The 115,343-nt window shown below is 46.6% G+C and carries 105 protein-coding genes and 1 riboswitch (1 of these 106 running past the window's edge); of the genes, 24 read left to right on the plus strand and 81 right to left on the minus strand.

Annotation, left to right across the window (positions count from 1 at the left end; translation table 11 throughout):
* Positions 1-527: 527 nt before the first annotated feature.
* The 15 genes from MKX36_RS20625 to MKX36_RS20695 all read right to left on the minus strand — a co-directional run bounded on the left by MKX36_RS20625 (position 528) and on the right by MKX36_RS20695 (position 13,749).
* On the minus strand, positions 528-1,463 hold the full coding sequence (locus MKX36_RS20625) for a nucleotidyltransferase-like protein (protein ID WP_017425935.1): 936 nt from the start codon (positions 1,461-1,463) through the stop codon (positions 528-530).
* A 56-nt stretch (positions 1,464-1,519) separates the two neighbouring features.
* Positions 1,520-3,238, minus strand: a complete 1,719-nt coding sequence (locus MKX36_RS20630) for a glycosyl hydrolase family 18 protein (protein ID WP_340865506.1) — start codon at positions 3,236-3,238, stop codon at positions 1,520-1,522.
* A gap of 186 nt (positions 3,239-3,424) precedes the next feature.
* Positions 3,425-3,856 (minus strand): Fur family transcriptional regulator, encoded by a 432-nt coding sequence (locus tag MKX36_RS20635; RefSeq protein ID WP_013373015.1) that lies wholly within the window; start codon positions 3,854-3,856, stop codon positions 3,425-3,427.
* 108 nt (positions 3,857-3,964) lie between these two features.
* On the minus strand, positions 3,965-5,368 hold the full coding sequence (locus MKX36_RS20640) for a DUF4097 family beta strand repeat-containing protein (protein WP_340865509.1): 1,404 nt from the start codon (positions 5,366-5,368) through the stop codon (positions 3,965-3,967).
* 7 nt (positions 5,369-5,375) lie between these two features.
* Positions 5,376-6,020 (minus strand): hypothetical protein, encoded by a 645-nt coding sequence (locus MKX36_RS20645; RefSeq protein ID WP_151255515.1) that lies wholly within the window; start codon positions 6,018-6,020, stop codon positions 5,376-5,378.
* An 83-nt stretch (positions 6,021-6,103) separates the two neighbouring features.
* Positions 6,104-6,817: an MgtC/SapB family protein gene (locus MKX36_RS20650; protein WP_016820257.1), complete on the minus strand. Its 714-nt coding sequence runs from the start codon at positions 6,815-6,817 to the stop codon at positions 6,104-6,106.
* A gap of 59 nt (positions 6,818-6,876) precedes the next feature.
* Positions 6,877-7,338, minus strand: a complete 462-nt coding sequence (locus MKX36_RS20655; protein ID WP_340865511.1) for a GNAT family N-acetyltransferase — start codon at positions 7,336-7,338, stop codon at positions 6,877-6,879.
* 134 nt (positions 7,339-7,472) lie between these two features.
* Positions 7,473-8,918, minus strand: coding sequence for an Asp-tRNA(Asn)/Glu-tRNA(Gln) amidotransferase subunit GatB (gene gatB / locus MKX36_RS20660; protein WP_016820259.1), 1,446 nt, complete (start codon positions 8,916-8,918; stop codon positions 7,473-7,475).
* 26 nt (positions 8,919-8,944) lie between these two features.
* Entirely contained in the window at positions 8,945-10,402 is a 1,458-nt protein-coding gene (gene gatA / locus MKX36_RS20665; protein ID WP_039276213.1) for an Asp-tRNA(Asn)/Glu-tRNA(Gln) amidotransferase subunit GatA, read from the minus strand.
* Between the two features lie 27 nt (positions 10,403-10,429).
* The gene (gatC, locus tag MKX36_RS20670) at positions 10,430-10,717 is read right to left on the minus strand and encodes an Asp-tRNA(Asn)/Glu-tRNA(Gln) amidotransferase subunit GatC (protein WP_016820261.1); all 288 of its coding nucleotides are present in this window, start codon (positions 10,715-10,717) and stop codon (positions 10,430-10,432) included.
* A gap of 292 nt (positions 10,718-11,009) precedes the next feature.
* Positions 11,010-11,396, minus strand: a complete 387-nt coding sequence (locus tag MKX36_RS20675) for a hypothetical protein (RefSeq protein ID WP_016324719.1) — start codon at positions 11,394-11,396, stop codon at positions 11,010-11,012.
* 80 nt (positions 11,397-11,476) lie between these two features.
* A complete protein-coding gene (locus tag MKX36_RS20680; RefSeq protein WP_016820262.1) occupies positions 11,477-11,686 on the minus strand; it encodes a hypothetical protein in 210 nt (69 codons plus the stop codon).
* Positions 11,687-11,930: 244 nt separating this feature from the next.
* Positions 11,931-12,560 (minus strand): MBL fold metallo-hydrolase, encoded by a 630-nt coding sequence (locus MKX36_RS20685; protein ID WP_016820263.1) that lies wholly within the window; start codon positions 12,558-12,560, stop codon positions 11,931-11,933.
* Between the two features lie 3 nt (positions 12,561-12,563).
* Positions 12,564-13,133: a thioredoxin family protein gene (locus MKX36_RS20690; protein WP_017425942.1), complete on the minus strand. Its 570-nt coding sequence runs from the start codon at positions 13,131-13,133 to the stop codon at positions 12,564-12,566.
* Position 13,134: 1 nt separating this feature from the next.
* Positions 13,135-13,749 (minus strand): DedA family protein, encoded by a 615-nt coding sequence (locus MKX36_RS20695; protein WP_013373027.1) that lies wholly within the window; start codon positions 13,747-13,749, stop codon positions 13,135-13,137.
* Positions 13,750-13,894: 145 nt separating this feature from the next.
* Here MKX36_RS20695 and MKX36_RS20700 point away from each other — a divergent pair, with 145 nt between their 5' ends.
* Positions 13,895-14,218, plus strand: a complete 324-nt coding sequence (locus MKX36_RS20700; protein ID WP_017425943.1) for a hypothetical protein — start codon at positions 13,895-13,897, stop codon at positions 14,216-14,218.
* An 80-nt stretch (positions 14,219-14,298) separates the two neighbouring features.
* On the opposite strand, the gene MKX36_RS20705 is transcribed toward MKX36_RS20700, so the two are convergent.
* On the minus strand, positions 14,299-15,513 hold the full coding sequence (locus tag MKX36_RS20705; protein ID WP_019688593.1) for a class I SAM-dependent methyltransferase: 1,215 nt from the start codon (positions 15,511-15,513) through the stop codon (positions 14,299-14,301).
* Positions 15,500-16,156, minus strand: a complete 657-nt coding sequence (locus tag MKX36_RS20710; protein WP_016820268.1) for a DUF6483 family protein — start codon at positions 16,154-16,156, stop codon at positions 15,500-15,502. The genes MKX36_RS20705 and MKX36_RS20710 overlap by 14 nt, the downstream gene beginning before the upstream one ends.
* Before the next feature lie 391 nt (positions 16,157-16,547).
* Between MKX36_RS20710 and MKX36_RS20715 the strand changes: the two genes are divergently transcribed.
* Positions 16,548-17,114: a pyridoxamine 5'-phosphate oxidase family protein gene (locus MKX36_RS20715; RefSeq protein WP_016820269.1), complete on the plus strand. Its 567-nt coding sequence runs from the start codon at positions 16,548-16,550 to the stop codon at positions 17,112-17,114.
* A 99-nt stretch (positions 17,115-17,213) separates the two neighbouring features.
* Here MKX36_RS20715 and MKX36_RS20720 read toward each other — a convergent pair whose 3' ends face one another.
* Together MKX36_RS20720 and yyaC are read right to left on the minus strand one after the other, a co-directional pair.
* Positions 17,214-18,008, minus strand: a complete 795-nt coding sequence (locus MKX36_RS20720; protein ID WP_340865515.1) for an alpha/beta fold hydrolase — start codon at positions 18,006-18,008, stop codon at positions 17,214-17,216.
* Between the two features lie 88 nt (positions 18,009-18,096).
* Positions 18,097-18,687, minus strand: coding sequence for a spore protease YyaC (gene yyaC / locus MKX36_RS20725; protein WP_340865516.1), 591 nt, complete (start codon positions 18,685-18,687; stop codon positions 18,097-18,099).
* A 120-nt stretch (positions 18,688-18,807) separates the two neighbouring features.
* On the opposite strand from yyaC, the gene MKX36_RS20730 reads away from it, so the two are divergent.
* On the plus strand, positions 18,808-19,035 hold the full coding sequence (locus tag MKX36_RS20730; protein ID WP_013373034.1) for a DUF1128 domain-containing protein: 228 nt from the start codon (positions 18,808-18,810) through the stop codon (positions 19,033-19,035).
* A gap of 158 nt (positions 19,036-19,193) precedes the next feature.
* Here the strand turns inward: MKX36_RS20730 and MKX36_RS20735 are convergent, their stop codons facing one another.
* Positions 19,194-19,913, minus strand: a complete 720-nt coding sequence (locus MKX36_RS20735; protein WP_340865518.1) for a pirin family protein — start codon at positions 19,911-19,913, stop codon at positions 19,194-19,196.
* A gap of 231 nt (positions 19,914-20,144) precedes the next feature.
* Between MKX36_RS20735 and MKX36_RS20740 the strand changes: the two genes are divergently transcribed.
* The 4 genes from MKX36_RS20740 (at position 20,145) to MKX36_RS20755 (ending at position 22,266) form a co-directional block, all read left to right on the plus strand.
* Positions 20,145-20,858 (plus strand): phosphatase PAP2 family protein, encoded by a 714-nt coding sequence (locus tag MKX36_RS20740; RefSeq protein ID WP_340865519.1) that lies wholly within the window; start codon positions 20,145-20,147, stop codon positions 20,856-20,858.
* Between the two features lie 140 nt (positions 20,859-20,998).
* Positions 20,999-21,256 (plus strand): GlsB/YeaQ/YmgE family stress response membrane protein, encoded by a 258-nt coding sequence (locus MKX36_RS20745; RefSeq protein WP_016820274.1) that lies wholly within the window; start codon positions 20,999-21,001, stop codon positions 21,254-21,256.
* A 42-nt stretch (positions 21,257-21,298) separates the two neighbouring features.
* A complete protein-coding gene (locus MKX36_RS20750) occupies positions 21,299-21,700 on the plus strand; it encodes a YtxH domain-containing protein (protein ID WP_016820275.1) in 402 nt (133 codons plus the stop codon).
* 95 nt (positions 21,701-21,795) lie between these two features.
* Positions 21,796-22,266, plus strand: coding sequence for a DUF5665 domain-containing protein (locus MKX36_RS20755; RefSeq protein WP_017425948.1), 471 nt, complete (start codon positions 21,796-21,798; stop codon positions 22,264-22,266).
* Between the two features lie 114 nt (positions 22,267-22,380).
* Here MKX36_RS20755 and MKX36_RS20760 read toward each other — a convergent pair whose 3' ends face one another.
* The 11 genes from MKX36_RS20760 to MKX36_RS20810 all read right to left on the minus strand — a co-directional run bounded on the left by MKX36_RS20760 (position 22,381) and on the right by MKX36_RS20810 (position 34,426).
* The gene (locus tag MKX36_RS20760; protein WP_016820277.1) at positions 22,381-23,340 is read right to left on the minus strand and encodes a magnesium transporter CorA family protein; all 960 of its coding nucleotides are present in this window, start codon (positions 23,338-23,340) and stop codon (positions 22,381-22,383) included.
* 118 nt (positions 23,341-23,458) lie between these two features.
* Positions 23,459-24,232 carry a sigma-70 family RNA polymerase sigma factor gene (locus MKX36_RS20765; RefSeq protein WP_013373041.1) on the minus strand — a complete coding sequence of 258 codons (774 nt, stop codon included), beginning with the start codon at positions 24,230-24,232 and terminating at the stop codon, positions 23,459-23,461.
* The gene (gene rsbW / locus MKX36_RS20770; protein WP_016820278.1) at positions 24,229-24,681 is read right to left on the minus strand and encodes an anti-sigma B factor RsbW; all 453 of its coding nucleotides are present in this window, start codon (positions 24,679-24,681) and stop codon (positions 24,229-24,231) included. Before rsbW ends, MKX36_RS20765 begins: the two co-directional genes overlap by 4 nt.
* An 18-nt stretch (positions 24,682-24,699) precedes the next feature.
* Entirely contained in the window at positions 24,700-25,038 is a 339-nt protein-coding gene (locus tag MKX36_RS20775; RefSeq protein WP_013373043.1) for an STAS domain-containing protein, read from the minus strand.
* A 100-nt stretch (positions 25,039-25,138) separates the two neighbouring features.
* Entirely contained in the window at positions 25,139-26,809 is a 1,671-nt protein-coding gene (locus MKX36_RS20780) for a response regulator (RefSeq protein ID WP_025365827.1), read from the minus strand.
* A 19-nt stretch (positions 26,810-26,828) separates the two neighbouring features.
* Positions 26,829-27,698 carry a CheR family methyltransferase gene (locus MKX36_RS20785; protein WP_126666652.1) on the minus strand — a complete coding sequence of 290 codons (870 nt, stop codon included), beginning with the start codon at positions 27,696-27,698 and terminating at the stop codon, positions 26,829-26,831.
* An 80-nt stretch (positions 27,699-27,778) separates the two neighbouring features.
* Positions 27,779-31,498, minus strand: a complete 3,720-nt coding sequence (locus tag MKX36_RS20790) for a response regulator (protein WP_340865526.1) — start codon at positions 31,496-31,498, stop codon at positions 27,779-27,781.
* A complete protein-coding gene (locus tag MKX36_RS20795; RefSeq protein ID WP_016820282.1) occupies positions 31,482-32,663 on the minus strand; it encodes a PP2C family protein-serine/threonine phosphatase in 1,182 nt (393 codons plus the stop codon). Before MKX36_RS20795 ends, MKX36_RS20790 begins: the two co-directional genes overlap by 17 nt.
* Positions 32,664-32,897: 234 nt before the next feature.
* A complete protein-coding gene (locus MKX36_RS20800) occupies positions 32,898-33,239 on the minus strand; it encodes a general stress protein (protein ID WP_013373048.1) in 342 nt (113 codons plus the stop codon).
* A 96-nt stretch (positions 33,240-33,335) separates the two neighbouring features.
* Positions 33,336-33,854 (minus strand): hypothetical protein, encoded by a 519-nt coding sequence (locus MKX36_RS20805; protein WP_340865529.1) that lies wholly within the window; start codon positions 33,852-33,854, stop codon positions 33,336-33,338.
* A 50-nt stretch (positions 33,855-33,904) separates the two neighbouring features.
* On the minus strand, positions 33,905-34,426 hold the full coding sequence (locus MKX36_RS20810) for a DUF948 domain-containing protein (protein WP_016820285.1): 522 nt from the start codon (positions 34,424-34,426) through the stop codon (positions 33,905-33,907).
* A gap of 261 nt (positions 34,427-34,687) precedes the next feature.
* Here MKX36_RS20810 and MKX36_RS20815 point away from each other — a divergent pair, with 261 nt between their 5' ends.
* A complete protein-coding gene (locus tag MKX36_RS20815; protein ID WP_013373051.1) occupies positions 34,688-34,855 on the plus strand; it encodes a DUF1328 domain-containing protein in 168 nt (55 codons plus the stop codon).
* A gap of 129 nt (positions 34,856-34,984) precedes the next feature.
* Here MKX36_RS20815 and MKX36_RS20820 read toward each other — a convergent pair whose 3' ends face one another.
* Complete coding sequence (locus tag MKX36_RS20820) at positions 34,985-36,172, minus strand: C40 family peptidase (protein ID WP_340865530.1); 1,188 nt, start codon at positions 36,170-36,172, stop codon at positions 34,985-34,987.
* Between the two features lie 188 nt (positions 36,173-36,360).
* A complete protein-coding gene (locus MKX36_RS20825) occupies positions 36,361-37,230 on the minus strand; it encodes a cation diffusion facilitator family transporter (RefSeq protein ID WP_340865531.1) in 870 nt (289 codons plus the stop codon).
* Between the two features lie 509 nt (positions 37,231-37,739).
* Between MKX36_RS20825 and MKX36_RS20830 the strand changes: the two genes are divergently transcribed.
* A complete protein-coding gene (locus MKX36_RS20830) occupies positions 37,740-37,925 on the plus strand; it encodes a hypothetical protein (RefSeq protein WP_016820288.1) in 186 nt (61 codons plus the stop codon).
* Between the two features lie 181 nt (positions 37,926-38,106).
* On the opposite strand, the gene MKX36_RS20835 is transcribed toward MKX36_RS20830, so the two are convergent.
* The 8 genes from MKX36_RS20835 to isdC form a co-directional block, all read right to left on the minus strand.
* A complete protein-coding gene (locus tag MKX36_RS20835) occupies positions 38,107-39,735 on the minus strand; it encodes an ABC-F family ATP-binding cassette domain-containing protein (protein WP_016820289.1) in 1,629 nt (542 codons plus the stop codon).
* 214 nt (positions 39,736-39,949) lie between these two features.
* Positions 39,950-40,783, minus strand: coding sequence for an ABC transporter ATP-binding protein (locus MKX36_RS20840; protein WP_016820290.1), 834 nt, complete (start codon positions 40,781-40,783; stop codon positions 39,950-39,952).
* Complete coding sequence (locus MKX36_RS20845; RefSeq protein ID WP_016820291.1) at positions 40,773-41,756, minus strand: FecCD family ABC transporter permease; 984 nt, start codon at positions 41,754-41,756, stop codon at positions 40,773-40,775. Before MKX36_RS20845 ends, MKX36_RS20840 begins: the two co-directional genes overlap by 11 nt.
* A gap of 14 nt (positions 41,757-41,770) precedes the next feature.
* The gene (gene isdE / locus MKX36_RS20850; RefSeq protein WP_340865534.1) at positions 41,771-42,730 is read right to left on the minus strand and encodes a heme ABC transporter substrate-binding protein IsdE; all 960 of its coding nucleotides are present in this window, start codon (positions 42,728-42,730) and stop codon (positions 41,771-41,773) included.
* A 157-nt stretch (positions 42,731-42,887) separates the two neighbouring features.
* Positions 42,888-47,255 carry an NEAT domain-containing protein gene (locus MKX36_RS20855; protein ID WP_340865536.1) on the minus strand — a complete coding sequence of 1,456 codons (4,368 nt, stop codon included), beginning with the start codon at positions 47,253-47,255 and terminating at the stop codon, positions 42,888-42,890.
* A gap of 99 nt (positions 47,256-47,354) precedes the next feature.
* Positions 47,355-47,852 (minus strand): NEAT domain-containing protein, encoded by a 498-nt coding sequence (locus MKX36_RS20860; protein ID WP_019688604.1) that lies wholly within the window; start codon positions 47,850-47,852, stop codon positions 47,355-47,357.
* A gap of 31 nt (positions 47,853-47,883) precedes the next feature.
* Positions 47,884-48,351: an NEAT domain-containing protein gene (locus tag MKX36_RS20865; protein WP_031462237.1), complete on the minus strand. Its 468-nt coding sequence runs from the start codon at positions 48,349-48,351 to the stop codon at positions 47,884-47,886.
* A gap of 72 nt (positions 48,352-48,423) precedes the next feature.
* Positions 48,424-48,939 (minus strand): heme uptake protein IsdC, encoded by a 516-nt coding sequence (gene isdC, locus MKX36_RS20870; protein WP_017425961.1) that lies wholly within the window; start codon positions 48,937-48,939, stop codon positions 48,424-48,426.
* A 398-nt stretch (positions 48,940-49,337) separates the two neighbouring features.
* On the opposite strand from isdC, the gene MKX36_RS20875 reads away from it, so the two are divergent.
* From MKX36_RS20875 to isdG, 4 genes are read left to right on the plus strand one after another with little or no spacing between them, the layout of a single operon-like run.
* Complete coding sequence (locus tag MKX36_RS20875) at positions 49,338-50,315, plus strand: ABC transporter substrate-binding protein (RefSeq protein WP_193190220.1); 978 nt, start codon at positions 49,338-49,340, stop codon at positions 50,313-50,315.
* A gap of 9 nt (positions 50,316-50,324) precedes the next feature.
* Positions 50,325-51,323, plus strand: a complete 999-nt coding sequence (locus MKX36_RS20880) for a FecCD family ABC transporter permease (RefSeq protein WP_025365838.1) — start codon at positions 50,325-50,327, stop codon at positions 51,321-51,323.
* Entirely contained in the window at positions 51,320-52,111 is a 792-nt protein-coding gene (locus MKX36_RS20885) for an ABC transporter ATP-binding protein (protein ID WP_016820298.1), read from the plus strand. Before MKX36_RS20880 ends, MKX36_RS20885 begins: the two co-directional genes overlap by 4 nt.
* A gap of 1 nt (position 52,112) precedes the next feature.
* Positions 52,113-52,463 carry a heme oxygenase gene (gene isdG, locus MKX36_RS20890; protein ID WP_102997639.1) on the plus strand — a complete coding sequence of 117 codons (351 nt, stop codon included), beginning with the start codon at positions 52,113-52,115 and terminating at the stop codon, positions 52,461-52,463.
* A 115-nt stretch (positions 52,464-52,578) separates the two neighbouring features.
* Here isdG and MKX36_RS20895 read toward each other — a convergent pair whose 3' ends face one another.
* The 4 genes from MKX36_RS20895 to MKX36_RS20905 all read right to left on the minus strand — a co-directional run bounded on the left by MKX36_RS20895 (position 52,579) and on the right by MKX36_RS20905 (position 56,291).
* Positions 52,579-53,589, minus strand: a complete 1,011-nt coding sequence (locus MKX36_RS20895; RefSeq protein WP_019688607.1) for an MBL fold metallo-hydrolase — start codon at positions 53,587-53,589, stop codon at positions 52,579-52,581.
* Positions 53,590-53,799: 210 nt separating this feature from the next.
* On the minus strand, positions 53,800-53,910 hold the full coding sequence (gene cydS, locus MKX36_RS25425; protein ID WP_014278118.1) for a cytochrome bd oxidase small subunit CydS: 111 nt from the start codon (positions 53,908-53,910) through the stop codon (positions 53,800-53,802).
* 6 nt (positions 53,911-53,916) lie between these two features.
* Positions 53,917-54,948 (minus strand): cytochrome d ubiquinol oxidase subunit II, encoded by a 1,032-nt coding sequence (locus tag MKX36_RS20900; RefSeq protein WP_017425966.1) that lies wholly within the window; start codon positions 54,946-54,948, stop codon positions 53,917-53,919.
* Positions 54,945-56,291 (minus strand): cytochrome ubiquinol oxidase subunit I, encoded by a 1,347-nt coding sequence (locus MKX36_RS20905; RefSeq protein WP_340865542.1) that lies wholly within the window; start codon positions 56,289-56,291, stop codon positions 54,945-54,947. The genes MKX36_RS20900 and MKX36_RS20905 overlap by 4 nt, the downstream gene beginning before the upstream one ends.
* Positions 56,292-56,650: 359 nt before the next feature.
* On the opposite strand from MKX36_RS20905, the gene MKX36_RS20910 reads away from it, so the two are divergent.
* The 4 genes from MKX36_RS20910 (at position 56,651) to MKX36_RS20925 (ending at position 61,863) form a co-directional block, all read left to right on the plus strand.
* Positions 56,651-57,205 (plus strand): MarR family winged helix-turn-helix transcriptional regulator, encoded by a 555-nt coding sequence (locus tag MKX36_RS20910; protein WP_290410263.1) that lies wholly within the window; start codon positions 56,651-56,653, stop codon positions 57,203-57,205.
* A 90-nt stretch (positions 57,206-57,295) separates the two neighbouring features.
* A complete protein-coding gene (locus MKX36_RS20915; RefSeq protein ID WP_340865543.1) occupies positions 57,296-58,528 on the plus strand; it encodes an MFS transporter in 1,233 nt (410 codons plus the stop codon).
* A 276-nt stretch (positions 58,529-58,804) separates the two neighbouring features.
* Complete coding sequence (locus tag MKX36_RS20920; protein WP_045245018.1) at positions 58,805-59,938, plus strand: virulence factor; 1,134 nt, start codon at positions 58,805-58,807, stop codon at positions 59,936-59,938.
* 121 nt (positions 59,939-60,059) lie between these two features.
* Positions 60,060-60,262: riboswitch (Lysine riboswitch) on the plus strand.
* Between the two features lie 134 nt (positions 60,263-60,396).
* Positions 60,397-61,863, plus strand: coding sequence for an amino acid permease (locus MKX36_RS20925; protein WP_340865545.1), 1,467 nt, complete (start codon positions 60,397-60,399; stop codon positions 61,861-61,863).
* A 122-nt stretch (positions 61,864-61,985) separates the two neighbouring features.
* Here MKX36_RS20925 and MKX36_RS20930 read toward each other — a convergent pair whose 3' ends face one another.
* Both MKX36_RS20930 and MKX36_RS20935 read right to left on the minus strand, forming a co-directional pair.
* A complete protein-coding gene (locus MKX36_RS20930) occupies positions 61,986-63,362 on the minus strand; it encodes an MFS transporter (RefSeq protein WP_240753304.1) in 1,377 nt (458 codons plus the stop codon).
* 48 nt (positions 63,363-63,410) lie between these two features.
* Positions 63,411-64,538 carry a transglutaminase domain-containing protein gene (locus tag MKX36_RS20935; protein WP_017425971.1) on the minus strand — a complete coding sequence of 376 codons (1,128 nt, stop codon included), beginning with the start codon at positions 64,536-64,538 and terminating at the stop codon, positions 63,411-63,413.
* A 280-nt stretch (positions 64,539-64,818) separates the two neighbouring features.
* Here MKX36_RS20935 and MKX36_RS20940 point away from each other — a divergent pair, with 280 nt between their 5' ends.
* The 3 genes from MKX36_RS20940 to MKX36_RS20950 are packed head-to-tail and all read left to right on the plus strand — an operon-like array spanning position 64,819 to position 67,277.
* On the plus strand, positions 64,819-65,064 hold the full coding sequence (locus tag MKX36_RS20940; protein ID WP_016820309.1) for a FeoA family protein: 246 nt from the start codon (positions 64,819-64,821) through the stop codon (positions 65,062-65,064).
* Positions 65,055-67,064 carry a ferrous iron transport protein B gene (gene feoB, locus MKX36_RS20945; protein ID WP_340865547.1) on the plus strand — a complete coding sequence of 670 codons (2,010 nt, stop codon included), beginning with the start codon at positions 65,055-65,057 and terminating at the stop codon, positions 67,062-67,064. Before MKX36_RS20940 ends, feoB begins: the two co-directional genes overlap by 10 nt.
* 36 nt (positions 67,065-67,100) lie before the next feature.
* Complete coding sequence (locus tag MKX36_RS20950) at positions 67,101-67,277, plus strand: FeoB-associated Cys-rich membrane protein (protein WP_016820311.1); 177 nt, start codon at positions 67,101-67,103, stop codon at positions 67,275-67,277.
* Positions 67,278-67,362: 85 nt separating this feature from the next.
* Here the strand turns inward: MKX36_RS20950 and xylB are convergent, their stop codons facing one another.
* Together xylB and xylA are read right to left on the minus strand one after the other, a co-directional pair.
* Positions 67,363-68,886, minus strand: a complete 1,524-nt coding sequence (xylB, locus tag MKX36_RS20955) for a xylulokinase (protein WP_340865548.1) — start codon at positions 68,884-68,886, stop codon at positions 67,363-67,365.
* A gap of 56 nt (positions 68,887-68,942) precedes the next feature.
* Complete coding sequence (xylA, locus tag MKX36_RS20960; protein ID WP_016820313.1) at positions 68,943-70,259, minus strand: xylose isomerase; 1,317 nt, start codon at positions 70,257-70,259, stop codon at positions 68,943-68,945.
* Positions 70,260-70,394: 135 nt separating this feature from the next.
* Here xylA and MKX36_RS20965 point away from each other — a divergent pair, with 135 nt between their 5' ends.
* Positions 70,395-71,567 carry an ROK family transcriptional regulator gene (locus MKX36_RS20965; protein WP_340865549.1) on the plus strand — a complete coding sequence of 391 codons (1,173 nt, stop codon included), beginning with the start codon at positions 70,395-70,397 and terminating at the stop codon, positions 71,565-71,567.
* A 99-nt stretch (positions 71,568-71,666) separates the two neighbouring features.
* Here the strand turns inward: MKX36_RS20965 and MKX36_RS20970 are convergent, their stop codons facing one another.
* Positions 71,667-71,897, minus strand: coding sequence for a glutaredoxin family protein (locus MKX36_RS20970; protein WP_013373091.1), 231 nt, complete (start codon positions 71,895-71,897; stop codon positions 71,667-71,669).
* A gap of 55 nt (positions 71,898-71,952) precedes the next feature.
* Entirely contained in the window at positions 71,953-72,894 is a 942-nt protein-coding gene (trxB, locus tag MKX36_RS20975; RefSeq protein WP_340865551.1) for a thioredoxin-disulfide reductase, read from the minus strand.
* Positions 72,895-73,175: 281 nt separating this feature from the next.
* Here trxB and MKX36_RS20980 point away from each other — a divergent pair, with 281 nt between their 5' ends.
* Positions 73,176-73,907 (plus strand): ZIP family metal transporter, encoded by a 732-nt coding sequence (locus tag MKX36_RS20980; RefSeq protein ID WP_013373094.1) that lies wholly within the window; start codon positions 73,176-73,178, stop codon positions 73,905-73,907.
* Positions 73,908-73,988: 81 nt separating this feature from the next.
* Here MKX36_RS20980 and MKX36_RS20985 read toward each other — a convergent pair whose 3' ends face one another.
* A complete protein-coding gene (locus MKX36_RS20985; RefSeq protein ID WP_017425975.1) occupies positions 73,989-74,450 on the minus strand; it encodes a hypothetical protein in 462 nt (153 codons plus the stop codon).
* A gap of 10 nt (positions 74,451-74,460) precedes the next feature.
* Entirely contained in the window at positions 74,461-75,015 is a 555-nt protein-coding gene (locus MKX36_RS20990) for an NAD(P)H-dependent oxidoreductase (protein ID WP_019688620.1), read from the minus strand.
* Between the two features lie 135 nt (positions 75,016-75,150).
* Here MKX36_RS20990 and MKX36_RS20995 point away from each other — a divergent pair, with 135 nt between their 5' ends.
* Both MKX36_RS20995 and MKX36_RS21000 read left to right on the plus strand, forming a co-directional pair.
* Positions 75,151-75,786 carry an HlyD family secretion protein gene (locus MKX36_RS20995; RefSeq protein ID WP_016820318.1) on the plus strand — a complete coding sequence of 212 codons (636 nt, stop codon included), beginning with the start codon at positions 75,151-75,153 and terminating at the stop codon, positions 75,784-75,786.
* Between the two features lie 9 nt (positions 75,787-75,795).
* Positions 75,796-77,319 carry a DHA2 family efflux MFS transporter permease subunit gene (locus tag MKX36_RS21000; protein WP_117290030.1) on the plus strand — a complete coding sequence of 508 codons (1,524 nt, stop codon included), beginning with the start codon at positions 75,796-75,798 and terminating at the stop codon, positions 77,317-77,319.
* Between the two features lie 163 nt (positions 77,320-77,482).
* On the opposite strand, the gene MKX36_RS21005 is transcribed toward MKX36_RS21000, so the two are convergent.
* The 28 genes from MKX36_RS21005 to MKX36_RS21140 form a co-directional block, all read right to left on the minus strand.
* Positions 77,483-79,465 carry a heavy metal translocating P-type ATPase gene (locus MKX36_RS21005; RefSeq protein WP_340866134.1) on the minus strand — a complete coding sequence of 661 codons (1,983 nt, stop codon included), beginning with the start codon at positions 79,463-79,465 and terminating at the stop codon, positions 77,483-77,485.
* A 435-nt stretch (positions 79,466-79,900) separates the two neighbouring features.
* Entirely contained in the window at positions 79,901-81,352 is a 1,452-nt protein-coding gene (locus MKX36_RS21010) for a PEP-utilizing protein (protein WP_340865554.1), read from the minus strand.
* 305 nt (positions 81,353-81,657) lie between these two features.
* Positions 81,658-84,087: a heavy metal translocating P-type ATPase gene (locus tag MKX36_RS21015; protein ID WP_340865557.1), complete on the minus strand. Its 2,430-nt coding sequence runs from the start codon at positions 84,085-84,087 to the stop codon at positions 81,658-81,660.
* Between the two features lie 186 nt (positions 84,088-84,273).
* Positions 84,274-84,642, minus strand: a complete 369-nt coding sequence (locus MKX36_RS21020) for an ArsR/SmtB family transcription factor (protein ID WP_007432172.1) — start codon at positions 84,640-84,642, stop codon at positions 84,274-84,276.
* A 102-nt stretch (positions 84,643-84,744) separates the two neighbouring features.
* The gene (locus tag MKX36_RS21025) at positions 84,745-85,869 is read right to left on the minus strand and encodes an NADH:flavin oxidoreductase (RefSeq protein WP_340865560.1); all 1,125 of its coding nucleotides are present in this window, start codon (positions 85,867-85,869) and stop codon (positions 84,745-84,747) included.
* Positions 85,870-86,036: 167 nt separating this feature from the next.
* Positions 86,037-86,372 (minus strand): cytochrome o ubiquinol oxidase subunit IV, encoded by a 336-nt coding sequence (gene cyoD, locus MKX36_RS21030; protein WP_016820324.1) that lies wholly within the window; start codon positions 86,370-86,372, stop codon positions 86,037-86,039.
* Positions 86,373-86,981 carry a cytochrome o ubiquinol oxidase subunit III gene (gene cyoC, locus MKX36_RS21035; RefSeq protein ID WP_016820325.1) on the minus strand — a complete coding sequence of 203 codons (609 nt, stop codon included), beginning with the start codon at positions 86,979-86,981 and terminating at the stop codon, positions 86,373-86,375.
* Positions 86,981-88,957, minus strand: a complete 1,977-nt coding sequence (locus MKX36_RS21040) for a cbb3-type cytochrome c oxidase subunit I (RefSeq protein ID WP_013373105.1) — start codon at positions 88,955-88,957, stop codon at positions 86,981-86,983. Before MKX36_RS21040 ends, cyoC begins: the two co-directional genes overlap by 1 nt.
* Positions 88,958-88,983: 26 nt before the next feature.
* A complete protein-coding gene (gene cyoA, locus MKX36_RS21045) occupies positions 88,984-89,967 on the minus strand; it encodes a ubiquinol oxidase subunit II (protein WP_340865564.1) in 984 nt (327 codons plus the stop codon).
* A 352-nt stretch (positions 89,968-90,319) separates the two neighbouring features.
* Complete coding sequence (locus MKX36_RS21050; RefSeq protein ID WP_016820327.1) at positions 90,320-90,568, minus strand: hypothetical protein; 249 nt, start codon at positions 90,566-90,568, stop codon at positions 90,320-90,322.
* Positions 90,569-90,787: 219 nt separating this feature from the next.
* Complete coding sequence (locus tag MKX36_RS21055) at positions 90,788-92,134, minus strand: GH1 family beta-glucosidase (RefSeq protein WP_340865565.1); 1,347 nt, start codon at positions 92,132-92,134, stop codon at positions 90,788-90,790.
* On the minus strand, positions 92,131-94,602 hold the full coding sequence (locus MKX36_RS21060) for a glycoside hydrolase family 95 protein (protein WP_340865567.1): 2,472 nt from the start codon (positions 94,600-94,602) through the stop codon (positions 92,131-92,133). The genes MKX36_RS21055 and MKX36_RS21060 overlap by 4 nt, the downstream gene beginning before the upstream one ends.
* 106 nt (positions 94,603-94,708) lie before the next feature.
* Complete coding sequence (locus tag MKX36_RS21065) at positions 94,709-96,403, minus strand: ABC transporter substrate-binding protein (RefSeq protein ID WP_016820330.1); 1,695 nt, start codon at positions 96,401-96,403, stop codon at positions 94,709-94,711.
* 62 nt (positions 96,404-96,465) lie between these two features.
* Positions 96,466-97,368: a carbohydrate ABC transporter permease gene (locus MKX36_RS21070; RefSeq protein ID WP_016820331.1), complete on the minus strand. Its 903-nt coding sequence runs from the start codon at positions 97,366-97,368 to the stop codon at positions 96,466-96,468.
* A 15-nt stretch (positions 97,369-97,383) separates the two neighbouring features.
* Positions 97,384-98,397, minus strand: coding sequence for an ABC transporter permease (locus MKX36_RS21075; RefSeq protein WP_025365852.1), 1,014 nt, complete (start codon positions 98,395-98,397; stop codon positions 97,384-97,386).
* Positions 98,398-98,859: 462 nt separating this feature from the next.
* Positions 98,860-99,276, minus strand: a complete 417-nt coding sequence (locus MKX36_RS21080; protein WP_016820333.1) for a cupredoxin domain-containing protein — start codon at positions 99,274-99,276, stop codon at positions 98,860-98,862.
* Positions 99,277-99,417: 141 nt separating this feature from the next.
* Positions 99,418-101,220: a thiol reductant ABC exporter subunit CydC gene (gene cydC / locus MKX36_RS21085; protein WP_340865568.1), complete on the minus strand. Its 1,803-nt coding sequence runs from the start codon at positions 101,218-101,220 to the stop codon at positions 99,418-99,420.
* Positions 101,201-102,961, minus strand: a complete 1,761-nt coding sequence (gene cydD, locus MKX36_RS21090) for a thiol reductant ABC exporter subunit CydD (protein WP_340865570.1) — start codon at positions 102,959-102,961, stop codon at positions 101,201-101,203. The genes cydC and cydD overlap by 20 nt, the downstream gene beginning before the upstream one ends.
* A complete protein-coding gene (gene cydB, locus MKX36_RS21095) occupies positions 102,961-103,974 on the minus strand; it encodes a cytochrome d ubiquinol oxidase subunit II (RefSeq protein WP_016820336.1) in 1,014 nt (337 codons plus the stop codon). The genes cydD and cydB overlap by 1 nt, the downstream gene beginning before the upstream one ends.
* Positions 103,961-105,367: a cytochrome ubiquinol oxidase subunit I gene (locus MKX36_RS21100; protein WP_016820337.1), complete on the minus strand. Its 1,407-nt coding sequence runs from the start codon at positions 105,365-105,367 to the stop codon at positions 103,961-103,963. The genes cydB and MKX36_RS21100 overlap by 14 nt, the downstream gene beginning before the upstream one ends.
* Before the next feature lie 404 nt (positions 105,368-105,771).
* On the minus strand, positions 105,772-107,421 hold the full coding sequence (locus tag MKX36_RS21105) for a response regulator transcription factor (RefSeq protein WP_340865574.1): 1,650 nt from the start codon (positions 107,419-107,421) through the stop codon (positions 105,772-105,774).
* Positions 107,414-109,204, minus strand: a complete 1,791-nt coding sequence (locus MKX36_RS21110) for a cache domain-containing sensor histidine kinase (RefSeq protein ID WP_340865575.1) — start codon at positions 109,202-109,204, stop codon at positions 107,414-107,416. Before MKX36_RS21110 ends, MKX36_RS21105 begins: the two co-directional genes overlap by 8 nt.
* A gap of 125 nt (positions 109,205-109,329) precedes the next feature.
* A complete protein-coding gene (gene def, locus MKX36_RS21115; RefSeq protein WP_016820341.1) occupies positions 109,330-109,911 on the minus strand; it encodes a peptide deformylase in 582 nt (193 codons plus the stop codon).
* Between the two features lie 298 nt (positions 109,912-110,209).
* Positions 110,210-111,184 carry a polysaccharide pyruvyl transferase family protein gene (locus MKX36_RS21120; protein ID WP_126666636.1) on the minus strand — a complete coding sequence of 325 codons (975 nt, stop codon included), beginning with the start codon at positions 111,182-111,184 and terminating at the stop codon, positions 110,210-110,212.
* On the minus strand, positions 111,159-112,538 hold the full coding sequence (locus tag MKX36_RS21125) for a lipopolysaccharide biosynthesis protein (protein ID WP_013373123.1): 1,380 nt from the start codon (positions 112,536-112,538) through the stop codon (positions 111,159-111,161). The genes MKX36_RS21120 and MKX36_RS21125 overlap by 26 nt, the downstream gene beginning before the upstream one ends.
* 73 nt (positions 112,539-112,611) lie before the next feature.
* Positions 112,612-113,565 carry a glycosyltransferase family 2 protein gene (locus MKX36_RS21130; RefSeq protein WP_016820343.1) on the minus strand — a complete coding sequence of 318 codons (954 nt, stop codon included), beginning with the start codon at positions 113,563-113,565 and terminating at the stop codon, positions 112,612-112,614.
* Between the two features lie 39 nt (positions 113,566-113,604).
* Positions 113,605-114,546 (minus strand): glycosyltransferase family 2 protein, encoded by a 942-nt coding sequence (locus tag MKX36_RS21135; RefSeq protein WP_017425545.1) that lies wholly within the window; start codon positions 114,544-114,546, stop codon positions 113,605-113,607.
* Positions 114,547-114,750: 204 nt separating this feature from the next.
* A protein-coding gene (locus MKX36_RS21140) for a DUF1836 domain-containing protein (RefSeq protein ID WP_340865581.1) crosses the window boundary here: on the minus strand, positions 114,751-115,343 show its 3' portion. It continues 208 nt past the right edge of the window; 593 of the gene's 801 nt are visible here — the last part of the coding sequence; the start codon falls outside the window, past its right edge; its stop codon occupies positions 114,751-114,753.

Consider the following 115,343-nt stretch of genomic DNA (forward strand, 5'->3'; position numbering starts at 1 on the left):
CTGTTTCATCTTCATCCACTCCAAGGAGAAGAACCGAAGATGAAACAATATAGAAAGAGCGATTAGCTCATTTTGAAACTGACGAGATAAAATATCTCATTTTTGCTTCCATTTCATACAGCCAGATGGCATGTACCAAAATTTCAGCATTGGATTTTATAAATAAAATCCGTACTCACTCGTTGTTCAGTTTTCAAAGATCAAACTTTATTTTCTCTCACTTTGTTTCACCACCGCGTCTCAGCGGCGACTTAAATAATGTAACACATAACCTCATTTTTCGTCAAGCATTTTTTTAAAAATTTATTTCCTTGCTTGATGCAACACCCTTTATCCTGCTTTAGACAGTTCTAAATTATTCGTGTTGCTTAATGGGGCGAGTTATAACTTAGCACATATTTTACATACTCGTCAAGCTAAAATAATCATTTATATTTTTTAATCTCCTGTAAATTCTAATCACATAAGAAAAAAGGAAGAAAAGATCATTTATCGACCTTTCTTCCTGATAAAATAACCTCTGCTCATCAAAGAAGGGAGTAGCGCAGTTCACGATTTTGTCCGCGATCCCTAAATTCCCCGACGGCTGATTCTCTAATAAGCGAACGATAAACCAGTTTACGGAGCACGACGGTAAGATCTAATTGTAGATTCTTGAGCTCAGGATGATTCATAAGTTCATCTATAGACCAAGGTTCCCGTCTGCTGCCTAATATACGGAATAGCGGAGAGGAGCACTCCTCCATTTTCGACATGACAGAAAATTCACAAGCAAGCAGTACCAGTTCAACCCGTTGCTCCAGAGTCTCCGTACTTAATGTGAGTTCGTTATACAGCTTCTCAATTGTTCGATCCAGCGGCTGCATCTGAACCCATAAGTGAACCTTTGGATAAATCCCACGTTCAATGAGTTCAATAGACGCCCAATGATCCAGTGCCTTCAGAACACTTTGATAAGCGTCAATGATCCGCCCTTCTCGCACTGCTTTCTTACCCTGAACGTAATTGACCAGAAAGCGGGAGAACTCATGAAATCGCTTCTGCTCCCGCAGTGGATCGTTAAATTCAATAATTTCCTGTCTTAAAAGACGTACCCTGTCATCTCGTTCCCAGACCATACGACCTTCTAACACATAATCTATAATGTTGGCTTGTTCACCTGCGATAATCCAACCCTTCAGACAACTAAGCGTTGTGTACAACACTTGGCATTTTAATCCATTAATAAATAAGTGTTGTATAGATCGAACTGGCTCCCGGCCTTCTCCAATAATTAGAATGAGTTCATCAAAGTCATACAACATCGAACCGTGAAAATATTCTCCCGGCTTTCTGTACGAAATAACACCTATTGAATCTTCCTGCAACAATTCATCATGCATCAGGTTTAATTTGGTTAGCTGCACTTCACCCTCCATACCTGCAAGGCGGCTATAACCGCTAAATTGGATATTTGGATACATGTGATCATTTCTACATAAATAAGAAACTTCCTTCTTCAATTGTATAATTTTTTATCTTATTTAATTATTTCTTTCAGTGTTATCCAAGCGTCTTCATCTGCAAAGCTCCGACTCCACACACCAATTCCGCCCAGGTTCAGTGATTTGGCAAGTTCTACTCTTGCCTTCAGGGATATCTGATCCTCTAGCCAAATCTTTTTGACCACACCGTCTTCGGTATATTCGACATAATTCTGACCCTCAGAAGCTCTAAATTTGGGCTTCAACTTAAATTGGGCTACGATATCCGCTGCTGACTCCATACCAATTGATTTGGAGGTGACCTTAATCTTCCCTTCTTTGGGAGTCTCGGACCAAACGCGGGTATATAACGGAATACCTAAAACCACTTTTTGAGGCGGCACTTCGTCTTCCTGAATAATCCGCCGAATTGACGCTTCTGTCCATGGTAATGAGGCGACGGAACCAGCTTTTGGACTAGCCGCCCAATGCTCATCATACGCCATTACCATGAGATAATCTGTTATAGCCCCCAATGCCTTTCGATCCAAGAAAACAGACCACATCTCACTTTGAGATTTAGGTGTAACATCAATGGACAGTATCAAATCATGTTCCCGGGCCATCGGTTTAAGTTCCCGCAAAAATTGGGTGACATTGGGGCCATCCTTCGTATGGACATTTTCAAAGTCAATATTAATACCATCCAGATCATTTTCTTGGGCAAGTGAGATTATCTGATCTACAATCGATTTTCGACGTTCAAAGGTAGATAGTGCCTCTGTTGTTATTTCGGGGTTAAAGCTGTTGCTCAACAAGCCCCATACCTCCATGCCCTTACGATGTGCCCAGCTGACATATGCCGGGTCCGCCTTGCTTTCTACAGTACCCTCATGATCAACGACGCTGAACCATGTAGGGCTCACCACATTTACTCCAGGCATAGGGTCAAATTTGGAAGGATCAGGCTTACGATTATAGACGGCTTCCCAAGCGAGATTCACAGGTTTACCCTGCCAATGCTTCTCCGAGATTGACAAATCGTCCTTAACCGAAGGTATCACAAGTTCTTCTCCTTCAGAGATACAGTCTGACTTCATGTATCCTGCATAACCATTGTCTAACTGCACAAAATACCAATCGCCCTGTAGAGACCAGATGCGTACTTTCGTCTGCTGTGATACATCTGCCAAAATAAAAGATAGACTAGAGGCTTCTTTGCGTAAAGCAATTCTAGCATCCTGTTGCCCATCTTTCTTTTCTACACTACCTAGCCTGACCTTCTCTCCAGCTTTCATCAGAATGACAGCCCCTGTTACAGGGTCTTCGTGGATGGATATACCATATACTTCACGTACAGCCTCAATGGGGATATACACCTCTCCACTGATTATCTGAGGGGCGGCGCTAAGTGCATATGTTTTACCATTCAGTTCGCCTTGTGTCTTTGCAACATTCATATGGAGCAAGCTTTGTCTCGTTGCCATAATGACGGTTTGGCTGTCATCCTCATAACGAATGGTAGGGTCAATTTGACCTTGTATCAATTTAAGCGGCATCAGCATGTTCTTGCCGGAGCTTTGAGCTTCATATCCGGTCAACTTGCCCTTCATAAAAATAGGTCGGACACTCCCCTGCCAATCGGGTTTCTCGTGAAGAGGATTACCATACCATACGACAGTAATTGCGCATATAATCGCTGCGAATAATAGCAGGCTTGCCGCTCCTTTGAATCGAGAACGTTTACGGCGGCGTCTGGAATGATTTCTGGCCAATATTGAACCTCCATTGTAAGAAATTTTGATTTCTGTATTTTGTAACTTTAACAGATTACCTGAGACAAAAAACAAAGTGATTTAAACAAAAAAACGCGGTAAATCCCCACTTATGGGGAATTCCTCACGTTTCCAATCCATTACAATATATACATACCGCACTAAAAACTTTTATCCCTTGTTTCGCTACGATTGTTTGTTACTACAAGCTTTGCATACTCCGTGTAACTCCATACGATGTCCATGCACCTCGAAGCCTGTTTCCAACGCGGCATGGCGTTCCACATCTGCCAAATACGGATAACTGAAATCTTCAATCTTTCCGCATTTTTCACAAATGATGTGATAGTGCTCCGAAATATTGGCATCATAACGACTGGCGTTATCTCCATAGGTCAACTCATGTACCATACCCGCTTCTATAAACATCTTTAAGTTATTATAAACCGTAGCCACACTCATACTTGGAAACTTGGACTCAAGCGCACGATATATTTCATCTGCAGTCGGATGCCCCATAGATTCCATTAAATAGTTTAATATGGCATGGCGCTGGGGTGTTATGCGTACACCTGTCTTCTTCAGAAGTTCCAAAGCATGCTGGACGCGTGCTGCCATATATGTCCACCGCCTTATCCCTTACTTGCAATCCTATCAATTACCACGCATCTATTTACAATTCACTTCTAAAGCTACTCACATTGTACGGTCTACTCAAGAATCTTGTCAACGCGCCGTATTGTCGCCGGATGTCCCTACAGAAGTATCGGTCGCAGGAACTTCAGGTTCACCCGGAGAACTTCCAGTTGCATCGGGCGCAGTCGATCCTCCAGAATCATCCAAGTCGGGTAACGACGGCATCAATAACTTTTTAATGGTTAAATTGCTGTTACCCTCTACGTTAATCACATATTTGCCATCTCCGTTTTGCCCTGAAATGCTTTTACTGTCTATCTTAAATGGAAAATCAGACTGAAGATTACCATAACTGCTTGAACCCTCTAACTGGAAATCTCCATTTGATGGAAGATCCAATACGATATCACCAACAGCACTGTATATTTTCCAATCTCCACCTACCCTCTCGCTATGCACTTTGATAGCGCCATTAAGCGAATTTGCATTCAGCTTGGCTGTAGAATTCAGCACATTCATGTCACCATTTTGAGTATCGACGGTAATATCCCCTTCCGAACGAGCGACCTGAATGTCACCTACCATAGTGTGGAGTGACAATGCACCTTCAATATCCCCTGCCTGCATATCGCCACGGTTCGTGCGTACATCCACATCTCCGGAAATCCGATGCAATCTAATCTGACCGTTCAGGGTGCCTCCTTTGACATTACCGATAGCGTCATTAACTGTGAGATTCCCATTACCACTCTCAAGCCGGATGCTGTCGATAGCGTCTACTCCATTCAAGGTAATATTCCCGTTGGAGGTTCTAATCTGCATATTGAAGCGCCGATCCTCTGGTACGGTGATCAACATGTTCATTCGAGGCTGACGTTTACTTGATGCTCCGTATGACTGTACCTCCGGACGAATCTGGATGGTCTTGCCGTCGGTAGAAGTCAGTGAAGAAGCTTGAGCAATCTTGTCCGCTTCGGCAGCAGGCGCTTGATCCACCCATAGAGTCCCACGTACCTCTATATTGGACACCGACCTTCTGATTAGTGTTATATCCCCATTCACTGAATCAACTACTAAATCGGACGTCTGCATAGTTACAGGTATCAGCATACCACCCATATCATACCGATTCTCTTTAGCCTGGCTAAAATCCATAGAAGCCGATGTCAGATTGAGACTAACCCGGTTCCACAGGTACATATAATGGTTTTGCTGGGTCACGATAAAAACCGAAGCAGCCACTACCAAAGCGGACAGAATTCCCTTTAAGTCAGGTCTGAAACGTCGTCCGTTGTCAGGCTTACCCTCTTTGCGATAATACACGCCAAAAAAAATCAGATACTCCAGACCCCAAAGCACAAAGATTACAGGCCACCACACAAGGAGCTGCAGCATATATTCCGTGTTCTGAAGCACATCTACAATCAGCAAAATGCCTACAGCCATCAACAGAAGCGAAGAGGTGTAGCGGCCGACTCTTATTTTGCGGTGCACGCCTGCTTCACCCTCTTTCTTTCAACTTTTTACGTTTAAAGGATAGAAAGGCTTCCCTTAGAAAAAGAAATAAACCGATTATCATTAATATAATGGCCAGCGTCAGGAACCCATAATCTTCGAAGAAAATGCTTAACCAGCGAGGTTTCATGCGGAACAGAATCATAAGTCCACCGCCTGCCACCAATAGCACAGCAAAAGCAAAGCCTCTTTCCCACGCATAAAATGGACTACTTTGCTGACCTCTAGCATCCATTCGTGCATATTGATCTGGCTTGCGCCGATAACGAACCATGTAATCCGCTGACTGTAAGACATCATATACATTATAAAAATATAAAACGGGTATGAACAAGCCAAGCAAAATTAGTAATGGGATGTTAATCCTCAATCCATCGGAGGAAACATACAGCATCGCAAAAATATCTAGCAGGAGCAATACAATAAATGTAAGCCCCCTAATAAATAGTCCTAAAAAAAGATGTCCCATTCCAGGTATCAGTGCTGCCATGATAATGGCAATTACTTTGCGAAATTTAGCGTATTGCAGACGTTCCCGCTGTTTCTGTCCATGTGGCTGTTCAGCCTGTCCGGACTCTCCCGACGGTAACGGTTGTTCCGAGTTCATGCCATCCTCCCCTTTGAATTCCATACGTAGCTCCGCTGTAAAATACTTTGATGGTTACATAGTACCCCAATCAGATTTGATAGTAACTGTAAAAAAAAGGGTTGTGATCACTCAACGGAGACGGCAGCTATATCTTCCCATTGTCGTAAATCAGCTGCAATACGCACCGGATTAAAGTCATGTCGGGCCAGTACCTCCAGGGAAACCTCCATACTCTGACGATCCGGGTGCAATTCATGAAATGGAACATTTTCATGTTCTTTAATCATGATTTTACGTATTTCCACTTTTTCCTGCTCTAAATAAGTCGAAATTTGATCGAGCAATCCGTGAGAGGACAATCCGTACAATGTAATAAGATGAGGCTTGCGTCCACGCATATACCGAAGTTCTAATTTGTTGAACACCCATAAATTTAAAAATACGAGCACAGTTGCCGCTATAGAGGGTAAATAGAAGCCTGCTCCGACCCCAAGGCCAATGGCAGCTACGACCCAAATGGAAGCCGCCGTTGTGAGTCCAGTAATGGATTTACCTGTGAACATAATCGTACCTGCGCCCAAAAAGCCTACGCCAGTAATCACCGCCGTAGCCAAACGAGCTGGATCTATACGCACATTAGCTTCTTTGATAAAATCAGCAAAGCCGTAAATGGAGAGTAGCATAATCAGCGCCGATCCAAGACTGACCATAATGTGAGTCCGCAAACCAGCAGCATGATTGGAACGTTCTCGCTCAAAGCCAATGAATCCACCGAGAAGCATGGACAGTAATAGCCGTAAAATGATATGTGAATCATCTATAATCCACGGATTATTCATTCGAGTCTCTCCTCCCGGTTATGTCGTGCTTCCCTGTCCGGGCACGCGGTTTGTGAGTATTATTCCACGTTATGCAAATGGTAGGTGGTTAATTCCACGCCTGAGGCCACTTCTGCCGCGGAAACGGGGCGAAAACCATGTTTTCGATAAAGCGTCACCGCAGGAGTGTTTAAAGTTCCAGTGGTGACGATAAACAGGGGGACATTCCGATATTCATTCAAAACATGCTTCATTAAGGAGTCCGCAATCCCTTTGCGAAAATGATCTGGATGAACCATCATACGTGTAAGGGTAAGCGAACCAGATGACTCAGACTGCACAGCTAGTGCTCCTAGCAGTTCATCATCCTCCAGCCACCCATAAAAAGACTCCCCGCAGCTTCTCAGCGTCTCCAATGTATCCATCAGTGGAGGAATCTCATCAAATCCAATCAGTTCAGCTTCCAGTCTATAAGCGACATGCTGAAGACGCCATATCTGACTGACAATATTATCATCTTCCAATGAACATAGGGTAACCATGCTGTTTGCCCTCCTAAGGAAACTCATCATATGTCATCACGCTTCTAATACGTGTTTGATGCCCCATTCGTGTCTTTGCACCTATGCAAAAGGGGCCTGTCCCTAAAAGACAAGCCCCTGTCATAACTATGCCATTAACGGTTCAACACTTCTGTCAGCAACTTATTAGCGAGGCCAGGGTTAGCTTTGCCCTTGCTCTCCTTCATCACTTGACCGACCAAGAAGCCGATGGCCTTTTGCTTGCCAGCTTTGTAATCCTCGACCGATTGCGGGTTGGCTGCTACAACTTGTTCGACAATTGTCAGAATTGCACCTTCATCACTGATTTGCACAAGCCCTTTTTCTTCAACAATTTGCTGTGGCAGTTTATCACTTTCCAGCATTTCCTTGAAGACCGTTTTGGCAATTTTACTATTGATCGTACCCTTCTCCAGTAGTCCGATCATTTCACCCAAGCCCCGACCTGTCAATTTAACCTGCGACAATTCTACATTGGCACTGTTCAAATAGCCGAGTAAATCCCCCATAATCCAGTTGGATACGGCTTTGGCATCCTTGGTGTACTGAAGACTATCCTCGAACAAATCAGCCAATGGCTTGGAGGACGTAATTACCTGTGCATCATACTCAGGTAATCCATATTCCGAAGTGTAACGTGCTTTACGCTGGTCGGGTAATTCAGGAATCGAAGCACGGATACGCTCTTTCCACTCCTCATCAATATGCAGTGTAACGAGATCCGGGTCTGGGAAATAACGATAGTCGTGCGCCTGCTCCTTACCACGCATGGACAAGGTTTTACCCTGTGCCTCATCCCAGCGACGTGTTTCCTGTACGATCGTTCCACCTTCGTCCAGCGTCTGTTCTTGCCGGAACTGCTCATATTCCAGTCCGCGCTGTACGCCACGGAAGGAGTTCATGTTTTTCAGTTCCGCTTTGGTTCCCAGCTCTTTTTGTCCATGCGGACGAAGACTGATATTCGCATCGCAACGAAGCGAGCCTTCCTCCATCTTCACATCGGATACGTCACAATACTGCATAATGGCACGTATTTTTTCAAGATAAGCCTTGGCTTCTTCCGGCGAAGATATATCCGGCTCCGAAACGATTTCAACCAACGGTGTGCCGACCCGGTTAAAATCAACCAAAGACGCATAGCCACCATCAACGTGGGTTAATTTCCCCGCGTCCTCTTCCAAATGCAACCGGGTAATGCCGATACGCTTGGTTTCACCGTTCACTTCAATATCAATCCAGCCATGCTCACCGATCGGTTGGTCATATTGCGAAATTTGGTAAGCCTTCGGTGAATCGGGGTAAAAATAGTTTTTGCGGTCAAATTTGCTGACATCAGCAATGGTGCAATTGAGCGCCATTGCCGCTTTCATCGCATAATCAACGGCTTGACGGTTCAATACCGGCAATACCCCCGGATGTCCTAGACAGACCGGACATGTATGAGAGTTTGGCGGTGCTCCGAAGGATGTCGAGCATCCACAAAATATTTTGGACTTCGTATGCAATTCCACATGGACTTCAAGTCCAATGACCGTCTCATACTTCGATGTAGTTGTAGACATGAATAGGTTCCCTCCTTTTTGGCAAATTACAGCTGCGGACGCTGCTTGTGAAATTCAGTATTTTGTTCGAATGCATGCGCTACGCGCAGTACAGAAGACTCGTCAAAGGCTTTCCCGATAATTTGTAGTCCGACTGGCATTCCATCTGCAAGACCACAAGGAATACTGATCGCCGGCACGCCAGCCAAACTCACTGGAATCGTCAAAATATCGTTCAAATACATTGTCAATGGGTCGTCTACTTGGGAACCGATTTTGAACGCGGTAGTCGGTGCAGTAGGCCCGATAATCACATCATATTGTTCAAATACACGATCAAAATCTTGTTTGATCAGTGTGCGCACTTTTTGAGCTTTCAAATAATAAGCATCGTAGTACCCGGAGCTGAGTGCATAGGTACCGAGCATAATCCGACGCTTCACCTCAGGACCAAACCCTTGCGTACGGGACTGATGGTACAGATCGAGCAGGTTATCCGGATTGTCAGCGCGTACACCATAGCGCACGCCGTCAAAGCGGGCCAGATTGGACGATGCTTCAGATGAAGCCAGTAGGTAGTACGTCGCAACTGCATATTCCGTGTGCGGAAGAGATACCTCTTCCCATACAGCGCCCAATCCTTCCAGTGTTTTCAGTGCATCAAGCACCTTTTCCTTGACCTGTGGATCTACGCCTTCACCAAGATACTCTTTAGGCACAGCGATACGAAGTCCCTTCACATCTCCGGTTAAAGCGTTCAAATAATCAGGAATGTCTACCTTCGCAGAAGTGGAGTCCTTCTGGTCATAACCTGCAATGGCTTGCAGGACATAGGCTGAATCCTGAACATTTTTTGTAATCGGACCGATTTGGTCTAAAGACGAAGCAAAAGCCACCAGTCCAAAACGGGATACCAGACCATAGGTTGGTTTTAAGCCAACTACGCCGCAATAAGAAGCGGGCTGGCGAATGGAGCCACCTGTATCGGAACCGAGCGTGAAATAAGCTTCACCTGCCGCAACAGCTGCAGCCGAGCCGCCACTGGAACCGCCGGGAACACGTTCTAAATCCCAAGGATTACGTGCAGGGAAAAAGCTGGAGTTCTCGTTAGAACCACCCATGGCGAATTCGTCCATGTTCATTTTACCAAGTGTCACCGTTTGCGCTGCGCGTAACTTACCGACAACTGTGGCATCGTACACGGGATCAAAATTTTTCAAAAACTGACTGCCACATGTTGTGCGCAGCCCTTCCGTCACGATATTATCCTTAATACCGACCGGCAGACCAAACAACAACCCTCGTTCCTCTCCCGAAACCAGCTGATCATCCAGCTGACGTGCGGATGCCCGAGCCCGTTCCTCGTCGACAGTAATATAGGCCCTGATCTTCTCTTCCCGCGCATCAATTGTCTCCAGAGCGTGCCCCACTAGATCACTCACGGAAATTTCCTTTTGATGCAGCTTATTATGTATTTCCGGCAATGTGTTATTAAACAAGCTCAATTTGCATCCTCCTTTCAAATGTGAAATCTATTCCAGAACAGCAGGAACTTTAAACTGTCCATCTTCTTCTTCAGGTGCATTACGCATCACTTGCTCATGCGTCAAACTTTCGCGAACTTCGTCGTCTCGCATGACATTGCTGACGTGCAGCACATGAGTGGTCGGTTTTACCTGCTCCGTATCCAGCTCATTCAGCTTCTCCGCATAATGGAGAATGGCGTTTAATTGCCCTGTCATAGTTTCTTCCTCAGTCTCGGTCAAATTCAATCGGGACAGCCTGGCTACGTGACGGACATCTTCCTTGGAAATGTTCATTCTAAACCCTCCTCATGTATATATAAAAATCCAATAAGCGACTGGAATCGGATTTTGCAAAATCCTGGTATCAAAAATGTTACACCGAACTTTGAAATAACGTTTTTAATTATAGGATAGAACCCTATACAATTCAATCTTTGACGCGGTACAGAAGCAGACTGTACATCAATGAGGTAAATGTTACTAAAAGAATATAAAAAAAGCACCTCTCGGTGCTCTTTCAAGAAAACTATAGCAGCTGAAATCGTGCCCATTATATATTGTTAAAAAGAGTCGGCAACAGCCGGTCCTATATCCAAGCACGCAAATTAACTTGTTTAATAAAATCAGCCTGTGACAACAATTCTGCCGCGGTTTCTTCTTCCTCAGTCTCTACTGAATCATGACCACCGTTCATCACATGTCTGAACAGCTTCTCATTATGAGTAGCAAGGGCGTAATCTATCAGCGCTTCACGCTCAATCCGCTCGGCTTCCAGCTTGAGAATACTTTCTTCCAGCTCAATGTCCCCGGATGGTACGAAAAAATTGCGATTCACCTTCGGTACGCGAATGACATAGTCAAAAGCATTGTCCGCATTACGGTCATAAGCAATGATATAACCATGTTCGCCCACAGGAAGATTCTGCTCAAAAGCATCCGCGACGATCATAATTCTAGCTCCTAAATGATGCATCGTTAGCCCCCCCGTTTGTCTGAACTTATCTGCTAAGTCTACTAAAAAAAAGGTAGCTTGTCTATATCATCTATGTATCTTCATAATCGACCGTCTCCACGTCCAAATCTATGCTCATTAAGCCGTATATGCCAGTTTTGCGTAAGGGTTCCGCCCTGCCGTTTCACCTTTTTCCAAGTTATGATCTTCGGTTCGGAACCTACCACAACATCTTCAATATCTACTATTTTGGGAAGACGGAAACTACCTTCTTTCTCACGGTGTACCTCATATATATGTTTTCTTTTCATTCTTGCTCCCCCTTGTGATCTGACGGCTTCATGCCTCTTTATCCTCTTAATGGGCAAAAAAAAGAACGCAAACCGGGATTCATCCACAGCTTGCGTGCTTCGCGAGTTTAGTATGTAACTTCAATAAATTTATGTTAACAAAAATAAAAACCTTTGTCTATACATAATTTATATTTTGTTGTCGAATTGAGGCAAAACCTGTCACTTCTTTGATTTTGCCTCAATTAATTAACGTTTATCAAATTTACCGGATATACGGATTGTTGGCTTTCTCATAACCAATGGATGTTTTGGGTCCGTGACCACAATAGACCGTAACGTCATCTCCAAGCGGAAACAATTTATTCTGAATGGAATCGTACAAATCCCGTTCCCGCCCCCCCGGCAGGTCGGTACGTCCGACACCCTGACGGAATAGCACATCCCCGGAGAAAAGATCTTTGCCACACAAGAAGCTAACACTTCCGGGTGAATGCCCCGGTGTATGGAACACCTTGAACGTGTGCCCAATTAGATTTAATTGCTGTCCTTCCGCCAAATCATATTCGGCAGGTCCTGTCGAGATCGGTGGAGAAGCCTCTGGCCACATCAGGGAGCCATTCAGCTTAGGAGATGTGAGCCAGTCTTGCTCCAAGGCGTGCAGATACACTGGGCATCCTTTCGCATTGCGAATCTCCTCCACCCCTCCAATATGGTCAAAATGGGCATGGGTCAGCAGGATAGCTTCAATGGTCAGGGACTCAATCGCTCTCAGCAAAGGTCCCGGATTCATTCCTGGATCAATAATAACGGCGCGCTGTGGATCATCCCCTTGAAGCAAATAAGCATTCGTTTGAAGTGGACCCAGATTAAAGCTGCGAATGGATAAGGTCATAAGTTAAAATCCCGAGATCAGCTCGCGTAATTCCTGAACAATCACAGGATGAACCTCGGTTCCCTCCCCATATTTTGCAGCCATTTCTTTGCGAGCAACTGCGATTTTTTCTTGATAGTCATCGGCTTCCCGATCTGGATTTTCACGTTTGAATTCGATCATAATTTGTTGGACATGTGCAGGACGTGGTCCCCAGTGACCCAGTACGTGACCCCCAGTATCCGCAAAAATCACAATCGGCACAGCACGTCCGCCCATCGTCAGGAAGTCGTCCATCAGCGCCTGATGATTTTCCAGAATCAATACTTCGGTTGGGATACCGCTATTCTCCAGCGCACGGAACACAACTGGCACATTGCGTACTACATCCCCACACCAGTCGGCAGCCAATATAAGCACACGCAGATCATCACGATGGTTCAGGCTTTCAAAAAACTCCCGATCCTCTTCGCTGCTCCACACAAACTGATCGTATCCGGAGCGGAAGGCTTCTTTGTTCTTTTCCATGCCCTCCATAAATTGTTCAGGACTCAAGCCCTTGCCGAAATATTGCGATACGTTAGTACGGCTCATGTTATACACTTCCTTTTTTGTTTTTGGCTACAATCCATTTGATAACAAAATAAATGATCAGGAGCGCAAGAGCAACTAGCAAAATGGGTTTGATGTAAGGTGCTGCCACTTCGTCAATTTGCTCCCACTTGTCTCCCAGCAGCATACCTAAATATATAAACAAAACAGACCAAGGTATAATCGCCAGCGTCGTCAAAATAATAAAGCGCCATACGTTCATTCGAGCCAACCCGGCAGGGATTGAGATCGCGTGACGAACAACAGGGATAAAGCGAGCTGTAAAAATGACTCCCGTGCCATATTTATTGAACCAGGCTTCAGCGTGGTCGACATGGCTTTTTTTGATGAGTATGTATTTCCCATACTTATCTAATACAGGTCTGCCGCCATAGCGTCCAATCCAGTAAATGAACAGTTGGGCCAGCACCCCGCCAATCGTTCCGAACACGACTGCGCCAAAAAAATTAATATGACCTGAGGACACTAAAAAACCGCCGTAAGCGAGGACAATTTCACTTGGAATGACCTCCACCATCAAGCCTAGCATAATACCAAAATACCCAAGACTACGAATGATCTCAAACAAATAATTAATGATACTAGATATATGGTCCATTTTTTCTTCCCACTCCCTGCCTGTTTCTCTATTTTCATTAGTGTATCACAGCGGCAGAACACGCCGCCACTTCGCTCAAATAGGGAGGTCAGTGACCCCGGCTCCTCTGCCCGCATAAGTTGTGAGAGAGAGGAGGGGGTACAATATGCCTCCCGGCAAATTCCCCAAACATGACAATTCACAATCCCGTTTGCCCACGGCTCGCGGGATCCGCCGCGCATGCTGCAAAGAGCTGTACCGAACCTGCAAACGTCTGCCTGTTCACATTGCTCCTGATCTGGTCAAGCAGGGCGAGGAGCTATATTGCCGCAAGGTCGTCGGCCACCTCATCTGGATTGCGGAAAACCATAGCAATCGCAAACTACTGTGCGACTGGTGGGACGAAGATGTCAGCGAGGAGCTCGCGGCATTGTGGAAGGTGGATCGCGATGTCTTGTGCACCGCTTTTAGAAGTGCCTATGGCGGGTAGCGGTTTGCGTACAGCAACCATGAACTGTAATCTACAAAAAAGTGGAGCCACCCCGCAGTGGCTCCACTTTCACTATATTCTTAGCTATGTGTCTGCTTCTGCCCCGCTCCTTCGGGAAGCAAATCCGCACAAGCACGTTCCAAATAAGGATCAGCATGTATAAAATCCCGAAATGCTGTGTACTCACGCCACAGAACGGATCGTTCTCCCGCTTGGCCTTTGACAGCACGAATCAGAATATTTTTAGGTGTGTGCTCCATGTCGATAAATTCCAAGAGCTGTGTCCGATATCCCATCATATCCAGCAGCTTGGCCCGGATTCCATCCGTTGCCAGTGCAGAAAACCGCTCCTTTAAAATGCCATGGGAGAGCAAAGGCTCCAAGACCGGGTTTTCCAGTTGGCTAAACAGCTCATGCTGGCAGCACGGAACTGATAAAATGACAGACGCTCCCCAGCGGACAGCCTTTTCCAGCGCTGCATCTGTTGCTGTATCGCATGCATGCAAGGTAACGACCATATCCACCTGCTCCAGTTCATTGTAGTCTGCGATATCTCCGACCAGAAACTCCAACTGTCGATATTGCAGCTTTTGCGCCAGAACATTACAGGTTTCAATAACATCTGCCTTTAAGTCCAAACCGACAATCTGCAAAGGTCGTTTTTGCTGTACTGCCAAATAGTGATACAAGGCAAAGGTCAAATACGATTTGCCGCAGCCAAAATCCACAATCGTCAATGGGCGGCCTACCGGAAGGCTGGGCAATACATCCTGCACCATTTCGAGAAAACGGTTGATTTGACGGAATTTATCGTATTTGCGGGCCAGTACCTTACCGTCCTCATTCATAATCCCCAGCTCAATCAGAAAAGGAATACGTTCTCCTTCCTCAAGCACATATTGCTTTTTGCGATTATGAGACAGATCGGCTTTACTTTTGCTCGGTGACTTTGTCAGAATGGATACTTTATATTTTTTACTGATCAGCACCTGATAGTCTGCATCCTTGGCACATAGAAGTCCTTGGCGGAATGTGTCCTCAAACAAGGCAGTCATGCGCTCATTAGCTTCATCAGGGGTCAGATTTTCATGAATGACTTTGTTGCTGTAATGAAAGGCAAACTGGTAATGCAGTTTGTTTTTCAATTCCACAGGTTTGATTTGCACTTTAGTAAAAGAAGCATCCTCACGCTTGCGTAGCTGACTCAGCGTTGCTGTTATGAGGGAGCCTCCCGTGGTCAATTGGTATACAAGTTCGCGCAGTGAATCCAAAAGGTACATCTCACTTTCTTTCATGTAATTGGGTGATCTCGGACAAACCCTCGATGATTTCCCGGCGTGAAATTCCACCCCGCTCTAGCTCTGCATCGGTCTTATCCAGTAACTGACTGTAAAATGCCTCTGCTTCCGATCCCAGCTCTGGCTGCTCCCATGCCAATCCAAACCAGACATCGGCGGCTTGGTCCAGTCTGTTTTCCCGCTCATAATGAACAGCCAGTAGCTTGCTGGTTTCAGGAGAAAGCTCATATTCATGAACCAGTTGTACGATACACGCTATTCGTTCAGGCAGGACCTGTAGATCACGATTCGCGCCATTCAGATCGCTGTACAAATATAAATGAAGAGATTTCATTAAAATTCGTATGCCCTCGTCTATTCTGCTGGTCTCCATGTATATAACAGCTTCTTCTTCCAGAATGCGAGCCACTTGCTGAAGCTCATCCGCTTCCATCCCAGGGCCCATTCGGAAAAGCTCAATAATTTGTTCTGGCGGCAATCGTCTGAGCAAATCTGAACGAAGGCGAAACTGCTTGTTGAGTAGGTCATCTAGCTGTTTTAGCGCTTCGACGTGTTTATTTTCACGCCTCAGACCGAGCACTGATGCTACTGCTGATGTCAATTCTTCCATCATACTAAGCAAATAATCTTTTCTAAGCAAGCCGTTCCCTTCCTTTCATCCTGATGCCTAGAGAACCAGCAACCCTATCCCTTCTGATTGTAAGACATCCTTGTCTAAAAGCCAAATGCCGCCATCATGGCGTCCTATTAGTACAATTACAAATCATTTATAGCATCAATGATCCGGCACTCAGAAAATCACGTATGACACGTAACATTTGGGTAGCACAATGTTTTGTAGCCGATCATGTGATCAACTTCAAATACAAGTATTCGAAAATTTGATATTGATTCTCCGTTAGCCTCATGTTATTTTTGTTTCATAAGAAACAAAAATAATCGTTGTAATGCATTAAATCACAAAATAAAACATAATATTTATTTTCACAAGAAACAAAATTGTGCATTAATTACAGGAAGGATGTTGAAGTATGGGAAAACAATTTAGTTCGATACTACCGGAATATAAGGAGTTCATACAGCGACAGCATATTTTCTTTGTAGGATCAGCACCTGTATCTGAGACGGGGCATGTGAATATTTCCCCCAAGGGATATAATTCTTTTCGTATATTGTCAGATCATAAGGTAGCCTATCTCGACTTGTCGGGAAGTGGCAACGAGACAAGCGCACACATTATAGAGAACGGACGGGTAACCATCATGTTCTGTGCATTTGAAGGCGAGCCCTGTGTATTAAGGCTCTTTGGTACTGGCACAGTCGTGCTGCCCAACACAAAGCGTTGGAATGAGCTGTATCCTCTCTTCAATCCACTGCCTGGAGCAAGACAAATCATTGTTGTAGATGTTCATATGGTGCAACATTCATGTGGTTTTGCAGTTCCCTTCATGACTTACACGAGCGAACGGGAAAAGCTGAAGGACGTAGCGATTCAGATGGGCGAAGAAGCACTTAAAAAGTATGCATACGAAAAAAATTTAGAAAGTATTGACGGTTTGCCGACAGCGTTTGCCTTGAACAAAAACAATATGACTTAGGCATTTTACACATCAACCGATATGAAGCAACAAGTCAGCAAAAAACCGGATCTCTTCTGTTACCACATCAGAGGTTCCGGTTTTTAGACTTACCCTACTCTACTTTTTCAAGTTCTGGTCCAAAAATGACAAGATGGCATTCGCTAATAACTGTGGTGCTTCGAACAAGCTCATATGTCCAGACTGCGGTAGGGTAACCTGAGTTACTCCGGCCCGATCTGTTGTAAACGTCCGTGCTGGAGGAACCGCCTGATCCTGCTCGCCTGCTACTAAAAGAGCTGGCAATGCAGAAGCCGACAGTACATCCCGACGGTCCGGGCGCTCGCGCATAGCCAGTGATGCTCCTACGGCTCCTTGTGGAGGTGTTTTGTAGCCAATTTCTTTGACTCTGAGTAGTTGGTTTGGCATCGACTCCACATGTTCAGGAGCAAACAACCCCGGTACGAGCCCATCTACAAAGGTTGTAATTCCTTCCGTTTGAATGGTGGATACAGCCTTGTTCCGCTTTTCTTTACCTTCGTCCGTATCTGCATAAGCCGTCGAATGAATCAATCCAAAGGCCGTAAGACGCTCTGCATGTCTCTGGGCCGCGGAAAGGGCTAAGTAGCCTCCTAGGGAGTGACCAAACCATGCAGCCTGAGGAATGTCCAATTGTTCCTGAAGTTTAAGCACATCGTCTGCCATTTGATCAATCGTATAGGCTCCGAGTGGAGCATCGCTGCGTCCGTGTCCACGCAAGTCTGGAACAATACAACGATAGCTTGGGGATAGCAAGGGAACAACCTCATCCCAATAGGAGGAGCTTCCGCAAAATCCGTGCAACAGAATGATCGGATCTCCTTTTCCTTGTTCGGCATAGCAGATCGTCGTTCCTTCGCATAATACCTTTTCCATGTGGAACCCTTCCTTCTCTGTATATAATCTATTGGTTCTGAATATATTAGTGAGTAGAACATGCTGATGTATATTATTAAGCAGACCATCAATATCTGAAACGGTAGCCCGCTGGAAAATCTTGCGAAGCTGTTTTTAATCCAAATTCACAAGCCGCTGCATCTGCAATATATGCAGCCATCGTCATGACCAGGTGAAGCGACGTCATCTGGAGTGTCCAGTACGGTTTGGGACTGCGCTCATTCACAATCGCTGCAACGCTATAATGCCCGACGAACGGCAGAGACAGCCCGACCGATCGCGCAGGGGTTAGCGGTTCACGGGCAACAAGGAACATCCCCGTTGAGCCATGCTGTCCAAGACAAGCATCTATGGCGATCACATGATGATCTTGGGGAATACGCTCCAAGTATGAAACCAGATGATCCGCATCACAAGGCTCTGTCATTGTGCCAATCACATGAGGAAAGCCTTGCTCCTTGAGCATGGTGCCTACCAGAGGCCCGAGTGAGTCACCCGACGAGCGATCTGTACCGATACATACAAAAGTCAACTTATCTATAGCATGCTGATGTTGAATTTCTCGAAAAAACGGTGCGAGTCCGTCGCGATCTGTTTTCTCTACATTAGATTCTACGGGCGAGCGACCAGATGTGGAAGCTCGATTATACAAAGACAACTTTGTCCATCCTCCTTCATTCAGTTGTATATCGGTAATCTGGCTATCAGTACATTCTACAACAAAAACATGATACAATACAGGCAACTTCCCCTGTTATGAAAGGATGGAACATTAACGATGGATTTGTCTGTACCGTCTCATGCCAACATTGAGTATATGATTGAGGGCATTAAAACCAAGCTTCGTATGGCGAGTGGTGCTGCTATGCAGGCTTCCGCTTTCTCGCTAGAGCAATACGAGGACATCCATGATGTCTACGATATGGTAATCAGCAAGCCTAACCTCAGCATTTCAGAGGTTGAAGCCATTGTCTCCGAACTGGGTAGATTGCGTAAGTCCTCGTAAATCAGCTTGTAGGACAGACAGCTTGGCTATTTTAAGTTTGTCACCACAAATAAAGCTCGTATCTCCGGTCGTCTTAACAGACGCGCAAGGGATACGAGCTTTATTTTTTTGATGCATATACGTATTTTCATCCACTTCTTTCTTTCCCCATGGATGCTTCAAGGCAAATCTACTAATACCAGTTCAGATATTTCCTCATTCCCTGTAGCTAGTATCTTTAATGTACAGCTTTTTTGAATTCGCGCAGCATCGCCAGGTTTTAACTGAAATTCCCCATCCTGACACGTAACTTCGACATGACCGCTAATGATATAAATGTGAGTGCGGCGCTCTTCTTGCTGCGGATATTCAAGCTGCTGTCCCTTTTCCAATCTGCTCAGATACAGATTTATATCCTGTGCAATCGATAGAGCTCCCTCCACCTCTGAACCAGACACTACGGGCTGAAGTCGATTTAGGCGTTCACTGTGCTTGAATCTTTGTACCTGATAAGAAGGCTGAAGGCCAGGACTCTCGGGTAGAAACCACATTTGCAAAAAGCGAACCGGTTTTTCATCCCCAGGATTTCGCTCCTCATGTTCAATCCCGGTGCCTGCACTCATAACCTGAATCGAGCCGCTTTTCAGATCCTGTTCGTGACCCAAGCTGTCGCTATGATGCAGAAGGCCTTCAATTACATAGGTGACGATTTCCAAATCATGATGCGGATGTCTTTTGAACCCTTGCTGCGGTTTAAGCTCATTATCATTATGGGCTAGCATACATCCAAAATGGGCATTGCTCGGATCTTCATAATCTGCAAACGAAAAGCTAAATTCACTATGAATCCATCCCTTATTTGAGGTATGTCTCTCTGCTGATGTCACTATTTTAATCATCCTTAACACCTCCATGGATTCCAGTTCCGTAAAGCAGCCCTTACTTCGTGATTCCTAATCCACTTCCGGCCCTGGCATTACAAACGCTGTAATACGATCCCTTTACCCCGCACTTATATGCGTCAATCAGCCTATTGTCTCTGTCTGATTTTGCTCTCCAGTTCATTATTCGTTAAGTTAATAGTACACAAAATGAATCTATCACAGCCATAAGGAGGCGATTTACTACATATGCTATCCCATGAACCTCAACGATTCCGATTCTTACCAAGCTTTTTGCGTCGCAGTCTGTCTGCATCTATGATCATGATCACCGTCTTACTTCTCATTGCCTATTCAATAAGATGGATTGGCACAGCTCCTTTTCTATATTGGGATGAGCGCATTCAGGATATTGTCTTTCCGAACACGGCTGCTGCTCATTACCGACTACTCCCCGTCGCTATATTCATTACATCGTTAGGCTCATTCCGCATATCATTACTGATAGCTATCGGTACCGCAATCTTGTGCTGGGTCTATCTCCGCTCAAAAGCGTATTCCTTTGCCATCCTAAGCAGCTTTACGGCGATGTGGGTGCTAAATACGATCATAAAAGAATTTTTACAACGGGAACGTCCGTCTCTTCAACATTTGGTTGAAGCAGGAGGTTACAGTTTTCCCAGCGGTCATGCGATGATTTCCATGGGATTTTACGGAATGATATTTGCCATTTGGGCTATAGAACGAAAGGTTCATAAGCGTACATTCTTCCTTCCGTGTGTTCTTGGTGCATTACTCGTTCTCTTGATTGGCCTCAGCCGTGTATATTTAGGAGTTCATTTTCCTACCGACATTGTAGGTGGCTATATTGCAGGTATGATCTGGCTGGTATTTACCGTTCCCGTGGTCTATTGGCGAGCGCGTCTGTGGGGTTCCTCCCCTTCCTCTCTCCCCCGCCCATAAAGCGCTCTAAGATGGTTTTTTGTTTCACTCAGGGTCACAACGTTTATATACGAAGTAAGCAAGGCGAAGAAATAACGAAAGCTCAGCATTCATCAAAAACATTATCGTTGTGTGAACTCAGGATAAAGGAGGCGATCCTTGTGTGGGGAATTGTCCTAAGTATTGTAATGGCTATTATTATCGGATTGATTGGCGATGCACTGGCTGGTCATGAAATGCCTGGCGGCATTGCGGGCTCTATGATTGCTGGCTTTGTAGGAGCTTGGCTCGGTGCCATGATTCTAGGAGACTGGGGTCCAGTCATCGGAGATTTTGCAGTCATTCCAGCCATACTTGGAACCGCATTGTTCGTGTTCTTGCTCGGACTTGTGTCCAGGCTATTAAGAAGGGCTACCTAACATTTATATATATTTTTTATTCTATAAAAGGAGTGATATATCATGAGTAACATTGACAATCAAAATATGGCAAGCACTTCAGGTTTTGCAAAGGGTTTATTCATTGGAGGTTTGATTGGTGCTGCGGCAGCCCTGCTATTCGCTCCAAAGCCAGGCCGCGATTTGCGTAGCGATCTGTCCGAAAAGATGACTGTTGTCTCCGATAAAACCAAGGATGTTGCATCCGTAGTCAGCAGTAAAGCGACGGATTTGGCCAAAACCGTTTCTACCAAAACAGCAGATGTAGCCAAAACGGTAGCCGAGAGCAAAGACAACATCGTATCCAGCGTAACTAAAGCCTCTGCTGATGTTGCTAATGAAGCGGCTAAAGCAGATAAAGAAGTTATGGATGCAACTGCTCAGGCAGCCAAGGACACTCAGAAGCAATTAAATGCAAATTCCTAATACGAATACATTCCGATTACAACCAAAATGAGCTCCAAACACTGAACAGCCAGCATGCAAGAAGCTGGCTGTTTTTAAATGATAGAAAGGCTGGGATGACAATGAACAAACCAAGCTCCTATGGAGATGATCTTGCTCGGAACAACAAGAGAACCTTTCACCCCCTACAGACACAAGATCAACCAGACAAGGTTTCATCCAAGCAGACCTCACCTACTCATGTTAAAAAGCATGATCATGAAAGAGATTTTGATGTGGATGAACATCCTTTTGAGCTACGCCATGAGGTCAAGCGGCTTAACAAACGTCTAGATCAAATCGCAGATACATTAGAAAAAGCAGAATTCAAAGATATTATAGAGAACTACTCCAGTACGAAAAGAAGAATTATTAGTAATCTGACGGCTGGGATTTCAAGGGGTCTTGGCCTTACACTGGGTACAGTGGTCGTACTCGCCTTACTCGCTTGGTTGCTTAGCTTCCTGGTGCAGTTAAATCTTCCAGTCATCGGAGATTTTATCGCCGAGTTGTTAGGATATATCAAAATGAGCCAAGGTACTAAGTGATTGTCTTCTATCTCATATAAAAACGATCCATCTAACCGGTAATGAGCTCCTAAAATGCCCCCGGTTGTGATGGATCGTTTTTTGAATGCACATTGTAACTGCCGTAAGCAGCCGCTACAATTTGTTACGCTTGTTTGTTTTTAATAAATCTCCTGTCCATCCCTTCATCATCAGCCAGCCGTACATCCCCGCCATACTTAACAGAGTAGCCATAATCACGAAGGTAAAACCCCAGCCTGTTTTGATCCAAGGCAGATTTTCAAAGTTCATGCCCCAGATAGCGCCCACTACAGTGGCCGGCGTAAATACAGCGGTCACGATCGTGAGTGTCTTCGTAATCTCATTGCCCCTAAATGCGGAAATGGCGTCATCAATGGAGATTAGTGTGTCGATTTCCTTCTCATAATGGCGGAATAGTCCCTCCATCCGAGTCACACGGTACAGTAACTGCTTAAAAAAGCGATTTTCCTCCAGCTTATCCAGATAGGCTTCGCGGGAAGCCGTGACCAGCTCTGAAAAAGGGATGAACATATTGCTCCAATACAACAGCTCGAAACGCGCATTCAATATAGAATCCATCAGCGTACGTGCGTTCCTTTTCTCCATGTCCTCTTCCAGTCTTCTCAGGTTGATCTCAAACTTATCCATTCCCGTATGAAAATAATGAAGCACAGCTCTCGCCAATACGAACATGCCATCAGCCGCATCCTCACACTGTTGCAGCATGGTTTGGCGTTCTGGGGTATGCATAATTTCACGGGTATTTTGGTCCAAATTTAAGGTCACTAGCTTCTGGTTTAGAACTAGAAAATAAAACTTGTTGCAATTGCGCTGACTGTCGATCTCCTCTTGAACGGAGTAGATCAACGATCCGCACATCAACGGCTGATTGCCATCTGGAAAGCGTACAGAAATAAAGCTGGATGGAATGTCCTCTACCTTATCCAGCCACTCTGCGGCCTCTGGGAGCTTCTCCTTCAAGTGCTGTATGACCGAATCCTGCCAGTCCGCAGCACAGATGTCCCACCATTCCCATCCTCCACGAAAGGTAGAAATCTGTTCAAATGCTGTCATGGATTCCATCCTTTCTTTGTTTTTTCCGCTTTATAAAAAGGACACGCTTCCCTAATTGGAATAACGTGTCCTTACGATGGGACGTCAAATATTATAAGCCATGAATTCAGCGATCTTGTCATGAAATAGAGGAATTAGACATAATCTGCTTCAACTTTTCTGTTGCCCGCTTCTGAATACGGGAAACGCTCATCTGCGATACGCCCAACGTCTGCGCAATCGCACGTTGAGATTGACCATCCTGAAATGCCAGAAGAAGCACTTTCTGTTCCTGCTCTTTCAGTTGGCTTAAGGCCTGCTGAAGATCCATCCGTTTTTCCACCGTGTCAAAATCGTTAGCATCTGAGCTAATAAGCTCACCTAACGTAGCTGCACTCTCTTCCTGGGATAATGGCGAGTCCAGTGAAACATAGTGGTAGCATTCGCGACCTGCAAGCACCTCGATCGTTTCCTCAACGGTAAGGTCCAAATACTCCGCAATCTCGTTCACATTGGGTGAGCGTTCTAATTTGACGGTCAGCTCATCAATCGCATGTTGAACAAGCGCTCCCTTTTCCTTGATACGGCGAGGGACCTGTATGTACCAGGATTTATCGCGTAAATAATTCTTCATATGTCCCAGCATACTTTTCATAGCGTACGGCTCAAATGGGATACCCAAGCTGATATCGTATTGCTGGAGCAGACGTATCAAAGCCATCTGACCGGTCTGATATAAATCCTCGTATAAGTCCGGGCGGTTACGGGATATCTTCCCGGCAGCCATCTTGACCATAGGCTCATACTTGCGGATCAGCACGGTAGCAATTTCGTTATCTTTGGTTTGCTGGTACTCCCAGATTAGACCAACGGCTTCATCCATCGACTCCGGGGGAGTTACCTTTTCATTCATACTCTTTCCTCACTTCTGGTCAGACGCTTTACCAACACCACTTCGGTACCTTTTCCTGTCTCATTCAAGATTTGAACATCGTCCATAAGCGCCTGCATGAGATAAAAGCCTAATCCGCCGATTTGCGCATCATTTAACTCCTTGTCATGCAAGGATGCGATACGAGACGGGTCCTCCACACGTTCAAAGCTCTCCCCTTCATCTTTGACACGAATGGACAACGAAGCTTCGTCAAATTCGAATGTTACTTCCACGACTCCTCCCTCATGACCATATGCATAAAGGACAGAGTTATTACAGGCTTCCGATACAGCCACTTTCATGTCTTCGATATCCTCATAAGAGAATCCCATTTTAGCGGCAATACCATATAAATTTAATCTTACAATATCAACAAAGTCAGCTGTGGCCGGCAAATTAAGAACTACTTTTTGAATTTGAGCATTCATTTCTTTTTCTTTCCTTTCCTATTGGGAATTCTCCTGGGGGGCAAAGAATTTGGCAATACCGGTCATATCAAACAGTTTTTGAATCTGAGGCGGTACCTCTTGAACCGTAAACCGGGACTCCATCCCATGCCTTGCTTTTAAAATGGATAGCAAAATACCAATGCCTGTGCTGTCAATGTATTTAAGGTCTCTCAAGTTAACAATCAAATCCTGGCTGGATTCCCCCACTAAAGGCTCCATGACCAGACGGAAATCAGGTGCTACCGAAAGGTCTAATTCTCCACTCAGATACACGGTATTTACACCATCAGCTGTTTCTGTGATCGCATTGAACTTCTCATTTTTATTTGTATTCATAGGCCTACTCTCCCAAAAAAAGATTTCCCTACATACTAACCCAATATACGAGCGTTTGAATCACGTTATAACTTTTTATACACCTGTCAAATAACACCAGCTAAGCTTCATTGATTCGATCTTTACCTGGCTGCATTGGAAAATGGTCTGGAGAATGCCGGAGCAACGCCTGTTTTACACTGCTGATTTTAACGGGCTTACTAATGTAATCGTTCATTCCAGCCTCAATACATCGGGGCTGAATTCCCTCCATGACGTTAGCCGTCATAGCGATAATCGCAGGTTGAGATCTCCCCGCCAACTGTTCACGTACTCTACCCGTACACTCCAGGCCGTCCATTACAGGCATCTGCAAGTCCATAAAGATATAGTCGTAATCCTGATTCGCAGTGACCATATCAAGCGCCTGTTGCCCATCTGCTGCCACGTCTGAAGCCAAGCCAAGCTTATCCAGTATATTGACCATCAGCTTCTGGTTGATGGGATGGTCATCCACAACCAGTACAGGTCTACGGGTTGGGGGCTCCTGTTGTGGAATTTCCCAATCGTGGCTGGACTCCCCCTCCAGTTCATTTTCCTTGGCAAAGCCAAGCTTCATTGTAAAATGAAACGTCACACCCTGTTCTCCACTCGTATCCACACGGATATCTCCGCCCATCATATTCACTAAGGTTTTGCAAATAGCGAGTCCTAGACCTGTTCCACCATATTTGCGTGTCATTGAAGAATCCAGTTGGGAAAAAGGGTGAAATAGCCTTCCAACCTTGGCAGGATCAATACCAATCCCTGTATCCTTTACAGAAAACTCAACCGTAAGCCCATTGTCGCTACGCTCTTTAACCGATGCGAAGACATATACCCCGCCTTGGTCTGTAAATTTGACAGCATTGGAAACCAAGTTAATCAGTACTTGGCGCAACCTTCCCATATCACCATATAACACGGGAGGCAGCTGTTCATCGAGAAAATAAACCAGTTCCAAATTCTTGCGGTTCACCTCTACCGTAAACAGGCTGAAAACTTCCTTGATACAGGAAACCAAATCAAATGGATATTCCTCAACCTCCATCTTGCCTGACTCCAGCTTGGTAAAGTCCAGAATATCATTAATGACCGCGACCAGCGCGTCTGCACTGCGGCGGATGATATCGGCATATTCCTGTTGATCGTTTTGCAGCTCTGTCTCCATCAGCAGATCAATCATACCAATGACACCGTTCATAGGTGTGCGAATCTCATGGCTCATCATTGCCAAAAATTCAGTTTTGGCATTGGCAGCAATCTCTGCCGCCTCCTTGGCGGCAATCAGTTCGCTGTTCATCTTCTCCAGCTCCTGCGTCTTCTGATGAAGCAGCATGGACTGTGTTTTCAAGCGCTTGTTTGTCAGATACATTTGTACAAAGCCTTCAATTTTGGACTTGAGAATTTGAGGGATGAACGGCTTCACCATATAATCAATACCGCCCGCTGAATATCCCGCAAACAAATGCTCCGCTTCCTTGCTGTTAGCTGAAATGAAGATAATCGGAATATCCTTCGTCTTCTCTCTGGCCTTGATTAGCTTTGCGGTCTCAATTCCATCCATACCCGGCATTTGCACATCGAGGACAACAAGTGCAAATTCGTCTTTTAATAGACATCGCAACGCTTCTTCCCCTGATGTGGCCTTTACCAGATTATATTGTTCACTCTCCAGCACTGCCTCAAGAGCGAGCAGGTTCTCAGGTCTGTCATCTACCAGCAATATATGAATCGGTTCATGAAGCCCCATGGAATCCTCCTAAGCATCTCTATTTAATCTTCCGGTATATTTTCTCTACCCGGTCCAGCGGCTCGTAAGAATCACTATAATCGGTGAAATGTATGGATTCCTTGGCCCCAAGCACCAACACACCAAAATGACTCAAGCTATCATAAAACAACCCATGTACATGGTTGCGAAGTTCATCGTTGAAGTAGATCATAACATTCCGGCAAAAAATCACATTGAACTCGTTAAAAGACCGGTCTGTCGCTAAATTGTGCTCAGCAAAAATGATATTTTTTCTTAAGAAGGGATGAAACATCACCGAATCATACTTGGCTGTATAATATTCAGAGAACGATTGTGTGCCCCCAGATTCCAAATAATTTTTGGTATACAGCTTCATTCGGTCGATCCCATATACGCCTTCTTTCGCTTGCTGTAAAGACAGGTTATTCATATCCGTCGCATAAATACGGGCCTTATCATATAAGCCTTCCTCATGCAGCAAAATTGCCATTGAATATACTTCCTCACCTGTGGAGCAACCTGCATGCCAGATTCGGATATACGGATACGTTCGTAAAATAGGAATAATTTTTTGCCTAAAAATTAGAAACAGCTCCGGATCGCGAAACATCTCGGTCACCGGAATAGAAAGACTCTGTACCAGTCTATCGAAGGCGCTGCGATCATGCAGCACCTTCTCCTGAAGTCCTGATATCGTGCTTACATTCTCGGACTGCGCATGATAATAAATACGCCGCTTGATCGAAGGCAGAGCGTAATTACGAAAATCGTAGCCGTACAGCCGATGTATACCTTCCAGCAACAGCTCAATCTCAATCATTTCCCGCTCATTGTCATTCGATTTCAATTCATTAGCAGCATTATCCGCCATATCCTTCGATGTCATAATCTCTCTCCAATTCCTAAATAGGTTTTGCCTACACCGCTCTCAATCATGTGTCGTTTTATATTACCCATTTTTTTGGGTTACGAATACAACCACACTCGCATTAATGATAAAAGCTGTTCGGTTTGAATCGGTTTTTTTACATAATCGGAAGCGCCTGCCTCAATACACTTGGAACGATCATCTTTCATCGCCTTGGCTGTCAGGGCAATAATAGGCAGCTTCTCGAATTGTGGCATTAACCGGATACGTCGCATCGCTTCATATCCATCCATTTCCGGCATCATCATATCCATCAGCACCAGATCAAAATCAGGTGTCTGTTCGAGCATTTCCAGTGCTTCCCTTCCATTTTCAGCAAAGGTAACCTCCATGCGATAGCTTTCCAGCACACTGGACAGAGCAAATACATTACGAATATCATCGTCTACCAACAATATTTTTTTGCCTTCAAACAGTTCTTCCTTGTTATAAAGCTTCTGCAGAATTTTGCGTTTGTCCTCAGGAAGATTTGCCTCCACCCGATGCAAGAACAATGTAGTCTCATCCAAAAGTCGTTCCGGTGATTTGACATCCTTAATAATAATGGACTCTGCATATTTTCGAAGTTGTGTTTCTTCCTTACTATCCAGATCTTTGCCTGTATAAATAATGATCGGCAAATCGGTGAGCTGCTCATTTTCCCGAATGCGGTCCAGCAATTCAAAGCCTGTCATGTCACTCAACATCAGATCCAGTACCATGCAGTCATACCGCTGGGTGGCCAGCTCGTTTAGTGCTTCTTTACCTGTCGATACCGCCGTAATGGCCACATCATCATGGTCGATGAGCTCAATAATGGATTTGCGTTGATTATCGTCATCCTCAACCACAAGGAGGCGTTTTACCATTTGGTCCGTATACGACTTTATATGTGAAAATGCCTTATCCAGACTCTCCTTCGAGGAAGGCTTTTTGAGATAAGCAATTGCGCCCATCATCAAGCCCTGCTTCACATCATCTATGACTGAGATAACATGTACTGGAATATGGCGTGTCGACGAATTGCCTTTCAGCTCGCCCAAAATGGACCAGCCATCCATCACAGGTAACTGAATATCTAATATAATAGCGTCGGGCAAATAGGAATGAGCCATGTTCAGCCCATCGTCTCCTTTGAGAGCAATCAACGCCTTAAAGCCACGACTACGGGCCATGTCGTACAAAATATTCGCAAAATTAATATCATCCTCAATAATCAGCAGCACTTTATCCTGCGGGGTAATCTCGTTTCGATCGTCACCCGGATGTATAATGTCCTCCGCTCCGCTCTTAGAAGGCATCTGATACACGGGTAAGCGTTCAGCTGGCATAATCATTGGAAGATCTGCTTCCGCTGAAGCAGCGGCGCCTTCAAAAGCCGGAGGCACATCTGCACTGTTAAGCGCCTCTCTCGAATGAGAATCCTTATTCTTTTCGGTAGGCGTTTGTTCCGGCAAATACAGTGTAAAGCAACTGCCCTGTCCCTGCTCGGATTCGACTGTAATGGCACCGCCCAACAATTTGGAAAGCTCACGGCTGATCGACAGCCCCAGCCCTGTTCCCCCGTATTTTCGGCTAGTCGTACCGTCTACCTGCTGGAAGGCTTCGAAGATCAGATCTGTCTTATCTGAAGCAATCCCGATGCCGGTATCACGCACAGATAGAGCCAGATAGGATTTTCGTGGATTTAGCATACCCGGAAGCTGCTCTCCATTTGCCCGAGATACCTTGAAACTTATAGAACCTTCCGTGGTGAACTTGAACGCATTGGACAGTAAGTTACGTAAAATTTGTTTGAGACGATAACCGTCACTTATAATAGCATCTGGCAAATTCTCTTCGATTTCGGTATGCAGTTGAAGCTCTCGTTTGGCTGCGACTGGAGCAAAATTCTGTTCTACAAACAGCTCCAGTTCCTTCAAATGGACCGTTTCATGGTTAATATCCATTTTTCCAGCATCCACTTTGGATAAATCCAGAATTTCATCAATCATTTTCAATAAATCCGCGCCCGACATATAAATGGTTTGTGCATATTCGACTTGTTTGGGCTTAAGATTGCCTTCCTTGTTCTCAGACAGCAGCTGAGAAAGAATAAGCAAGCTATTTAGCGGAGTACGCAATTCATGCGACATATTGGCCAAAAACTCGGATTTATATTTGCTTGTGATCCCAAGCTGCATCGCCTGTTGCTCCAACTGGGCTCGTGCACGTTCGATCTCATCGTTCTTTTCTTCCACTTCTCGAACCTGTTCTTCCAGTGCTCTCGTTTTAGCAATCAGTTCAGTATTAAAATGCTCCAATTCTTCCTGTTGACGCTGTAATAATTCCTCGGAACGCTTAAGCTCCTCTGTTTGCTGCTCCAAATTCTCGTTAGAACGCTTGAGCTCTTCTTGCTGAGTTTGCAACTCTTCGGACTGGCATTGCAATTCCTCGGTAAGTGCTTGTGATTCGCGCAACAGTTGCTCAACCCGCATCCGTCCCTTGATATTGTTCAAAATGATTCCCAAACTCTCCACTAACTGAGCAAACAGTTTCGTTTCTAGATCACTGAAGCGGTCCAGTGACGCTATTTCCACGGCACCAATGCATTCATCATCGAACATAATAGGGAAAATCATAATTCCAACTGGCTTACTTTCTCCTAAGGCGGAGCCAATGGACAAGTATCCTTCAGGTGCCTCTGTGATCAAGATTGGCTTACGATCCAGAACACACTGTCCAAGCAAACCTTCGCCCACCTGGATAGCGTCTCTGATCGAGCCTTCGCCAGTCACCTTTGCATAGGAGCCGTATAACTTGAACCGGTTGTCTTCTACCTCTTTTCCTTGCAGGTAGATGGCTCCATAGCTGCCCCCCAAAATGGGTGTAAACTCACTAATGAACATCTGAGCAACCTGCTCCAGTGAATTCACACCGCGAAACAGCTCAGTCAATCGAGCAGTATTGGCATTAAGCCAAGTTTGGTCCTTCTGCGTTTGAAGGACGGAATGCTCGAATTTCCTTTTTTCATCCAGGTCTCCAGCCAATTGTTGAAACACACGAGCAACCTCTCCGATTTCATCTTTGGAGGCCACACTCATCCGGCTGATAGCCCTGTACTTTCCCTTGCCAAAACCGTTCATCATGAGGTTAACGGTATTTAGACCTTTGGCAATGCTAGGAAGCACCCACAAAATAACCAGTAAGCCCATCATCAGACCGGCCGCCATCAGGATTGTGGTAATCTGCACAGATTCCTCATAAGCCTGATTGGCCTGCTTCATATCGTTATCAATTTCCCGGTCTTGGAAAACAGCTAGGGTATTAATGCTGTCCATTGCCTCCTCTTGAGCAGGCAGACCCGTGCTATTACGGAAAGCATTAGCTTCCTCAATACGATCTTGCTCCAATAAGGAAACGAGTCTCTCTTCATAGTTTAGATAATCTTTCCAGGCGACAGCCACCCGGTCAATCTGCTGTTGCTCTTCACTCGTACCGGAATCCGTTTGCAGACTAGCCAGCACTTTTGTTCCAGTAGCAGAAATATCATCCATCTCGCGCTTGGCCTCGCTGACAGAGGAGCCTGGATTCAAGATCAAGTTGGCCATGACTTTAGCCATATCGTTCACCTGTCCGCGTATAGCCGTTGTTTTCCGGACCTTCACATATCGTTCTTGGTAAACCTGGTTCAGCTGTTCATTCAAGCTCCCCATCCGGTCATAGCTGATTAGCGTCAGCACAAGGAGGATCGCCATAAGCGATCCAAAGCCAATCAGCAGTTTATTTCTGATTTTCATGCAAGCTCTCTCCCTCTTTCAATGAAATCCAGATCAGGCACTTATCATCATCGCGATCCTGCGGCCCCTCGTTACGAAAAAACGCGTCCAGCATCGCTTCTTCATTCCATTCCTCATACTTGCGCAGACAAGCAGTCAGATACTCCAATTGTTCCTCATATTCACCTTCTACCGTCTCCAGCAAGCCATCTGTATACAAAGCGATATGCCCAGTTCCTTCGTAATAAATCGTGTGCATCTCTGCATCAATTTTATCAAACAATCCGACCGGACTACACGCACGGTCTAATTTGGTTATGCTACCGTCCTGATTGAACAGCAAGCCGGGAGGATGCCCTGCATTTACATAGTCAATTCGCCGTGAACGAGTATCAATCACCATATAAATCGCCGTAAAATAATACTGTACCAGCTGCTTGCCCAGGTCTAGTTGATTAAAACGACGATTCAGCTCTTGTATGACCTTCTCCGGCTCCACATACGTGGTCACCGTATCCTTGAGTACAGACGCAATGAACATGCAAAACAAAGAAGAAGAAATGCCATGGCCCATCATATCGAGCAAAATGATGGCATATCTCCCTTCTCCTAGCGGATACCATGAATATAAATCTCCCGCCAGTTCAAAGGAAGGCTGGTACAGTGCATTCGCTTGCAGCATAGGATCCTGAATGGCAGGACTCAGCACCGCCTGCTGCACCATCGCAGCCAGTTTCAATTCATCCTGAATTCGCTGATCCCGGTCCTTATGCCAGTCTTTTTCCTGCTTAAGACGCAAGGCAGATCGAATTCGCGCCATTAGCTCTACCTTATTGATCGGCTTTGTGACATAATCGACGGCTCCCACATCCAGAGCTTCGGCCAATTTTTTAGAATCGCCTACAGCGGTGACCATAATAATCGGAATATCTTTTAAATGTTCATATTCCTGTACAATACTGCAAGCTTCAATGCCATCCATTTCAGGCATCATCATATCGAGCAGCACCAAATCAATATCCGAAGGACGGGGGCGAAGACTAATGGTACGGTCGCCGATTCCCAAATGTTCCAGCATTTCTGCGGCCGAGCTGGCAGAGATTACATCGCGATAATTTTCTTTTTTTAGTATTTCACGAATAATAATGACATTCGTTGGATTATCATCAACAATTAGAATTCTCATTGCTCTCTCCTTATCTGTAACCCATGTATTATACTATACCTGCTTATGGGGCAACACCCTTGTTAATTAGAAATAGCGTTTCCGCAAGCAGGCATTCCAAAAACATAGATAAGGAATGAGGCTAAAACCCCATTCCTTATCTATGTTTTTGGAGGACCCACGAAACACTTGTGCTGCGGCCAACATCCTCTTTTTCAAATCTAAGTTTGCTTAATCCTATGATGAGCTGGAAAATCACGCTTTTTTCGCAATAACCAGCACTTTACCCTGATCCAATTCTTTTTCATAAAAATCTGCTTCCGTATCGGTAAAACCTAAGGAAGTGATTTTAGCACGAAGCTCATCGCCACGCGAACGGAACAAATTCGCTAAGGAGTCAAAGACGCCCTCTTCTTTAATCCCGATTTCCTTGGCAGCTACCGTATCGGCGATACGATCCGTCCGATCCTGATCATGAGCGAGCACGAACACATCCTCATAACGATAGCCCGTGTTACGCAACTCATTCACAGCTTCAACGGCTTGTACACCGTTCTCTACCACCTTGGCATAAGATTTATGATTGGTCTGATTCATGTTTCTCACGCTCCTTTAAGGATTGACTTCTCTGACTATTACACTTCATTCATCCATTTGAAACTTCCATATGATGTCACGCCTCGAAAAAATCGATTACCACTCCGTTTCATCAAAAAACTCAACATACTTTGGCTTGTCAGACGTCTTATCCATAAATACTTTGATCGCCCGCTGCCCGCGCACATACACCTCTCCGTCTTCTGCCGTAAATTGCGAGCCGCCTAGCTCTTGATCCAGCGTTTTCCGTTGCAGTGGCAGCCACTTATCATTCACTTTGATTCGACCGGCAGCAGGATCTACATGCACATAGGAGACGACGTCCTCACGCATACCTACGGTGACATCCGGGTATTGATATTCTGTAGAAAGCAGCAGCTTATCCTTCTTAATTCGAAGTGGCTTGCCCAGTTTTTTCAATACATCCGCACGAGTATCATCCAGAGATATGCCATTTAAGGTATGAAAATCAGTTGGCACAGCATGTGGATCAGTTATCGTCTGAACAGCCCTTACCATATGCCCCGCTGTCTGCGGGGAGACGGTTTGCTGAACCGTATCCTGTCCGGAAAAGGGAGTGAGCAAACCAGCGGCTAGTAATAATGTCTTCATCATAATTCTCACCCTTTCAATGAATTTCCTATAGTTTACGGTTCAGCACTATACTACTGACGCATTTTCTGCCACACCCCAGCAGCGATGTCTACATAACCCAGCCAGTTCTTAGCCGGCTTGCCCGCAGGTTCCCCATAAGTGGCATTGTAGCTCTGAACCGTCCGCTCTGTTGCAGTCAAAGGTCTGTTCGATCCCGTTGACTTGATCGCCTTCTCCGTTCCGGAAGTGCTGCTCGCAGTGCTACGTGACTTCTGAAGGCGTGTCATTAACGCTGTTGAAGCCTGTTTGGCGGCCAGCGTCACTTCGCTGAGTACCTCCCCCAGGTTTTTAACCGACTCCATCACAGGTTCCACTTGCTTCAATTTATGATCAACGTCTGCGGTGATGTCATTTGCATGTCGAACCGTTTGTTTTACTTCATAACTTAGTTCATCGACTGTCTTTTGTACTTCCTGCAAGGTTTGAGTTACCTTATCTAGAGAACCTTGAGCTGCTTTCAATGTCTTAATAAGGTAAATAACGAGAACGGCAAATGCGATAGCAATAATAAAAATGCTGACCTGTGTTAACATAGCGTAACCTCTCTTTCGTCTTTCACGATGATGTTTATGATTACTGCATAGTTACCCTCTACATTCGGACACGAAACAACGTCCAGACTGGTATCTTCTTGTGCTCCAAAGGTTATGATTCACGGGCCCTCGCACCGTTTAAAACAACGTATAATGATGGCACAGCCACACTTAATCTGTAGAAGTCACCATCATCTGCTACCACGCTCTATCGGGGCGCGAGTATGCCACATTATATACAATCAAAGGAGGATACAGAACATGCTGAAATGGTCGGCTTTATTCTTAGTTTTTGCTGTGATCGCCGGGATTTTAGGTTTTTTTGGTATCGTCGTCTCCGTAGCAGCTACAATAGCCAAAATGTTATTTGTGCTATTTTTGGTCTTATTCGTTATTTCACTTTTTACCGGAAGAAAACGAGCTTCATAGACGTTGGATGATAGCTACACCCAAACGTGATATGTATCATATGCTTATCAAAAAAGGATGTTCCCACTCTGGTCAACAGAGATGTGGAACATCCTTTTTTGATGTAGCTTTTAACAGTGAGCGGCGTTTTTATTGGATCACGCTGCCCCCAAACAGGAAACGATCCTGCCAAGGCTTGCTGAAATCCGTAACTTTTACACCACCGGCCGCTACAGAAAACGTATGGAGAAGCTTGTTGTCTCCCAAGTATACAGCTACATGCGTAATCGTTTGGGAGGAATTATCCAAGGACGTATACGCCCCGGAAGATGCATTATAATTTGTAAAAAAGAGCAGATCGCCACGCTTCAGTGTAGTCATATCTGTATTCGGCTGACTGTTCTGCTTGATCCACTCACCCTGTGAACGAGAATCTGCCGGGAGCTGGATCCCTACAGCCTGACGGAAAATTTGGCGAGTAAATGCCGAGCAATCAAAAGTAGCCGTACTGTTGCGATCAGAACCATATTCATAAGGTGTTCCAAGGTAAGTCATACCTGTGTCAATAACCTGTTCGATTGCAGCCGCTGCATCACCAGAAGGCAAGCTAACCGTCGAAGCAGGAGACGCTACCGCAGGTAGAGCAGTAGTATCTGAAGCGGGTGCAGCCGAAGATGCCACAGGCTGCTGCACAACAACCCCCTCACCAATACGAATATATTGTGGAGATGAGCTGACATAGCCTACTGTACCATCAGCAGTGGTGATCTTAAACCAATACGCATTACTGGAATCGGTAATCGTAACGACATCCCCTGTATTCATATAGCCCAGAACCTCGGAAGAAGTGGATGCCTCCGCCCGCAAACGAACGGACGTTTGAATCGTAGCTTTCGTTTGACCGGCAGAACTATTCACTGAAGCCGGAGCCTCTTTAGTTGAAACATTTTTAACTGAAGCTGAAACAGTTTTAGCTGACTCTGAGGCTTCCGTTTTACGGCTGGCTGACGGGGTGACAGCAGCAGCGACGCTGGTAGCGCCAACTTTTATGTACTTGTCGGAGCTGCTTGTGTAGCCGGTTACTCCATCAGAGGTCTTGATCTTATACCAATAGCTATTCGTTTTCTCCAATACTGTTACGGCCTCTCCCTGCTTCATAAAGCTGACTACATCGCCCGTAGTCGAAGGATCGGATCTAAGCTTTACAGCCGCCCGAATAACCGCCTTCTGTCCTGTGGATGCTGTCGATGCCGCTGCGTCAACCTGACCCGGCGCCACATGAATTGCTGCCAACAGCGCGGCTGACGTCATGAGCATTCCCATCACGCGTCTTCTCAATGTTGCACCTCCTGGCTGTTTTTACGAATTTGAAGAGCATAATTCCGACGAATATAGCCGGACATGCCTTCATTATAGTAAAAGCAGCAGGAAGAGAGATATAATCCAAACGTCACAAAAGATAGCGTGTACACCTTTTTTGATATAGGTCTAAAGTCACTTTTAATACTAATTATTTAATAATTAATCTATAATTTAGGTTCTACATGGACATGAACGTGCATCGTATTATGAACCTCTTGTAGACGTTCCTCAATCCGATCGCTGATCCGATGTCCTTCAATCAGACTGAGTTGCGGATTCACCTCAATGACCACATCCACCAGCGCATGGTTACCGTGTACCCGTGCTTTAACGTCTCGAATTCCCTCTACTCCAGGTATAAGAGCAATCGTACTCCGTAAGTCGTTCAGTTCTTGCTCATCAAATCCATCAGTCAAGCTATGTGTGGAATCCCTAAAAATCTCCCACGCCGTTTTACTAATAATGAATCCTACCACGATCGCCGCCACAGTATCCAACCACGGCAGCCCGAACTGTGCGCCAATAATGCCCACTGCTGCTCCAACACTGACGAGTGCATCTGATAGATTATCCTTGGCCGCTGCCAGCAACGCCTTGTTGTTGATTTGCCGAGCCAGCCTGTTATTGTACAGGTACACCCCGAACATAATCACTGCGCAAATCACAGCCACACCCGCTGAGGTAATATCCGGTATTTGCTTTCCTCCCTTGAAAATGCTTCCGATTCCATCAATCAGCACCTGCAAACCAACGACAGCCATAATAAAGGACGCCAGCAGCGCCGCAATCGTTTCGGCCCGAAAATGTCCATAGGCATGGTCGGAATCTGGTGGTTTTTGCGAAATTCTCAGACCAATTAATACAGCAACCGACACCACAATATCGGTGACATTGTTGAATCCATCAGCCAGCAACGCGCTAGAGGCAAATATATATCCGCTAATCAGCTTAAAAGCGGACAGCAAAAGATAAGCAGCAATGCTTACCCACGCCCCTCGCTCACCTTTTCGTATTTCATCATAGACATTTACCACAACGGAGGACACTCCTTCAAATAGATAGTTCGCAGCGTAAAGATCTGCCCAGAAATAAAAATAGCAGCATAGCTGCCCTTACACTCCCTCTCAAACAAGCAGCACAACTGCCCTTACACTACCCCTCAAACAAGCAGCATAGCTGCCCTTACACTACCCCTCAAACAAGCAGCACAGCTGCCTTAAAAATAACAATTTGCCTGTGGTTAACTGTTATTTTTAGGATAACAGACGAACTTTGTGTGGGTCTAGAGAAACAGTCTTTCCACTCTACATCGCTGTAGGAACAATGAAAAAGTATTGCCAGGCCCCATCCCTGTAGGTTACACAAAACAATTTTTCCTTCATGCAAAAAACAGACATATCTCCTCTTGCCTCACTCCAGCGATGTGTTATCATTGTTGCCCTTGTCCCTTCTTTTAAAAACGTATAAAATGAGGACACAGCCGCGTTTTTCTTCAATCCAGCATGATTGACATGAATCTGGCGGCAACAGGAGGAATTTATTCATGAGCGATGCTAAGGAACCACGTAAAATTAATCTCGCAGATGCTATTCGCGAAAAGCTGGCACAAAAAAAACAGCAGTCCGGCGCTTCACAGCAGGGCGGCTTTCAAGGCGGTTCCACCAAAACACTGAAAAGCCAAAATACGAAGAAGCCGAACAACCAACGCCGTCGTACAGGCGGATCATAAGCCACTCCATAGACTTTATAGGGTACCGAGATCAGGCGGGATCTATCTTGACTCACTCTCGGAACCAAGTAAGCTAAGGGTCATGGCACAAAACGAAAAAAGAGGAGTCTCCCGGCCAAGGCAATGGCCTGATGGAGCTCCTCTTTCGTTTATCTATTTGCTGAAATTAGCGGTTCGGATGTTAGCCGATTTCTACCGGATACATGCGTTCACGCAATTGAGCGATTTCTTCATTTTCCAAGTATTCATCATAGCTCATCGTACGGTCGATTACGCCGTTTGGTGTAATTTCCACGATGCGATTCGCGATGGTTTGAATGAACTGATGGTCATGAGAAGTGAACAAAATAGTCCCGTCAAAATCGATCAGACCATTGTTCAGCGCTGTGATAGATTCCAAGTCCAAGTGGTTGGTCGGTTCTTCCAGAAGCAGTACGTTAGCACCGTTCAGCATCATTTTTGCCAGCATACAACGAACCTTTTCTCCCCCGGACAGCACACTTGCTTTCTTAAGCGCTTCTTCGCCTGAGAAAAGCATACGTCCCAAGAAGCCGCGCAGGAACGTTTCATCCTGATCCTTGGAATATTGACGCAACCAGTCCACCAGATTCAGATCCACACCTTCAAAATAAGTGGAGTTATCTTTCGGAAAATACGCTTGGCTCGTTGTAATCCCCCAGGAAAATTCACCATTATCCGCTTCCAGTTCGTTCATCAAGATCTGGAAGAGCGTTGTTTTAGGGAGACCGTTCGGACCTACAAACGCAATTTTATCGCCTTTGTTCACGACCAGACTGAACTCATTCAGTACTTGCTCACCTTCCACGGTTTTACTGAGACTATCTACAGTCAGCAATTGTTTGCCCGCTTCACGCTCAGGCTTGAAGTTAATGAACGGATATTTACGGTTCGATGGACGGATGTCGTCCAGCGTAATTTTATCCAGTTGCTTTTTACGCGAAGTTGCCTGTTTGGACTTGGAAGCATTCGCAGAAAAGCGCTGAATAAAGGCTTGCAGTTCTTTGATTTTTTCTTCCTTTTTCTTGTTCGCATCGCGAGCCAGTGTAAGTGCAAGCTGGCTGGACTCGTACCAGAAGTCATAGTTTCCGACATACATCTGGATTTTACCAAAATCAATATCCGCAATATGCGTACATACCTTGTTCAGGAAGTGACGATCATGGGATACAACAATGACAGTGCCTTCATAGTCCATCAGGAAGTTCTCCAGCCACTGAATGGATTCGAGATCCAAATGGTTGGTAGGCTCATCAAGCAGCAAATTGTTCGGACGACCAAACAACGCTTGTGCCAACAGAACGCGCACTTTGTCATTACCGCTCATTTCAGCCATTTTTTTGTCATGAAGATCACGCGGAATCCCCAGACCGATCAACAATGCAGCCGCATCCGGCTCGGCATCCCAACCGTTCAGCTCTGCAAATTCGCCTTCCAATTCACCAGCACGTAAACCGTCTGCTTCGGAAAACTCCGCTTTGGCGTACAGTGCATCCTTTTCCTTCATGATTTCATACAGACGCGTATGACCCATAATAACGGTTTCCAGAACCGGAAATTCATCGTATTCATAATGGTTCTGCTTGAGGACAGCCATCCGTTCGCCCGGTGTCATGTGAACCTCACCTGAATTGGCTTCAATTTCACCGGAAAGAATTTTCAAAAAGGTGGATTTACCCGCGCCATTCGCCCCAATCAGGCCGTAGCAGTTCCCAGGAGTAAATTTGATATTTACGTCTTCAAAAAGTGGGCGTTTACCATAACGAAGCGTTACGCCGCTTGTACTGATCATATAAGCATACCATCCTTATCATTAGTAAAGTGCTAAACACAAAATTACCGACGGCAATAGTATAACACACAAAAGATCGGATTCGAACCGTAGTCTAAGCAGAACTGCCCCTGAATCTCATCCAATATCTAATAAATAAAATAAAAAAATGCTTCTGTCCTCACGATTGTCACCTGACAAACACCTGGATCAGAACCATTTTTATGTTTTAAATTCAATGAGATAACTCAAGGACAGATACCTTACACTCTCTCTGTGCGTGTAAATGTTCGGAATCTCCGACGCCAATCGGAATAAGATACATGCCCGCCTCCTCGTCCTGTCTTATGACTACCTTCACACCATAGACTGCCTGAATCAGTTCGGATGTAACGACCTCTATAGGCGAACCATTCGCTATTATGCGTCCTTCTTTCATAGCGATCATCACATCACTATACCGAATAGCCTGATTAATATCATGCAGCACCATTACGATGGTCAGTCCGTGCTCCTGATTGAGCTGCCGAATAAGCTCCAAAATCTCAAGCTGGTAATACATATCCAGATAGGTGGTCGGCTCATCTAAAAATAAAATCGGCGTTCGCTGTGCCAAGGCCATTGCAATCCACACACGCTGCCGTTCTCCTCCTGAGAGCTGATCCAGTGTATGTGTCCTGCGTCCCTCCAGATTGGTGCAGGCTATAGCCCATTCGACTGCTTCCTCGTCCTCGTCCCGGCTGGATGTGAACATGCTCTTATGAGGCAGTCTTCCGAAGCTGACGAGTTTTTCTACTGTCAGGTCAGAGGGCGCTTCGTTCTGCTGATGAACTACCGCCAATTGACGGGCCAGTTCCTTGGGCTTGTAGTGGGCTATCTCCTTGCCATCCAGAACCACCTGGCCCTTGCGAGGAACGGCATTGTTGGACATCACACTGAGCAGTGTCGATTTGCCGCATCCATTGGGTCCAATAATCGTAGTAATTCGTCCCCGTTCAATAACAGCATTGATCGCATGTAGACGATCTGTTTTCCGATCATAGGAGAAGGTTATATTTTTAATGTCCATAGGTGCGATCCGCCTTTCTGATCAGGAATATCAGGAATGGTCCGCCAATGACTGCCATAATAATAGAGGCCGGAATTTCATTGGGAGCAAGCACCGTTCGCCCCAGCGTATCCGCAAGCAACAGCAGCAAACCGCCGCATAAGGCAGAAAACGGAATCAGCCACTTATGATCCGAGCCAACCAGGTAGCGGGCACAATGCGGAACGAGCAGGCCGATAAAAGCAATTACTCCTGCTATAGCTGTAGCCGTTGCTGCAAGCAGCACTGCTATCACAGAAATTAAAAGTCGTGCACGTGTCACGTTAAGGCCCAAATTTTTAGCCGTTTTATCTTGAAGGGACAAGAAATTACACCAAGAGAAGACGAGCATGGCCAAAATTAAACCAATTCCGCCATAAGTCACAATCACCTCGACATCTACCCATTTTTTCATAGACAAGGTTGAGGTGGTGACCTGGTTAATGCTGGTGACCGCATAACTGCCCCGATAGTTAAACGACTGACCTAGGCCGGAAAAGATGGCGTTTACTGCCACCCCAATCAGAATAAGTCGAATAGGATGCAAGCCAGATTTCCATGAAAATCCGTAGACCATTAGGCAGGCCAACGCACCGCCGATAAATGAAAAGAACGGCATCCAGAAATAAAGCGCCGGAAAGAGGGTCACCGCGATCAGCGAGACCAAGGCCGCTCCCGAAGAAATGCCGATCACCCCGGAATCTGCCAGCGGGTTTTTCATGACGGCTTGCAGCAAAACGCCCGCCACTGCAAGGGCTGCACCCGCCATCACAGCTACGATAATTCTCGGTAGTCTAAGATCCTTGACCACATTCACCTGATCATCTGTTCCTGTCCACAATCCGGCCACCAACTGACTCAAATTCACCTTGAGGCTGCCTGTCATCGCTGAGTACAGCATGACACCGACGAGTAAGACAATTACAACAATAAGGCTCCATAATTTTTTGGACATGTCATCAGCTTCCTTTAATTCGAAGGATACAGCATTTTCATCAGCTCATCCAGCGCAGAGCTTGCCGCTAAATTCCCAGTGGTGCCAAACAACGGTTCAGGCAAATCATAAACATGCCCTTTTTTCACAGCGTTGAAATGCTTCCAGATATCGTTAGTTTTGAACTCTTCATCGAACATTTTTACGACCTCATCCGGCATCCCGTGTGCAGCACGCAAAATGATATCAGGATTGGATTGCTGCAAAGCTTCGGTATTGTGGGCTATGAACTCCACCTTCTCGCCCTGAACCACATTTGTTCCGCCTGCAATTTTAACCAGATCCCCAATATAGGAATGTTCGGTAGCCACCAGATAGCTTCCCGGAACACCCAGTAGAATTAGTACTTTAGGAGACTTCTTGCCTTTAATTTTTTGCTGAATCTCAGTAACTTTGGCATCCAAGGCCCCATTAATCTCTTTCGCCTTTTCAGCTTTATCAAATCGGTCTCCCAGCTTTTGAATTTCCTTTTGCATATTCGCAAGGCTTTCAAAATTCAAAAACTCAGCATTAATGTTCAGGTCCTTAAACTTAGGCTCCAAATCATATTTGAGTGTGGTCACCGAAAGCACATCTGTAGGTTTCAAGGACATTACTTTTTCCATATCAGGACTCATCGGATTTCCCACATCAGGAACATCCTTGTAACGATCAGGCAATACTTTGGTACTTGTCGGCTTGCCAGCCAAATCCAAGCCCAGCGCATCCGTAATTTCAGAAATGGCTACTGTAGTCGCCACAATACGTGGAGTTGCTGTTTTATCATCAGACGACTTTCCGGTTGCATCTGATGCTGCCGTTGAAGTCGAACCATCGCTATGGTCCTGTCCAGCCTGTGCTCCCCCGGAGCATCCGGCCAGCAATAAGATCATGATGCCGATTAACATATAGAAACCAAACGCTTTCCTTTGAGCCAAAGCTGCATACTGTTTCATGAAAATCCAATCACCTCAATTCAAAATATAGAGCAACAGCGTGAGTCCCACTTTTTCGGGTATGTAAATGCTGACAAGTCTTGATGCCGGGGCACCAAGACTTGCTCGCATACAAACTTTGCTGTTATTTAGGCTTCATTGATGTCATAACCTGAGATTATTTCACCTTTAGGCTTGCTTCATCAAATTGGAACTGAACCGTATACCAGTGATCATACGGTACTCCGCCAAGGACCAAACCAGGCACAATAACGTGTGTGTAAGCACTGATTTTCTGAGACAAGTCCCCTACCTCAAATTGAACGATACGTGTATCACCGGATGTCGAGATCACTTCCACATCTTTTAGGGTACCGTTTTGCTCCACTTGTAGAGTCGGCATCCAAGAGCTGTTTTTCAAAGTGATTTGGATATAGCGCTTGTCTCCCTTTTCAATCAATGTGGCTGGCTTATCGAGATAACCATCCATAACGGACGCTTCATTCGTTTTGTCTTTAAATACGTTGTAATTGATCGTGTATTGCTTCTCGGAAGCAGGTTGAACTGGTTGCTCAACTGCTGGTTTTGCTTCAGCTACCGAGGTGGTCGTTTCTGTTGCTTTGTCCGTAGAAGCTGCTGCCGATTCAGTAGCGGTTGCAGTTGTAGCTGCATTAACTCCTTCACCTTTGAGCGATGCACGGTCAAATTGAATCTGTCCGCCGAATTTCTCATTAAAAATGTATTTCTCAGGCAGATATACCTGTGTGTACACACTCAGCTTTTTATCCAGATCGGGTACTTCGAAGGCAATTGTGTGTGTATCACCTTTTGTGTCGGTACCCACAATCGTCGGATTCGCATAGCGGCCCTCAAAGTCCGTTTGGAATAATTTCAAAGCCTGATTGTCTGTTACGGTTACATGGGCCTGGACCTTACCATTTTTCACAATCAACTTCGCCAGACTCTGTACAAATGGAGCCACCAAAGAATCCTTGTCCGTTCCGTTTGCAAGCACACGGAAGTTCGCCGTGTACTCTCCATCGGCTAAGTTATTTTTCCCCTGTTCTACTTCGTCTGCTTTTGTTTCGTTGTGATAAGATACATTACTGGTATCGAATTTAAATTCAAAATCATATACCTTTTCTACTCGATCCTCCGCCTTGAAAACCATCGGAGCGCTACTTGCCACTTTTGGAGCTTCGTAGACAACCAGTTGACCTTTTACGTTGTTCTTAAAGTCACTTACACTGAAACGAACGTCCTTCGTATTACTTGCTGCATCTTCCCGGGTCACTTCTGCATCCTGATAACCTCCACTTGCGTTATCCCAAATGCGCAGCGCCTTAACTTCATTGCTGTTTTGCAGCTTCAGACCTACAAACCGTTTGTCGCCTTCCACGACCAATTGCGCTGGTTCATTAGTGATGAAGCGTTGAGCCGGAGATTCAGATCCTGTGATGCCATCTGGCAGCACAATGCTGAATTTTAATGCATATTTCCCATTGGCAAGCTTGTCAAAATCCAGTTTAACGATAGGATCAGCCGCCCCTGAAGAGGTAGGCTCAACAAAGCTGCGAATGGTAGCAGGCTCGAATTGGAACTGCACATCATATACGTGGTCATAAGGGATGCCACCCAAATCTAATCCAGGTACGATGACATGCGTGTTCACTGTAACTTTATCTGACAGATTAGGTACTTCAAATTGTACTGTTCTTGTGTCTGCAGAGGTGGACTGTTCAACCACCTGAGCTTCAGAACCATTTACTTTAAACGTTTTAATCCAACTGCTCTTGTCCATTTTAATTTGAATGATATTTTTACCAGACTGTTTTAACAGTGTGGCTGGCTTTTGCATATATCCATCCATCACAGATATTTCATTGCTTCCGTTTTTGAGTACGGAGAAATCAATGCTGTATCTGCCATTTTCCACTGGAGTTGTGGTTCCGTTATCCGGTCCTTTAGCTGTAATACTGCTGCGATCAAATTGAAGACGAAGCTTATGATCCATCTCATAAACCCCACCTGGATAGGTCGTGCTCACATGCACCTGTGCATTCAGAATAGCGTCCAAATCGGCCACCTTGAATTTCACAACACGTGTATTCGCATTCTTATCCTCACTAACGATATCTGCATCTGTCAACGTCCCGTTTTGTTCTGTTTTGAACTCTGTCACGGTGGTGCTGTCTTTAATCGTAAAGGAGGCTTCATACTTGCCCTTCGATACCGTCAGCGTAGCCGGAGACAATAAATATTGCGCCATGGCCGATTTTTGATCTTTGGTTGCATGCAACGCATCGAAATTGATTGAATACGTTCCATCAGCTAAATTTTTTCCAGGCGTGCCTGGTGTACCTGGCGTCCCAGGATCAACCGGGGTTGGAGCATTCGTAATGCTGTTTTTGTCAAATTGAAGTCGAAGCTTATGATCCATCTCATAAACCCCACCTGGGTAGGTCGTGCTTACATGGACCTGTGCATTCAAAATCGCGTCCACATCGGCTACTTTGAATTTAACAACACGTGTATTGGCTGTCTTGTCCTCGCTTACAATGTCTGCATCCGTTAATGTCCCGTTTTGTTCTGTCTTGAACTCTGTTACGGTAGTGCTGTCTTTAATGGTAAAGGAAACCTCTTTTTGTCCTTTTGCTACCGTTAAAGTCGCTGGAGATAACAGATATTGCGCCATTGCGGATGGCTGATCTTTGGTTGCATGCAGGGTATTAAAGTTAATAGCATACGTTCCATCTGCCAAGCTAGGTGATGTAGGTGCAGAAGCCAATTGAAGATCTACATTATAGGTATGCACGTAGCCCAGTTCAGGCCAGTTGATACTTACCCATGCGCTTAACTTAGCAGGTATTTCTTTAACCTCGAATTCAATAACTCGTGTATTCGCAGTTTTGTCTTCACTTACTGTAGCAACATTAGTTAATACTCCGTTTTGTTCTACCTTAAAACCATCAATCTGCTCACTCTTTTTCAAGGTAAAACGAACATACTTCTTGCCATTACGTTCAATCAAGGTGCCTGGTTTCTCTGTATACCCATCCATCATAGAAACTTCATTCGTTCCATCCTTCAAAAGAGTGAAGTCCAGATTGGATGTCGTTTCTGGAGAGCTTCCATTTTCTGTGATACTATTTTTATCGAACTGAAGACGAAGTTTATGGTCCATCTCATAAACCCCACCTGGATAAGTCGTGCTCACATGGACCTGTGCATTCAAAATTGCGTCCAAATCAGCTACCTTGAATTTCACAACACGCGTGTTGGCTGTCTTGTCCTCACTTACAATATCTGCATCCGTAAGTGTCCCGTTTTGCTCTGTTTTGAATTCTGTTACGGTAGTGCTGTCTTTAATGGTGAAGGAAACTTCTTTTTGTCCCTTCAATACCGTCAAAGTCGCCGGAGACAACAGATATTGGGCCATGGCCGATGGCTGATCTTTGGTTGCATGCAAAGTATCAAAGTTAATAGAGTACGTTCCATCCGCCAAAGTTGTTGGTACAGGTACAGAAGCCAACTGCAGATCTACATTATAAGTATGCACGTAGCCCAACTCAGGCCAGTTGATGCTCACCCATGCATTCAGCTTGGCTGGTAGTTCTTTTACTTCAAACTCGATAACTCGTGTATTCGCATTCTGGTCTTCACTTACAATAGAGGTGTCAGTTAACACTCCATTTTGCTCTACCTTAAAGCCATCAATTTGCTTACTATTCTTTAACGTAAACTGGGCATATTGTTTGCCTCCACGCTCAATTAGCGAGCCTGGCTTCTCCGTATACCCATCCATCATGGACTTTTCCTCTGTTCCATCTTTCAAGAGGGTAAAGTCCAAATCAGCTAACTTTTCTCCTGTGCCAGGAGGCGTTACCGGTGGTGTCACTGGTGGAACGGTTGGATTCTCGGTTGAGTTTTTAAGTCTCAAACTGGAAGGATCAAACTCAATCCATTCCTTCACTGAACGGTCCGGATCGGTATCTACATACCATGGAGAACTGCTGTTAAATCCAAACTCCGTATTTACATTTTGATGAAAATCATAAACATCGAAGCTTACCGTTCCCGAAGCTTTTCCGGAATCTACTTCTATTTTGGCGGGAACCGTTTCCCCGTTTTGTTCAACTAGAAATTTCGAAAGCCCTTGAGCCTCTGCAAATTTAAATGAAAAATGGTATTTTCCATCTTTAATAATCAAATCTCCAGGGTAGGTATAATTTGTTTTAAAACTTGAATCCTTGGTGCTTCCACTGACTGTCTTGCGCAAAGGCTTATAATCAATCAGGTATTCTCCATCTGCATAAGTCGCTTCAGTTGTTGTTATAGCATTCGTAGGCTCAACATATGGACCGGGCAGTTCTACCGGATACTCATAAGTAGCATACGTAGCACTAGTCACTGTAGTGCTTGAGTCAGGCAAATTCGACGAAGTGGATTCATCCTCGGGTGTTGCTCCTGCGTATGGTGAAAATAAAGAAAACAACATTAGAATAGCAGCGAATGTCGTAATATATTTGTTCAATCGGCTTTTCAAGGTGATGTATCCCCCTACTTAAAATATACTCATTTGGAGCTTTGGAACTAAGCTCCAAATGAGCATTCAGTTCAAAATCATTATCTCAAAAAGAAACCCTTAGATATCACTGTCGTCGAATTGGAATTGAACAACATAGTCGTGATCGTAAGGAATGCCGCCAGTGTATTCTTTTGGTACACTTACATGCAACTTAACGTTCAATTTTTGAGCAAAATTACTTACAGGAAACTCTACTATTCTTGTATCACCCGATGTACTTACCACAGTCGCGTTCACATACTGGCCGTTTTGTTGCGTTTTGAATTCAGTAACCCAAGCACTTTTAGTAATAGCTACTCGCACTTTGTATTGACCATTCGTAACTATCAGTGTGGCTGGTTTTTTTACATAACCATTGGTATCCATGTAAGAAGGCTCAGTGGTTCCATCTTTATAAACGGTATAAGGCAATTGATACGTTCCATTAGGCAAAGCCGCGTTTGCTTGATTAGCTGAGAATGGGGCTAGTACCACAAAAACAAGCGCAGCCATCAATACAGTGAGCATTACTTTTTTTATAGACAATTTCTCCATACGATTCATAATCATGTTCATGTTTTAATCTCCTTTTACGTTTTATTTTGGATTAGATTTCGTCGAATTGCAGTTGTACATCGTACTTGCCTGTGTAACCAATCACTGGGATGGTAATTTCAGCGTAAGCATTTACTTTGGCATTCAGGTCAGCCACTTCGAATTCCACGACACGAGTGTTGTTTGCCGTATTTGTGCTTACTACAGTCGCATCTTGCAATACGCCATTTTGCTCTACTTTGAACGCCGTAATCAGATTGCTGCTTTTCACAGTCAGACGAACAACATTTTTGCCATTAGCTACCGTAACCTGAGCAGGCTTCGTCAGATAGCTGTCCAATCGAGAAGTTTCATTGGTTTGATCCTTCAGAACGGTATAATCTACGTTATACGTGCCGTCGGCTGCTGATGCTTTAGCAGAAAGTGGAGCCATCAGTGCAAAAACAAGTGCTGTCATGATCAGTGCTACGAATGCCTTCTTGAAAGAAAATTGCTCAAAGCGATTCATTACCATATTCATATCTACACACACTCCTCAATTTTTTATGCTTGAATTTATGTTGATTTTATGAACGATAAAGATGGCTTCAATTTACTTTTTGGAAGATTTGGCTGATTTCGCTGACTGGACGGCTGCAACTTTTTTGATGCTTTTGGAATCAAAAGCGAAGCGGATCGTATAGTCATGATCGTAATTGTAAGCAGGGACAGTAACATGGATTTTAGAGATCAACGGGCTGTTGACACTCGCAATGGGAAATTGCACGGTGCGAGTATCGGCTTTGGCATCCTTTTGGATGACCTTGGTATCGATGATTTTACCTTTGTAATCCACTTTAAACCCGGTTGTCCATTCGCTATGATTCAGCTTAATTTGCATGGTCATTTGACCTTTCTTTACATACAACTTAGCTGGTTTTTCAAAATAATCATTAGCCATGGATACCGAATCATTTTCTGCCTTGAGAATATTGTATTTGAGCGTGTATGTACCATCCGCCAATTTTGGAGAAGCCGCAGCGGCTCCTACAGATGACGAAGTTGGCCAAAAGCTCAGCACACTCACCAGCAGAAACACAGCAATAATTGCAGAATACCCCTTCTTCATTTTGACAGCAGTCCCTCCCCACGAGAATATAACTAATTGATTATCATTCTCAATTGATAATTTAAAAAAATAGCTCTTTTCGAGCTTGTCTCCCCACCTCTCTATTCCATAATTTCGCAAAATCAAGTAAACCCATCACCAATATATCTTACACTTTTCGAAAATGTCAATATGTATTTGTGTGTACGTAATCCCTTGATATATGCTATTTTTTAATAAAAATTTGTAGTTCCTTCTTCTATAATTCGAATGACTCTCTTTTGTTTTTAGTTCAAAATTTATTTAAAAAATTGCTTTTTTCAATTGACAATACTCAGTGATATTCATTATCATTCACTTATACATAAATGAAAATGATTATCATTATTGTTTAACTTGAAAATTGCAGGAGGAATAACATGAAATCTTATGTGTTGTGGTCGTCCGCAGCGCTTTTATTGGCAGTTACCGGATGTAGTAATGGTACCTCCGCAGATCAGAAACCAGCCAGCGCTTCCGTATCTACCGCTTCAAGCACGACAAGCGGCGCGACGATTCAAGTTACTGACTTTTCAAAACGGACGTTGGCGTTTCAAAAGGTCCCTCAACATATCGTTGCGCTCAGCAATGGCGATCTGGATATTATTTACGCATTAGGCGGGACAGCCGTGGGCAGACCCAACTCCAATGGACCTTCCGTCGTACCTGCTGCTGAAAATGTTCAGCAAATAGGCTCCACCCATGAAGTGGATCTAGAGAAAATCACGATGCTCAAACCGGATGTCGTGCTAGGCAATTATCCTATGAATGAAAAAGACATTCCAGCTATTGAAGGAGTCGGTTCACAACTACTGCTGACTGGGGCCAATTCCGTTCAGGATATCCAGTCACAAATTACGCTGTTCGGACAATTACTCCAAAAGCAGGCCGGGGCCGTAAAGCTGAACCAACAAATTGACCAACAGGTAGTCAAGCTGCAAAAAGAAACAGCCTCTACCTCCAAACCGAAGGTGTTGCTGGTTTACGGAGCCCCGGCCACGTACATGGCGGCGCTGCCGAATTCTCTAGGCGGAAATATTTTGGAAGTTGCAGGTGGCTCCAATATCGCCGCTGATTTTCCGGGCCTGCAAAATTTCCCGCAATATGCGCAGTTGAACACAGAACGCATCGTACAAGCTGACCCTGATTACATTTTCATCATGACCCATGGTAATACGGAAGAGGTTAAAGCCGCATTTATAAAGGAAATGCAGGAAAATGCAGCTTGGAACGGAATCAGGGCAGTCCAAAACAATCAGGTCGAAGTTTTACCTTCAGATTTGTTCGGGACGAATCCGGGAACACGGGTCACTAAAGCGCTGGATTTGATGCACCAAAAGCTGTATCCGGCGAAATAGGCGATGACGATGAACAAACTACAGCGCACCAGAAGACGCACCATCGCCTGGATTACCCTTCCGATCTTACTGCTAGCTGTCTCTGTGTACGGTCTAGCCTACGGTTCGGTGTCGATTCCACTTCAAGAAATCAATCAGGTTTTGCTACATAATGATGAATCCACATATCGCACGATCCTAATGGATCTCCGACTACCCAGAGTGTTGGTGGGTTTACTGGTAGGCGCTTGTCTCGCAGCTTCAGGAGCACTTCTTCAAGGCGTCATGAAAAATCCATTGGCTGACCCAGGCATTATTGGTGTATCGGCTGGAGGTGGGCTTGCAGCCGTCATTACGATGGTGATGCTTCCACAGCTTAGTTACCTTCTTCCGGTAACCGCCTTTTTGGGAGCCTTTCTGAGTGCGATCGTCATTTACCTGCTGGCTTGGGACCGAGGGGCTTCCCCTGTCAAAATTGTACTGGCTGGTGTTGCAATCAACGCGTTGCTGGGCGCGCTCACCAACGGAGTAATGGTCATGTACAGCGACCGCGTACAGGCTGTACTTCCTTGGCTATCTGGCGGGTTAAATGGACGAAGCTGGCATCATCTGGAGTTCATGGCTCCTTACGCTATCATTGGCTTAATCGCCTCTTTGTTTGCCATTAAGCCTGCAAATTTGTTGCTATTGGGTGATGATTCAGCACAGCTGCTGGGCCAGCGGGTAGAGCTTCAACGGATGCTCATTATCTTGCTCTCTGCCCTGCTCGCCGGCACGGCAGTCAGTGTAGCCGGGCTGATCGGGTTCGTAGGACTGGTCGTTCCCCACGTTATTAGGCTGCTCATCGGGGAAGATTATCGTTTCCTCCTCCCCCTTTCCATTGTGGGCGGCGGAACACTGGTTGTCCTGGCGGATACAGTGGCACGCTCTTGGTTTGACCCAATTGAGCTGCCTGTCGGTATTTTGCTGGCCGTCATTGGGGCACCGTTCTTCTTAATCCTGCTCAAGAAACGGGGGAATTTCGGATGACAGCCATTCAGGGTAAGCATCTTTCCTTACAACGCGGATATTTCCAGCTGGACGATGTGAACATTACCTTGCCCGCCGGACAACTCACTGCCATTGTCGGTCCCAACGGCTCAGGCAAGTCTACGCTTTTGCGGATTTTGACCCGGCTGCTCAAGCAGGATCAGGGCAAGGTTTCCGTACTGGGCAGGCCCGTAGAGGAATATAAACGGCGTGATTTTGCCCAGACGATTACCATGCTGCCGCAAATGAAGGACATGCTGCCGTTATTAACAGTCCGTGAGCTGGTCGCTTACGGAAGATCCCCTCATACCAAGGGTTTGAGGACAAGTCCTACCAGACAAGACCAGCATATTATCGACCATGTCATGGGAATCACAGGCATCAAGCCCTATGCAGATCGGATGTTCCATACTCTATCGGGAGGTGAACAACAAAAAGCGCGAATTGCAATGGCCTTGGCCCAACAAACGGGTATTCTTTTACTCGATGAACCGACCACTTTTCTGGATATCGCCCATCAATTTGAAGTTATGGATATGCTGCGGCGTATCAATCACGAGTCCGGCTTGACGATTGTTATGGTACTGCATGATTTGCAGCAAGCTGCGGCCTATTGTCATCATATGATTGCGCTTAAAAAGGGACGAATCGCCGTCGCTGGCGAACCCCGTCAGATTTTGACGTCTGCTTTTCTTCGCGACATTTATGAAATGAACGCTACCATCAAATTTGAGGATGGCTATCCGGTTATTATACCGACCATACCACATCATTCAGGAGGAATTTAATATGGTTATCGTTACAAATACATCTAAAATTACACCGGGCAATGCCCACCTGCTCATCGAAAGATTTAACAAAGAAGGACAGGTTGAAAAAATGGAAGGCTTCCTCGGTCTGGAAGTGCTGCTGACGGAAAACACGAAGGATTATGAGGAAGTAACGATTAGCACACGCTGGCAGGAAAAAGAGAACTTCCAAGGCTGGACGAAAAGTGAAGCGTTCCGCGAATCCCACAACCACCGTCAAATTCCAGACTATATTATTGAAAACAAAATCACGTTCTATGAGGTTAAAATCGTTCGTCATCCCATCTCGAATCATGATTCCTCTTTGGCGAGTGATATCGAAGCCGTTTAATTCTGGACGGTAGCCTAAAACTAAAAAAAGCGGCTCGGCAGGCAAATTCATTGTCCACCGAGTCGCTTATTTTATCGGGATTTGCGAAATCCCCTTATATACGTTACTGAACCCTTCAGATTCTAGTTGAGCAACGGCGCCCAATTTTCAGCGTCTCTCCGTGCCCCAGTACATGGATGCGTTCCTTTGCAATCCCCAAGCGCTCTCGCTCCACTTCAAGACGATCCAGCGCCTCTCTCGGCGTATCGTCCGCCAGCTTAAAGGCTCCATAGTGCATCGGGATCATCTGATCTGCGCCGCAATCCACAAAGCCCTGCAACGCCTCCTCCGGTGTCACATGCTGTGAGGTCATGAACCATTCCGGTTCATACGCACCAATCGGCATAAAGGTCAGATCAATAGCAAAGCGCTCGCCAATCTCCTTAAACCCACGGAAATATCCCGTGTCTCCCACAAAATACAACGTAGGTGCCTCCGCTGAATCTGATTCTGCGTGAGCATCTGAGCCTGCAACAGACGTGGCAGAACCGATCACCTGCTGCTCACTTTGCAGAACGTATCCACCCCAATGTGAAGTATTGGTATCAAACGGCGTACGCCGTGTCCAGTGCTGTGCCGGAACAAATGTAATCCGCACTCCACCTACCGTAAAATGCTCCCACCATTGCAGCTCATGGCAGTTGCGAAAGCCTTTACGGATCATTTTCGACTTTAACCCCGAGGGGACGAGTATCAATGTATCTGCACGATATAACTTCCGCAACGATGCCAAATGTAAATGATCATAATGCGAATGTGACAGCAGAATGATATCCAGCGGTGGCACATCCTGAATGCGAATGCCGGGCGGAGCCAATCTTTTATCAAAAGCCATACGCTCTGCCCACACCGGATCGGTGACCATATTCAGCCCAAGGTACTGAATGAAAAAGGTTGAATGGCCCACCCAGGTCGCCGTCGCCATTTCCCGATTACTATGCAGAAACTCCAGCTCCGGGAGATGGTTGGGCACAACGAACGTGTAATCCTTTATTTTGCTGCGTCGCTCCTGCCGCCATTGTCTGAATTGCTTGATGGTTTTATCGGTATTTACATGATCCATATTGTTAAAACGCACTTTAGGCATGATGCAGCCCCCTCCCTGACAGACCCGTTCTCCAAAAAACACAACGGTTCAATTTAACTATATATTGTCACTCAAATGTGATCATGAAATGATGCAACATCCTGAACTATGTAAAGTATAATTCAATCACATCTGTAAAGGAAATCCTGCGATAATACAGCAAAAACAGACCTCCCGGATCTATCAGAAGGCCTGCTCCACATGTTATTGTCAGTCCTGTGGATTTTTAAAGCGTGCCGAATAAATAAACAAAAACACAATCGCCACCACGATAATGATCGGCGACTCATACATGATCGTAAAATGCTCGAAAGCAACCACTCTAACTCACCCCTTCTTTCCCGCTTGTCCTCGTACATACTTTGCATCGAACAGAAACAATCTCAATATCAGGATCAGCGAAGGAATCAGCACCAGCAGACCCGCAACAAACGCCGTAATCAATGCATACGCCATCGTAGAGTTCGTAAAGCTGTTATATACATTAATGTAGGGATACAGAACATACGGAAGATGTGAGCGGCCATAGCCATACCAGGCAAATGCAAATTGCAGCATCACCAGGATGAAGGAGATACCCAAATGCCGCCGCTGCCAGACCAGATACACTGCTCCCACAAAGCATATGAAGGATGCGACAAACATCCAGGCCATACTAAGCATATTGGCAAAATGGTCCGGATTTTGTTTGTTAATCTGGAAAAATGCGAACAAACTCGCCAAAATCGTAGGAGCACTCCAGAGTAACGCGTACCCTCGTACGATTTCAAAAGCGACCTTGTCCCCTGCCCTTTTGGCATAAAAGGACAAAAACATCGCCGATATATACAATACACTCACCAGCGCCAGAATAATAACTGCCCACGTGTAAGGGTTGCTTAATAGCTGGCCCCATTGCAGATGAACACCTGTGCTGTTCTCTATAATAATGCCGCCTTCTGAAATAGCGAGGACCGTCGACAGTGCGGCGGGAATCAGCAGCCCAGTCGCACCGTACAATGCCATGTAGACGATATTATTTTTACCCGAATGCCCATACGTATTGTAAGCATAATATACTCCCCGGATCGCGAGCAGCACAATCGCAATACTGCCGGGAACGAGTAACGCCGTACCATAGTAATAAGCCGCATCCGGGAAGAACCCGTTTAATCCCACCACAAAAAAGATGAGAAATACGTTCGTTACCTCCCATACCGGAGACAGATATCGTTGAATGATATTGTGGATTTTATTCTGGTGGCCTGTCAGCACGCTGTAAAAGCTGAAAAAGCCTGCACCAAAATCAATGGATGCCACAAGCAAATATCCAAACAGGAAGGTCCACAATATAGCGATACCTACAATTTCATAGCTCACATGCCTTCAGCCCCTTCCAGGCCCAGCTGTCTTATCTCTTCCACGGCATCCTTATTACGGAATAGCTTGCTGAGTACCTTGATGGCCGAGAAGCACAGCACCAGATACAAAATAACAAACAACACCAGCATCCACCCAACACTTGTAGAAGTGGTTGCTGCTTCTGACACCTTCATATATCCGCGTAAAATCCACGGCTGTCTGCCGACCTCTGCAAACATCCAGCCCAGCTCAATAGCTACCATCGCCATCGGTCCGACCAGAATGAGCGCTAGCAGCAGCCATTTGGGGTAGGGTTTGCGACCTGGCAAACGCTTACGGATCAGATACAGCAGTGGGATGACGAGAATCAGCACTCCTGTGGTGATCTTGAGGTCAAACATATAATGAATAGACAGCGGCGGACGCTCCTCCACCGGATAGTCATTTAACCCCTTAACCTCCGTACTAGGCAAATTACCTGCCAGGATACTAAGTGCATAAGGCACTTTCAGGGCATATTTGATTTCACCGTTTTCGTCCATAAAGCCGCCATATACAAAGGGGGCGTGCGTCATCGTATCAAAATGCCATTCGGCGGCAGCCAGCTTCTCCGGCTGATATTTGGCCAGAAATTTGCCGGATGCGTCTCCAATCAGCACTGTGCTGATAGCAAATACAATGGTACAGGTGGCCGTCAGCTTCAGTGCCTTTTTAAAATAAGGGTGATTACGCCCCCGCAGCATGCTGTAAGCAGCCAGCCCCATCAGCACCCCTGCGCTCAATGTATACGAGGAAGCCAGTACATGGGACACTTTGGTCGGCGTGGCCGGGTTTAGCATAGCCTCGATGGGATGAATATTGGTCATGACTCCATTTTTGAGTGTAAAGCCTTGAGGTTGGTTCATGAACGAGTTCACAGTCGTAATAAAAACCGCTGAGGCAGACGAGGCAATCGCCACCGGGATGAGCAGCATCAAGTGAAAATATTTACTTTTAAACCGATCCCAGGTATACAAATAGATGCCTAGGAATATTGCTTCGATAAAGAAAGCAAACGTCTCTAAAAACAGGGGCAGCGCAATCGCTTGTCCGGCCACCCGCATAAAGGTAGGCCACAGCAAACTGAGCTGTAGACCAATGGAGGTGCCTGTCACGACGCCCACGGCGACAGTAATGACAAACCCCCGAGCCCACCGCCGTGCCAGCAGTGTATAATGCGGATCACCAGTTCGCAGCCCGCGCCATTCTGCAAGTGCAATCATTAAGGGTACGCCAACGCCGATGGATGCAAATACGATATGAACAAACAGGGTAATTCCGGTCAGCATCCGGCTTAGCAATACAGGGTCCAGTGAAGACAAATGGGTTTCACTCCTTCATTTCACATTTTTAATAGGGAAAACTTCGAATTCACTCTTGATTACCAACTAGGGAGTCAAGCGAGCTATGCTTTTAATTACGGCATATAGCATAATGGCCGCAATTACTATACATACAATAATGAGCGTTCTTTCCTGCTTGCGGAACATAGGAACGCCTCCTTCACTTATCTTTTGGCGCATTTTGGTAACCTATTTACAGTTTGGTTCATTCAGCTGATTTTTAACCCTGCTTCTGTATTGAATGTAGCAGTATTTCTTTCTAGATATTGTTTTATTCATGACAATACGTTATATTGATATATAGTTAGATAACCTAATTATATGAAAAGAGTGAACTTATGCCGCCAAAACAAAGTAAGCGGGACTTCATCCAGCAATCTCTTCCTCGTCTGGGACCAGAACCTTATCTAGAGTTAATGGATCAAACTGCGCTTGCAAAAACAGACCGGCGACTTGCCCGTATTGGTCTCTTCTTGCTATGGACAGGTGATAATGTGCTCGACGCGGTAGATTTGGATCTAGCTGCTTACGGCCTGACAGAGAGTAAGCTAGATTTATTGTTGCTATTGACATTGCACCAATCCCAGTCTCAGATGAGCCCCTCTATGATTGCCGACCGTCTAGGCATCCGACGTGCATCTGTAACATCCCTCCTGGATTGGACAGAGCAACGAGGCTGGATTATCAGAGAACATAGTTCTACAGATCGGCGCAAAATTCATGTACGCATTACAGAAGCGGGTTCTCACCTTGTACAGCAAGTGCTCCCTGTATTTTGGTCTTCCTGTGCTTCCCTAGCGAGTATTTTGGAGCCCGAGGAGCAGATCGTTTTTTCACGGATTATAGAAAAAATCCATCATCATATGGAAGACAAACTGGGGGTGGGCAGGTAATTTTTTTTTGAACATATAATTAGGTTATCTAATATATTTAATTGTTTGCATTTCAAATTACTTATTTGATGATGAAGGAGTGTTCTATTGATGAGTAAACTACGAACAAACGATACCGTTATCCAGAAGGAAAATGTTGCTCTCCCTTATGCATGGATGACTGTAATCTTATGCTGGTCAGCGGTTGTCGTCATGTCCAGCCTGTATGTGACGATCCCTTTGGTCCCTCTCTTTGCTAAAGTATTTGGAAAAACGCTAGCTGAAGCAGCTCTGCCGGGAAGTATCTTTTCCTTAGGCTTTGCAGCGGGATGTCTTATTTATGGAGGATTGTCTGATCGCTTTGGACGCAAGCAGATTATCGTCGCTGGATTGCTCGCATTGACGATCCTTTCGTTATCCCTCAGCTTAACCAGTCAGTATTCTGTATTAGTTGCACTGCGCTTGCTTCAGGGCTTGGCGGCAGCCACCTTTTCCCCCGTTGCTCTCGCATACGCCGTAGACATGTTTCCAACCGAAAAACGGGTAACGGCCATCGGCTTTATCAGCACCGGTTTTCTAGTGGCAGGTATTGCCGGACAGGTATTTAGTATTATCATCAGCGAACAAATCGGATGGAATATGGTATTTCGGATGCTAGGTGTTTTGTACGCAATCACCTTCCTGATCGTTCTTTTTTTCCTGCCTAAAGCTCCCTCCCCGCAACGAGGGGTTCGTATTTTGGCAGCCTTCGGTCAGTTGGGGACCGTTCTGCGTTCGTATCCTTTATGGTTAAGCTACACGATTGCTTTTGTTCTTCTGATGTCATTTGTGAGCATGTATACGGTTTTGGGAAGCTACCTTGGCAGTCCCGAATTTGGCCTGAATAGTAGACAGATGCTATATGTCAGGTCGGCTGGCATCATCGGCATGCTTCTCTCACCCTTCGCCGGAAAATTGGCCCTGAAATTCGATGTACACCTTGTATTACGTACAGCTCTTCTTCTTTCCATCCTTAGCTTGGCGCTGATGGGAATGACACATTCTCTAATAGCTATCGTGGTATTAAGTGTATGTTTTGTCAGCGGCATTGCCCTGAGTGTCCCTTCACTCATTACAATAGTTGGTCAGCTCGGCGGGGCAGCAAGGGCCATAGCGGTCTCACTATATACCTTCATCCTGTTTGCCGGTACGAGTATAGCTCCTATGCTTTCCATTCGTTTGATGGGGAATGGCGGCAATCAGATGACTACATTTATGCTGCTGGCGGCTGTTCTGTCTGTGGGACTTATCGCCTCCCTGCTCATTCGCCGCCGTCAAAACGATCCACTGGAGCGGGATGCATAATACAACATCCGACTAAAACCGAACTTAAAAGTTACCTATAGTGCCACTGCGCAATCGGATGTTACTTCCCACCGCACCGTCCCCGGATTTCTAGAATAAAACCTATGAAATACTCCTATTTAACAGGTATACTCATCTAAATCATGTGATATATGTCATTGTGTTTTCTCTATAAACGAAAACTCTCTCTTTGGAGACCTACGCAGAATGAGGTACAATACAGATAAGCTATATATGATATATGGAGAACTTTTGAACAGGAGGCTGTACCGAGCTATGAAGATAACATCTATCGAGCCAACTCCCAGTCCGAACACCATGATGCTGCATCTGGATGAGCGACTGGAAGCGGGTATCCGCAGAACATATACACGGGACAATGAGCGTTCAGCTCCCCCATTTATCCGGCGTATGCTGGCCATTGAAGGGGTCAAAAGCGTGTTTCACACGACTGATTTTGTAGCCCTTGACCGTAAAGGAAATGCCGATTGGTCTACTATTCTGGGTCAGGTCCGGGATCAGCTAGGCGAGGAAGGTGCTGACGCGAATTGGGATTTACCAGAGGAAACCTCTGGGGAAGCGTTTGGTGAAGCACAGGTTTTTGTACAATTTTTTCGCGGCCTTCCCATGCAAATTCGAGTTAAAGCGGGTCAGCAGGAGGAACGAATTTCCTTGTCCGACCGCTTCGTGCAAGCCGTTACCCGCGTAGCAAGTGCAACGCTGATCAAAGAACGTAAGCTGAGTGATTACGGCGTCCGCTACGGTGAACTGCCGGATATTGCTCGCGAGGTTGAGCAGGAATTGGAGGCAGCCTTTCCGCAGGATCGGCTGGAACAAATTATCCAGCAGGCGATTGCCCACGGCGCGGACAACAGCGAATTCGTGGAGGAACGCCGCGAGTGGAGCGATGCCGAGCTGAAGCAGGCCCTGCAACACGAGGACTGGCGCACACGCTACGCTGCACTGGATCGGCTGGAGCCGACGCCCGAGCATTTGCCGCTGATCCGGCAAGCGCTGCATGACGACAAAATGCAGCTGCGGCGGCTGGGAGTCGTCTATCTGGGCGATATTCGTACACCGGAGGCGATGGAACTGCTGTTCGAGGCGCTGCGCGATCCTTCAGCGGCAGTACGCCGCACCGCTGGCGACACGTTGTCGGACATTGGCGATCCCGTCGCTACCAGTGCTATGATCGGAGCCCTATCGGACAGCAGCAAGCTGGTTCGCTGGCGTGCAGCCCGTTTTCTATACGAGGTTGGAACCGAGGATGCGCGTGATGCACTGGAGAAGGCCGTCGAAGACCCCGAATTCGAGGTCAGTCTACAAGCTAAAATGGCGCTGGAGCGCATCGAATCAGGCGAGCAAGCCGCAGGTACGGTTTGGCAGCAGATGGCCAAGCGGAACTCCTGATTTAAGAATCGATAAGTGGATTTTCAAAAAATTGTCGATTGTCAGAAGGTGTACAGGTACGATATACTGTAGTTCGCTATACAATATAATATCATGTCATACACCTCATCAACCTGTTTTATGATGAGGTAGAGGTCGCGGATGTAATCAGTACACTGGAGGAGACGCCAAGAGCCGTCTGAGATTCCAGTAGAAAGGTACACCCGCCGAAGTATGCGGAGCTGACTCTTTGTAAATACTCCGTATGCTGGGGCTGCTAACCGAAAGGAGCAGAACTGTCACGCGATGTCCTAACACAGACACGTGTGTTGAGCTATCTTGTTATAGAAGAAGGTATGGTGCGGAATGCATAGACAAGACCGCAGGCGTATTCCCTGCGGTCTTTTGATTTATATACTCCCCCTCCTTCTGGCTCTTGCCCTGACATGAAATACAATTTCATGAAGGAGTGTTTGAACGTGCAACACAAAGCAACACCTGACGCAACCTTGCGTAAAAGTCTCAAAGCCCGTCATATGACGATGATCGCCCTCGGCGGCTCGATCGGAACAGGGCTATTCCTCGCCAGTGGAGGCGCGGTCGCCGAAGCTGGACCCGGCGGTGCCCTGCTGGCTTATGCAGCAGTTGGCCTTATGGTCTACTTCTTAATGACCAGCCTCGGTGAGTTGGCTACGTTTATGCCTGAATCCGGCTCTTTTAATACCTATGCAGGTCGCTTCGTCGATCCGGCTTTTGGTTTTGCCATGGGTTGGAACTTCTGGTACAACTGGGCAGTAACGATTGCTGCCGAATTGGCAGCAGCGACCGTGCTCATCAAATACTGGTTTCCAGAAAGTCACTCTGCTTGGTGGAGTCTGTTATTCTTGGCCATAATCTTCTTGCTGAACGCGTTGACAGTCAAAGGCTACGGTGAGTCCGAATACTGGTTCGCGATGATTAAAATTGTGACTGTAATCATCTTTTTGGCCGTAGGGGTGCTGATGATTTTCGGCATCATGGGTGGTCCTGCGGTGGGCTTTGCCAACTTCACGGTAGGAGATGCCCCGTTCCATGGTGGATTCTTCGCTGTATTGGGCGTATTTATGGCTGCGGGCTTTTCCTTTCAGGGAACCGAGCTGATTGGGGTAGCCGCTGGCGAAAGCGAAAATCCGCGTGACAATGTGCCACGTGCCATCCGTCAAATCTTCTGGCGTATCTTGTTCTTTTATATTCTCGCGATTCTCGTTATTGGTTTGATCATTCCGTATACGAATCCGAATCTGTTGCGAGGAGATATCAGTGATATCGGAGTCAGTCCGTTCACGCTCGTATTTGAAAAAGCAGGGCTTGCCATTGCTGCCTCAGTCATGAACGCCGTTATTTTGACCTCCGTATTGTCGGCAGGCAACTCGGGTATGTATGCAGCGACTCGGGTACTGTACGCTTTGGCGCGGGAAGGTAAAGCCCCCCGTTTCCTTGGGCGTATCAATCGACGCGGCATTCCTATGAATGCACTTCTGATTACGACTGCTGTTGGTATGCTGGCTTTTCTCGCCTCCCTGTATGGAGACGGTGTAGTCTATAACTGGCTGCTCAATGCCTCGGGAATGTGCGGATTTATTACGTGGGTTGGGATTGCAGTCAGCCACTATCGTTTCCGCCATGCCTTTACTGCACAGGGTCACAGTCTGAGTGAGCTTCCATACAAAGCCCGCTGGTTCCCGTTTGGACCGTTGTTCGCCTTTGCTCTATGTATCATTGTCATTATCGGGCAAGGGACGGATGCCTTCACCGGACAGGAGATTGACTGGAAAACGATGATCGCTACGTACATGAGTGTACCACTGTTCCTTCTGCTGTGGCTTGGCTACAAATGGATCAAACGTACTAAAATCGTTCCGCTAAAAGAATGTGATTTGAGTTCAAATCCGCCTTCGGATAAATAATAGAATACCGTGTGTGATAAAAAGCCCGTCTCCACATATCAGGGAAACACGCCGATACACCTGGTCCCAAGACCGTTATCCGCATGTTCCCCTGTATATGCCCGGAGACGGGCTTTTTCTGTTTATTTGGAAGAAGCAGCTACTTCAGCTGATAAAGTCATAGATAAGGCACGACGACTAAAAATACCGTATATGACAGCAATCAGCGTCAACACCGCAGAAAACAAGTACAAATTAACGATACCCAGATGATCTGCAATCCAGCCCATTAAAAGCAGCGAAATACAAAACGTCAGGCTTGTCAGCGTAGCCTGGGCGGACAGCACCTTAGGCAAATCATGTACCGACACACTCATTTGCATCATCGTGCGGCGGGAGACGACCGACATTTCCGCAGGTAGCCCCATCAACAGCACGATAAGCAGCGTTAGTGGCGGTAATGTGTTCAGTGCGTACCAAGCTGTCAGCAGTCCATAGCCTGCCATTCCTGCTAGCATGGCGGGCAGCAGTCTGCGCTGCAACAGCTTGACGCAGGCAAGGACTACTATGCCACCGCCAATCGCCCCTGCAAAATACGCGGCATTGATGTATCCCCACCATGCCTCGCTCTTGTGCAAGACCTGCTGAGCGAAGGCAAGCGTGAACGCGCCTACCCAAACCGATCCACCCAGCAGGTCAATCATATCCATAAAAATAAGAGCCTTCAGTCTGCGACTGGCTCCGATGAGACTCCAACCTTCTCGCAGTATTTCCTTTTTACGTTTAGGAGGCACCGACGGACTCTCTGATTCCGGACCATACAGCTTATCTTCCAACTGTGCGGGAGGCAAGTCATGATGCCCTTGTCCCGGCTCGGTTACAGCCTCATAAGCTGAGACATCTCCATTTTGCACCCTTGTTCCAGGCTGAAGCAAATAATGGGCTTTGCCTTCTAGGGGATCTCGAATCAAGCTGGTGAAGATCAGCGCTATCATGTACAGACCGCCAGCCACCAGCAATGTTTTTTCCGAGCCCAGCATAGCTACGAGCACACCACTAAGCCCCCACCCCGCTAATTGCACCGTCTGATCGCTGACCGATACCAGACTGTTTGCCCGCATGAGCCCTTCCCCGGAAGCAAGGCGGGGAATCAGCGCGTTGCGCGCAGGTGTAGTCCAGCCGTCCAGAAAGGACATGGCTGTCACCAACGCAAACACAATCACCCATACGGGCTCCGTGCCCGCTGACCACAAGTGGCCCAGCAGTACAGCGAAGAAGGCCAGTTGTCCGAACTGGGAAACGAATAAAATAAATGGAAGCTGGAACCGGGCCAAAATGAGCGGTGCCAAAAAGCCGCTGATCATCTGTGCACCCATTCGCAGCAACGGAACGAGCACCGAAGAGAAGATCGAGTCTGTTTCATGAAAAACCAGAGACACAAGTGCCATAATATAAAGAATGTCGGCCGCATTGGACATCGTCTGCGTGCCAAGCAAATAGGTAAAGGAACGCTTGTGCATATAAATTAGAATACTCCTTTGTTAATGTAGCTTTTTACAGCAAAATCATCAGGTCCATTTTAGGGTTACACGAAGATTGCCGGTACTTCCAAGATCCGTAATCTGATAGGAAATGGACTTCAAGCCAAGTTGATATAAGGATTGCAAATCCTCCTTGAGACTTCGTTCCGTCCCCTGATAGCCGAAGGTAAGTGACGTTCCTCCCTTATTTATCACCTTATGAACCTGCTCCTTGATATCGGCGGATGATTTGACCAGCCCCTTGCCGTCTTGCAATGGATATTCCAGGTTATTGTACAGTTTTTGATACACGGTAGCCTTTGATCCTCCAGTAGCTATCAATGCCGATAAGGTTTCCCGATACGATGTATTCGCCTGAGGGTATTGTTTCACCCATGAGTGATCCCGCCGCATTTCTGAATCCGTCAGCAGATAATATGAAGTGCTTACCTCGTTCGCGCGATCGGGGGTCGGGTCATCCCATGTCGTATCCATGTGATACCATCGGCCATCTAATAAAACAAGATTCCATGCATGCAGCTGTCCCCCTGCTCTACCCTCCACAATCCGATTCGTAATCCCTGCTCGTTCGAGCATTTTATAGGCCAACAGCGAATAACCCTGACACACTGTGCTGCCCGTTTTCAGGCCATCGTAGGCTGTGTACTTTTGCTGTGCTTCATCATACTTCAGGCGAACGACGATCCAATCATGAATGGCCTTCACCTTTTCGTGATCCGTCATTCCCTTCGTAATGATATCCCCCAACACAGCTTGAACTGTGCTATCCACATATGCCGTCTGTTCCTTCGTCTCCCGGTAGCTTAAACGAATCGTAACCTGGGCGGAGGTGGTTGTGCCTGTATAGCTGAATGCGTAGCTTTTGATCGTATAATTCACATACGGATCGCTCTCCATCGCCTGTTGGATGGCTGTCTGTAGCTGCTGCTTGAGACCGTTCACTCGCCCTTGATATGTAAAGGTCAGCGTTTCACTCCGCGTAGCCATTGCCTGTAAAAGCTTGTTCTGAAGCTGCTGCGAGGATACGGAGGAAGTCGGCTTGACCGACGACGCATACACATTGCTGCCCCACTCTACAGCCTGCGGCAGCAACACAGCCAGCGCCGCACCTGCAACCAGACATTTTACAAGCCTAACCCCGATTTTTCTGTTCATACAGAGCGTTCCTGCCCTTCTTAGCATAGTTGTAAACAGCTCTATCTTACCATAAAAACAGTTGCCCCAAACGCTCTAGTTTTGTCGGTTGCAGGCGAGTAAGAGTGCATTTAAAGGCAGGTTGTGACACCATGCTCTGCTATATAACAGTTGGGACCTTAGGCAAACATGTCGTTCGCAGAGAATTTTATCACAGCAATCTAGTACTCCTCATGATATGGTACTGGCATCGGAAGTAAATGATATTGATTCTCATTCTAGATCAGAAAGGCTGAGCACCATGCCAGAATGTATCTCGCTCCTTCGTACGCCATTAGGCCAAACTGTGCGTTTGCAATCTCTTGCCCCTCTTCATCCCTCATTGCGCCGACGCTTAACAGACATGGGCATCAACGAAGGCTCCATCATACGCTTAAAAAAAATCAGTCTATTGGGCGGTCCTATTGTTATTGAATGCAACGGACAACTGGTCGGCCTCCGTCAAAATCAAGTGAAACAACTGGAGGTTGTTCCGACATGGACATGATCGCTCTTTTTGGCAATCCCAATACAGGTAAAACCTCATTATTCAACAAGCTGACTCGTACGTATGCAGAAGTAGGCAACTGGTCCGGCGTCACCGTGGAAAAGAAAACAGGAATTCTGCGTGACAAGTCTGCCGTATTGGTGGATTTGCCAGGTGCCTATTCTTTACTCCCTCTGTCGCTGGATGAAGGCGTCGCTACTCGTTATTTGCTGGAGGAGCCGCCTGCGGCGCTGATTAACATCGTGGATGCCTCCCAGCTCCAGCGCAATCTTTATCTGACTGTACAGCTATTGGAATACGGCCGTCCGCTTGTACTCGGCTTAAACATGACTGATGTAGCCGATGCAACCGGTCTTCGGGTAAACAAGGAACTGTTGGCTGATCAATTGAACGTTCCCATTATTCCTATGGTGGCACGTACAGGTAGCGGAAGTAAGCAAATGCTTGCTTCCCTTCGAGAGGTCAGACATACATCCAATGCTTTTCAACTGGATTACGGCCCCGCCGTCGAAGCTGCTATTAAGGATATTTGCAACTTGCTGCCGAATACATCTGTGCCTCAGCTCCGTTGGGCCGCATTACAATGTCTGGAAAACAATCCGGTCGTCATGGAATGGATGACGAATGAGAAACAGCGTGAACAAGTAACGGCACGCATCCAGCGTTGCGAAGAAGAGCTTCTCAGGGAAGGGTATGCCATCCCCCCTGCTCAGCATATTCGTTCTGTACGAACAGCATGGATTGCTGATCTGTGCACCAAGGCAATTGATACATCCAAACTCAGACCTCACAGCCTGACGGATAAGCTGGATGCACTGCTAACTCATAGGTACTTGGGGATACCGATCTTTTTACTGCTGATGTACGCTACTTTCAAGTTTACCTTCGATTGGGCGGGTACAATTCTTTCAGATATGCTAGATGAATTTTTTTCAGGGACACTCAGCAGCTGGATTTCTGAATTACTCGTTCACCTGAACGCGTCCGCTTTTACGCAAAGTCTAGTCGTGGACGGCATCGTGGCTGGGGTCGGGGGTGTGCTAGTTTTTCTGCCTCAAATTGCTATTTTATTTCTGATTATCTCGGTGATTGAAGACTCTGGGTATATGGCACGGGTCACGATACTCATGGATCGCTTGATGCAGGCTGTTGGCTTGAACGGGAAAAGCTTCATTCCCTTCATTATTGGATTTGGTTGTAATGTTCCGGCCATTATGGCGGCACGCACCATCGAACAACCAAGAGAACGCCTCATTACAACTTTGCTGGTACCCTTTATGTCATGCTCGGCCCGCTTGCCAGTCTATGCGTTGTTTGCAGGTGTGTTTTTCCCGTCACATGCGGCAAGCATTATCATGCTGATGTATGTGTTAGGGATCACCGTATCGCTTGTACTTGCCAAAATTTTTTCCAAAGTATCTATTTTATCAGGTGAGCCTTCCCTCTTCATCGTGGAGCTCCCTCCCTATCGGGTACCGCAGGCTCTTACCTTATTTCGCAGCACATGGGAAAAGGTCAAAGGCTTCGTCCGTAAAGCCGGAACGATTATTCTTGCAGGCTCCGTTGGCATCTGGCTCTTGTCCAATTTCGGTCCGCAGGGCTTCGGCGCAGAAATGGATGACAGCCTGCTCGCTACAATTGGAGGATGGTTTGCACCTCTATTGGCCCCTCTTGGTTTTGGTACCTGGCAAGCAGGCGCGTCCCTGCTCACAGGTTTTATGGCCAAGGAGGTAGTCGTATCGACTATGAATATCATTTACCACGTTCCCGATATGCAGGGATTGGAACTGCAAATCAGTCATGCTTTTACACCGCTTGCCTCATTTAGCTTTATGGTGTTCATTCTGTTGTATGTGCCGTGTCTGGCCACGGTAGCGGTTATTCGCAAAGAGACACTCTCTTGGCGCTGGACTGCATTTTCTGTGATCTATCCTTTGACCGTTGCATATATCATCGCCGTCTTGATCTATCAGTGTGGCAGATTATTAGGTTGGGGTTAATTCAGGCCCTACAGTATATAGAAGGAAGTGGATTCCATGATCAATGTAATTATTTTATTGGCGATCCTCGGTTATAGTGCGTGGGTGTTGGTACGATTTTTGCGAAAAAGCCGCCAAGGCGCCTGTGCCGGCTGTTCATCAAGCAAGTCATGTCCGGGCTGTGCCGTGAGCTCAGTGAATGAAGATCATGCGAAAATGAAGAAAAGTATTTAATTCATAACATCATTACATGTAAAAAGCGGCTTCGGGGATTTCTACACCCGAAGCCGCTTCTCATTTAAGCTCAAAGCTCACCATATTACCGATAGACCGCCAAATGCTCACTTAGCTCCCGTGTGTGTAGATACACTTCACGGTATAGCTCGTATAAGCCTTCATATTGTGCCACACGTTCTGGGTTCGGCGAATATCTTGCTGCTTCACGCAGAAAAGCTTCAGCGCACGCTTGCAGCGATTCAAACCACCCGCTACCATAGGCAGCCAGCATAGCTGCTCCCAAGGCAGGTCCCTGCTCACTTTCCAGCTTGACGATATCCGCGTTAAAAATATCGGCCTGCATTTGCAGCCATGCCTCATTACGCGCTCCGCCGCCGATGGAAATCACTTCATTCACCGTTTTTCCCGTGCCTCTAAGAATATCAATGGATTCCTTGAGCGAAAACGTAATTCCCTCCAGTACCGCTCGTGTAAAATGCGCAAGCTTATGCCCTGTATCCATCCCGATAAAGCTGCCTCGAATAGTTGCATCCGGATGAGGCGTACGTTCGCCTACGATATAAGGCGTGAACAGCAGCCCTCGGCTGCCCGGCTCGACCGAGTTCACATCTTCCAACAATGCGTCAAAGGAATGTTCTGGCGCAAAGGTATCCTTAAACCAGGTCAAGCTGTATCCAGCCGCGAGTGTAACTCCCATGATATAATAAGCATCCTGCTCACTATGATTAAAAAAATGGGCTCGCCCCTGAACGTCGATATCCTTGCGTTCCTCATAGGAAAGCACAACTCCTGAGGTGCCGATGCTGCACAAGGTGCGGCCTTCGCTCAAAATGCCAGCGCCAATCGCGCCACATGCGTTGTCTGCTCCACCTGCATAGACCTTGGTCTCAGACGAAAGCCCGCTCTGCTCCGCAATCTCCGGCAATAGTGTACCCGTCTGGTCAAAGGATTCCACCAGTGGCGGGAACAGCGACAGCGGCAGATCAAACGCAGCAGCGATCTCTTCGCTCCACTGCTTGTTCGCGATATCCAGCAGTAATGTGCCCGCCGCATCCGAATACTCCATCGCCAGTTCTCCTGTGAGACAGTAGCGCACATAATCTTTAGGCAGCATAAAATGGGCCGCACGAGCCAGCACGTCTGGCTCATGCTCCTGCACCCACAGCAGCTTGGGCAGCGTGAAGCCTTCCAGCGCGCGGTTGCGCGCGATACTTAGCAGCGCTGGCCCGAGCTGTTCTTCAATACGGCGGCATTGTGCCGTTGTGCGCGTGTCATTCCAAAGAATAGCCGGACGAAGCACTTGGCCTTCCTTGTCAGTCAGCACAAGCCCGTGCATCTGCCCCGAAAAGCTAATGCCGTCCACAGCATCTGTTCCGGCGATTCCGGCCTTCTCCACAAGCTGTTTCAGTGATGCTAACGTGCCACTGACCCAGTCCTCAGGATGCTGTTCGCTATACCCTGCTTTCGGCTGATGGAGAGGATAGGACTGTGAGGTTTCATAAGCCACTTGCCCCTTGCGGTTGACCAGCACCGTTTTAACTGCGCTGGTACCCAAATCCACGCCGATGACATAACGCTCCTGCTCCTGATTTAGCTTCTCCTGCATTGGAGTTCCTCCTTCCCTTTATCGTGAAATCCTTATTTCATATATAAGCTCTGGCATTAATCAGCCAAAATGTATTGATTTAGTGTTGCTTTCAGATATTCCTGACGACCGGATACGTTTTTGCGTGGTGTTTCGTTCGCCAGAGCATATTCAGCCAGAGAAGCAAGCGTTGCTTTTCCGGATACAATATCTGCTCCAATGCCTTCCTTAAAGCTGCTGTACCGCTTCTCAATAAAGTCCTCAAACACACGATCCTCGATCAGTTTGGCGGCTACCTTCAACCCTTTCGCATACGTATCCATACCTGCGATGTGAGCGAGGAACAAGTCTTCTGGCTCAAACGATGCTCTGCGCACCTTGGCATCAAAGTTGATACCGCCACGGCCCAGACCTTCATTTTGCAACACTTCATACATAGTTAGTGTGGCATCATACAGATCAACCGGGAATTCATCCGTATCCCAGCCCAGCAGCAAATCGCCTTGGTTGGCATCTAGGGAACCCAACATGCCGTTAACCCGTGCTACACGTACTTCATGATCAAAAGTATGACCCGCCAAGGTTGCATGGTTAGCTTCCAGATTCAGCTTGAAATGCTGATCCAGATCATATTTTTGCAGGAAGGCAATCGTCGTCGCCGCATCAAAGTCATACTGATGCTTGGTTGGCTCCTTCGGTTTTGGCTCAATCAGGAACTGAGCGTCAAAACCGATTTCACGCGCGTAGTCCACAGCCATATGGAACATCCGTCCCAGATTGTCCTGTTCCAACTTCAAATCTGTATTCAGCAGTGTTTCGTAGCCTTCACGGCCTCCCCAGAATACATAGTTATCTGCGCCCAGACGTTTGCCCACTTCCAGTCCTTTTTTAATTTGAGCAGCTGCGTGTGCGTATACATCTGCATTGCAAGTTGTCGCAGCTCCATGCAAATAACGTGGATGGCTAAACATGTTCGCCGTGTTCCACAGCAGCTTTTTCCCCGTAGCCTTCATGTGCTCCTCAATCAGATCCACGATGGTATCCAGATTGCTGTAAAATTCCTTCAGTGACGCGCCTTCAGGTGCAATATCCACATCGTGGAAGGCGAAATAAGGTAAATTCAGCTTATCCAGCAGTTCAAAGGCAGCTTCCACACGTGCCTTCGCCAAATCTAGTCCAGTAAACTTGGACCATGGACGTTCCGCAGTCTCTACTCCAAAAGGATCAGAGCCACCTGCAACCAGCGTATGCCAATAAGCCATACTAAAACGCAGATGCTCCTCCATCGTTTTTCCCGCTACCATTTCCTGAGGATTATAAAATTTAAATGCAAAAGGATTATCGGATTGCTTGCCCTCGAATTTAATTTTAGATACTTGTTCGAAATAAGCCATTATAAGTTCCTCCTTTATAGTAAACGTTTACAAAAACGATTCTAGCACAGCCAAGAAACTTTGTCTATTGCTTAAACTAAGTTTATTTTTATGATATAATAACGGGAATTACATCAACAGGAAGTGAAAATAACCGTGAATGTTACTGGCGATCAGGCGCTTGTCAAAAAGCTGAATAAATCCATTGTATTGGAGCGAATCCGCCTTCATGCCCCTCTATCGCGGGCACAGTTATCCAGTCAAACCGGATTAAACAAGGCCACCGTTTCCAACCTGGTTGCAGAGCTTATCACCGATGGATTGGTGTATGAGACAGGATTAGGAGAATCCAGCGGTGGGCGTAAACCTTTAATGCTGCTGTTCAACAGCCGTGCAGGCTTTGTGCTCGGTATCGAGGTTAGCGTACAGTACATCAAGGGTGCTCTGACCGATCTGGCAGGTACCATTGAAACAGAGCTTACCCTTTCTCTAACCCATCATGATCCTGACTTTGTCATCGAACAAATCCGTAAGCTCATTCAGAAACTCATGCAGGTCACTCCTCCCTCCCCTCACGGTATTGTTGGCATTGGGTTGGGGGTACCGGGTATGGTGGATGAAACCGGAAATGTTTTATTCGCACCCAATCTGGGCTGGGAAGAGGTTCCGCTGCGTCAACAGCTTGAGACAGAGCTGGGTCTTCCCGTAGTGGTGGATAATGAGGCCAACGTCGGTGCACAAGGTGAATTGTACTATGGTATGGACGCCGATCATCGGCAGCTTGTGCGGGATCTGGTCTACATCAGTGCAGGCTCCGGGATCGGGGCCGGAATTATCATTGATGGCAAGCCGTATCAAGGGGCTTGGGGATACGCGGGTGAGAGTGGGCATATGTCCATAGACTGGAACGGGCGCCTCTGCTCCTGCGGCAGCCGAGGCTGCTGGGAGCTGTATGCTTCGGAGAAAGCGTATGTAGCATCCGCATTGAAATTGCCTGCACATAATACAGCGGAATTACTCCCGTTTGCCCGGCAAGGTGATGCGAGTACATTAAGCGTCCTTGGTGAAATAGGGCGCTATTTAGGTGTAGGTATTACCAATATTGTGAACAGCCTCAACCCCGGCATGCTTATCATTGGCGGTCCACTTGCGGAAGCCAGACCTTGGTTGGAGCAAAGTATGCGTACAGTGATCGAAGAGCGGGCCCTGCCCTATCACCGTCGGCAATTACAGATTCGTTTCTCCACGCTTGGCAGCCGTTCGACGATGCTAGGTGCTGCCTATGCGGCAACGGCTCCTTTTCTCGGGCGTGTACGTGTATCTTTGTAAAAGACCAAAAACAGGCCCCCGTCGCAGTATGTAACTGCGGCGAGGGCCTTGTTTAAACCATATGACGATCACAGAACCGTCGTCTGCTGTTAGGCTGGATTAAGCGTTCAACACTTTTTCAAACTTGGTTTTGTTCATACCGGAAATACGTTCTTCCCCAATCAGAGTCAATGGAACGGCACGAATGCCCATATCCCAAACCTCTTGCGCAAAAGCTTCATTCGTTTCAATGTTGCGTTCTTCGTATTCGACGCCTTTTTCAGCCAGGTAGCTTTTTACTTGACGACAATGCGGGCAGTTTGTAGATGTGTAAACTATTGCTTTTTCCATGAATATCACCTCATCATTTATTTTGTTACATCATATTTATACACACTTGCAAGTATTACAGGGCCAGTGCACTGTGCTCCAGACTTTCAATGTATTTCTCGCTGTCCATAGCAGCCATACAACCACTACCTGCTGCGGTAATCGCTTGTCTGTAGCGTGTATCCTGTACGTCGCCACAAGCGAATACGCCAGGCACGTTTGTTTCGGAAGTACCCGGATTAACGACGATATAACCGTTCGCATCCGTTGTAATTTGTCCCGCAAGGAAGCCTGTATTCGGATGATGTCCAATCGCCACGAATACGCCGCTCACTGTAATGATTTCCTCTTTACCTGTTGCATTGTTCAGCACTTTCAAGCCAGTTACTCCGTTTTCGTCTGCAACTACTTCTACAGGAGTACGATTGAGCGCCCATTCAATTTTGCTGTTCGCACGAGCACGATCCTGCATAATTTTAGAAGCTCTCAATTCTTCACGACGATGTACCAACGTTACTTTGGAGGCAAAACGAGTCAGGAAATTAGCTTCTTCCAGTGCAGAGTCCCCACCACCGATAACAACGATTTCTTTGCCACGGAAGAAGAACCCGTCACAGGTAGCGCAAGTGCTCACGCCGCGTCCGATGTTATCCTGTTCACCGGGAATCCCCAGGTATTTGGCAGTTGCCCCTGTGGAAATAATCAGCGTATCGGTAACCAGTTCACCCAAACCTTCTACATCCAGTGTAAATGGACGAGCAGCTGTGTCTACCTTGTTCACCCAGCCTGTGCGGAATTCAGCGCCAAAACGCTCCGCTTGCTTACGCATATTATCCATCAAATCGGGTCCCATGATTCCTTCAGGAAAGCCTGGAAAATTCTCAACTTCTGTAGTCGTGGTTAATTGTCCGCCTGGCTGCGGTCCTTCGATCACCAGCGGGTTCATATTAGCACGTGCCAGGTAAATAGCGGCGGTCAAACCGGCAGGGCCGGTACCTATAATAATGGACTTGTACATATCTTGGTTCCTCCTAAAATATCATAAGTATTATATAGCGAGTTTTCGGTACCGGGCGCTGGGCTGCTGCATATACTCTAAAAGTACTGCTGGCAGAAGCTCATCCCAAAAAGTGGACACCCGGATGTTGTAAAAACGAATCACTTGTTTTATAGCTTTTTATGACTTAGACTGATTCTAAATCCTAATTTCATTATGCGGAAAGAGCTGTAAACAGTCAAATGAAGTTTTCATGAAGCGAAGCTTAAAGATAAATGAGGTATGGAGGGATTATCCCGATTATGAATGACGTTTTCGTAGGTAGCTTAATTTCTGCCTTGTCCACTGGACTCGGCGCCGTGCCTATTCTGTTTATGCGTAATATCACACACCGGCTTCGTGATGTTCTGCTGGCTTATGCCGCAGGAATTATGACCTCTGCATCGGTGTATAACCTGATTCCAGAAGCGATACAGCATTCCAATTGGTTCGTGCTGACTGCGGGGATTTTGCTCGGTTGCCTCGTATTACTGGTGATGGAAATGTATATCCCCCATGCCGATTTGGAGGACCCGGATTCCAAAACTTTTCAATTGGAGTCCAAATCTTTTCTCATCATCGCAGCTATTACGTTGCACAACTTGCCGGAAGGGCTCTCTGTTGGGGTCAGCTACGCGAGTGAGACTCAGAATCTAGGCAATCTCATTGCCTTCTCTATCGGTCTGCAAAATGCCCCGGAAGGCTTTATTGTAGCGTTATTCCTGGTGAATCAAAACATTGGGCGTTTCAAGGCATTGGGCATTGCTACCCTAACCGGGGCTGTGGAAATCATCACCAGTCTGATCGGTTTTTACTTGAGCAGCTGGGTGAACGGACTGGTGCCGTATGGCCTTGCTTTTGCCGCCGGGGCTATGATGTTTATCGTTTACAAGGAACTGATTCCCGAAAGTCACGGGGACGGTAATCAGCGAATCGCTACATTCTCCTTTATTCTCGGCTTGATTACGATGATCGGGCTAACCGAATGGCTATAGCCGTGCAACACAAAAAGGCTGTCTTCTGCCTGTATTCCAGACAGTAAAGCAGCCTTTTCGTCATGTTCAAATGAAGGGATCTCATTTTTTTCGGTTCATGGAACGCAGTGCTTCACGATACTGCTCGTCCTCACTTTTGGAATTCTCCTTCTCTCCATTAGAGAGTCGGGAATGTCCATCCTTTTCTTCGTCCTTTCCAGCAAAACCACGCAAAGCCGCACGATAATCCTGGTCCCCGTAGGCACCTTCTGTATTCTCGCGATCTTTCTCCACCTTTATATCCGTTTGGATATCAGGCAATTTGTGCTGCTCCTCTGCACGATGTTCTTCAACGCTCGAATTCTTAGGCTGGATCTCTCCCGTATGCTCCGTCAATTCATGCGCCTTGGGTTCCACCTGCACAGGATAAGGACGTTTGCTTCTTTGCCGGGATTCCTCTTGGTTGGGGCGATTCTTGGCCGAGGACTTGCGCGTCATCTTCGTATTAAATACCAGCAAAAAGATAAAGGCAACCACAGCTACTACAATAAAAGCAATGGTCATCGGCGGCCTCCTATTCTCTTTCGGCGTTACGGTACCGTCCCGCCATCTCAGCGACCCGTTTGCCCAAAGAGCGACCTAACGCAAGATCATCCCCCGTTGGAAGGTTGGGCGGCCCATCGGGGTCTGTCTCCACCGGACATGTTACCCCTACGCCGTAATAGGAGCCGTAGAGCGCATTCTCTGTGATGCTAGCGGGCAGGCCTACAATAATCATACCTTGATGAAGCATTGGAGTAATCAAATTCAGTAGCGTTGATTCCAATCCACCATGGACGGTAGCGGTTGTGCAAAACACAGCCCCGATTTTGTCCACTAGCTTGCCCTGCGCCCACAGATACCCCAGCCTATCAATCCAGCTCTTCAGACCGCTACTGATGGTACCAAAATGACCCGGGCACCCCCATATGATCGCATCTACGCTTACAAGCTCATTCACATCGGCCTCATTCACATGTTTTAGCATCACTTCTGTGTGATCCAGGCGTGCCCCTTCTGCGATCGAGCGAGCAAGACGTTCGGTATGTCCATTTTCACTGTCATATACAATCATAATTCTGGTCGTCATTATGCACATCATCCTTTGTCAGCAAGATCATCCTTTTGGCATACGCTCTTAACCTTTCCCAAAACCCATCTGAATATTATGAATCGTTTGACGCATACTTTGAACATCCAAAAATACTAGGGAGGCATGCACAATATGAATTCGCGCGCCATATTAGTTAACCTGCTGGTAATCATCATTATTCTGGCAGGAGGTGGAGCCGCCGCCTATTACTACAATCAGTCCGCCAACTACATAAAAACCGATAATGCCCAAGTGAGCGGACAAGCGGTTACCGTTGCCTCTCCAAGCGCGGGCAAGCTCACAGGTTGGAATGCTGAAGTTGGTAAGACGTACACCGCTGGCAGCACGCTGGGCAGTGTTGAAGGAGGCGGAAGCCGAATTAGCGTTACGATTCCAACTGATGGTACCGTTGTGCAGCAAACGGCTGTCAACAACTCGATAGTCGGGGCGGGTACACCTTTAGCGAAAGCCTTTGATCTGAACAATCTTTGGATTACTGCCAATATAGACGAAACGGCCGTGCAGGATCTCCAGGTAGGTCAGACCGTAGACGTGTATATTGATGCTTACCCGGATACGTCCCTGAGCGGTAAGCTCGAAAAGATCGGTTTGGCGACCGCCTCCACCTTTTCACTGCTGCCTACTTCCAATACCACTGCCAACTATACCAAGGTGACGCAGGTCGTGCCTGTTACCATTTCCATTCAAGGTTACAAGGGGCTGGGAATTATCCCGGGAATGAGTGCGACGATCAGAGTTCACAAGTAGGAGGCTGTCATGGATCAAAAAATGTCCGTCGGACGCATTCTGTCCGTGCTGCTGCTAGGCGCCTTCATTTCGATTTTGAATCAAACGTTGCTGAACGTGGCGATTCCGCACTTGATGAATGACTTCAATGTGTCTGCCACAACCGTTCAATGGCTATCCACCGGATATATGCTGACCAACGGGATTTTGATTCCAATCACCGCTTTTCTCATTGAGTCATTCGGGACACGTGCACTGTTCATATCCGCGATGGGGTTATTTACTGCCGGGTCTGTCGTCTGCGCTGCCAGCACTGGCTTCGCGCCTATGCTGGTTGGACGCGTGATTCAAGCCAGCGGTGCGGGCATCATCATGCCTGTGGTGATGAACGTGTTCCTGACTGTATTTCCTCCCGAAAAACGGGGGGCTGCTATGGGAACCATGGGGATCGCCATGATGTTTGCTCCGGCGGTAGGACCCACTTTATCTGGCTGGATTGTGGAGCACTACAGTTGGCGGCTGCTATTTTTGTTAGTAATTCCGCTGGCGATCATTGATATTCTGTTTGCTGTGCGCTGGCTCAAAAATGTGTCCAAGCTGACAAAACCGCATTTTGACCTGCTGGGAACCATTTTTTCCACCCTTGGTTTTGGCCTTCTGTTGTATGGCTTTAGTTCAGCTGGAGACAAGGGCTGGAGCAGCAATACAGTTATACTCTCGCTCGCTTTCGGGATCGTGTTTATTGTGTTTTTTGTCGTGCGTGAGCTGAACATGTTGGAGCCTATGCTGGAATTCCGTGTATTTAAATACGATATTTTTACGGTATCTACGCTGGTTGGGGCTACGGTCAATATGACCATGTTCGGCGGGATGCTGTTGCTACCGATCTATTTGCAAAATATACGCGGTTTTACGCCGCTGCAATCGGGTCTGCTGCTGTTACCGGGTGCGCTGCTGATGGGTGTGATGTCACCGATATCAGGGGCAGTATTCGATCGTATTGGCGCGAGGCCGTTGGCGATCATCGGGCTGATCATTACGGCAGTCACGACATGGGAATTCAGTCTGCTGACCGATGCCACCACCTACGGACATATTATGATCATCTATACGATTCGCAGCTTCGGGATGTCACTGCTGATGATGTCCGTCCAGACGGAAGGGCTTAACCAGCTGCCTCCACATCTCGGCAGCCATGGTACTGCCATGTCCAATACAGTACGGCAAATCGCCGGATCTATCGGCACCGCTTGGCTCATTACTGTAATGAGCAGCCGGACTACGGTTCATATGGCAGATTATGCGAATGTAGCTACCACAGCCAATGTCTCTGTAACGGAAGGCGTATCACAACTGGGACAAACCCTCGCACAAACAGCGGGTATTTCTGCGGAAAGCGGCTCTGCACTCGCGATACAACAGGTATACGGAAGGGCTGTTACAGAATCGACGATCCATGGTATTAATGATGCCTTCATCATTGCAACCGGAATTGCACTGGCGGGATTACTGTTTTCCCTGTTCTTGCGGCGGTCTACACCGCGTCGTAGATAGGCGTACAGCAGTCGCGATTAGAAGTATGAGATAAACTTTGCCTTGCATACAAAATAGACTAACACTACTAAAGAAAGAAGGAGCATTCATCCCCCTTGGATGTATGAGGGTTGAATGCTCCTGACTGTTTGTAATCTTGTGATTTGTGAATTGGTTTATAGTCTTATGACCGCAATAAGCGCAGGCCGTTCAAAATGACAAGCAGTGTACTACCTTCATGCCCAATGACCCCAAATGGCAGGGCTATATTCTGCACAAAATTACTGATCACCAGCAACACAATGACACTTACCGCGAAGATCATATTTTGTTTGACCACTCGCTGCGCCTTGCGCGCCAGTGATATCGTCGGAGCAATCTCCTCAATTCCGTCGTTCATTAGCACCACGTCTGCAACCTCTAGCGCTGCTCCACTGCCATGCATCCCCATGCCCAGCCCTACGGTTGCTGCAGTCAAAGCCGGAGCGTCGTTCACACCGTCGCCGACCATAACGACATGCCCATATTGCTCTCGCAGCATGCGAATATGACTCACTTTGTCCTCCGGCATTAAGCCGGCATATACTTCGTCTACTCCAGACTCTGCCGCGATCACGGCAGCCGTTTCCGGGCGGTCTCCAGTCAGCATGACGACCCGAATCCCCTGTGCTTGCAGGCGTTTCACAGATTCTCGTGCCTGTGGACGCAGCTCGTCACGTAGCGCCAGCATCCCGGCAATCCGATCATTCGCGAGAATGATGGATACGGTTTTGCCCTCGGCTTCCAGTCGTGCTCGACTTTCTACCCACTCTGGCTCTACTAGAAGACCAGGTTCATCCAGCACGTTCGTGCGACCGATTTTCCATTTCACCCCGCCTATGATGCCTTCCATTCCCCATCCGGTAAGGGCCTGCACTTGCTCGGCTGTGAGCAGCTCTCTCTGTCCCAATTCAGCTTCGGCTTTGGCTACAATCGCTCGCGCCAGCGGATGTAGGGAATAGCTCTCGATTGTTGCGACAATGTGCAATAGCTCATCAGCATCGTAATCTGGGGCGATAATCCAATCCGTGACCACAGGTGAGCCCTTCGTTAACGTGCCCGTTTTGTCAAAAGCAACAACCGAAGTTAATGCCATATTCTCCACATGCGCGCCACCTTTGAACAGGATGCCCCGCCGGGCACGATTGGAAATGGCCGATAGCATCACCGGCATAATGGATGACACGAGCGCACAAGGTGAGGCTACGACAAGGAACACCATCGCCTTGTAAAAAGCCGCTGCCCACGTCCAGCCTAATGCTAGGGGTGCACCCACAATGACGATCAGCGTGACGGCAACAACAATTCGGGCGTATACCGATTCGAATGTTTTAATAAACCGCTGGGAATCGGGAACCTCGGTCCGGGCCTCTTCTACCATACGAATGATTTTTGAAAATAAAGTATCTTCCGAGGACTGGCTGACCTCTACATATAGCACGCCTTCTCCATTAATGGTGCCTGCATATACTTCGTCACCTGCCTCTTTGTTTACCGGAACAGATTCCCCGGTAATGGATGCCTGATTCACGGCTGACACGCCCTTGGAGATTCGACCGTCCGCCGGAATTAGTTCGCCGGGCTTAACCAGCAGCAGGTCGCCTGGTAACAGCTGCTCAATGCCAACCGTTTCTGTTCCGTCGTGAGACAAGCGCAAAGCCGTTTCCGGTTTCAACGCCATGAGCTCGGAAATATCCTTACTGCTGCGCTCGGTGGTATAGCTCTCCAGCGCACCGCTGAGTGCAAAAATAAAGATCAGCATGGCTCCTTCATTCCAGTAGCCAATGGCCGCAGCTCCTAAAGACGCAGCGATCATAAGTAAATTAACATCCAGATCATGTTCTCGGATCAGGGTTTCAATCCCTTCTCTGGCTTTGGACCAGCCTCCAAGGGCATAAGACACTACATAGAGAATGATGGATAGCCATTGCCACCAATGTGAGACTCCCCATGCCATCAGCATTAGCATTCCACTGCCTAGAGCAGCCTGCATCTCCTTATTTTTCAGCATGCTTTTGAGCTGAAATTGCGGTTTGCGATTGGGACCGGGTCGTCCGCTGCCACTGTTTTTTGAAAGTGTTCGGTTAGAGGGAGACAACGTATCTTGTAATCGTTGAACTGCTTGCATCTTGTCACGTTCCTTTCCATTTTTGGTTCCTTGTACTTGCATCTCATTGAGAATGATATCCATTGTTAAGTGCCCTAAAATAGCACATGCTGCTTCGGGAAGCCCGAAGCAGCATGTTTGGCAATGAGAATGATAATCATTTTTGCATCTATACAATTATTTTGCTTTAGAGAAACTTTTGTTTTATTATATACCCTTCCTTTTCCACTTGTAAACTGCTAATAGCCTAAATAAAAAAAGATACCCGCGCAAACAACGCAGGTATCCTCTATATTACAAAGCGTTTTATTCAGGATTTACAAAATTCGATTCCAGTCGCTCCAAAGTGCAATATATAGATGAACTAGACCATTTCGATCTATATATTGTTCATTGAAAGTCGCTTACTGGATCTTTGCAAAATCCTCTATCACATGAATTCAGGTTATCTTCAGACTATAGTGGAAACTTCCACGCATGGGTGTGTGCAGTTTCTGAAGTGTGTTGACGATTGGCTTGCTGTTGCAGTCTCCAACGCGCAGCCGCGAGGCGTACAACAGGAACTGTTGAATCCGAGCAAATGACCCCCGTCAGTTTGTTCTCCCAAATCCAATTCCCATCCAGGGACTGGTGAATTTTATCTATCGCCACCCATATAGGAAGCACGGGCTTTACACGCCGAACAGCTTCCATTATGCGTTTTATCGTATCATTAGCATTCTCATGACCGTCAACAACGGATGGAATCAGCGAACCCCCAGCTCTGTTGTCATCAGATGGAACTGGTATGACTTCTAAAATGACCGTATCGGCAAAGCGTGCCAAATCTGCGGCTTGAGCCGCCTGCTTGGTCTGTCGTGCGCTCACTTCGAACATGCTATCAGCGTTGGCCGACTTCTCCGACTGTGCGGATTGCTCACTCCATGTATGGCCTGCATTAGGCACCAAACTTGCATCAACCGTCAAAAGTACACCTACCCGATATGGAACGCATCGCAGACGCCCACACAACGTTTGCTCGGCAACGCCGTCAATCCAGTCTCGGATGGTCTGGAACTGGTTTACGTCAGCCGGATTGCGCACCATAATCTCCAGCCGTGGTTCTCCCCCTTGTCGCATACTCCGCAACGCTGCACGCAGTAATGCCTCCAGCTGCATATCCTGCAGGCTTCCGATGCCCACTGCATTGTTTTGCTCAGTCAAAGCTATAGTCAGCGGCAATCCGTCCAGCAACTCAAACAAGCCCTCGTACTCTGTTTCCAGCAGGCCAATGATTCGTCGGGACAGGTGTTCACACAATCCAGGCAAACCAGATGCTTTATTAAATGATGTGTACGTATCAGATGCACGGGAACCAGGGACAAGGATGGGATCGGGCTCCCCGTCAGGGGCATGAATCTTTTGTCCAGACTCTGCCGCTTCCAAATAGGCATAGCATAATTCCCTCACGCGGCCGGATGCCAGTGACAATGGACCATGCAGCAGACTATAACCGTCAAGACTACCTATTCCTGATGATGCTTCCTCTGTACTTTTATGACTCATACTTGCAGGAGCATCCGCATAAAGCCGTATGGAGGTGTCGCTGTATTCATCGCTCCATTTTAGTAGTGTGCCCATGGCTTGCTCTGTATCATTGCCGTTATTCAGCATCGGCTCTCCAAGTAATTCCGGGTTTGCAGCCAGCAATGCTTCCGCTCGACTGATTGCACCCTGCTCGGCTAAACTAACCAGCCAGCCCAATGGATCTTCCTCCTGTGCAGCAGATACTTGATGGCTTCCTGCTCTTAGCGTCTCCATAGCCAATCTCCGTGTAGTAGACTCCATACCTGGCTCTGGAACGTTGCAATCCCGGCTGTTTATGCCACCCAAAAGCTCTGCGAATACCTGCATCAGTTTAGCCTCCATGCTAGTAATCCATCCTTTCTTTCGTCAGCAAGTTGGCACACACGAATTCGAGTACCCCTCCAAATAAAGAAAACGCTTACTAATTACTGACCAACCGAATGTTACATGGGTCTTACTTATAAAGTCCCTACCTTAAACTTATTAGACCCTCCCCACATTTATACATCTCTGCACAACTACTATATATGAGAAAAATAGGTCTCTATACTGCTGAAAGCACATGTCTACACAAAAAAGGCTGCTATAAAAACACCCCCTGTTTTCATAGGATGTCTACATCCAATGTTAACGGGGGTGTTCCCTTTTTATTCGTCAGAACCAACCTTCAGCACACGCATCACATTTAATACGGCTAGCAGTGTTACACCTACGTCGGAGAATACAGCCTCCCACATAGTAGCAATACCAAACGCGCCCAATGTGAGAAATACTGCTTTGACACCTAGCGCAAATATAATGTTTTGCCATACGATACGGCGTGTGCGTTGGGCAATATGAATCGCCGTCACCAGCCTTGAAGGCTCGTCGTTCATGATTACGATATCTGCTGCTTCAATCGCAGCGTCCGAACCCAAACCGCCCATCGCTACACCAACATCTGCCAAGGCAAGTACAGGTGTATCATTAATTCCATCGCCTACAAACAAGATTTTATCGCTCGGTTTTTTACTTGCAGACAACTGCTCAATGGCTTCGGCTTTATGCTGAGGCAACAGTTCTGCCCGTACTTCATCCAGACCTAACTGACGTCCTACAGCCTCGGCAACTGTCCGATTGTCACCTGTTAGCATGATGGTTTTGACCACCCCCAGCTTTTTCAGCGAAGCAATCGTTTTGGCCGCATCCTCCTTAACCTCATCCGATATCAGAATGCAGCCAGCATACGTTCCGTCTACAGCCACATGTACGACCGTTCCTTCATCCATTGGCCCTGCTTGCTGCGCCACATTAAAAGCAATACGCTCCCGCTCCATCAGCTTAGCGTTTCCGGCCAATACCTTGTGTCCATCGATCTGGGCCTGAATCCCGTGGCCGGATATTTCGCTATATTGCTGCACTCGCTCCGTTTGAAGTTCATTGCCATAAGCTTCACGCAAGGAAGCTGCGATAGGATGCGTGGAGTGCATCTCGGCCAATGCAGCAGTCTCCAGCAGACTTTCCTTCGTAAAAGCTTCGGCAGGATAAATCCCGGTCACGTGGAACACACCTTTGGTGAGCGTACCTGTTTTATCAAAAACAGCGTATTTTACATGATTCAGGGCTTCAAGATAATTACCGCCCTTGATCAGCACACCTGAACGGGAGGCTGCCCCGATTCCGCCAAAGAAGCCCAGTGGAATGGACACCACCAGCGCACACGGACAAGAAATAACGAGGAAGACAAGCGCACGATATAACCAATCTGCAAACTGTGCACCCGGCACAACAAGCGGAGGAACAACTGCCAACAACAACGCTACAATAACCACTACAGGAGTATAATATCTGGAAAATTTCGTGATAAACTTTTCAGTCGGCGCTTTTTTGGCACTCGCATTTTGCACCAGTTCCAAAATTTTAGAGACCGCAGATTCACTAAATTCCTTGCTGACCTCTACCGTCAGAAGTCCATTCGTGTTCACAAATCCACTCATCACACTGCTTCCCGGCTCAACGGTACGAGGCACAGATTCACCGGTCAACGCCGAGGTATCGACATGCGACTTGCCTTCTACAACCTTACCATCCAGCGGAATCTTCTCACCCGGCTTAATTACGATCAAATCTCCAACGCGAATCTCTTCTGGAGACACCCTCCGTACGGACTCAGCGGTCTTCAGGTTGGCATAGTCTGGCCTAATATCCATCAGATCACTGATGGACTTGCGTGAACGGTTAACTGCAATGCCTTGGAATAGCTCTCCGATTTGATAAAAGAACATGACAGCTACGCCTTCGGGGTATTCCCCAATAGCAAATGCACCCACCGTAGCCAGCGTCATCAGGAAATACTCGTCAAAGGCCATTCCACGCACCAAGCTACGTGCAGCCTGCAAGACAACATCACCGCCAACGATGATATATGCCACTAAAAATAGAGCCAGCTTGCCCACACCTTCAACAGGTAACCACCAGGCAACAGCTGCAATAACCGCTCCTATGGACAGACGCGCTATCATACGGCGCATACCGTCCGTACCATGATCATGCGTATGCCCGGCATGGCTATCATCATCATGCGTGTGCGAATGTGAGTGAGCATGGGTAGCTTCACCATGATCGTGCACTGCATGGTGATTGTGATGTACGTGTGTATGATTACCGTGGTCTTGCCCATCGTGCGCGCCATGCGCTTCATGGCTGTGGCCACTATGACTGTGAGCACCATGCTGTCCATCATTGTGATTATGTCCTTCACCATCATGCTCATGACCGCATGCGCAATCCTCTGTGCAGCTTGCCTGTGCGGCACCAACGCTGCTTCGGCTGTCTTCGCGCAGGCGTCCACCGGCACTTTTGGCAACCATCCGAACATGAGGCTCAAGTCTGTGAACTTTCCGTTCCGTTTGGCGAAAAACCTCTTCTTTTTGATCCGAAGTTGTGGTCATCGTCAACGTTTTTGTTACAAAATTGACCGAGCAATCCAAGACCCCTTCTATTTTACTGACTCCATTTTCAATCTTAAGAGCACAGTTGGCGCAATCCAAACCTTCCAAAATCCATTCATGCCGTTCATTTCTTTTTAGAGCATCCATAATAATTGGCCTCCAATTAGCTATATATGAGCAACTGTTCATATATTATTTGTTAAGGTCATTATATTCAGGTTTAGGGGTAAAAGTCAATGATCATAGCCCTTATTAACAAAAAAAATCGACTTCAATGGACAAGCACCAAAAGAGCGCCAATTGCTTGGCGCCCTGCTGTTGGTTTGTCAAAAATCATTGATGTGATATGTGCTGATGGGTTTGCAAAAAAATCTGCTCCACATGATTATCATCCAATGAATAAAACACTGTCTTGCCTTCCTTGCGTCGTTTGACAATACGCAGGTTGCGCAAATAACGAAGCTGGTGGGATACCGCAGATTGGCCCATGTTCAACACCTGTGTTAAATCATGAACACACAGTTCCTTTTGGGCCAGGGCATAAATCAGCTTAATCCGTGTCGGGTCACCCAGCGCCTTAAACAGCTCCGACATTTTGTATGCGATGGAATCCTCAACAAGGGAAGATTTTATGCGCTCAATTTCCTGATCTGAACCGTGACAAGCCGGCTCGCAATCCAAAGCTTCCGTTTCAGAATTCATCCTTTTTCACCCCGTGTATTTCGACTTGATGCTCCTATTATAGCAAATTCGTAGAATTTACGAATAGCTTATATTACAGCTTGCCCTGTAACGGAAATTTTCTTATTTCAACGTTTTTAATACTTCATCACGGTAAGGAATTATTTCTTTTATCTGTTGATCACGCAATTTTACTGCAAATGCCGGATCAACCAGCAATGCACGTCCAACTGCAACCAGATCAACTTCCTCTCGTTCTACTAGCCCCATGAGTTGTTCTAATCGAGCCTCTACACTACTGGATTGATCAGTCTGAAGACTATTATTTTTTTCCAGATCACTCAGAAATGCCTTCTCCAAACCAACAGATCCCACCGTAATCACTGGCTTGCCTGTTATCTTTTTCGTCCAAGCTGCCAGATTTAGATCTGAGCCTTCAAATTCCGGTTCCCAGAAACGGCGACTTGAACAATGGAATACATCCACTCCGGCCTTCACTAATGGAGCAAGAAACTGTTCAAGTTCCTGTGGTGTCTGTGCCAGCTTTTCTCCATAATGGTACATCTTCCACTGGGAGAATCGCAGTACAATTGGAAAATCCGGACCCACTGCACGGCGACAAGCTTCAATAACCTCGACCGCAAACCGGGTCCGCTGAACCAAATCGCCTCCATATTGATCGGTACGCTTATTGGTTTTATCCCAAAAAAATTGATCTATTAAATAGCCATGCGCTCCATGAAGTTCAATGCCGTCAAACCCCACCTGCTTGGCATCGGTAGCGGCCTGAGCAAAGGCTGCGATGATATCCGCAATTTCCGCCTCCGTCAATGGCTCAACTACCTTTTCACCGGCGGGAGAAATACCCGAAGGACCGACAGGCAATGCCTCGGGATTCGGTTGGTTATCCGCACCTATTTTCCGGGCCGTACCCACATGCCAAAGCTGCGGTATAATTTTGCCACCTGCCGCATGGACCTCCTCTACTACCTTGGCCCACCCCTGTAACCCTTCACCATAAAAGTTAGGGATGCCTGTATGCTCCACAGCTGCGGGATGATTGATAGCCGTTCCCTCCGTAATAATCAATCCAACAGCATTTTCCGCACGACGACGATAATACGCAGCAACCTCAGGTCCTGGAACACCTTGGGGAGAAAAATTTCGTGTCATGGGAGCCATAACGATCCGATTGGGAAGCGATAAGTTACCTATCTTAAAAGGTTTAAACAATATTTCGGTGTTCATGACGTTTTCCTCACTCTCCATTAGTATTATCTTTTTCACTCTTCTGTTATACAATTCCATTTTACACACATGCAAACTTGAGTTCAAGAAGCCACAGTTTAATTTCAGCAGGCCCTTTACAAAAAAAGAAGAAGCGGCATAGAGCCGCTTCCTCTTTGTGTTATTTATTAGTGTGCTACCATGTTGTATTCCATAATCCATACAGAACCGCCAACGACGGTCAACAGGATCACTATACCAAAGATTAAAGTCATCACATTCCAACGTGGTCCATTGCTTTCACGAATGTGCATGAAGAAGAATAGCTGAACCAGAAATTGCAGCACTGCCGCGGCTAAAATAACAACCATCGTCGAAGTGCGGCTCAACATATGATTCATAACCACGCCGAGAGGAATGATGGTCAGTACGATGGACAGAATAAATCCGATAACATAGGATTTCACTGAACCGTGAGAATCATCATGACCATGCGAACCTGCTCCTGATTGATGCTGTGCCATCTACATCACCCCCATCAAATAGACAACTGTCAGCAAGAAGATCCAGACAGCGTCCAAAAAGTGCCAGTACAAGCTCAATGCCGAAACTTTGCCCTTCGTCTCTGGAGTAAGTCCGCGTTTTTTCAACTGGAACATAAGTCCAATCATCCAAACCAGACCTAACGAAACGTGAAGTCCGTGTGTTCCGACCAAGGTGAAGAATGCCGACAAGAACGCACTGGTTCCAAAATTAGCACCTTCATGTACGATTTCAACAAACTCGTAAACTTCAAAACCGATAAAACCAAGACCCAGGATTGCCGTCACGATTAACCAGTTGATTAATCCCTTCATGCTTCCTTTGTTCATAGCCAACACAGCCAGACCACTTGTGAAGCTGCTTGTGAGCAAGAGGAACGTTTCAATAATAACGCCCGTCATGTTAAACAGCTCTGCGCCACCTGGTCCTCCGGCTGTGTTGTTCCGAAGGACAACGAAGGTTGCGAACAAGGTACTGAACAGGATTACGTCCGTTACGAGGAAGATCCAAAAACCAAGCATCTTCAATTCTTGCGGATCGTGATGCCCGTGGTCATGATCATGGCTGTGATGTGCTGCTGCTTGTGCCATTATACAGACCCCCTTATTGCCGCTTCCGTGCGTTTTACTTCATCCGCAGGGATATAGTAGTCGCCATCATAAGAGAAGAACGAACGGCAAATCATACAAATTGCTACGCCGATCAGCCCTGGAATATAGAAGAACGACCATCCAAATACGAAACCGAAACCTGCAATGAAAAAGAATACCGACATAATGAATGGAATCGCCGAGTTTTTCGGCATATGAATCGCTTCAATTGGCGGTTGCTTTCTGAAGATACCTTTTGCACGTTTATCTTTTTCTGCCCACCAGTCATCGCGTTCTTCTACTTGCGGAATGGTAGCAAAATTGTATTCCGGTGCAGGTGAAGGAATTGACCATTCCAACGTGTGACCACCCCAAGGGTCGCCAGTTGTATCCTTCAGCTTGCGGTAATTTTTGATACCCAGAAGAATTTGAAGAACCTGGAACAAGAAACCAATCCCCATCAGGAATGCCCCAACGGTTGACACCATGTTAAGCGGCTGCCAGCCAGTATCCCAGCCGTAAGTGCTCAGACGACGTGTCATACCCATCAGACCGAGGGAATATTGCGGAATGAAACATACATAGAACCCGATATTCCAGAACCAGAAAGCCCATTTACCAGGCGTTTCAGGCAATGTGAAACCGAACATTTTGGGCCACCAGTAGTACAGACCTGCCAGGTAACCGAACACTACCCCACCAATCAGAGCAGAGTGAAAGTGAGCGATCAGGAAGTAACTGTTATGGAACTGGAAGTCCGCAGGCGCTACAGATAACATGACGCCCGTCAAACCTGCAATCAGGAAGTTCGGAATAAATGCAATAGACCACATCATCGGAGTTTTAAATTCGAGTTTACCCCGGTACATCGTGAACAGCCAGTTAAATACTTTAACCCCTGTCGGTATTGCGATAACCATCGTCGAAATCGCAAAGAATGCATTAACATCTGCGCCTGATCCCATTGTGAAGAAGTGATGCGCCCACGTGAAGAAGGACAGGATCGCAATAATGAACATGGCGTAAACCATGGATTTGTAACCAAACAATTTCTTTTTAGAGAATACGCTGATAACCTCGGAATAAATACCGAAGGCTGGCAATACTACAATGTATACCTCAGGGTGACCCCACATCCAGATCAAGTTGATATACATCATCGGGTTACCGCCGAAATCAAGGGTAAAGAAGTGTCCTCCTCCAAAGCGGTCAAGGAATAGCAAAGCTAAAGTAACCGTCAGAATCGGGAACGCGAAAATGATAATAACACATGATGAAAATACGGACCACGTAAAGACAGGCATTTTCATCCAAGTCATACCAGGTGCACGCATTTTAATGATGGTAACAATAAAGTTGATCCCTGTAGCCAATGAACCTATACCGGAAATCTGAATACCCCAGATATAGAAGTTCTGACCGACGCCAGGACTAAATTGCAGTTCTGAGAGCGGTGGATAACTCAACCAGCCTGCATCTGGCGAACCGCCAATAACGAAGGACAAGTTGAACAACATCGCACCCATAAAGAAAAGCCAGAAGCTCAATGCGTTCAGGAAAGGAAACGCAACGTCGCGCGCACCAATTTGAAGGGGTACGGCGATGTTAAACAAACCAAACATCAACGGCATCGCCATAAACAAGATCATGATTGTGCCGTGAGTTGTAAAAATCTGGTTGTAATGCTCAGGATGTAAGAGTGTCACATCAGGTGTAGCAAGTTGAATACGCATCAATAACGCATCCACGCCTCCGCGGAATAACATCAAGATGGCCGCAAGAATATACATAATACCGACTTTTTTATGGTCAACCGTAGTCAACCAGTTTTTCCAAAGCCAGCCCCATTTTTTGAAATAAGTGAGCACAAACACGATCCCGATCGTTGCTAGTGCGATGGAAACGTCCGCTCCATAGATCATCGGGTCTCCAGTAACGAAGAAAGTGGATGCAAACTCTTTTATTTTGTCAAGCATTGGGGGCCTCCTTCCCTATAATCATTTTAATTGTGTCCGCTCATATTCATATGACTCATATCCATTTTGGCATGCTCTTCTGTGCCGGTCTTGGATGAATCTTCTGTGGATGTAGCTTCACCATGTCCAGCATGGGGGTTAGAAGAGCCTTCCACTACATACTTGTTGACAATCTCTTTGAACAATCCGTCTGGAATCGAAGAATACTCATCAGGCTGGGACAAACCTGGTTTTGCAAGCGCCAAATAGCCGTCTTTCGTCAGCGGCTTAGACTGCTTCTTGATGTCAGCGACCCAGTTTTTATACTCTTCATCCGACTGGACTTCTACATCAAAACGCATTTGTCCAAAATGCTCACCGCTAAAGTTTGCACCCGAGCCAAAGTAAGTTCCTTCGTGATCGGCCTGCAAATGCAGTTTCATGGCCATGCCTGACATGGTGTAGATTTGACCGCCCAATTGCGGAATCCAGAACGAGTTCATCGGAGCGTCAGCAGTCAGTTCAAAACGGACTGGAACACCTTTAGGAATGTGAACTTGGTTAACTGTAGCTATACCTTCCTCTGGGTACATAAAGAGCCATTTCCAGTCCAATGAGGTTACTTGAATCGTTACTGGCTTTTGCGTGCTTGCAATCGGCTTGGAAGGCTCCAGCATGTAGGTATATCTCGCAGTGATGACCGCAATAATACAGATAACGATAATCGGAATAGCCCACCATGTGGTTTCCAGCTTTTTGCTGTCATCCCAATGGGGTTGATACTTCACCTTGTTTGTTGGGGTATCGCGATACCGCCAAATGATGAAGAAGGTCAAAATCATAACCGGTACAATTATAAGCGCAGACAATGCAGTTGTAAGAATGATCAGCTCTTTTTGTGCTTGCCCAATTGGTCCTTTCGGATCGAAAACAACGTATTTTCCGCCAGCATAAAAACACGTCCAGATGAGCAATGCTACCGTGAGCACGGTCAAAACCAACGCAATAATCGCTTTTGGTTTTTTGTTCATGTTGTTCCCCTCTCCTTAAAATAGTAAATTACTCAAAACTAACGAACTCCTGTAATGTTGCCCTTATATAAGATAGCAGAAAAGCGGCCACTTTTTTTATTGTTAACAGAATTGTCGATTATTTGTCCGATTTTTGTGAAAAACCTCTCTAAAAATAAAATTTCTCTTGCAAATTCAAAATTTCTTTTTAATTCAAAAATGACATATAAAAACGTTAATTATGCATCTTGAAGTATCTTAAAAAAGCTATACTAAAGCAAAAATCGGGACTCCTTACAGTTATCATCCTACACTGCTCGAAGCCCCGCGCTGTTGTTTTCGTTATCAGTTTTACATCATCTTTTCAATTGTATTAACGATGTCCGTTCTCTTGGTCTTCCTTCTTGCGGGCAATGACAAATGATTTCCCGATTAGAAAAATGAAAATTCCGGCAGCAAAGGCGCCAATGCCTGTCATTAGATAGATATTACGATCGGTTAAATTCCCTATATCAAGCAAAATAAGAATAATACCTACAATGCAAGCGATCAAAGAAATAACAGATACCGTGCGGCTCATTTGGTTATCCCTTGATCCTGATTTTCTAAAATTCGAAGCCATACCCTCCACTCCCTCTAGTTTAAAATGGTTAAAAAGTGCCCTCGCCAGGTATTTTTTTCAGTATGCACATTTTTTATTTTTTTATTCTTGCCGGCCTCTATATACTAGAACCATCTGTAATTCATCTTGGCTATTATTACCCCAGAGGACCTCCTATTTAAACAAACGGGAGCGGAGGCAGACCTAAATTTGCTTTATATTCAGATCATTTCTCTTTGTTTAGCGTCTAGTCTCCAACCAGTTATTACTTACTACATTTCGATACCAATAGTAACTTTCCTTGGGGGTGCGGACCTGTGTGCGAAAATCGACATGAATCATGCCAAATCTCATATTATACCCCTCTGCCCACTCAAAATTGTCCAAAAGTGACCATGCCATATAGCCTTTAACATGAAGACCATCATGAATTGCCCGGTGCACCTGCACCAAATGCTGCTGCATGTAGGAAATTCGACGATCATCTTGCACCTTTCCGTTTACGACCTCATCATTGATACAAGCCCCGTTCTCTGTGATGTAAATATCGATGTTACCGTATTTTTGCAAATAATGTAGTACCTCATACAGACCACGTGACTCCACCGGCCAGCCGATATCTGTTACAGGTAGTCCCATATTGATTTCTTCAGATTGAAGAAATCCTGCCTCCGGATTAAATCGATTAACCGACATACTATAATAATTGATACCAATCATATCAATTGGCTCACCGATAATGTCCATATCTCCATCTTGTATAGGTACGGTGGCTCCCTGTTCCGCAAACCAGTCTACCAAAAACTGAGGATACGAGCCTTGATAAATAGGCTGGAGAAACCAGTCACTGTGCAGGGAAATCGTGCGTGCACAAGCCGCTTTATCTTCCTCAGAAGTGCTGTAAGGAACAGCCCAGGAGACATTTGGGGCGATACCGATCTGGCCACTGGTGCCAAGCTCGCGGAATCGGCGTACAGATAGGCCATGCGCAACCAGCAGATGATGTCCTACATCAATCGCAGTCTGGAGATTCGTCAGACCCGGGGCATGAACTCCCAGCATATTGGATAAAAAGGCGATACACCACGGTTCATTGAATGTCAGCCAATGCTGTATTTTACCGTGAAACTCACGGAACATCGTTTCCGCAAACTGGACAAAGGCCTGAATTGTGCGACGATTCCCCCATCCTCCGGCATCCTGTAGCGCCTGAGGCAGATCCCAGTGATACAGTGTACAAAACGGTTCAATTCCGTTGTCATTCAACAAATCAACTACACGATGATAATAGTCCAATCCCTCTTGATTGACTTCACCATCACCATTAGGGAATATACGTGGCCAGGACACCGAGAAACGATATGTACGAATGCCCAGCTCCTTCATGAGACGGATATCTTCTTCGTAACGATGATAGCTGTCACAAGCTACATTGCCGTTATCACCGTTGAACACTTTGCCAGGCGTATGGGCAAAGGTATCCCAGATCGACACCCCTCTCCCATCCTCCTGGTAAGCCCCCTCGATTTGGTAGGCGGCCGTTGCGGTACCCCACATAAAGTCCTGCGGAAATTGAAAAATAGTCATTGTGTCTCTTCCTCTCCCTCAATTATAATCGTATATTCATTCGTTGTTTCCTGCTTTTTGGTAAAAGTCCATGACAAAATAAATCCTCCGTGCTTGGGATCAGGCTGAGCCCGACGATCATCAACGCTAAACGGATGTGCACTGCGAATCGTACAGCTTCCCGTCTGGACCGATGTGGTAAGCTCCGCACGGACGAGCCGCGAACCGGACCATTCCATGCTGACCGTATTTCCGCCACGCCCTTTCAAGCCGCTGACCCGTCCTTCAGGCCATGCCAATGGCAGGGCAGGCAATAGCGTCAGCTCGCCCGGGCGGCTTTGCAGCAGCATTTCTGCTATGCCTGCCGTCGCACCAAAGTTACCGTCGATCTGAAAAGGCGGGTGAGCGTCGAATAAATTAGGGTAGGTCGACCGCGACAGCAACGTGCGAACATACCGATGCGCAGTGTCGCCATCTTCCAGCCGGGCGTACAGGTTAATCAACCAGGCACAGCTCCACCCGGTATGACCGCCACCATGATCGAGCCGGCGGCGTAGCGATATGCGAGCCGCCTCAGCCAGCTCTGGAGTATCGCGGATATGGATCTGTCGGCCGGGGTAAAGCCCGAAAAGATGCGAAACATGTCGATGCCCAGGCTCCGCTTCCTCAAAATCGACCATCCACTCCTGTAACTGACCGTGACGGCCGATTTGATAGGGTATTAATCGTTCCCGTGTCTCTTCGCAGCGTCTACGGAACTCATCGTCTAACTCCAACAGATCCGCGGCCTGAATACAGTTGCTCAATAGCTCCCGAATCAGCGTCATGTCCATCGTAGAGCCCATGGATATACTGCAATCCTCGCCTTCGGGCGTGATGAATTTATTTTCAGGCGAAGTGGAGGGGGACGTTACAAGCCGACCATCCGGGCCCTCCACAAGCCAGTCTAGGCAAAAGGCCGCCGCCCCCTTCATAAGCGGATAAGCCTGTTCTGCCAAATAGGTTGTATCCAAGGTGAACAGATAACGCTCCCATAGGTGAGCGGTCAGCCATACACCCCCAAGCGGCCAAAATGCCCAACTGGCATGGCCACCTGACGGTCCGGCGTTTCGCCACACATCAATATTGTGGTGAGCTGTCCATCCTTGAGCCCCATAATTGATGGAAGCGACCCTGCGTCCCGTACGACCGACTTCTCCAATCATGTGCAGCAATGGCTCATGGCACTCGGCAAGATTACACACCTCTGCGGGCCAATAGTTCATCTGTGTATTAATATTGGTTGTATAGTTACTGTTCCACGGCGGCTGTACCCGGTCATTCCAGATGCCCTGAAGATTGGCGGGCTGACTGCCCGGACGTGAACTGCCCATTAGCAAATAACGTCCATATTGGAATAACAGCACTTCCAGCCCCCGGTCTGCCTGACCTTTCTGATAGCGTTCTAATCGCAGATCCGTCGGGAGAACGGACTCGTCAGTTAGCGTGTCACTTCCCAGTTCTAATGCAACACGGTCAAACAGCTTCCGGTGATCCTGCTCATGGCGTTGCCGCACCTGCTCACTTCCTAGCGAAATCGCTCCGTCTAGAATGACTTTACATGCTTCTGCCGACTCTGTTGCATCACTATTCGGCATAGCCTGAAATCCCCGAAATCCGGTAGCCGCTGCCAAATACACCGTGATTTTATCCGCGTCCGAGATGATCAACGCTCCGTCATCCCTCGTCGTCAAGGTTCCTCCCTCGGGAATAACCCTCGCCTGAACTGCAAAAGCCATCCCCAAATCATTTTCGTAAACGACAGACTGTGGATGATCACCGTGATAATTAGATTCCACATGACTGGGCGCTCGTCCAGTCAACGTAATGAAGTCCCTGGTCGGTTCCTCGGATGGATCGTTATCGTTGGCTCCTTTGGAGGAATCACCAAGCGCATCCTCTCCAACTTCATCCTCACAAGGATGGGGGGTAGTCATACGCACAGATGCATGGATTTTTCCAACCTTATTCGCAGTCAGTGACACCATAATGACTCCATCAGGTGCACTGGCGATAACTTCACGAGTATAGTGGACTCCATCACTCTGAAAAGTGACCACTGCCGTTCCGGTCTGCATATCCAGTTCCCGTTCATAATGCGCAATCTCCCCTAGGTTCTCCTGTGTAATCCACAAATCTCCTAAAGGCTGGTAGGCTTCTGTATCTCGACCCAGCATGTTCGAATTAATCAGTTGCTCTGCTTCCTTGTATTTTCCATCTGCAATCAGCTTTCTGGCAGGCTCTAAATATCGCAATGCATCATACTGAACGCCATCTCTGGGAAATCCGGACCAGAGCGTATCCTCGTTTAATTGCAAATGCTCCTCTCTGATCCCGCCAAATACCATAGCTCCCAGCCGTCCATTGCCGACTGGCAATGCTTCCTCCCATACCTCAGCAGGCTGGCGATACCATAACCGTAGGGACTGTGGTCTTTCGCCTTTCGTCAACTCAAACCCTCCCTCATCAAGGTCAGACAAAGCGCTGAACCCATATTGCCCATGGCGCATGCGCTCTGTCACTCCGAGATTTCAATGTTTGGAAAATATGGACTCGTTATTTAGCAGCCTTCCCACTCCATAACTCCACTCTGTCCTTCACCAGTTGCGTGTATTGCTGTTCCATTTGGACAGCTCCGGCGGCATCCAGTTCTTTAATCATGTTGTCGTATACCGTATCAAAATTGGAAGCTGGTGTTAAAATGGCTTCCGGTATACGTTTGCGGATTATGTCTGTCGTCTTTTTGAATGTAACGTTATAGTTGGATTCATTGTCTGTCGTCAGGTTATAGGCTGCGCCCCAAGGCTTCACATCAAATTCTTCTTTTCCTGGAAACAGTTCCTTCCACGTTTTTACGCCATACGCTTTCAGTGATTCTTTCTCCGGCTTCGAATAAGCCGCGATAATTTGTTCCGGGAATTTGGCAGTGTAGTAGTTACCCGTAGAGTCCTTCACTCCGTCACCATAGTGTCCGCTCATTAATGTGTACAAGTCTATTCCAGTGGATTTATTGAAGCTGGTTGTATTGTTCGTTTTTTGATCCAATACATCGGCAGGAATGACGCGTTTGCCGTCTTTGATTTCATAGTGCTTGCCTTCGATTCCCCAGTTCACTAGCACCTGTCCTTCATCGGAAGCTAAATAATCCAGAAATTTAATAGCCCGCACCGGGTCCTTGCAACTTTCCGTAATCCCTACACCATAACCGGACGCAAAACCTGTATCCTGAAAGGAACGATCCTTGTACTCCTCTGAGAGTGTAACTGGGAAATGCGCGTAGCTGGCATCAGCCTTGCCTGACGCTTTTAATGCATTTTCGGCATCCTGATAACCCCACTCCTGGTCGATCAGACCCAGAACACGACCGCTGGCAATTTTGGATTTGTATTGATCGCTTTTTTGCACAAACGAATCTTTATCGAGCAGCCCTTCATTGTACATGTGGTTTAACCAACGGAAATATTCTTTTTCTTCCGGACGTTTGTAATGAAGCTTGGCTTCAAAAGTTTTGGGATCAATAAAATATTCACCATCATCCGGCGCCCCAGTTGTCTGGAAAGCAGGGTTCGTTACGGTAATCATAATTCTCCAGTCGTCTGCATCCAGCGTGAGAGGGATCGTTTTTTTGCCATTAATCGTCGGATGTTTGGCTACATAGGTTTTGAGCACGTTTTCAAAATCCTGCAATGTTCTTACCTTGGGATATCCCAGCTCCTTGAGCACCTTATGCTGAATTTCAAATCCCCCCGTCGCGTCAAAACTCTCCTGTCCCACCCCTGCATACGTAGGAATAACATAGATGGCTTGATCCTTATTACTGTATTTCAGCCGATCCATATAGGGGCCGTATAGCTTTTTGAGATTGGGTGCGTGATCGTTGATCAGATCGGTCAGATCAATCATAGCCCCCGCATCCACAAGCTTGCTAATATTTGCTTTAGGAGAGACCAGGTCTGGGTATTCCCCACTTGCTGCCATCAAAGCAATCCGGTCATCCCCACCTCCACCGCTGACATCAAATTCCGCATTCAAGGTTACACCTGTTTTCTTGGTGATTTCCTTGCCTATTTCATCTTTCATTCCATTCCATTGCGGGCTTGTATCTGCTCCGAAGAAGCTAAACGTAATTGGGTCTGTGCCGCTGGATGAGCCTTCTTTCGCTGTTTTATCGCTTCCACCGCAACCTGCGAGTGCGGCAAGTGATACGGCGAGCAAGGGAATCAGTGCAAATCTGGACCAGTGTTTTTTCATGTTCAAAACCTCCTGCATTTCTAGGATTTTATCGTTGTGGATTGACTGCTACGATTGGATTGTTATGATTTAACAGCTCCCAGTGTCATACCTCCTACAAAATATTTTTGTAGGAATGGATATACGAGCAAAATCGGAAGCGTGACGGTAATCGTGATTGCCATTTTAATCGACTCTGGCGAAATCTGAGCCATTTGCTTAGCCATATCGTTGCTATTCGCCATATTGGCGCCGCCTTGCTGCGTACTTTGCAGTATCTTCATCAGCTCAAATTGCAGCGTTGTCCACTGCGCGGCGGTTCCATTGTACAAGTACGTATCAAACCATGCGTTCCATTGATTTACCGCCAAAAAAAGGGCAATTGTCGCCAGCACAGGCTTGCACAGCGGTAAAATAATCTTCCAATATATCGTAAAGTCATTGGCTCCATCCAGCTTGGCAGACTCTTGTAGCGCATACGGCAAACCATCCATAAAGGAACGAATGACAAAAACATTAAACGCGCTGATCAGCCCCGGAAAAATATACACCCAGAACGTGCCCAGCAAATGTAAATCACGCATCAAAATAAACACAGGAACCATTCCGCCGGAAAAATACATCGTCAACGCCAGAAACGTGGATATGAACTTGCGCGCGCGGAAATCGACCCGACTCAGCGTAAATGCAAGCATAGAAGCACAGATGAGTCCCAGCACCGTTCCAACTACTGTACGTAAAATCGATACCTGCAGACCCCGAAGCAGGCCATCGTACTGGAAAATCGTTTTGTAATTTTCGAGTGTAAACTGACGAGGCCATATATAAATACCGCCACGAACCGTGTCCGTCGAATTGTTCAGAGAAATCGCTAGTACGTTCAGAAACGGGTACAGCGTCAACACCACGATCAGAGCCATGAGGATATAGTTGAACAGGTCAAACAGCTTTTCTGACCGTGTAGCATTAAATGCCTTATTCGTCATTTCGCTTCTCCCTCCCTACATGATGCTTTCTTTGGTCAGTTTTTTGAATATACCGTTCGCCGTAAACAACAACAGAATGCTAACCAGTGAGTTGAAAATGCCTATTGCCGTCCCGTAAGAGAAGCGGCCCAGATTAATCCCGTAATTCAGTGCATACAAATCCAGCACTTCCGAATAATCCGTTACGAGACTGTTGCCAAGTAAGAACTGCTTTTCAAAACCATTGCTGACCAGATGTCCAATCGCCATAATAAACAGAATGGCGATGGTCGAGCGGATACCTGGCAATGTAATATGCCACATCTGTCTCCAGCGGCTGGCCCCATCCACACGTGAAGCTTCATATTGTTCCTGGTCAATTCCGGTGATGGCAGCTAAATAAATAATCGTATTCCAACCTGTCTCTTTCCATATGTCGGAAGCGGTTACAATGTACCAAAACCAACTCCCCTTAGCCATAAACTGAATCGGTTCATCCACAATATGAAGCGCTACCAAAATATCGTTAACAATTCCACCGTCAATGGACAGCATTTTCGTCACCAATCCGGCCACAACTACCCAGGATACAAAATGCGGGAGGTAGGATACTGTCTGCACAACTCGCTTGAACAGCATACCACGCAACTCATTTAGCAGAATTGCAAAAAAGATCGGTACAACAAAACCAAAAACAATACCCATCAGGCTCATTGCCAGCGTATTTCGTAATACCAGATAAAAACGTTCATCCTGAAAAAGCTCAATAAAGTTGTCTAACCCTACCCACTTTTGATCCCAAAACGATTTGGCTGGCTTATATTTTTGAAACGCCATTGTCCATCCCCATAGTGGAAAATAACTGAAAACAAACACCCATATGACGAAAGGAATGGACATAAAATAAAGGTACTTTTGCTGTTTCACACTGTTCCACAGGCCTTTTTCACCGCGTTCGGGCTTCGACCCGCGAGCCTTACGTGGTCTTCCCCGATTGGATTCAGGAATCACAGCATCAGCGTTGGAAGCGGTTTCAGTTGAAGATCCCATAACAAGCTCCTCCTCATCTCTAGATACTATTATCATACTTTGCTGGCTCAAAAGCGGGTACCCGACGAATTAGGAGAAAAATCAGTTCAAAATTAGATATATGGGGAGTGGATTAAGATTTACATTCGTGCCACTACACATGCGGATGGTGCTTCCCATCGCTGTTGTCCCCGGATTTCTTGAATAAGCAGACAAAGGTAGAAATTCAGGGACAAAGGCGACCGCTATCGCTTGTCCAGCACCATTCCGCCTGCTCCGTTCTCATGTAAATTCTCTGAGAGAAGTCTTGTAAAAAACAAAAGATCAGCAATGTAAGCTGATCAGAGGTAAAGGATAATGCTTATTGCACCACAGGTGGGTGATGGTATATATACACTTACTGTCGCAATTCACCTAGTTGGAAGAAAAAAGCTTTCTAGCATCCATGGGGTCAGTCCCCATGTGCCAGAAAGCTTTTTTGATTTATTTTACCGTGATCGTCCCGTAGTACATATACATGCCGCAATTGTACTCATATACCCCCGGTTTTAAATCCTTGACGGTAAAATAATTATTTTCGTGATCCAGGTAAACGTCCATTCCGATCTTCAACGACTGTACTTCATCGATGCAAGTAAAGGATGTCATTTTTTTAAAATTGATCTTGGTTGGAACGCCGGCTTTCACTTCAATATTTTTAGGATAGAAACCGTCCCCTTTTACACCCACTGTAACAATCTCGTATTTGGTTTTATCTGGCTCTTCCTGAGCTTGTTGAGATTGATTGGCCGGAAACGACGACACGCTCCCTTGAAAATAAAACAAGACAAACCCGCCCATGATCAGGGCTACAAAACCAATCAGCATCAAATGCCAATGTTTAGAGATGAGTGTTTTCATTTCTTTCAGCCCCCTCCAGTTGAATGTCTAATGAGCATGTGACGCATCAACTCTAACCAGTATATAAAAGTTAATCGAAATTTTAAATACCTTGTTTCAAAGCTTATAGCAGATGAACCATATTATCCGACACGGTGATCATTACTGTTTTTCCAGACCCGGATGATCCAGCTTATACAGATTACGGTATCGGGTATGATCTCGCCACAGCTCATCATGACTGCCTCGCATGGAGATGGTGCCTTGTTCCATAAAGATCACCTCATCCATATGCTTCATTCCTGTGAGATGATGAGTGATCCAGATCAATGTTTTGCCTTCCAGCACGCGAAACATCGTCTGCATAAGTTCATGCTCCGTCAGCGGATCAAGCCCCACGGTCGGCTCATCCAGCAAAACAATTGGGTGATTTTGCAACAAAATCCGCGCCAGTGCAATGCGCTGTCTTTCTCCACCGGAAAAGCGAAGACCCGTCTCCTGCATTCTTGTATCGTAACCCTCTGGTAAAGAATCAATCAGGGTTCCAAGCCCTACCTGCTCCGTCACTGCACGAACCTCATCCAGCGTGGCGTCGGGTCGTCCCAATCGAATATTGTTTGCTACCGTCGTATCGAACAAATACGGTTGCTGGTTTAGCACCGCAAATAGACTGGAGTATGCTCCACCTGTAAATACAGGCACTCCTGCGACAGTGACGCTGCCTTCATCAGGCTGCAATGCTCCTTGAATCAGATTCAGCAGCGTAGACTTACCCGCACCACTGCGGCCAAGCAATGCAACCTTGCCCCCCTGCGGTACGTGTAGGGAGATATTACGCACACTCCATTCCTGCGTTGCCGCATAGCGGTAGCTTACGTTGTTAAGCAGAAGGTCTCCCCCGTGGCTTAATCGCTGAGCGGTAGCCTGTTCCTTTTTAGTATCTGCTACATCGTCTGCTGCTGGTTGTCCTGCATCTGATCGTGCTGCAAGTGCAGATGTACCTTTCTCGGAATCGTTTAGCCGTCGAAGTGAATCCTGATACTCCGGCGCATGAACCACCGCTTCCCCAGCGCGAACGAAAGCATCCAGCAACGGAAAAGTTACTAGCGCAAAGGATGCCAGCCATGTCGCTTCAATGCGACCCTGTGCTACCAGTCCTCCGGCCCACACAGTCATAATTACAATTCCTCCACCTACAAAGCATTGTGCGATCCAATGAGAACGCCACTCGTTCCGGCGAAGTGAATTTTCCACCATGGCAGCCCTCTTGTGCCGTTGTGTAAAGGTGCTAAGGAAATGCCCAGTTCGTCCGCTCAGCACCAGATCACTCATGCCGAACAAAGCATCCGTCAGTTCCTGATAAGATTTACTCCGTTCCTGCTTGAACGTACGCCGTTTGGCGAGTGAGGTCCAAAGTGAGATAGCTGGGGCGATAAAAAGCAAAAATCCCCCATATAGCGCCATCAGCAAGGCAAATGTTCCATCCATCCAGCCAAGCGCCAAGATGCCTGTTGCATATATCAGCAAAGCCGATAACGCAGGCAGAACCAGCTTCAGATAGATATTTTGAAGCTGCTCAATATCCTCTGCCAGCAATCCCAATAGATCCCCTGTACGAAATTTGCTGCGAATCATCAGCGCCTGCGGTTCCACTGCCCGATACAAGCGTACCCGCATACGAGACACAAGCCGCAGCGCAGCATCATGACCTACCAAGCGTTCCAAATACTGAATGACAGCTTTACTAAAACCAAACGTTCGCACAAGCACAATGGGCACATACACCATTAATATATTTTCAGGTTTTAAGGCCGAACGAGTAATCAGATGGCCGGACGTAAAGAGCAGCGCGCCTGCACACCCAATGGACAGCGCCCCCAAAAGAGCTGCTGCTAGAAAGGCCCAAAAATAGTGTTTCAGATAAGGTAAAAGCCAGCCTTGGCTACTATTGTCCGTTGCTCTCATATCGCCCGCCTCCTCCTTCCGACATTCCCGTCAGCAATCGATAATATTCTCCCTTTTGTGCAACCAGTTGCTGATGGGAACCTACCTCTTCCAGACGACCTTGATTCATCATCCAGACACAGTCCATATCCGGCATCCAATGCAGTCGATGGGTGGCGAGAAACATCCTCTTGTGTTTCAATACGGACAATATGGTCTGTTTTAATTCCCATTCTGTCTCAATATCCAAATGTGTCGTAGGCTCATCCAATAAAATAATCGGACGGTCACTGAGCAAAGCGCGCGCCAAGGCAATCCGCTGCGCCTGTCCTCCGCTCAATGTCCGGCCTGCTTCACCAATAGGCTCATTCAACCCACTCGGAAGACCGTCCACCAGCTCACGCAGTCCAACCGCGTCAATCGCCCACTCTACCTGCTGGTTGGATGCCCCCGGCTCATAAAAGCGAATATTATCTGCCAAAGTAGCGCTAAACAGGTAAGGATGCTGTGGAATATAGGCAATATGCCGCTGCCATTCAGCTTTGGTATCCGCAGATAATCGGCATCCATTAAGGATCACCTCACCTGAAGTCAGGTCAGAAAAGCCGCCAAGCAGACTAAGCAATGTCGTTTTGCCTGCACCACTGGCTCCGACGATGCCGATCATGTTCATGTGCGGTTCAACACTTGCAGACACATGTTCAAGCCGGGCAGAGCCGTCTTCATTAAGTAAACAGACATCAGACAGCTTAAGGATGTCCTGCCCCGTGATGTCTAATCCTTTATCTTGAACTGTCTGTGCATTCGTCTCCGTCGCTTCTTCTTCTGCACCGAGAATCGAGCGTATCGCTCCCCAAGCCTCTTTACCATCCAATGAGGCGTGATAGTCTGATCCCAACTGTCGTATAGGCATAAAATATTCCGGTGCCAGAATAAGCACCGCAAGCGCTGCCTCCAGTCCCACTGAACCACTAATCAGACGCAGACCCAAGCCTACCGCTACAAAAGCGACCGACAGCATACTGAAAAAATCGAGGGCAAATGAAGAAAGAAACGCTACCCGCAGCGTACGCATCGTGGCTGTACGATACTGGTCGCTGACCTTCCCTACGGTTTCCTCATGCGCCCGACTGCGTCCCAAAAACCTTAGTGTCTGTAGTCCACGCAACGAATCCGTAAAATGATGTGATAACAGACGATAGGAACGCCACTGCTTGTCTGCCTGCTTTCGCGCCGCCAAGCCGAGTAAAATAAAGAAGCCCACCAGAATCGGCATCGTAGTCGTCAAAATCACACCTGAAATCATATCCAATGTGAAAACATACACAAGTACAAGTAAGGTTACAGCCATCATGTCTATCATACGAGGAATGGATATTTCCAAATAATTGCGAACCCGATCCACGCCATCCAGCGCTAGCGTCACCAACTTGCCGCTTCCTTCCCGCGCAGCAAAACCCGGGCCTCGCTCAAACAAACGCGCAAGCAGACGCTCCCGTAAGGAAGCGCCTGCTGCTTCGGCGAAACGACCGGCTGTCCGGCGTTGCAGCCAGATCATCGTATGCCTCACTGCAAAAGCCGCGAAAAACAACGCCAGCGATGGCCAAGCCATTACTAGCGGATTTTGTTTAAATAAAATCGTAACAGCCTTTGCCAAAAAGATGGCTTGTGCAATTACCGCTGCTCCCTGGAGCAGGGAAAGGGCGGCCAGCAGCAGCATTACTGGCCGAATGCCCTTTAATTCAAACCAGGCTTTATCCATTAGTATTCCAGATGATCTTTCTCACTGAGACGCTTATGGAAAACAAAATAGCTCCACGCCTGATAAGCCAACACAAAGGGTAAAAGCGTTGCTGCAACAATCGTCATGGCTTTCAGTGTGTAATGACTGGAGCTTGCATTATATATCGTCAAATCAAAAGCACTGTTGATCGAGCTCACCATAAATCTTGGGAACAAGCCAACGAATAACGAGACGAAGCTTAGCAAAATGATGACACCAGTCATCCCGAAAGCCCATCCTTCACGGCGCTGCTTCAGGAAATACCATGTTAGCACATAGGCAACCATCCCCACTGCAACCGCAACATACATAAAGGGACCGCGACGTGCAAATAAATCCGTTGCAAAATAAGTCCATACCACCATACCAGCAAGCAAAATCCCCAACACCGGAAGAAATTTGGACGCGATCACACGAGCACGATCCCTTACTTCACCAATCGTCCGCAGAGAAATGAACGTCAGCCCGTGCATAAGGCACATTCCGACCACGGTCAGTCCAATCCATACGGTGTATCCATTGAACACATCCAAGAATCCGGCTTTCAGATCCATGTTTTGCTGAATAGGTACACCCTTCACCAAAGCCGCAAAGGCCATGCCAAACAGCATCGGCGGCAGGAAGCTGCCAATCAGAATGCAAGCATCCCACGTTCCTGTCCACCCTTTCCCTTCGGCCTTGCCCCGGAACTCAAAGGAGACTCCTCGCAAGATCAAACCTAGCAAAATAAACACAAATACCAGATAATATCCGCTAAACATCGTTGCATAAAAATGCGGAAAAGCGGCAAACATCGCCCCAGCTGCTGTAATCAGCCACACTTCATTGGCATCCCAGAATGGACCAATCGTATTGATCATCAAACGTTTTTGTTGGTCATTACGCGGCACTAATCCCGTAGCCATCCCTACGCCAAAATCAAAGCCCTCTAGAAAAAAGAAGCCTGTGAACAGCACAGCGATCAATAAGAACCATAAATCATTTAACGACAATGCTGTCACCCCCTTGAGCAAATGGATCATGAATTACCGTATGCTGATGCGGCTCCATATCTGGGCCTTTACGAGCGGTACGAGCAAACAGGAATGCCAATACACCCGTTAAAATGAGATACAACGTCGTAAATGCAATCAGTGAGAACAACACTTCTCCTGCTACAACGGTAGGTGAAACAGAATCTTTCGTTTGAAGCAAGCCAAACACAGTCCAAGGCTGACGTCCCATTTCTGTCATGATCCAGCCCGCAGTATTTCCAATGAATGGGAGCGATATTCCCCACAGCATAAGACGGAAGAACCAACGATGGGAGCCCTCCAATTTTTGTCGAAAACTCAGATAAGCTCCATACAGAGCAAGTGCAATCATGGCACATCCTGCCGCAATCATAATGCGGAAGCTCCAGAAGGTCGTACGGACAGGCGGAATATAATCACCCGGACCGTAGGTCTTTTCATACTGTGCTTGAAGCTCCTTCATACCAGGCACAGAGCCGGAAAACTTGCTATACGACAGAAAGCTCAGTGCAAACGGAACCTTAATCTCAAAGGTATTTTCCTGCTTATCAGGATCAATATTGGCAATAACCGTCCAAGGCGCTGGATCGCCACTGTCTCCCCACAGAGCTTCACTGGCTGCCATCTTCATGGGCTGTGTTTTGATCAAATATTGAGCCTGTCCATGACCAAACAAAGGAATAGCAATGGCACAGATTAATGCAACTATAATGCTCAATTTAAAAGAAGGTTTAAAGAAGTCCATATTCTTTTTATGCATCAGCTTCCAAGCACTAATCCCTGCTACGAGGAAAGCGCCGGTTGCAATGGCAGCAAAGATGGTGTGAGGATACTCCCACAAAAGCTGCTCGTTTGTTAACAAAGCAGCAAAATCCTGCATTTCTGCCCGGCCATTTACAACCCCATATCCTACGGGACGTTGCATGAATGAATTAGCAGCCAAAATCCATAAAGCCGAGAGCATCGTACCGATCGCTACTAGCCACATACAAACTAAATGGACAGTTTTGGATAGTCTTTCCCAGCCGAATACCCATAGGCCGATAAAGGTTGATTCCAGAAAAAATGCAAGCAATGCTTCAATGGCTAGCGGTGTACCAAATACATCACCGACAAAACGGGAAAAGTCCGACCAATTCATTCCGAACTGGAACTCCTGCAAAATTCCGGTAACTACGCCCAGCGCAAAGTTAATCAGCAGAAACGTTCCCCAGAATTGAGCCATTTTTTTGTACAAGTCTTTTTTCTTGATAACATACATAGTCTCCATAATTGCCACCAACAATGACAATCCAATGGAGATTGGCACATAAACAAAATGAAGAATCGTAGTGGTTGCAAACTGCAACCGTGCCAAATCCAATACGTCCATGATGCTGCTCCTCCTCTGTACTTCCCTTAACAATGATTTAATGTTTGTGATCTGAAGTCTTTTATATTTGTGATTGTATTCACATTGTTACATATGAAACCGTCACTTTTTTAGGAAATGACTCACTTAGCTAATTTCCCCATGATGGCCATAACCGGGCTTCAGATTATCCCCATTATATAGAATAAATTTAAATGAAATTGAATCAAAAATGTGAACATCGTGTCAAAGTTGTGTCATAACGATGGCATTTTTATGAAAATGCCCTAAAATCCATAATCAATGTGACATTTTCTATTGATCCGTCTTTTTTCAATATATAAAAAAAGAGCCTCTCTTCATTCGGAGGATATACCTCCGACATCTGCAAGAGAGACTTCATAACGTTAAACCTAGGGAATCGATCAACAGCCATCTGTTCCTCCGTTCTTTTGGACCTGATTACGGTAGGAGGAAGGTGACATTCCAACATACTTTTTAAATTTACTATGAAAATAATCTGCATTCGCATACCCCACGCGGCCCGCGACTTGGTGTACCTTAATCCCCTGTGCAAGCAATTCCCTTGCTCGCTCAATCCTTACCTTATCCAGGTAGGCATTAAAGGCCTCGCCTGTATGACTTTTAAACAGTTTGCCCAAATACCCACTATTGTAATTGAACATATCTGCCAGTAACTCCAGTCGCAAATTTTCATCATAATGACCATGTATAAAGTCAATCATTTGCTTCATGATGATCTCCTTGCCACCCGTATCAGTCTGGCCAATCCACTGCAACACATGTTCGAGCGAGTGATCCACCAGCTCGCCCAATGTTGAATAGGCATATACATTGGTAATCAAGTTGGAATGCTCCTCCAGCACGGTCCGGCTGTGTTCCTGTCCAGCTGCATATTTGTTCAGTGCGAGTGTGAATGTCTGAGCGAAGGCCGCCTTGATTGCAGATTCTGTACGATAAATCTGGGGAAATTGGACTTCCATGTCCTTAATGACACGGGTCGCCGCTCTACCATTAGCCATATCTAGCGCGTAGTACAGCTTTTCTGCATAACGCATGGGATCATCTGGGGCTCTGTCAGACGCTTCATCCATTTCAGCAGGGACTGTCTCCCATTCACGTAGGTCGCCGGGAAGCATGACTCTTTCTGCCCGGAACAAAAACATACGCTCCAATAATCGTAACGCCTGCTCAAAAGATTTGGGGATATCCCTAAGAATGTCTACCGGAGCGCCGGCAGCCCCATAGATTTCATTTACCCACGGTTTTAGCTCCTGTCGCCATGCAGCCAGCAACTGAGCAGCATCTTTTTCCGTTTTTAACATGGCGGGAAGCAATAGGCCCATATATATTCCAGCCTCAAACACAATGCCTCTACCCTGTTCACGACACAATTCGGCCAGCCGCTGCTTTGCTGCCAACTGCCGGGCTTGCCGATCCCAGTCAGGTATACGCAAATCCAGCAGAATCACCTGATAGCTACTCCAGTCCAATGCTGGTAATTCAGGCTGTTGTCCGTGTTTTCCACCGCTACTTTGATGTTCGTCTTGCTTAGATGCACGATGGCTGGGTTCTACAGCATTACGAGCATGTTCTCCATGAACCGGAAACAGCAATGCTTCGAGCCAATCGCGCTCATGCGAAGACGGACTCCCCCACTTTCCATCTCCCTTTTCGTCCTCAATGCTTTGCCGTACTCGTTTCAGCTCTAGCGTCATTTCTTCCTCATCAACGGGCTTCAATAAATAACCATCCACCCCGAATCCCATGGCTTGCCTAGCATAATTAAAGTCTGCATATCCGCTTAAAATGAGAAAGTGGTACGGCTCCCCATTCATTTGGCGTATGTTTTGTATAACCTCCAGTCCACTCATCCCAGGCATACGAATATCTACAATGACCAGTTCTGGTCGATGCTCTCCGAACTTTTCCAAAGCCTCGCGTCCGTTCTCAGCCGTATCGACGATGCGAAAGCCACAATCTCCCCAGTCAATAATGGAAGACAGTCCTTCACGAATCGCAGGCTCATCATCTACAATCATCGCTTTATACATTCGACGCTTCCTCCCTTGGTATGGAAAAGTATACGGTTGTTCCTACCTGTAATGCGCTTTCAATATGCAGACCATAACGTTCACCATACATCAATGTCAGACGTTGATGAACATTGCGTAGACCAATACTGCCCCCTTCCGGCTCCTCCGTACCCGTGATCCGAGCCAACAGACGGGTCAGTTGCTCTTCCTCCATGCCAATTCCATCATCAGCCACTTTAATGTACAGCTCTCTTTGTTCTATTGTGATATCTACCTTTACGGTAACTGGTTCTTCCTTATTTTCTAGGCCATGAATGACTGCATTTTCCACTAACGGTTGTATGATTAAGGGAGGAATCGACATGTCCTTCGCGCTTTCTTCCAAATTCACTTCATAGACCAAACGATTTCCAAACCTGAACTGCTGAATTTGCAAATAGGATCGCACCATATCCAGCTCCTGTAATACGGTTGTTTTACCACTGCCAATCTCCAGATTCCTGCGCATCAGCCTGCCAAGCAAACGAACCGTCGTTGCTATCTCCGCTTCCCCATTCAGGTGTGCTTTCATTCGAATGGATTCTAAGGCGTTAAACAGAAAATGCGGATTAATTTGGCTTGCCATCATTTTTAGCTTGATATCCTTTTGTGCCAATTCAAGCTTATTATTATGTTCACTCGTCTCATAGACCTGGGCCATAAGCTGGCGGATACTACTCACCATATAGTTAAAACGGCGGGATAAATCACCGATCTCGTCCCTTCCCTCCACACTTGATACCACATGAAAATCACCCGCAGCTACCTGACCCAGCTCATAGCTTAGCCGCTGGAGCCGTTTGGTAATAAGCCAGGAAATGATGGTAATCAGAATCAGCGCCATGATGAGTACCGCTAGTACACATAATGCACCAATCAGGCTGACCCGGTTTGCCCCCTGCACGATATGTTCCGTTGAAAACACCGAAATAATCGTCAATCCGCTCACACTTGAGGTTGGCAGCAACTCATCCACAATAATGTTCGAGGGGGTTCCGTTAATTTTTGCTTCATATATCCCCTTACCTGCACGCTGGACATCAAAGCCTAAATGTAAATCCGTCAACGTCCGACCTACTGACTGCGGATGGGTAGCTGCGACCACAATTCCGTTACGATCCGCAATCAAGGTTTCAAAGGGCTCCTTGCTCAGCATATGATTCAACTCGGTCTGACTCAGTGCAATCATCAGAACTCCCTTGGAATTGTATTCGGGAAAAGGAATTTGCCGTACCAGGCTGAGGCGATTAACTGGGTTATCCTCCTTATCCTGAATGTAAAACCAGTTAATCGCCGTCCCCTTCAAAGCCTCCTGGAACCACGGCTGCCGCTCAATGTTAGCGTCCACAGGAATAAACTCTAGATTGTTGACCAATGTCGGATTGTAAGAATAGAACCGGATAGTAGCAACCTCTCTATATTGCTGGGTGTACTCATTAAAATCCTTGTACTGATGGTACGCATTCATGAGCTCCACCATGCCGGGATAACGGCGGTTCGCCATCTCCTTTAGCCTTTTATCGAACATTAGCCCATTTGAAATATCTGTTGGTACACGTAATAAATTTGCTGTCTGGCTCTTAATCTTTTCCACATTATTTACCGTCTGGGCAATCGCACTGTCCAGTGCCTGCTCTCGCAAATAAAAAATAACGCAGCCGCCCACCAACAGCACTGGGATCATGACAATCAGTACGTAGGAGAAGAGCAACTTATTCCGCATACGCATATTATTCATCAGATGCCTTACTCCACGATACATGCCATCCCTCCTGTGAGATAAGCGCTTACATGTTTTCAGTTTAAAGCTTCACAACATTTATATCCATATTTTCTTGCCAAATAAAAAGGTGGTGAACGGAGTCACCACACTTTACGGATCACGAACTATTTACGTACAAAAGGTTCGATATGCACTCCCTGTGGCAGCTTATACGGATCTTCCGGGTTGATACGGTCATAGAACATAATGCCATCCAGATGGTCCATTTCATGCTGTACGACAATCGCTGCATACCCCTTAAACGTTAACAGCTCCTGAGTTCCATCCGGTAAATTGGCCTTGATGCGAATCTTCTCGTAACGTGGTACATATCCGGGTATGTACCGATCTACAGATAAGCATCCCTCACCCTGTTCCAAGTAAATCATGGATGTAGAATGGCTGACCAGCTTCGGATTAAACAGGCCATATTCTACCGTTTTGTCTCCATCTTCATAATAAATAGCACACATTCTTTTATTCAACCCAACCTGGTTGGCGGATAGCCCTACACCCGGGCGCAGCTCATAGCGGGTGGCCAGCTCTTCATTTTGGCTATTTTTCAGGTAATCCAGCATCCATTGCATCTGTTGAAGATCCTCTTCAGACAGCGGCAGACATACCGGATCAACCTTTGTGCGCAAAATCGGTTCCCCTTCACGCACGATATCCTTCGTGAGAAGCATGTCCATCGATTGATTGCTCATTCGTCAGCCTCGATTCATTTAAATAAATATTACGATCATGTGATGTACAGCAAAAGCTGGAGAATTCCCCGCTTTTCTGCAAGTTTTATCCCATAAATTATATCTATTCATGAAATGAATTGTCAAAATAGAGCGGTATGGGAGAGAGAAGCCATGATGCGCCCTCTATATAAAGCCATTAAGTATTCACTGCCTTAATTGTTTATCTAATTAAATTATACTTATGTTCTTATAGCACTGAACCAAAAACCTCCTAAACTGAAGTGTTCAGGAGGTTTTTACATAGCTTTTCTTACGATTAAGACGGTTGCTCTAATGCTTCGGGTGCTTCACTGAACAGCTTCGCCTTCGGATTCGGCTGTGTCCAGGTATTATAATATTGCGAATTCTTGCCGTAAGAATTATCGATGACAACATGCGGCATATCAAGCAGGCAGGCCAGAATATGACCATGCAGCCGTGAAGTGCGAACCTCGCGGTAAGAGCTGAACAGCGTAACCGCCTTGTTCATGAGATGGTCGGTGTACTTGTACCAGAATGTACGCGTAGGCAACGGTCCACCCATTTTCTTATTCAGTCGGTAAAACTTTTGGAAATATACAATCCCCTTCACTTCCAGCGGAGTGAATAAAGTATCCCAGTCCAGACGGTGAGAGGCATCAGCCTCGTCATCGAATTTCTTTTGTCCTCCTACCGTTTCAATATCTGTACGCAGGAAGTACAATACGTCCTTCACGGTTTCCGTAGTCGGCTTCAATGGCCAAAGCTGGTGTGCCATATCTGGACATAATGTGATACTGCACTGGTTCAGTTTATCCTTAGCCCACTGATAAGAGCGTGTATCCCGCACAAACATATGTAGATCCGGGTGAGCATTAAACAGGGCAGCCACCTCATTAGCCTTCTGTTCAGACTGGAAGTGGATCGTCTGCGGCATGATTACAATTCGGTGGTTAGGGAAATCACGAACGATGCGTTCCCGCAAATTTTGGTGATTTGAATATAGATCGCCAAAGTTGCCACCGCCGTGGCATACGATAATCCAGTCGCCCGGAATATGAAGCTGATCGGGAATATCCATGGCGCTATAACGGGCACGGACACGAATGCCATTATCCTTAAAGAACGCTTCGGTGCCTTTCATGATCAGTACGTCCCCACCGTTATTATAGACGGGATAATCGACATAAATAATGTTCGAACCTTGAGGGACTACGTCGAGAATGACGCTCAGCTTATTTTTCAGTTTAGCCATGGGATGCGAATTCGGCATCTTTCAGTTCTCCCTTCCTGCGCTTCTTTTGTATAGTCTGCAAGACAAATGTAATATCACTTTTATCAAAAATGATCCGGGATAGCGGAACATTGAAAAACATTGGGAACGAGAACAGCGAGAACGCCAACCGTACACAAGCACCTACAAGCAAAGCAATAGCAATGCCGTCCAGACCGAAGATCGGTGTACAAATAAAAAACAGACCGACGGTGATCGCATAGGCCACAATTTGCCGGAACAATACCAGTCCCGGACGACCGAGTGCGTTAAAAGCCGAAGCCAGAATCCATGAGCCACCACCGATAATACATTCCAGTGATAGCAGGTAGAACGTTAGCGATGCTTCCAGAAAAGCGGGTCCGTACAGCAAACCCAGCATGTATCGACCAATAAAGAGAGCTGGCACAATGACGATGAGCATCGCAGCCATGGAGATGCGAAAAGCACGACCCACCGTTTCGACAATTTTGCTGTGTTCCATCCCTGTCACTTTCGGGAAGGTTACATTAGTGACGGCATTTTGCACCACATTGAACACACGGGACAAGGCGTAGACAACAGAGTACAGACCGAACGCTTTGGGTGACAGCAGCGCCACAATGACGATTTTGTCCGTTTGTGTGGACAGCGTTCCCATCAACTCCATCCCATACACCCGCGCTCCATAGCTATAATAAGGGCGCAGCACTTGGCGGCTGGTCAACGGACGAAATGCGCGTAGGTTCATATGCTTGCGCAATCGGAGGAACGCCCACATGAGCGCAAGGAAACTCGCGGCAAAATTCACTGCCCCCGCCAGTTGCACATTGAGTAAGCCCATCAGCCACAGGGTCACTAGACCGATGAAATTCAGTAACGGATAGTAAAACAGCAGGCCGTTATATACGCTAAACCGATCCAGTCCTTGCGATAATGCCGTCGTAAGTGCTGTAAGCACAGCTAACGGTACTGCTGCCGCACAATAAATCTGCGACAGTTGGATAATGTCTGCACCATAGCCATTCAGCCACAGCGGCATACATATCCAGGCCACCGCTCCCGCCAACAGACTGGCAGGCAACTGAATCCAGAGCGACAACGCCAGCAGTTCTTCCGTCGTGCCTGTTTTCTTCTTAAGGTTATAAATTAACGAGGTTGGCAAGCCGAAGCTCAATACACTGCCGATCAGCGTAGGCCAGAACAGAACAGCCGCCAGTTCACCTTTCCCCTCTACTCCGAGCATACGTGCGGTCAGGATGGAAGTCAGGGTCGTGACGATTAGCACAAAAAAATTGTTAAAGCTCGTGCGCATGATCGTTTTGGCGAGACTGTCACCCGTGAATACTTTCCTTGCTGCTGTCCATGTGCTCATGTTACGTCCAACTCCTGTTCCTTATTAAGCCTCTCGTCTCTATGCTCACATCGCGTCTTTTGACGCACCTCCATCAGCCTACCGTTTTTTTTGAATTGCGTTCAGACAACTGTCCTCCGCTAACAGGCTCCTTCGTACTTGAGAAAATCTCTTTCAGTGCTCTTCTATAGCCTTGAATGGCTTTATGATTTTTTTTGGGTCTCTCCCTTAAAATCTGATACAACGTCGTCCAATATAGTGCTGCATAACCGATCGGCCCAGATCCCTCGTCACGTAGTAGATGAATATGATTCATCACCCGCATATAAGTAACCTGTTCCATATTGTCGCGCGAGGACGGCGATTCGTGATGAAGCAGCGTAAGGGCCGGATTAATATACAATGGACCGCTTTTCATGGCGATACGGGAAAGTAATAAATCCTCGCCAACGCTATAGCTTTGCAACCAAGGTACCGGCTCCAGACTTAGAATCGCATCACGGCGAAATGACATATTACAACCATGAAAAAACTGGGTCTTAAACGTCTTCTTGGCCTTATGCCAGTTGTACATCGAGCCGGACTGACCGCTGAGGGACAATCTCCCTTTGGACAAAGATTGCTGGAACGAAAGCAAGCAGCGAATTGTACCCATGAAGCTGTTACTCATTCCCTGTGCTATGCCGCCAACACCAGCTGCCTGCGGATACGCCTCATAGGTGCGCATCAACTCATTCAAGTAGTTGCTCGGCAGCTCAACATCATCGTCAAGGAACAAAATGATGTCACCTTGCGCAAGCTCCACCGTCTTTACACGTGATAACCATAGTCCGGGCTGCTCCTTACGATGATATCGGTAGGCAATTCCCGCTCTGCTCAACTGATGCTCATAACGTTCCAGCACATGCTTTGGCAGTTTTCCGTCATCAATAATCCACAGCTCGGTTTCACATGCCTCTGGTGCTCCCCCCATGGCAATTGAATTGATGCATCGGGTCAGATCGTCAACCCGATTGCGGGTGCACAGAGCAATGGACAAGCTTAACATCATACTCCCCCTTTATCCTGTCAATGTGTATTAAGCAGATTACTGAACCGCCGGGCCTAAATATTCGTTATATTTTTGCTTACGCGGGTTCAGAATGAACAACACCCCCTGCTTGTATCCATCTGCTGCGTTAAAATTACGGCGCAGCGTTTCTTTGAGCATCAAGTAGGTTAAGGTCCATAAAAGAGCTCCATACTGGATAAATCCTGCCTTTTTCAGGGCAAGAAAATAATAGTGGTTAATCGCTGTGGCCTTGGCTACTTTGCCCGCCTTATCGCGCGAGCTTGGAGATTCATGATGGATGATCATTAAGTCGGGATTAATCACCAGTTTGCCGTAACGACTCGCTAACTGGCACATGTACAAATCGTCAGCCACCGCATAGCTGGTCATCCACGGATACGGCTTCATGTCCCGAAGCGCATCCCTCCGAAATGACATATTGCAGCCATGGAAAAATTCAGTGTCAAAAGTCTCGGTTGCTTCGCTCCAACGCAGCAAAGAACCTGCCAGACTACTGGGCGAGAGCTTGCCAAGGGAAGAAGACATCTGAAAAGTCAAAACGCCAAGCAGCTTTCCTGCCCGGCTTGAATGTAGTCCCTTTGCAATCCCTCCAACACCTACAATCGTGTCATCCTGTTCGTAGGTATCGAGCAAGCGCCGGATATAGAGTTTATCGTCCAGTTCGGCATCATCGTCAAAATACAGCACAATATCATACCGTACGAGAGACAAGGCCTCATAGCGGGATAACCAAACGCCGGGACGACTTTTTTTATAATATTTGAGAACACCTTGAGGCAATCCGGACACCATGTGACGGTACTGTTCAATCTGTTGGTCGGAAATATCGCCGTCATCAACAATCAGCAGTTCTACAGCTGTATGCTCCAATTGTTGCTGTGCAGCAATAGATTGTATACAGCGTGTCAGGTCTTCGATCCGGTTGCGGGTACAAATGATGATGGAGACATCGGACATGCCATTACCTCCTGTGTGTGTATCCAGATGCTTTGGAAGAGATATTCAAAGTTTTTCCAATTGCTGGATTATATATGTTTATTGTATCTTTGACAGCGTTTGAGTGTATATACCTCTTTTGTATACTTTTTCAGTCTCCAAAAGGGTAGACAATCCTCAAAAAAGAGCAAAAAAATAGGATCGGCTTCTTGTGCCAATCCTGATCTATCCTTGAAAATCCAGAAACAACGTGGCATTCACATACCGACGTGCCATCGACAAAAAATAACTATTTTGCACCGATACCGCTGCCACCAGCAAAGTATTACGCACTGCTTCACACTGGTTAGGGGTCAAATGCTGTAAACGACAAGTATATTGATCTGCGGCTTGTACCAGCAGTTCTTCTGTCGCAGCTTCCTGACGTTTCTGTCCTGTAGCAGAATTTCCGTTGTCTTTTGCATACCCTGCTCCTGCCACATCAAGCAGTTGGTCTCCGTTCGCATCCAGCTCTTCAAATAAAGTTGAATATGCAGCGTACAAATCGACCGGCTGAATCAGATCATCCGTATCATCTTCTGGCTGTTGGAACAGGATATAAAATAGCTGACGGATAGATTCAAAATCAAGACATGATTTTAAATCTTCCACGATGAGCAATATAGCAGCCTGGTTGACTGAGTATTTTTTGCCGATTTTCGGAGCGCCGAGGAAATCCTTGAAATCACGTTTGACCCAATTTTGCATAGAGGCCAGTGAGACATGGCTATATTCCACCAGTTGGCCTAAAGAAACGATCTCCTGCAGCGAAAAGGCTG

Origin of the sequence: Paenibacillus sp. FSL W8-0439, from assembly GCF_038008995.1 — a bacterium.
Lineage (GTDB): Bacteria > Bacillota > Bacilli > Paenibacillales > Paenibacillaceae > Paenibacillus > Paenibacillus polymyxa.

Excerpts from the sequence above, each read along its gene's own strand:
- MKX36_RS20625 (WP_017425935.1), bottom strand. The coding sequence starts at position 1,463 with ATGTATCCAAATATCCAATTTAGCGGTTATAGCCGCCTTGCAGGTATG.
- MKX36_RS20635 (WP_013373015.1), bottom strand. The coding sequence starts at position 3,856 with ATGGCAGCACGCGTCCAGCATGCTTTGGAACTTCTGAAGAAGACAGGT.
- MKX36_RS20645 (WP_151255515.1), bottom strand. The coding sequence starts at position 6,020 with ATGGAATTCAAAGGGGAGGATGGCATGAACTCGGAACAACCGTTACCG.
- MKX36_RS20650 (WP_016820257.1), bottom strand. The coding sequence starts at position 6,817 with ATGAATAATCCGTGGATTATAGATGATTCACATATCATTTTACGGCTA.
- MKX36_RS20655 (WP_340865511.1), bottom strand. The coding sequence starts at position 7,338 with ATGGTTACCCTATGTTCATTGGAAGATGATAATATTGTCAGTCAGATA.
- gatB (WP_016820259.1), bottom strand. The coding sequence starts at position 8,918 with ATGTCTACAACTACATCGAAGTATGAGACGGTCATTGGACTTGAAGTC.
- gatC (WP_016820261.1), bottom strand. The coding sequence starts at position 10,717 with ATGAACATTTCCAAGGAAGATGTCCGTCACGTAGCCAGGCTGTCCCGA.
- MKX36_RS20675 (WP_016324719.1), bottom strand. The coding sequence starts at position 11,396 with ATGCATCATTTAGGAGCTAGAATTATGATCGTCGCGGATGCTTTTGAG.
- MKX36_RS20680 (WP_016820262.1), bottom strand. The coding sequence starts at position 11,686 with ATGAAAAGAAAACATATATATGAGGTACACCGTGAGAAAGAAGGTAGT.
- MKX36_RS20685 (WP_016820263.1), bottom strand. The coding sequence starts at position 12,560 with ATGACCTTATCCATTCGCAGCTTTAATCTGGGTCCACTTCAAACGAAT.
- MKX36_RS20690 (WP_017425942.1), bottom strand. The coding sequence starts at position 13,133 with ATGAGCCGTACTAACGTATCGCAATATTTCGGCAAGGGCTTGAGTCCT.
- MKX36_RS20695 (WP_013373027.1), bottom strand. The coding sequence starts at position 13,749 with ATGGACCATATATCTAGTATCATTAATTATTTGTTTGAGATCATTCGT.
- MKX36_RS20700 (WP_017425943.1), top strand. The coding sequence starts at position 13,895 with ATGCCTCCCGGCAAATTCCCCAAACATGACAATTCACAATCCCGTTTG.
- MKX36_RS20705 (WP_019688593.1), bottom strand. The coding sequence starts at position 15,513 with ATGAAAGAAAGTGAGATGTACCTTTTGGATTCACTGCGCGAACTTGTA.
- MKX36_RS20715 (WP_016820269.1), top strand. The coding sequence starts at position 16,548 with ATGGGAAAACAATTTAGTTCGATACTACCGGAATATAAGGAGTTCATA.
- MKX36_RS20720 (WP_340865515.1), bottom strand. The coding sequence starts at position 18,008 with ATGGAAAAGGTATTATGCGAAGGAACGACGATCTGCTATGCCGAACAA.
- MKX36_RS20730 (WP_013373034.1), top strand. The coding sequence starts at position 18,808 with ATGGATTTGTCTGTACCGTCTCATGCCAACATTGAGTATATGATTGAG.
- MKX36_RS20735 (WP_340865518.1), bottom strand. The coding sequence starts at position 19,913 with ATGATTAAAATAGTGACATCAGCAGAGAGACATACCTCAAATAAGGGA.
- MKX36_RS20740 (WP_340865519.1), top strand. The coding sequence starts at position 20,145 with ATGCTATCCCATGAACCTCAACGATTCCGATTCTTACCAAGCTTTTTG.
- MKX36_RS20750 (WP_016820275.1), top strand. The coding sequence starts at position 21,299 with ATGAGTAACATTGACAATCAAAATATGGCAAGCACTTCAGGTTTTGCA.
- MKX36_RS20755 (WP_017425948.1), top strand. The coding sequence starts at position 21,796 with ATGACAATGAACAAACCAAGCTCCTATGGAGATGATCTTGCTCGGAAC.
- MKX36_RS20760 (WP_016820277.1), bottom strand. The coding sequence starts at position 23,340 with ATGACAGCATTTGAACAGATTTCTACCTTTCGTGGAGGATGGGAATGG.
- MKX36_RS20765 (WP_013373041.1), bottom strand. The coding sequence starts at position 24,232 with ATGAATGAAAAGGTAACTCCCCCGGAGTCGATGGATGAAGCCGTTGGT.
- rsbW (WP_016820278.1), bottom strand. The coding sequence starts at position 24,681 with ATGAATGCTCAAATTCAAAAAGTAGTTCTTAATTTGCCGGCCACAGCT.
- MKX36_RS20775 (WP_013373043.1), bottom strand. The coding sequence starts at position 25,038 with ATGAATACAAATAAAAATGAGAAGTTCAATGCGATCACAGAAACAGCT.
- MKX36_RS20780 (WP_025365827.1), bottom strand. The coding sequence starts at position 26,809 with ATGGGGCTTCATGAACCGATTCATATATTGCTGGTAGATGACAGACCT.
- MKX36_RS20785 (WP_126666652.1), bottom strand. The coding sequence starts at position 27,698 with ATGACATCGAAGGATATGGCGGATAATGCTGCTAATGAATTGAAATCG.
- MKX36_RS20790 (WP_340865526.1), bottom strand. The coding sequence starts at position 31,498 with ATGAAAATCAGAAATAAACTGCTGATTGGCTTTGGATCGCTTATGGCG.
- MKX36_RS20795 (WP_016820282.1), bottom strand. The coding sequence starts at position 32,663 with ATGAGAATTCTAATTGTTGATGATAATCCAACGAATGTCATTATTATT.
- MKX36_RS20800 (WP_013373048.1), bottom strand. The coding sequence starts at position 33,239 with ATGAATCAGACCAATCATAAATCTTATGCCAAGGTGGTAGAGAACGGT.
- MKX36_RS20805 (WP_340865529.1), bottom strand. The coding sequence starts at position 33,854 with ATGATGAAGACATTATTACTAGCCGCTGGTTTGCTCACTCCCTTTTCC.
- MKX36_RS20810 (WP_016820285.1), bottom strand. The coding sequence starts at position 34,426 with ATGTTAACACAGGTCAGCATTTTTATTATTGCTATCGCATTTGCCGTT.
- MKX36_RS20815 (WP_013373051.1), top strand. The coding sequence starts at position 34,688 with ATGCTGAAATGGTCGGCTTTATTCTTAGTTTTTGCTGTGATCGCCGGG.
- MKX36_RS20830 (WP_016820288.1), top strand. The coding sequence starts at position 37,740 with ATGAGCGATGCTAAGGAACCACGTAAAATTAATCTCGCAGATGCTATT.
- MKX36_RS20835 (WP_016820289.1), bottom strand. The coding sequence starts at position 39,735 with ATGATCAGTACAAGCGGCGTAACGCTTCGTTATGGTAAACGCCCACTT.
- MKX36_RS20840 (WP_016820290.1), bottom strand. The coding sequence starts at position 40,783 with ATGGACATTAAAAATATAACCTTCTCCTATGATCGGAAAACAGATCGT.
- MKX36_RS20845 (WP_016820291.1), bottom strand. The coding sequence starts at position 41,756 with ATGTCCAAAAAATTATGGAGCCTTATTGTTGTAATTGTCTTACTCGTC.
- isdE (WP_340865534.1), bottom strand. The coding sequence starts at position 42,730 with ATGAAACAGTATGCAGCTTTGGCTCAAAGGAAAGCGTTTGGTTTCTAT.
- MKX36_RS20860 (WP_019688604.1), bottom strand. The coding sequence starts at position 47,852 with ATGAACATGATTATGAATCGTATGGAGAAATTGTCTATAAAAAAAGTA.
- MKX36_RS20865 (WP_031462237.1), bottom strand. The coding sequence starts at position 48,351 with ATGAATATGGTAATGAATCGCTTTGAGCAATTTTCTTTCAAGAAGGCA.
- isdC (WP_017425961.1), bottom strand. The coding sequence starts at position 48,939 with ATGAAGAAGGGGTATTCTGCAATTATTGCTGTGTTTCTGCTGGTGAGT.
- MKX36_RS20875 (WP_193190220.1), top strand. The coding sequence starts at position 49,338 with ATGAAATCTTATGTGTTGTGGTCGTCCGCAGCGCTTTTATTGGCAGTT.
- MKX36_RS20880 (WP_025365838.1), top strand. The coding sequence starts at position 50,325 with ATGAACAAACTACAGCGCACCAGAAGACGCACCATCGCCTGGATTACC.
- MKX36_RS20885 (WP_016820298.1), top strand. The coding sequence starts at position 51,320 with ATGACAGCCATTCAGGGTAAGCATCTTTCCTTACAACGCGGATATTTC.
- isdG (WP_102997639.1), top strand. The coding sequence starts at position 52,113 with ATGGTTATCGTTACAAATACATCTAAAATTACACCGGGCAATGCCCAC.
- MKX36_RS20895 (WP_019688607.1), bottom strand. The coding sequence starts at position 53,589 with ATGCCTAAAGTGCGTTTTAACAATATGGATCATGTAAATACCGATAAA.
- MKX36_RS20910 (WP_290410263.1), top strand. The coding sequence starts at position 56,651 with ATGCCGCCAAAACAAAGTAAGCGGGACTTCATCCAGCAATCTCTTCCT.
- MKX36_RS20915 (WP_340865543.1), top strand. The coding sequence starts at position 57,296 with ATGAGTAAACTACGAACAAACGATACCGTTATCCAGAAGGAAAATGTT.
- MKX36_RS20920 (WP_045245018.1), top strand. The coding sequence starts at position 58,805 with ATGAAGATAACATCTATCGAGCCAACTCCCAGTCCGAACACCATGATG.
- MKX36_RS20930 (WP_240753304.1), bottom strand. The coding sequence starts at position 63,362 with ATGCACAAGCGTTCCTTTACCTATTTGCTTGGCACGCAGACGATGTCC.
- MKX36_RS20935 (WP_017425971.1), bottom strand. The coding sequence starts at position 64,538 with ATGAACAGAAAAATCGGGGTTAGGCTTGTAAAATGTCTGGTTGCAGGT.
- MKX36_RS20940 (WP_016820309.1), top strand. The coding sequence starts at position 64,819 with ATGCCAGAATGTATCTCGCTCCTTCGTACGCCATTAGGCCAAACTGTG.
- feoB (WP_340865547.1), top strand. The coding sequence starts at position 65,055 with ATGGACATGATCGCTCTTTTTGGCAATCCCAATACAGGTAAAACCTCA.
- MKX36_RS20950 (WP_016820311.1), top strand. The coding sequence starts at position 67,101 with ATGATCAATGTAATTATTTTATTGGCGATCCTCGGTTATAGTGCGTGG.
- xylB (WP_340865548.1), bottom strand. The coding sequence starts at position 68,886 with ATGCAGGAGAAGCTAAATCAGGAGCAGGAGCGTTATGTCATCGGCGTG.
- xylA (WP_016820313.1), bottom strand. The coding sequence starts at position 70,259 with ATGGCTTATTTCGAACAAGTATCTAAAATTAAATTCGAGGGCAAGCAA.
- MKX36_RS20970 (WP_013373091.1), bottom strand. The coding sequence starts at position 71,897 with ATGGAAAAAGCAATAGTTTACACATCTACAAACTGCCCGCATTGTCGT.
- trxB (WP_340865551.1), bottom strand. The coding sequence starts at position 72,894 with ATGTACAAGTCCATTATTATAGGTACCGGCCCTGCCGGTTTGACCGCC.
- MKX36_RS20980 (WP_013373094.1), top strand. The coding sequence starts at position 73,176 with ATGAATGACGTTTTCGTAGGTAGCTTAATTTCTGCCTTGTCCACTGGA.
- MKX36_RS20985 (WP_017425975.1), bottom strand. The coding sequence starts at position 74,450 with ATGACCATTGCTTTTATTGTAGTAGCTGTGGTTGCCTTTATCTTTTTG.
- MKX36_RS20990 (WP_019688620.1), bottom strand. The coding sequence starts at position 75,015 with ATGACGACCAGAATTATGATTGTATATGACAGTGAAAATGGACATACC.
- MKX36_RS20995 (WP_016820318.1), top strand. The coding sequence starts at position 75,151 with ATGAATTCGCGCGCCATATTAGTTAACCTGCTGGTAATCATCATTATT.
- MKX36_RS21000 (WP_117290030.1), top strand. The coding sequence starts at position 75,796 with ATGGATCAAAAAATGTCCGTCGGACGCATTCTGTCCGTGCTGCTGCTA.
- MKX36_RS21005 (WP_340866134.1), bottom strand. The coding sequence starts at position 79,465 with ATGCAAGCAGTTCAACGATTACAAGATACGTTGTCTCCCTCTAACCGA.
- MKX36_RS21010 (WP_340865554.1), bottom strand. The coding sequence starts at position 81,352 with ATGGAGGCTAAACTGATGCAGGTATTCGCAGAGCTTTTGGGTGGCATA.
- MKX36_RS21015 (WP_340865557.1), bottom strand. The coding sequence starts at position 84,087 with ATGGATGCTCTAAAAAGAAATGAACGGCATGAATGGATTTTGGAAGGT.
- MKX36_RS21020 (WP_007432172.1), bottom strand. The coding sequence starts at position 84,642 with ATGAATTCTGAAACGGAAGCTTTGGATTGCGAGCCGGCTTGTCACGGT.
- MKX36_RS21025 (WP_340865560.1), bottom strand. The coding sequence starts at position 85,869 with ATGAACACCGAAATATTGTTTAAACCTTTTAAGATAGGTAACTTATCG.
- cyoD (WP_016820324.1), bottom strand. The coding sequence starts at position 86,372 with ATGGCACAGCATCAATCAGGAGCAGGTTCGCATGGTCATGATGATTCT.
- cyoC (WP_016820325.1), bottom strand. The coding sequence starts at position 86,981 with ATGGCACAAGCAGCAGCACATCACAGCCATGATCATGACCACGGGCAT.
- MKX36_RS21040 (WP_013373105.1), bottom strand. The coding sequence starts at position 88,957 with ATGCTTGACAAAATAAAAGAGTTTGCATCCACTTTCTTCGTTACTGGA.
- cyoA (WP_340865564.1), bottom strand. The coding sequence starts at position 89,967 with ATGAACAAAAAACCAAAAGCGATTATTGCGTTGGTTTTGACCGTGCTC.
- MKX36_RS21050 (WP_016820327.1), bottom strand. The coding sequence starts at position 90,568 with ATGGCTTCGAATTTTAGAAAATCAGGATCAAGGGATAACCAAATGAGC.
- MKX36_RS21055 (WP_340865565.1), bottom strand. The coding sequence starts at position 92,134 with ATGACTATTTTTCAATTTCCGCAGGACTTTATGTGGGGTACCGCAACG.
- MKX36_RS21065 (WP_016820330.1), bottom strand. The coding sequence starts at position 96,403 with ATGAAAAAACACTGGTCCAGATTTGCACTGATTCCCTTGCTCGCCGTA.
- MKX36_RS21070 (WP_016820331.1), bottom strand. The coding sequence starts at position 97,368 with ATGACGAATAAGGCATTTAATGCTACACGGTCAGAAAAGCTGTTTGAC.
- MKX36_RS21075 (WP_025365852.1), bottom strand. The coding sequence starts at position 98,397 with ATGGGATCTTCAACTGAAACCGCTTCCAACGCTGATGCTGTGATTCCT.
- MKX36_RS21080 (WP_016820333.1), bottom strand. The coding sequence starts at position 99,276 with ATGAAAACACTCATCTCTAAACATTGGCATTTGATGCTGATTGGTTTT.
- cydC (WP_340865568.1), bottom strand. The coding sequence starts at position 101,220 with ATGAGAGCAACGGACAATAGTAGCCAAGGCTGGCTTTTACCTTATCTG.
- cydD (WP_340865570.1), bottom strand. The coding sequence starts at position 102,961 with ATGGATAAAGCCTGGTTTGAATTAAAGGGCATTCGGCCAGTAATGCTG.
- MKX36_RS21100 (WP_016820337.1), bottom strand. The coding sequence starts at position 105,367 with ATGGACGTATTGGATTTGGCACGGTTGCAGTTTGCAACCACTACGATT.
- MKX36_RS21105 (WP_340865574.1), bottom strand. The coding sequence starts at position 107,421 with ATGTATAAAGCGATGATTGTAGATGATGAGCCTGCGATTCGTGAAGGA.
- MKX36_RS21110 (WP_340865575.1), bottom strand. The coding sequence starts at position 109,204 with ATGTATCGTGGAGTAAGGCATCTGATGAATAATATGCGTATGCGGAAT.
- def (WP_016820341.1), bottom strand. The coding sequence starts at position 109,911 with ATGAGCAATCAATCGATGGACATGCTTCTCACGAAGGATATCGTGCGT.
- MKX36_RS21120 (WP_126666636.1), bottom strand. The coding sequence starts at position 111,184 with ATGCCGAATTCGCATCCCATGGCTAAACTGAAAAATAAGCTGAGCGTC.
- MKX36_RS21125 (WP_013373123.1), bottom strand. The coding sequence starts at position 112,538 with ATGAGCACATGGACAGCAGCAAGGAAAGTATTCACGGGTGACAGTCTC.
- MKX36_RS21130 (WP_016820343.1), bottom strand. The coding sequence starts at position 113,565 with ATGTTAAGCTTGTCCATTGCTCTGTGCACCCGCAATCGGGTTGACGAT.
- MKX36_RS21135 (WP_017425545.1), bottom strand. The coding sequence starts at position 114,546 with ATGTCCGATGTCTCCATCATCATTTGTACCCGCAACCGGATCGAAGAC.